This is a genomic window from Acinetobacter calcoaceticus ANC 3811 (assembly GCF_000399665.1).
Lineage (GTDB): Bacteria > Pseudomonadota > Gammaproteobacteria > Pseudomonadales > Moraxellaceae > Acinetobacter > Acinetobacter calcoaceticus_B.
The window spans coordinates 1,367,940-1,483,282 of sequence record NZ_KB976986.1; the positions used below are offsets into that span (position 1 = coordinate 1,367,940).

General features: G+C 39.0%; 121 protein-coding genes (1 of these 121 only partly in view). 60 read left to right on the plus strand and 61 right to left on the minus strand.

Annotated elements, in window-relative coordinates:
• Positions 1–5: 5 nt before the first annotated feature.
• From F935_RS07745 to F935_RS07780, 8 genes are all read right to left on the minus strand, one after another.
• Positions 6–581, minus strand: coding sequence for a hypothetical protein (locus tag F935_RS07745; RefSeq protein ID WP_035366142.1), 576 nt, complete (start codon positions 579–581; stop codon positions 6–8).
• A 154-nt stretch (positions 582–735) separates the two neighbouring features.
• Positions 736–1,254 carry a hypothetical protein gene (locus tag F935_RS07750; protein ID WP_171068107.1) on the minus strand — a complete coding sequence of 173 codons (519 nt, stop codon included), beginning with the start codon at positions 1,252–1,254 and terminating at the stop codon, positions 736–738.
• Positions 1,251–1,649, minus strand: coding sequence for a DUF559 domain-containing protein (locus F935_RS07755; protein WP_016138412.1), 399 nt, complete (start codon positions 1,647–1,649; stop codon positions 1,251–1,253). Before F935_RS07755 ends, F935_RS07750 begins: the two co-directional genes overlap by 4 nt.
• On the minus strand, positions 1,646–1,759 hold the full coding sequence (locus F935_RS18730; protein WP_016138413.1) for a putative phage replication protein: 114 nt from the start codon (positions 1,757–1,759) through the stop codon (positions 1,646–1,648). The genes F935_RS07755 and F935_RS18730 overlap by 4 nt, the downstream gene beginning before the upstream one ends.
• Positions 1,756–2,718, minus strand: a complete 963-nt coding sequence (locus F935_RS07765; RefSeq protein ID WP_016138414.1) for a helix-turn-helix domain-containing protein — start codon at positions 2,716–2,718, stop codon at positions 1,756–1,758. The genes F935_RS18730 and F935_RS07765 overlap by 4 nt, the downstream gene beginning before the upstream one ends.
• Positions 2,715–3,002: a hypothetical protein gene (locus F935_RS07770; protein ID WP_016138415.1), complete on the minus strand. Its 288-nt coding sequence runs from the start codon at positions 3,000–3,002 to the stop codon at positions 2,715–2,717. The genes F935_RS07765 and F935_RS07770 overlap by 4 nt, the downstream gene beginning before the upstream one ends.
• A gap of 49 nt (positions 3,003–3,051) precedes the next feature.
• Positions 3,052–3,315: a hypothetical protein gene (locus F935_RS07775; protein WP_016138416.1), complete on the minus strand. Its 264-nt coding sequence runs from the start codon at positions 3,313–3,315 to the stop codon at positions 3,052–3,054.
• 10 nt (positions 3,316–3,325) lie between these two features.
• Entirely contained in the window at positions 3,326–3,511 is a 186-nt protein-coding gene (locus F935_RS07780; protein WP_016138417.1) for a Cro/CI family transcriptional regulator, read from the minus strand.
• 75 nt (positions 3,512–3,586) lie between these two features.
• Here F935_RS07780 and F935_RS07785 point away from each other — a divergent pair, with 75 nt between their 5' ends.
• The 7 genes from F935_RS07785 (at position 3,587) to F935_RS07815 (ending at position 7,797) form a co-directional block, all read left to right on the plus strand.
• Positions 3,587–4,264 (plus strand): LexA family protein, encoded by a 678-nt coding sequence (locus F935_RS07785; RefSeq protein WP_016138418.1) that lies wholly within the window; start codon positions 3,587–3,589, stop codon positions 4,262–4,264.
• An 84-nt stretch (positions 4,265–4,348) separates the two neighbouring features.
• The gene (locus tag F935_RS07790; RefSeq protein ID WP_016138419.1) at positions 4,349–4,651 is read left to right on the plus strand and encodes a hypothetical protein; all 303 of its coding nucleotides are present in this window, start codon (positions 4,349–4,351) and stop codon (positions 4,649–4,651) included.
• A gap of 269 nt (positions 4,652–4,920) precedes the next feature.
• Entirely contained in the window at positions 4,921–5,109 is a 189-nt protein-coding gene (locus F935_RS07795) for a hypothetical protein (RefSeq protein WP_016138420.1), read from the plus strand.
• Positions 5,110–5,111: 2 nt separating this feature from the next.
• Positions 5,112–5,435 (plus strand): hypothetical protein, encoded by a 324-nt coding sequence (locus tag F935_RS07800; RefSeq protein WP_016138421.1) that lies wholly within the window; start codon positions 5,112–5,114, stop codon positions 5,433–5,435.
• An 11-nt stretch (positions 5,436–5,446) separates the two neighbouring features.
• Entirely contained in the window at positions 5,447–6,568 is a 1,122-nt protein-coding gene (locus tag F935_RS07805) for an ATP-binding protein (RefSeq protein WP_016138422.1), read from the plus strand.
• Complete coding sequence (locus tag F935_RS07810) at positions 6,565–7,497, plus strand: hypothetical protein (protein WP_016138423.1); 933 nt, start codon at positions 6,565–6,567, stop codon at positions 7,495–7,497. The genes F935_RS07805 and F935_RS07810 overlap by 4 nt, the downstream gene beginning before the upstream one ends.
• Positions 7,498–7,578: 81 nt before the next feature.
• Entirely contained in the window at positions 7,579–7,797 is a 219-nt protein-coding gene (locus F935_RS07815) for a hypothetical protein (protein WP_016138424.1), read from the plus strand.
• On the opposite strand, the gene F935_RS07820 is transcribed toward F935_RS07815, so the two are convergent.
• Both F935_RS07820 and F935_RS07825 read right to left on the minus strand, forming a co-directional pair.
• On the minus strand, positions 7,794–9,074 hold the full coding sequence (locus tag F935_RS07820; RefSeq protein WP_016138425.1) for a tyrosine-type recombinase/integrase: 1,281 nt from the start codon (positions 9,072–9,074) through the stop codon (positions 7,794–7,796). The two genes, F935_RS07815 and F935_RS07820, sit on opposite strands and share 4 nt — an antisense overlap.
• A 387-nt stretch (positions 9,075–9,461) precedes the next feature.
• Entirely contained in the window at positions 9,462–10,325 is an 864-nt protein-coding gene (locus F935_RS07825) for a heme oxygenase-like domain-containing protein (protein WP_016138426.1), read from the minus strand.
• Positions 10,326–10,603: 278 nt separating this feature from the next.
• Here F935_RS07825 and F935_RS07830 point away from each other — a divergent pair, with 278 nt between their 5' ends.
• From F935_RS07830 to F935_RS07840, 3 genes are all read left to right on the plus strand, one after another.
• A complete protein-coding gene (locus F935_RS07830; RefSeq protein ID WP_016138427.1) occupies positions 10,604–11,176 on the plus strand; it encodes a TetR/AcrR family transcriptional regulator in 573 nt (190 codons plus the stop codon).
• Between the two features lie 176 nt (positions 11,177–11,352).
• Positions 11,353–11,898, plus strand: coding sequence for a 1-acyl-sn-glycerol-3-phosphate acyltransferase (locus tag F935_RS07835; protein WP_016138428.1), 546 nt, complete (start codon positions 11,353–11,355; stop codon positions 11,896–11,898).
• 161 nt (positions 11,899–12,059) lie between these two features.
• Positions 12,060–12,809: a YebC/PmpR family DNA-binding transcriptional regulator gene (locus F935_RS07840; RefSeq protein ID WP_016138429.1), complete on the plus strand. Its 750-nt coding sequence runs from the start codon at positions 12,060–12,062 to the stop codon at positions 12,807–12,809.
• Between the two features lie 44 nt (positions 12,810–12,853).
• On the opposite strand, the gene F935_RS07845 is transcribed toward F935_RS07840, so the two are convergent.
• The gene (locus F935_RS07845; RefSeq protein ID WP_004642558.1) at positions 12,854–13,324 is read right to left on the minus strand and encodes an Lrp/AsnC family transcriptional regulator; all 471 of its coding nucleotides are present in this window, start codon (positions 13,322–13,324) and stop codon (positions 12,854–12,856) included.
• A 348-nt stretch (positions 13,325–13,672) separates the two neighbouring features.
• On the opposite strand from F935_RS07845, the gene F935_RS07850 reads away from it, so the two are divergent.
• Positions 13,673–14,986 carry a DcaP family trimeric outer membrane transporter gene (locus F935_RS07850; RefSeq protein ID WP_016138430.1) on the plus strand — a complete coding sequence of 438 codons (1,314 nt, stop codon included), beginning with the start codon at positions 13,673–13,675 and terminating at the stop codon, positions 14,984–14,986.
• 52 nt (positions 14,987–15,038) lie between these two features.
• Here F935_RS07850 and F935_RS07855 read toward each other — a convergent pair whose 3' ends face one another.
• The 5 genes from F935_RS07855 to F935_RS07875 form a co-directional block, all read right to left on the minus strand.
• Complete coding sequence (locus F935_RS07855; RefSeq protein WP_003651348.1) at positions 15,039–15,782, minus strand: amino acid ABC transporter ATP-binding protein; 744 nt, start codon at positions 15,780–15,782, stop codon at positions 15,039–15,041.
• A gap of 13 nt (positions 15,783–15,795) precedes the next feature.
• On the minus strand, positions 15,796–16,473 hold the full coding sequence (locus tag F935_RS07860) for an amino acid ABC transporter permease (RefSeq protein WP_004642556.1): 678 nt from the start codon (positions 16,471–16,473) through the stop codon (positions 15,796–15,798).
• Between the two features lie 2 nt (positions 16,474–16,475).
• Positions 16,476–17,318 (minus strand): amino acid ABC transporter permease, encoded by an 843-nt coding sequence (locus F935_RS07865; RefSeq protein ID WP_016138431.1) that lies wholly within the window; start codon positions 17,316–17,318, stop codon positions 16,476–16,478.
• 92 nt (positions 17,319–17,410) lie between these two features.
• Entirely contained in the window at positions 17,411–18,304 is an 894-nt protein-coding gene (locus F935_RS07870; RefSeq protein WP_016138432.1) for an amino acid ABC transporter substrate-binding protein, read from the minus strand.
• A 536-nt stretch (positions 18,305–18,840) separates the two neighbouring features.
• Positions 18,841–19,605, minus strand: a complete 765-nt coding sequence (locus F935_RS07875; protein ID WP_016138433.1) for a glutathione S-transferase family protein — start codon at positions 19,603–19,605, stop codon at positions 18,841–18,843.
• A gap of 344 nt (positions 19,606–19,949) precedes the next feature.
• Here F935_RS07875 and F935_RS07885 point away from each other — a divergent pair, with 344 nt between their 5' ends.
• From F935_RS07885 to ychF, 8 genes are all read left to right on the plus strand, one after another.
• On the plus strand, positions 19,950–21,185 hold the full coding sequence (locus F935_RS07885) for an SfnB family sulfur acquisition oxidoreductase (protein WP_080645559.1): 1,236 nt from the start codon (positions 19,950–19,952) through the stop codon (positions 21,183–21,185).
• 12 nt (positions 21,186–21,197) lie between these two features.
• Positions 21,198–22,421 (plus strand): SfnB family sulfur acquisition oxidoreductase, encoded by a 1,224-nt coding sequence (locus tag F935_RS07890; protein ID WP_016138435.1) that lies wholly within the window; start codon positions 21,198–21,200, stop codon positions 22,419–22,421.
• Positions 22,421–23,833, plus strand: coding sequence for an LLM class flavin-dependent oxidoreductase (locus F935_RS07895; RefSeq protein WP_016138436.1), 1,413 nt, complete (start codon positions 22,421–22,423; stop codon positions 23,831–23,833). Before F935_RS07890 ends, F935_RS07895 begins: the two co-directional genes overlap by 1 nt.
• Positions 23,834–23,847: 14 nt before the next feature.
• Complete coding sequence (locus tag F935_RS07900; protein ID WP_016138437.1) at positions 23,848–24,678, plus strand: MetQ/NlpA family ABC transporter substrate-binding protein; 831 nt, start codon at positions 23,848–23,850, stop codon at positions 24,676–24,678.
• Between the two features lie 13 nt (positions 24,679–24,691).
• On the plus strand, positions 24,692–25,525 hold the full coding sequence (locus F935_RS07905; RefSeq protein WP_016138438.1) for a MetQ/NlpA family ABC transporter substrate-binding protein: 834 nt from the start codon (positions 24,692–24,694) through the stop codon (positions 25,523–25,525).
• 5 nt (positions 25,526–25,530) lie between these two features.
• Complete coding sequence (locus tag F935_RS07910; RefSeq protein WP_080645560.1) at positions 25,531–26,607, plus strand: methionine ABC transporter ATP-binding protein; 1,077 nt, start codon at positions 25,531–25,533, stop codon at positions 26,605–26,607.
• Positions 26,588–27,247 carry a methionine ABC transporter permease gene (locus F935_RS07915; protein ID WP_016138440.1) on the plus strand — a complete coding sequence of 220 codons (660 nt, stop codon included), beginning with the start codon at positions 26,588–26,590 and terminating at the stop codon, positions 27,245–27,247. The genes F935_RS07910 and F935_RS07915 overlap by 20 nt, the downstream gene beginning before the upstream one ends.
• A 93-nt stretch (positions 27,248–27,340) precedes the next feature.
• Positions 27,341–28,432 (plus strand): redox-regulated ATPase YchF, encoded by a 1,092-nt coding sequence (ychF, locus tag F935_RS07920; protein WP_002050104.1) that lies wholly within the window; start codon positions 27,341–27,343, stop codon positions 28,430–28,432.
• 48 nt (positions 28,433–28,480) lie between these two features.
• On the opposite strand, the gene F935_RS07925 is transcribed toward ychF, so the two are convergent.
• Positions 28,481–29,002, minus strand: a complete 522-nt coding sequence (locus tag F935_RS07925) for an Mpo1 family 2-hydroxy fatty acid dioxygenase (RefSeq protein ID WP_016138441.1) — start codon at positions 29,000–29,002, stop codon at positions 28,481–28,483.
• Between the two features lie 93 nt (positions 29,003–29,095).
• Between F935_RS07925 and F935_RS07930 the strand changes: the two genes are divergently transcribed.
• Together F935_RS07930 and F935_RS07935 are read left to right on the plus strand one after the other, a co-directional pair.
• Complete coding sequence (locus tag F935_RS07930; protein ID WP_016138442.1) at positions 29,096–29,803, plus strand: Crp/Fnr family transcriptional regulator; 708 nt, start codon at positions 29,096–29,098, stop codon at positions 29,801–29,803.
• A 171-nt stretch (positions 29,804–29,974) separates the two neighbouring features.
• Positions 29,975–30,271, plus strand: a complete 297-nt coding sequence (locus F935_RS07935; protein ID WP_016138443.1) for a hypothetical protein — start codon at positions 29,975–29,977, stop codon at positions 30,269–30,271.
• A gap of 74 nt (positions 30,272–30,345) precedes the next feature.
• On the opposite strand, the gene F935_RS07940 is transcribed toward F935_RS07935, so the two are convergent.
• The gene (locus tag F935_RS07940) at positions 30,346–30,816 is read right to left on the minus strand and encodes a hypothetical protein (RefSeq protein ID WP_212749577.1); all 471 of its coding nucleotides are present in this window, start codon (positions 30,814–30,816) and stop codon (positions 30,346–30,348) included.
• A 121-nt stretch (positions 30,817–30,937) separates the two neighbouring features.
• On the opposite strand from F935_RS07940, the gene F935_RS07945 reads away from it, so the two are divergent.
• The 6 genes from F935_RS07945 (at position 30,938) to dapC (ending at position 37,730) form a co-directional block, all read left to right on the plus strand.
• Positions 30,938–31,660, plus strand: coding sequence for an AzlC family ABC transporter permease (locus F935_RS07945; protein WP_080645561.1), 723 nt, complete (start codon positions 30,938–30,940; stop codon positions 31,658–31,660).
• Between the two features lies 1 nt (position 31,661).
• A complete protein-coding gene (gene ygaH / locus F935_RS07950; RefSeq protein ID WP_016138446.1) occupies positions 31,662–32,003 on the plus strand; it encodes an L-valine transporter subunit YgaH in 342 nt (113 codons plus the stop codon).
• 130 nt (positions 32,004–32,133) lie between these two features.
• Positions 32,134–32,523, plus strand: coding sequence for a tautomerase family protein (locus F935_RS07955; protein WP_016138447.1), 390 nt, complete (start codon positions 32,134–32,136; stop codon positions 32,521–32,523).
• Positions 32,524–32,635: 112 nt separating this feature from the next.
• Positions 32,636–33,844, plus strand: a complete 1,209-nt coding sequence (gene purT / locus F935_RS07960; RefSeq protein WP_016138448.1) for a formate-dependent phosphoribosylglycinamide formyltransferase — start codon at positions 32,636–32,638, stop codon at positions 33,842–33,844.
• A 27-nt stretch (positions 33,845–33,871) separates the two neighbouring features.
• Positions 33,872–36,535 carry a [protein-PII] uridylyltransferase gene (gene glnD / locus F935_RS07965; RefSeq protein WP_016138449.1) on the plus strand — a complete coding sequence of 888 codons (2,664 nt, stop codon included), beginning with the start codon at positions 33,872–33,874 and terminating at the stop codon, positions 36,533–36,535.
• A 25-nt stretch (positions 36,536–36,560) separates the two neighbouring features.
• Positions 36,561–37,730 carry a succinyldiaminopimelate transaminase gene (gene dapC, locus F935_RS07970; RefSeq protein WP_016138450.1) on the plus strand — a complete coding sequence of 390 codons (1,170 nt, stop codon included), beginning with the start codon at positions 36,561–36,563 and terminating at the stop codon, positions 37,728–37,730.
• A gap of 58 nt (positions 37,731–37,788) precedes the next feature.
• Here the strand turns inward: dapC and F935_RS07975 are convergent, their stop codons facing one another.
• From F935_RS07975 to msrB, 4 genes are all read right to left on the minus strand, one after another.
• Positions 37,789–38,421, minus strand: a complete 633-nt coding sequence (locus tag F935_RS07975; protein WP_016138451.1) for a LysE family translocator — start codon at positions 38,419–38,421, stop codon at positions 37,789–37,791.
• A gap of 64 nt (positions 38,422–38,485) precedes the next feature.
• Positions 38,486–39,331 carry an AraC family transcriptional regulator gene (locus F935_RS07980; protein ID WP_016138452.1) on the minus strand — a complete coding sequence of 282 codons (846 nt, stop codon included), beginning with the start codon at positions 39,329–39,331 and terminating at the stop codon, positions 38,486–38,488.
• Positions 39,331–39,816, minus strand: coding sequence for a glutathione peroxidase (locus F935_RS07985; protein WP_003651303.1), 486 nt, complete (start codon positions 39,814–39,816; stop codon positions 39,331–39,333). Before F935_RS07985 ends, F935_RS07980 begins: the two co-directional genes overlap by 1 nt.
• On the minus strand, positions 39,813–40,232 hold the full coding sequence (msrB, locus tag F935_RS07990) for a peptide-methionine (R)-S-oxide reductase MsrB (RefSeq protein ID WP_016138453.1): 420 nt from the start codon (positions 40,230–40,232) through the stop codon (positions 39,813–39,815). The genes F935_RS07985 and msrB overlap by 4 nt, the downstream gene beginning before the upstream one ends.
• Positions 40,233–40,470: 238 nt before the next feature.
• Here msrB and F935_RS07995 point away from each other — a divergent pair, with 238 nt between their 5' ends.
• The 8 genes from F935_RS07995 (at position 40,471) to F935_RS08030 (ending at position 54,035) form a co-directional block, all read left to right on the plus strand.
• The gene (locus F935_RS07995) at positions 40,471–41,901 is read left to right on the plus strand and encodes a pyridoxal phosphate-dependent aminotransferase (protein WP_016138454.1); all 1,431 of its coding nucleotides are present in this window, start codon (positions 40,471–40,473) and stop codon (positions 41,899–41,901) included.
• A 475-nt stretch (positions 41,902–42,376) separates the two neighbouring features.
• On the plus strand, positions 42,377–43,684 hold the full coding sequence (locus F935_RS08000) for a dicarboxylate/amino acid:cation symporter (protein WP_016138455.1): 1,308 nt from the start codon (positions 42,377–42,379) through the stop codon (positions 43,682–43,684).
• A 688-nt stretch (positions 43,685–44,372) separates the two neighbouring features.
• Positions 44,373–45,440, plus strand: coding sequence for a type II asparaginase (locus F935_RS08005; RefSeq protein ID WP_016138456.1), 1,068 nt, complete (start codon positions 44,373–44,375; stop codon positions 45,438–45,440).
• Between the two features lie 199 nt (positions 45,441–45,639).
• Entirely contained in the window at positions 45,640–49,203 is a 3,564-nt protein-coding gene (dnaE, locus tag F935_RS08010) for a DNA polymerase III subunit alpha (RefSeq protein ID WP_016138457.1), read from the plus strand.
• A 14-nt stretch (positions 49,204–49,217) separates the two neighbouring features.
• Positions 49,218–50,057, plus strand: a complete 840-nt coding sequence (locus F935_RS08015; protein ID WP_016138458.1) for an RNA methyltransferase — start codon at positions 49,218–49,220, stop codon at positions 50,055–50,057.
• Positions 50,050–50,865: a serine O-acetyltransferase gene (gene cysE / locus F935_RS08020; RefSeq protein WP_016138459.1), complete on the plus strand. Its 816-nt coding sequence runs from the start codon at positions 50,050–50,052 to the stop codon at positions 50,863–50,865. Before F935_RS08015 ends, cysE begins: the two co-directional genes overlap by 8 nt.
• 105 nt (positions 50,866–50,970) lie before the next feature.
• Positions 50,971–51,912 (plus strand): ABUW_2363 family tetratricopeptide repeat lipoprotein, encoded by a 942-nt coding sequence (locus F935_RS08025; protein WP_016138460.1) that lies wholly within the window; start codon positions 50,971–50,973, stop codon positions 51,910–51,912.
• A gap of 116 nt (positions 51,913–52,028) precedes the next feature.
• Positions 52,029–54,035: an esterase/lipase family protein gene (locus tag F935_RS08030; RefSeq protein ID WP_035366155.1), complete on the plus strand. Its 2,007-nt coding sequence runs from the start codon at positions 52,029–52,031 to the stop codon at positions 54,033–54,035.
• A 52-nt stretch (positions 54,036–54,087) separates the two neighbouring features.
• On the opposite strand, the gene ahpF is transcribed toward F935_RS08030, so the two are convergent.
• The 3 genes from ahpF to F935_RS08045 all read right to left on the minus strand — a co-directional run bounded on the left by ahpF (position 54,088) and on the right by F935_RS08045 (position 56,916).
• Complete coding sequence (gene ahpF, locus F935_RS08035; protein WP_016138462.1) at positions 54,088–55,653, minus strand: alkyl hydroperoxide reductase subunit F; 1,566 nt, start codon at positions 55,651–55,653, stop codon at positions 54,088–54,090.
• 181 nt (positions 55,654–55,834) lie between these two features.
• Positions 55,835–56,356 (minus strand): chromate transporter, encoded by a 522-nt coding sequence (locus F935_RS08040; protein WP_009388239.1) that lies wholly within the window; start codon positions 56,354–56,356, stop codon positions 55,835–55,837.
• Positions 56,356–56,916, minus strand: coding sequence for a chromate transporter (locus F935_RS08045; protein ID WP_013198158.1), 561 nt, complete (start codon positions 56,914–56,916; stop codon positions 56,356–56,358). Before F935_RS08045 ends, F935_RS08040 begins: the two co-directional genes overlap by 1 nt.
• 101 nt (positions 56,917–57,017) lie before the next feature.
• Between F935_RS08045 and F935_RS08050 the strand changes: the two genes are divergently transcribed.
• Both F935_RS08050 and arsC read left to right on the plus strand, forming a co-directional pair.
• On the plus strand, positions 57,018–57,920 hold the full coding sequence (locus tag F935_RS08050; protein WP_016138463.1) for a LysR family transcriptional regulator: 903 nt from the start codon (positions 57,018–57,020) through the stop codon (positions 57,918–57,920).
• 122 nt (positions 57,921–58,042) lie between these two features.
• On the plus strand, positions 58,043–58,471 hold the full coding sequence (arsC, locus tag F935_RS08055; RefSeq protein ID WP_016138464.1) for an arsenate reductase (glutaredoxin): 429 nt from the start codon (positions 58,043–58,045) through the stop codon (positions 58,469–58,471).
• Positions 58,472–58,541: 70 nt separating this feature from the next.
• Here the strand turns inward: arsC and F935_RS18325 are convergent, their stop codons facing one another.
• From F935_RS18325 to F935_RS08065, 3 genes are all read right to left on the minus strand, one after another.
• Entirely contained in the window at positions 58,542–58,703 is a 162-nt protein-coding gene (locus F935_RS18325; RefSeq protein WP_000784879.1) for a DUF1427 family protein, read from the minus strand.
• A 57-nt stretch (positions 58,704–58,760) separates the two neighbouring features.
• Positions 58,761–60,635 carry an amidohydrolase gene (locus tag F935_RS08060; protein ID WP_016138465.1) on the minus strand — a complete coding sequence of 625 codons (1,875 nt, stop codon included), beginning with the start codon at positions 60,633–60,635 and terminating at the stop codon, positions 58,761–58,763.
• 328 nt (positions 60,636–60,963) lie between these two features.
• Positions 60,964–61,650: a hydrolase gene (locus F935_RS08065; protein WP_016138466.1), complete on the minus strand. Its 687-nt coding sequence runs from the start codon at positions 61,648–61,650 to the stop codon at positions 60,964–60,966.
• 197 nt (positions 61,651–61,847) lie between these two features.
• Here F935_RS08065 and F935_RS08070 point away from each other — a divergent pair, with 197 nt between their 5' ends.
• Entirely contained in the window at positions 61,848–62,738 is an 891-nt protein-coding gene (locus tag F935_RS08070; RefSeq protein ID WP_016138467.1) for a LysR family transcriptional regulator, read from the plus strand.
• Between the two features lie 91 nt (positions 62,739–62,829).
• On the opposite strand, the gene tauD is transcribed toward F935_RS08070, so the two are convergent.
• The 4 genes from tauD to tauA are packed head-to-tail and all read right to left on the minus strand — an operon-like array spanning position 62,830 to position 66,430.
• Positions 62,830–63,711: a taurine dioxygenase gene (tauD, locus tag F935_RS08075; RefSeq protein WP_016138468.1), complete on the minus strand. Its 882-nt coding sequence runs from the start codon at positions 63,709–63,711 to the stop codon at positions 62,830–62,832.
• Positions 63,712–63,719: 8 nt separating this feature from the next.
• On the minus strand, positions 63,720–64,589 hold the full coding sequence (gene tauC / locus F935_RS08080; protein ID WP_016138469.1) for a taurine ABC transporter permease TauC: 870 nt from the start codon (positions 64,587–64,589) through the stop codon (positions 63,720–63,722).
• On the minus strand, positions 64,586–65,380 hold the full coding sequence (locus F935_RS08085) for a taurine ABC transporter ATP-binding protein (protein WP_016138470.1): 795 nt from the start codon (positions 65,378–65,380) through the stop codon (positions 64,586–64,588). The genes tauC and F935_RS08085 overlap by 4 nt, the downstream gene beginning before the upstream one ends.
• Positions 65,381–65,389: 9 nt before the next feature.
• Positions 65,390–66,430 carry a taurine ABC transporter substrate-binding protein gene (gene tauA, locus F935_RS08090; RefSeq protein ID WP_016138471.1) on the minus strand — a complete coding sequence of 347 codons (1,041 nt, stop codon included), beginning with the start codon at positions 66,428–66,430 and terminating at the stop codon, positions 65,390–65,392.
• 440 nt (positions 66,431–66,870) lie between these two features.
• On the opposite strand from tauA, the gene F935_RS08095 reads away from it, so the two are divergent.
• Entirely contained in the window at positions 66,871–68,055 is a 1,185-nt protein-coding gene (locus tag F935_RS08095) for a hypothetical protein (protein WP_016138472.1), read from the plus strand.
• Between the two features lie 61 nt (positions 68,056–68,116).
• Here F935_RS08095 and F935_RS08100 read toward each other — a convergent pair whose 3' ends face one another.
• The 4 genes from F935_RS08100 to F935_RS08115 all read right to left on the minus strand — a co-directional run bounded on the left by F935_RS08100 (position 68,117) and on the right by F935_RS08115 (position 73,580).
• Positions 68,117–69,583: an MFS transporter gene (locus F935_RS08100; RefSeq protein ID WP_016138473.1), complete on the minus strand. Its 1,467-nt coding sequence runs from the start codon at positions 69,581–69,583 to the stop codon at positions 68,117–68,119.
• Between the two features lie 194 nt (positions 69,584–69,777).
• Positions 69,778–71,169, minus strand: a complete 1,392-nt coding sequence (locus F935_RS08105) for an LLM class flavin-dependent oxidoreductase (RefSeq protein ID WP_016138474.1) — start codon at positions 71,167–71,169, stop codon at positions 69,778–69,780.
• Positions 71,170–71,348: 179 nt separating this feature from the next.
• Positions 71,349–72,644, minus strand: a complete 1,296-nt coding sequence (locus F935_RS08110; RefSeq protein ID WP_016138475.1) for an acyl-CoA dehydrogenase family protein — start codon at positions 72,642–72,644, stop codon at positions 71,349–71,351.
• 117 nt (positions 72,645–72,761) lie between these two features.
• Complete coding sequence (locus F935_RS08115) at positions 72,762–73,580, minus strand: hypothetical protein (RefSeq protein ID WP_016138476.1); 819 nt, start codon at positions 73,578–73,580, stop codon at positions 72,762–72,764.
• 648 nt (positions 73,581–74,228) lie between these two features.
• On the opposite strand from F935_RS08115, the gene F935_RS08120 reads away from it, so the two are divergent.
• The 5 genes from F935_RS08120 to F935_RS08135 all read left to right on the plus strand — a co-directional run bounded on the left by F935_RS08120 (position 74,229) and on the right by F935_RS08135 (position 79,374).
• The gene (locus tag F935_RS08120) at positions 74,229–75,674 is read left to right on the plus strand and encodes a cytochrome ubiquinol oxidase subunit I (RefSeq protein ID WP_016138477.1); all 1,446 of its coding nucleotides are present in this window, start codon (positions 74,229–74,231) and stop codon (positions 75,672–75,674) included.
• Positions 75,667–76,674 (plus strand): cytochrome d ubiquinol oxidase subunit II, encoded by a 1,008-nt coding sequence (gene cydB, locus F935_RS08125; protein ID WP_016138478.1) that lies wholly within the window; start codon positions 75,667–75,669, stop codon positions 76,672–76,674. The genes F935_RS08120 and cydB overlap by 8 nt, the downstream gene beginning before the upstream one ends.
• Before the next feature lie 15 nt (positions 76,675–76,689).
• Positions 76,690–76,824: a hypothetical protein gene (locus F935_RS18335; RefSeq protein WP_080645724.1), complete on the plus strand. Its 135-nt coding sequence runs from the start codon at positions 76,690–76,692 to the stop codon at positions 76,822–76,824.
• Between the two features lie 98 nt (positions 76,825–76,922).
• A complete protein-coding gene (locus F935_RS08130) occupies positions 76,923–78,323 on the plus strand; it encodes an aminotransferase-like domain-containing protein (protein ID WP_016138480.1) in 1,401 nt (466 codons plus the stop codon).
• 118 nt (positions 78,324–78,441) lie between these two features.
• On the plus strand, positions 78,442–79,374 hold the full coding sequence (locus F935_RS08135; protein ID WP_016138481.1) for a LysR family transcriptional regulator: 933 nt from the start codon (positions 78,442–78,444) through the stop codon (positions 79,372–79,374).
• A gap of 36 nt (positions 79,375–79,410) precedes the next feature.
• Here the strand turns inward: F935_RS08135 and madM are convergent, their stop codons facing one another.
• The 9 genes from madM to mdcA are packed head-to-tail and all read right to left on the minus strand — an operon-like array spanning position 79,411 to position 86,713.
• Positions 79,411–80,175: a malonate transporter subunit MadM gene (madM, locus tag F935_RS08140; protein ID WP_005132241.1), complete on the minus strand. Its 765-nt coding sequence runs from the start codon at positions 80,173–80,175 to the stop codon at positions 79,411–79,413.
• Positions 80,168–80,584 (minus strand): malonate transporter subunit MadL, encoded by a 417-nt coding sequence (gene madL / locus F935_RS08145; protein ID WP_016138482.1) that lies wholly within the window; start codon positions 80,582–80,584, stop codon positions 80,168–80,170. The genes madM and madL overlap by 8 nt, the downstream gene beginning before the upstream one ends.
• A 48-nt stretch (positions 80,585–80,632) precedes the next feature.
• Positions 80,633–81,571 carry a malonate decarboxylase subunit epsilon gene (gene mdcH / locus F935_RS08150; protein WP_016138483.1) on the minus strand — a complete coding sequence of 313 codons (939 nt, stop codon included), beginning with the start codon at positions 81,569–81,571 and terminating at the stop codon, positions 80,633–80,635.
• A gap of 12 nt (positions 81,572–81,583) precedes the next feature.
• Positions 81,584–82,189 (minus strand): malonate decarboxylase holo-ACP synthase, encoded by a 606-nt coding sequence (locus tag F935_RS08155; RefSeq protein ID WP_080645563.1) that lies wholly within the window; start codon positions 82,187–82,189, stop codon positions 81,584–81,586.
• Positions 82,180–83,007 carry a biotin-independent malonate decarboxylase subunit gamma gene (gene mdcE / locus F935_RS08160; protein WP_016138485.1) on the minus strand — a complete coding sequence of 276 codons (828 nt, stop codon included), beginning with the start codon at positions 83,005–83,007 and terminating at the stop codon, positions 82,180–82,182. Before mdcE ends, F935_RS08155 begins: the two co-directional genes overlap by 10 nt.
• On the minus strand, positions 83,004–83,855 hold the full coding sequence (locus tag F935_RS08165) for a biotin-independent malonate decarboxylase subunit beta (protein WP_016138486.1): 852 nt from the start codon (positions 83,853–83,855) through the stop codon (positions 83,004–83,006). Before F935_RS08165 ends, mdcE begins: the two co-directional genes overlap by 4 nt.
• Positions 83,848–84,147 (minus strand): malonate decarboxylase subunit delta, encoded by a 300-nt coding sequence (locus F935_RS08170; protein ID WP_016138487.1) that lies wholly within the window; start codon positions 84,145–84,147, stop codon positions 83,848–83,850. Before F935_RS08170 ends, F935_RS08165 begins: the two co-directional genes overlap by 8 nt.
• Positions 84,148–84,149: 2 nt before the next feature.
• Positions 84,150–85,034, minus strand: coding sequence for a triphosphoribosyl-dephospho-CoA synthase (locus tag F935_RS08175; protein ID WP_016138488.1), 885 nt, complete (start codon positions 85,032–85,034; stop codon positions 84,150–84,152).
• Complete coding sequence (gene mdcA, locus F935_RS08180; RefSeq protein ID WP_016138489.1) at positions 85,034–86,713, minus strand: malonate decarboxylase subunit alpha; 1,680 nt, start codon at positions 86,711–86,713, stop codon at positions 85,034–85,036. The genes F935_RS08175 and mdcA overlap by 1 nt, the downstream gene beginning before the upstream one ends.
• 406 nt (positions 86,714–87,119) lie before the next feature.
• Between mdcA and F935_RS08185 the strand changes: the two genes are divergently transcribed.
• The gene (locus F935_RS08185) at positions 87,120–88,307 is read left to right on the plus strand and encodes an MFS transporter (RefSeq protein ID WP_016138490.1); all 1,188 of its coding nucleotides are present in this window, start codon (positions 87,120–87,122) and stop codon (positions 88,305–88,307) included.
• 7 nt (positions 88,308–88,314) lie between these two features.
• On the opposite strand, the gene F935_RS08190 is transcribed toward F935_RS08185, so the two are convergent.
• Positions 88,315–88,908, minus strand: a complete 594-nt coding sequence (locus F935_RS08190) for a GNAT family N-acetyltransferase (RefSeq protein ID WP_016138491.1) — start codon at positions 88,906–88,908, stop codon at positions 88,315–88,317.
• A gap of 42 nt (positions 88,909–88,950) precedes the next feature.
• Positions 88,951–89,586 (minus strand): FMN-binding negative transcriptional regulator, encoded by a 636-nt coding sequence (locus F935_RS08195; protein ID WP_016138492.1) that lies wholly within the window; start codon positions 89,584–89,586, stop codon positions 88,951–88,953.
• A gap of 115 nt (positions 89,587–89,701) precedes the next feature.
• Between F935_RS08195 and F935_RS08200 the strand changes: the two genes are divergently transcribed.
• Positions 89,702–91,192: a MocR-like pyridoxine biosynthesis transcription factor PdxR gene (locus F935_RS08200; RefSeq protein WP_016138493.1), complete on the plus strand. Its 1,491-nt coding sequence runs from the start codon at positions 89,702–89,704 to the stop codon at positions 91,190–91,192.
• Positions 91,193–91,199: 7 nt separating this feature from the next.
• Here F935_RS08200 and F935_RS08205 read toward each other — a convergent pair whose 3' ends face one another.
• Both F935_RS08205 and F935_RS08210 read right to left on the minus strand, forming a co-directional pair.
• Positions 91,200–91,889: an LrgB family protein gene (locus F935_RS08205; RefSeq protein ID WP_016138494.1), complete on the minus strand. Its 690-nt coding sequence runs from the start codon at positions 91,887–91,889 to the stop codon at positions 91,200–91,202.
• An 11-nt stretch (positions 91,890–91,900) separates the two neighbouring features.
• The gene (locus tag F935_RS08210) at positions 91,901–92,332 is read right to left on the minus strand and encodes a CidA/LrgA family protein (protein WP_005304349.1); all 432 of its coding nucleotides are present in this window, start codon (positions 92,330–92,332) and stop codon (positions 91,901–91,903) included.
• Positions 92,333–92,442: 110 nt separating this feature from the next.
• On the opposite strand from F935_RS08210, the gene F935_RS08215 reads away from it, so the two are divergent.
• From F935_RS08215 to yghU, 3 genes are all read left to right on the plus strand, one after another.
• A complete protein-coding gene (locus F935_RS08215) occupies positions 92,443–93,348 on the plus strand; it encodes a LysR family transcriptional regulator (protein WP_016138495.1) in 906 nt (301 codons plus the stop codon).
• A gap of 120 nt (positions 93,349–93,468) precedes the next feature.
• A complete protein-coding gene (gene yfcF, locus F935_RS08220) occupies positions 93,469–94,095 on the plus strand; it encodes a glutathione transferase (RefSeq protein WP_016138496.1) in 627 nt (208 codons plus the stop codon).
• A gap of 34 nt (positions 94,096–94,129) precedes the next feature.
• The gene (gene yghU, locus F935_RS08225; protein ID WP_016138497.1) at positions 94,130–94,978 is read left to right on the plus strand and encodes a glutathione-dependent disulfide-bond oxidoreductase; all 849 of its coding nucleotides are present in this window, start codon (positions 94,130–94,132) and stop codon (positions 94,976–94,978) included.
• Between the two features lie 68 nt (positions 94,979–95,046).
• Here yghU and F935_RS08230 read toward each other — a convergent pair whose 3' ends face one another.
• On the minus strand, positions 95,047–95,454 hold the full coding sequence (locus F935_RS08230) for a DUF2000 domain-containing protein (protein WP_004793001.1): 408 nt from the start codon (positions 95,452–95,454) through the stop codon (positions 95,047–95,049).
• A 155-nt stretch (positions 95,455–95,609) separates the two neighbouring features.
• On the opposite strand from F935_RS08230, the gene F935_RS08235 reads away from it, so the two are divergent.
• Positions 95,610–96,212, plus strand: coding sequence for a LysE family translocator (locus F935_RS08235; RefSeq protein WP_016138498.1), 603 nt, complete (start codon positions 95,610–95,612; stop codon positions 96,210–96,212).
• 49 nt (positions 96,213–96,261) lie between these two features.
• Here the strand turns inward: F935_RS08235 and F935_RS08240 are convergent, their stop codons facing one another.
• Together F935_RS08240 and F935_RS08245 are read right to left on the minus strand one after the other, a co-directional pair.
• Entirely contained in the window at positions 96,262–97,080 is an 819-nt protein-coding gene (locus F935_RS08240; RefSeq protein WP_016138499.1) for an AraC family transcriptional regulator, read from the minus strand.
• Between the two features lie 61 nt (positions 97,081–97,141).
• Positions 97,142–98,044, minus strand: a complete 903-nt coding sequence (locus tag F935_RS08245) for a LysR family transcriptional regulator (RefSeq protein ID WP_016138500.1) — start codon at positions 98,042–98,044, stop codon at positions 97,142–97,144.
• Between the two features lie 125 nt (positions 98,045–98,169).
• Between F935_RS08245 and F935_RS08250 the strand changes: the two genes are divergently transcribed.
• The 5 genes from F935_RS08250 to F935_RS08270 all read left to right on the plus strand — a co-directional run bounded on the left by F935_RS08250 (position 98,170) and on the right by F935_RS08270 (position 103,741).
• Positions 98,170–98,907, plus strand: a complete 738-nt coding sequence (locus F935_RS08250; RefSeq protein WP_016138501.1) for an SDR family oxidoreductase — start codon at positions 98,170–98,172, stop codon at positions 98,905–98,907.
• A gap of 238 nt (positions 98,908–99,145) precedes the next feature.
• Positions 99,146–99,655, plus strand: coding sequence for a rhodanese-like domain-containing protein (locus F935_RS08255; protein WP_016138502.1), 510 nt, complete (start codon positions 99,146–99,148; stop codon positions 99,653–99,655).
• A gap of 18 nt (positions 99,656–99,673) precedes the next feature.
• Positions 99,674–100,615: a serine O-acetyltransferase EpsC gene (gene epsC / locus F935_RS08260; protein WP_080645564.1), complete on the plus strand. Its 942-nt coding sequence runs from the start codon at positions 99,674–99,676 to the stop codon at positions 100,613–100,615.
• A gap of 257 nt (positions 100,616–100,872) precedes the next feature.
• Positions 100,873–101,805, plus strand: a complete 933-nt coding sequence (locus F935_RS08265) for a family 2A encapsulin nanocompartment shell protein (protein ID WP_001107602.1) — start codon at positions 100,873–100,875, stop codon at positions 101,803–101,805.
• On the plus strand, positions 101,780–103,741 hold the full coding sequence (locus F935_RS08270) for a family 2A encapsulin nanocompartment cargo protein cysteine desulfurase (protein WP_016138504.1): 1,962 nt from the start codon (positions 101,780–101,782) through the stop codon (positions 103,739–103,741). Before F935_RS08265 ends, F935_RS08270 begins: the two co-directional genes overlap by 26 nt.
• A 631-nt stretch (positions 103,742–104,372) precedes the next feature.
• Here the strand turns inward: F935_RS08270 and F935_RS08275 are convergent.
• Both F935_RS08275 and F935_RS08280 read right to left on the minus strand, forming a co-directional pair.
• Positions 104,373–105,011 (minus strand): LysE family translocator, encoded by a 639-nt coding sequence (locus F935_RS08275; protein ID WP_016138505.1) that lies wholly within the window; start codon positions 105,009–105,011, stop codon positions 104,373–104,375.
• On the minus strand, positions 105,012–105,653 hold the full coding sequence (locus F935_RS08280) for an alanyl-tRNA editing protein (RefSeq protein ID WP_016138506.1): 642 nt from the start codon (positions 105,651–105,653) through the stop codon (positions 105,012–105,014).
• Positions 105,654–105,743: 90 nt separating this feature from the next.
• On the opposite strand from F935_RS08280, the gene F935_RS08285 reads away from it, so the two are divergent.
• A complete protein-coding gene (locus F935_RS08285) occupies positions 105,744–106,673 on the plus strand; it encodes a LysR family transcriptional regulator (protein WP_016138507.1) in 930 nt (309 codons plus the stop codon).
• Between the two features lie 61 nt (positions 106,674–106,734).
• On the opposite strand, the gene F935_RS08290 is transcribed toward F935_RS08285, so the two are convergent.
• The 5 genes from F935_RS08290 to F935_RS08310 form a co-directional block, all read right to left on the minus strand.
• On the minus strand, positions 106,735–107,601 hold the full coding sequence (locus F935_RS08290) for a cysteine ABC transporter substrate-binding protein (RefSeq protein ID WP_000209985.1): 867 nt from the start codon (positions 107,599–107,601) through the stop codon (positions 106,735–106,737).
• A gap of 82 nt (positions 107,602–107,683) precedes the next feature.
• Entirely contained in the window at positions 107,684–108,544 is an 861-nt protein-coding gene (locus F935_RS08295) for a transporter substrate-binding domain-containing protein (protein ID WP_016138508.1), read from the minus strand.
• 30 nt (positions 108,545–108,574) lie between these two features.
• Positions 108,575–109,306: an amino acid ABC transporter ATP-binding protein gene (locus F935_RS08300; protein ID WP_016138509.1), complete on the minus strand. Its 732-nt coding sequence runs from the start codon at positions 109,304–109,306 to the stop codon at positions 108,575–108,577.
• A 2-nt stretch (positions 109,307–109,308) separates the two neighbouring features.
• On the minus strand, positions 109,309–109,974 hold the full coding sequence (locus F935_RS08305; protein ID WP_000418074.1) for an amino acid ABC transporter permease: 666 nt from the start codon (positions 109,972–109,974) through the stop codon (positions 109,309–109,311).
• Entirely contained in the window at positions 109,964–110,623 is a 660-nt protein-coding gene (locus F935_RS08310) for an amino acid ABC transporter permease (RefSeq protein WP_016138510.1), read from the minus strand. The genes F935_RS08305 and F935_RS08310 overlap by 11 nt, the downstream gene beginning before the upstream one ends.
• Positions 110,624–110,686: 63 nt before the next feature.
• On the opposite strand from F935_RS08310, the gene F935_RS18340 reads away from it, so the two are divergent.
• Positions 110,687–110,800 (plus strand): hypothetical protein, encoded by a 114-nt coding sequence (locus tag F935_RS18340; protein ID WP_080645566.1) that lies wholly within the window; start codon positions 110,687–110,689, stop codon positions 110,798–110,800.
• A 107-nt stretch (positions 110,801–110,907) separates the two neighbouring features.
• On the opposite strand, the gene F935_RS08315 is transcribed toward F935_RS18340, so the two are convergent.
• Positions 110,908–111,192 (minus strand): GNAT family N-acetyltransferase, encoded by a 285-nt coding sequence (locus F935_RS08315; protein ID WP_005069864.1) that lies wholly within the window; start codon positions 111,190–111,192, stop codon positions 110,908–110,910.
• A 263-nt stretch (positions 111,193–111,455) separates the two neighbouring features.
• Between F935_RS08315 and F935_RS08320 the strand changes: the two genes are divergently transcribed.
• On the plus strand, positions 111,456–112,661 hold the full coding sequence (locus tag F935_RS08320; RefSeq protein WP_016138511.1) for an MFS transporter: 1,206 nt from the start codon (positions 111,456–111,458) through the stop codon (positions 112,659–112,661).
• Here F935_RS08320 and F935_RS08325 read toward each other — a convergent pair.
• Positions 112,639–113,529 carry a LysR family transcriptional regulator gene (locus tag F935_RS08325; RefSeq protein ID WP_016138512.1) on the minus strand — a complete coding sequence of 297 codons (891 nt, stop codon included), beginning with the start codon at positions 113,527–113,529 and terminating at the stop codon, positions 112,639–112,641. The genes F935_RS08320 and F935_RS08325 overlap by 23 nt on opposite strands.
• 286 nt (positions 113,530–113,815) lie before the next feature.
• On the opposite strand from F935_RS08325, the gene F935_RS08330 reads away from it, so the two are divergent.
• Positions 113,816–114,292 carry a cyclophilin-like fold protein gene (locus tag F935_RS08330; protein ID WP_016138513.1) on the plus strand — a complete coding sequence of 159 codons (477 nt, stop codon included), beginning with the start codon at positions 113,816–113,818 and terminating at the stop codon, positions 114,290–114,292.
• A 45-nt stretch (positions 114,293–114,337) separates the two neighbouring features.
• On the plus strand, positions 114,338–115,343 hold the 5' portion of the coding sequence (locus F935_RS08335; RefSeq protein ID WP_016138514.1) for an alpha/beta hydrolase. Its footprint extends 65 nt past the window's final position; only the first 1,006 of its 1,071 coding nucleotides appear in the window; the start codon lies at positions 114,338–114,340; the stop codon falls past the right edge of the window.

Below are 115,343 nucleotides of genomic sequence, written 5' to 3' on the forward strand. Positions count from 1 at the left end.
GATAGTTAAGAGTAATTTTTCTTCCTAAATTTCTTCATTTTACGTAGACACTCAATTTTTTTGTTTTGAATCTCATTGGTAATATTTTTTGCAATCTTATTAAGTTCCTCAGGTTCATTACATTTTAAAACCTGACCTTTAATTTTTTTAATATATTCTTCGTGTGAGATTGGATCATAGTCAACCTCAACCTTTATATCCATTAATTCCAATCTCAACTTTAAAGCTTGATATTCATTATTTAAGTCAAAAAACTTTTTATCATCATTCTTTGCTAACTCAACCTGTTTCTTACTATCTTCTAGAATTTGCATATTAATAGGATTATTTTCTTTAAGTTGTTGCATCTGGAGTGTGTTTATACGCAAGAGAACCCCCCTTGAGAATCTATGAAATGCATTCGCATAGATTTCAGAAATTAAATGTTCAATATCAAGCAACATTTTTCGTTCGTCTGAGAATCCCTGTTGTTTCTTCCATGTCCACCAAGCCCATAGGGCTATAAAAAAAGCACAAATAGTTGCGATGTTGGAAAAAAATGAAATCCAATTTATTATTCCAACTGGCCACTCAATACTCAAAAAAAAAATTTGAAATTATTTAACGTATAAAGAAAAAAGCTCAATATAGAATCCTAATTAATAAAACAAAACCCCGCTTATGCGAGGTTTTAATATGGCAATAAATATATAAATCGCCAAGATATCACGAATATGCCACACCCCGTATTTACAGTCAAGAAGATTGATTTTCAACTACTACTGTTTTTATAAATTTATCAAATTGAAAATGCGGATAACGTGATTTGATAAATGCCAAACCGCATTTAATGTCCTGTTGGATCTGTGATCCATATGTATTATTACTTTTTGCTATATCACGAATCGCCTCGCCCATTACATAGTGCCACCAGATTGCCCCAATCCATTCCTGAAGAACCTCATCATCTATAGATTGAAGATCGATAATCAATCTATGTATTGCTCGTGCTTCATTATCATTTAACTGGCAGCAAGTACCCTTACGGCGAGTAGATAAGCGATCTTTTAAAGTTTCATCACTCATGTACATAGCCATTAATTTTTCACGTTGTTTTTGAGTGATGCGTTTTGTTGGCATCGTCTTAACTATTTTGACCATCGTTTCGGTATCGCCGTTTAGCCATGCACCAAGCTGGCGACACCACTCTTCAAAACTATATTTAGACCAATCGACCGCTTGTAAAATGTGTTGTACTGGCATATTCATTTTCATCCCACCAATTGCTCAATTTGTTTAATCGCCACGCCTGCTTTAACTTGCTCTGTACTGAACCGTAAAACTGTAAACCCCATCATTGCTGCTTCGTTGTACTTTTCCATGTCTCCTAGATAACCTTTACCCCTCGTATGGCGGCCTCCACTCCAGATCCCGCCTTCCACCTCTACCAATATTTTTGTTCCCATAATTAAAAAATCCGCCCGCCACTTACGTTTTGGATGGAATTTATATTCCTGTACAAAGCTGATCTTGTGTGTTTTCAAGTGCTGTACAAGCGTTGCCTCGCCTTCACTCACAACTCGTTCTTTTTTTACTGAAGCACGGCGCTTAGGTTTGGTCCGTGGTTTTGCATAAAGACGCTTGTAATCAGCGAGGCTTATTGAACTCATTCCTCAATCGCCTCCTTTCTAGCTTTCCACCACAAAACAACTGCACCGGAGATAACAGCTGTAAAAAATGAAATGAGTAAACCCCAAGCTAGAATCTCGAATTTATTCATGCCGCCTCTCTTTTGCCCTTAGGCTTAAATCCAACTTGAATGAGGTAAGGCATCAATTTTTGCTGTTGTTCAAGATCTGTAAGTTTTACTGCGATACGTGCCGCAAGTTGTTCATAGCTTTCATTGCCCTCTGCATACTTACTCGCAAATTCAGGAAGTACAGAAAGTTTTTGAGCGAATGAATTAATCTGTTTAGAACTGAGTGTGTTTGATTCCCCCTGCGGGACTCGAACCTGTGTACCAACGTTATGATTCTTTGATTGTTCACGTGCTTGGTATTTACCACATGCGTTGATTAACCAATCTGCAAAGTGGTAATTCATAAGTTCAACACAAAGATTCTTCTCGGCGTTGTAGAGTTCAAATGCTCGTAACTCTCGATCGAACCAAGTTGCGTTTTTAATCTGCTCGTAAGTTTCCTGATCAGTTGCCAAAAGAATTTCTTCTCCAAGTTTTTTCAAACTCAACCATGTTTTTTTAATTTTAGATTCTATTGATAGATTCTTTGAAAGATTCCGTGTCCCAACGTTGGGACTGTTTAACGGAATTGTTGGGACTCTTTCATGGAATTGTTGGAACTGTTCCGTTGTTGGAACTGTTCCATTGTTGGGACTGTTTATTTCGTCATTTTCAGTATCAAAGTGTACCGTTGTTGGTACTGTTTCTCGGCCCTTAACTCCGATCAAAAGATATACTTTTACCTGTTTAGTTCTACCTTCACGTTTGCCAGTATCGATAATAAATCCGTCCTCAATTAACTCATCAATAATTTTCAAAACTGTCTTACGGTCCATCTCAGTGTCTTCTACCAGACGAGCAATACTTGGATAGCATTCATGTGTTTCACCAGCTCGATCTGCTAGCGAAAGAAGGACTAATTTTTTAAGTGGTTTTAATGCACCACCTACCTTTTGTTTTTGACGGGTTTTCCAAGCCCAAACTGTTGCGTCTAAGCTCATTTATCCCCCTCTTCATTCACCTGAATGAACGTGCTACCTAGGTAACGAATCCGTTTAGCCCGATATAAACTTGAGATGATTTGCCCAGCATTAAAAATTGGCATTCGGTGCTGCTCTGAAAGTGCTTCCATAAACTCATCACGTTTTACCGCTGCATTTTTTTCATCGCGTTTTTGTTTTCGCAAATTTTGTTTACGTACTTCAAGCAAGCCTTCTAAAGTTTTAAGAGCCGGATCAAACCAGCTCTGGATTATTTGCTGTTGATTTGATAAATTAGTTTGCATATTCGATTCCTCTTGCAAGTAATTGAATTGAGAAGCCTGATCTAGACCATCAGGCTTTTTTAATTTCTAGGATTTGAGATTCAGGATTCACCCCAACCTGCCCAAGTATTCCCAAACTCTCCCTTTTCTTCCTATTTTTATTAGCTCTTTCAAGCATTAAGCTAACTTCGTGGTAGTCACCCATGATTGCTTTTTCTAAAAGGACAATTGCTTGATGTGCATAATCATTCCCTCTAACGTCTGCAATAAGACGCAATCGCTCCATCATGTCTGGGAGCATCTTCAAACGAAGATCTTCTTTTTCAAGACTCATTTTTACGTCCTTATTCAGCAACAACTTTGTTTTTTAGTGGTTCTTTGCCCTGAGCTAAATCGCGAATTTGATATTCGCGGGCTAATGGGATTTTTCCATCGGGCCATTGATAAACTGCTGAAGGCTCAATACCTAACATTCCAGCCAACTCAACACCGTTAACCCCAAGCAACTTGAAAGCTTCTTGTTTAGTCATAATTATTCCAAAAAGTAAGATTTCTTAGTATTTAATCAAAGAAAACTTATAAATGCAATATGTAAGATAACTTATATGAATACAGATACTATTGGTCAGCGCATACGTGCGCTTAGACGAGCTAAAAAATTAACCCAAGTGCAGTTAGCAAAGATTGCAGGAGTCAGTTCGCCTGCTGTCACGGAGTGGGAAAAAGATAGCTATTTACCTAAAGCAGGTTCATTAGAGGCAATGGCCAATGCCTTTGGTGTGACTACTGAATATATCTTAAGTGGTAAAGGTGAAACTTCGACTCAGGACTCTACAAATGTGGCCCCCGTACAAGCTAAGATGGCTCCAGTGCTCTCGTGGGTTCAAGCAGGACTTTTTACGAATGTACAATCTGTGGACCTAACCCAAGTTGAAGAGTGGCTTCCCCTTCCTGAAGAATGTACAAATTGTTTTTATCTGAAAGTTCAAGGTGTTAGTAATCAACCTGACTTTTTGGAGGGAGATTACATTCTTGTTGATCCAGATGTTTACTACAGTGATATGCAATCTGGCGATATGGTTGTGGTACGAAGATTTGAAGATGCAACTTTTAAAAAACTTGTTATAGAAACAGATGGTTCTCGCTTTCTACAAGCTCTAAATCCTAAATTTGAACCAAATATAATTCCTTTGGATGAGCATTGTCATTTTGTAGGCCAAGTAGTTGACTGCATGCGATATACATACAGAGCAAAAAGAAGGTCTAGACCCAAACATTCTTAAAACTGTGAATCCGAAGCAACTTACTGATCTTCTCGCCAATTTTAGCGAGCTGAGTAATTAAAATTCCTAAAAAAAGAGAACATAATGATCGCAACACTTAATAAATCAAAAACGGCACTAACGATCAACCGTCAAGAATTTAAATTGGCATTAGGAAAAATTGGTGCAGGAATTGATAAACAAATAACTTCTCTTAAAAAAGCCAAGCAGAGCTATGACGCTGCTGAAATGGCACGCGAGGTCATCAACGAGGCGAATATCTTTGAAGCTATTGTTGAGGGCTTTAACGAAGCAGAAGAAACCAATCTGAAGTTAACAGATATAACCAATCTTCAGGCAGCACAAGAATGGATAGATGATTTTTTAGAAAAATATTCTGATGAATAAACAGCCTAAATCAATTTTTTGTAAGCTGGAAAATAAAACCGTGAACCAACACGAGTAGGAAGTTCCTTAATAAACTCCTTCTAACCCACCACTACGGTGGGTTTTCTTTTGTTTATTTAATCACAGGAAATAAGTTATCTTAAAAATAAATTAAGAAATCTTACATTACTGCTTGACTCAAAACTAAGTTTTCTTATATTTATCTCACAGACAACAAAAAGCCCCGGAACTTTGGACGGCAACGGGGCTTTGCAAACTGCGAGATAAGTATGAAACAAAACCCTATTCCTAGTCAAACGACTGCACGCTTATATCAACACCCTACTGTTGAAGAACAGCGCCCTTCTCGTTTAGCAACTATCAAAGCTAATTCAATCGACTTTCTAAAGTTTATTGTCATTTCTGTATTCCTTTGGATAGTCATCTCATCTTTTATCACTTGGATGTTTGGTGGCTAATCATGACTACTTTCAAAAAACACCCGGATGGATACAAGTCTTATTTAGGCCGTGACAATACAGGTATTTACTCAGTGCGTATTGGTTGGATTATTTACGCATCTAATGCTAACGGCACAGTGCTTTACAAAGTAAAGGATGAAGTAAAAACGCCATTAGATGTAGCAAAGTTCCAAAAGGAATATCCAAAAGTTTGGGAAGACCTTACCCAAGAGATCAGCTTTCAACGCAAAAAGAAATTAGCTATCGATTTGGGTAACTCACACATCTCATCAATTGAACGCAAAGCTTATAAATCTAAGCGCGGCTTTACTGGCTCAAGATAAGGATAATAAAAATGGCTCTACCTATTATTACAGCTGACCAAACTCTATTGGTTCAAGCAATTATTGTGTATCTATACGCCGATCCGGGTTTAGGTAAAACATCTATGGGTTTTACTGCGGATAAAGCTATTTCGTTCGACTTTGATCGTGGTGCTCACCGTACAGGTGAACTACGACGCGGTGCAGTTGTTCAGGTTCATCAATGGAAAGATATTGCTGACCTCACACCACAAGACCTTGCACCTTATAAAACTATTGTTATTGACACTGTAGGCGCAATGCTTGAATGCATTAAAACTCATTTATTACTTACGGCGAACAACCGTCAAAAAGATGGTGCATTAAAGCTTAAAGCGCAAGGTCTAGCTAATCAGACATTCAAGCAATACATAAATACCTTAATCAGTCTAGGTAAAGATGTCGTTTTCATTGCCCATGCTTCAGAAGATCAAAACGGTGAACAAATCATTTATCGACCAGATCTAGGCGGTAAAAACCGTAATGAACTTTATCGTATTGCAGACATTATGGGCTATCTAACAACTGTGACTACAGGTGAAGGTAAAAATGCCCGTGTAATCAGTTTCAAACCTTCTCCTACTCACCATGCGAAAAACTCGGGTGCATTAGGTGGTGAAACTGGTGAGGTGTGGGTTCCAGATCTTAAATCTAATCCCACTTTCTTAGCTGACCTTATCAGCCAAGCTAAAGACCACATCAACACTTTAACACCGGCACAACTTGCAACTGCCAAAGCTCAAGAAGAGTTTGAGAACTGGAAGCAAAGCTGTGAAGAAGCCGAACATGCTGGTGATCTAAATCAATTAACCGAATCACTTGATAAAGAGCACATGTATTACCAAAACATGCGCCAAGCAATGTTAATGCGTTCAAAAGCATTGAATTGCACGTTTGATAAAGAGCGCGGTGTTTGGATTAGCCCACCTGAATTTAATGGCATTTCTGACGAACAAAGAGATGAGCTTCAAAACTTTATTGCTGAACGTGGCCTCGATGTAAAAACAGTTTGTGAGCATCTTGGCATTGATGCCCTTACTCAAATTGAAGCAGCAAAACTTACGGCAGTTAAACAAGACATTGAAACATTCGCAAAAACTGGGGTGACAGCATGAAAATACTTAATAAAATTGAAGCAAAACTTGCTTGGGCCAATGGTGTACTACTATTAGTAAATAATACTGAGCATAATGGCTGGGAGCCATTCAACCCATATGATTTTGGTTTTGATGTCTTTGATAAATTTGACTTTCAAATTAAGCCTAGAACTATTTTTATTGGTGAGTATGAAGTACCAGAACCATTAAAAGAAGCGCCAGAAAAAGGTTCTACATGCTCTTATCCTAGCCCAAATGCCGAGTTAGGAGTTCAACAGTTCAAATGGAATGGTTCTAGGGGGCAATTACGCTTACTACAGCATGGCCAAGTTCACTCTAGTTTTGATAATGCATTTTCTCATTGCTGCGCGATTATCAAAGTCAGTGGGGGTGAGTTTGCTGAAGATATTCTAAAACTTCTGAATAAGCCAACTGATGAAGTTGAAGAAGAAGCAATTTCCGAAAGTGTTGTTGAAACATCAAATGTCCAAAACTCAACATCAGATGATGTTGAAAAAAAGACATTACCCGAAGCAGAGCAAAGAAACGAAAGTATCGAAGATGATTATCAAAAAACCTTAGATACCCTTCTACAACGAGTCAGTGAGTCAAAGACACCCGCAGAAGTAAATGCAGTTTATCGTTATACCCGTACGTGGTCAGATAAACAAATGGAACCTTTGCTCCAAGCCACTCACAAGCGTTTGACTGAGCTTGCAGATCAAAAGGCAATAGAGAATGAACCTCCATCATTAATGGTTCAAATCCAAAATGCACCAGATCTTACAACTTTGGATGCACTTGAAATTGATGTGTCCGCACGTGATCCACAGATTCAACCGAAGCTTATGGGATATGTAAGAAAACGCCGCTTCGAGTTAGAGAATCCTACATCTAAAGCAACTCAAGAGCCTCAACCTGCTTATCTATTAGGAGACAGTTTCTAAGATGAAAGAAGCACTCTACGTAACAAATATTTTATGGTTTTTAGCTTTTTTTAATTGCAGTAATTTGGTGAGGAGATTTAGATGGGAGCTTTAAAATTACGTCCAGAAGAGAAGTTACAACAGCTTATTGATTCTGGTGCAAGTCTAGTTAGTACTAATGACGCTGCAAAAGTACTTGGTTATAAACCCAATACTCTAAGAGTATGGGCAAGTCGGGGATGTGGAGATTTAACACCAGTCATGACTAAGAAAGGTGCACGTTGGCGATTAACCGATCTCAGAAATCTTGTAGGGGCTTAGGCCCCTTTTTCACCTTCAATAATTTCTGCTTCAGTTAAAATCCAGTCTTCAATGCGTTGATGATGAATTCTAAGTAAATCAACTGGACGATCTTTATAATGTTTCTCTTGAGTTGCACTCGGTTTATGACCCATGATCTGAGCCACTACCCCTGCCGGAACATCTAGCCACTCAGTTAAGTTACTGAACGAGCGCCTTAAATCATGGATTGTAAAACGCGGCAAACCCTTCTCTTTTAGATGTTGATAGTATTTTTTACGCACATCAGTAACATAACCGCAATCAGACTGAGAAGACCAAAATACATAATTTGAATCTGGATGTCTTGGAAGACTTGATAATAGCTTTTCAACATATGTTGTCATCGGGATAATACGGTAATCTTGCTCAAACTTATCCCAGACTTTAATAGTTTTCCATTTAAAATCTAATAAGTGATATTCAAGTCCTCGCAACGATTCAGAACGTGGACCTGTTAATATCGTAATTTGTAAAAATGCTCTGTGCATTATATTAGGTAAATCATTTACAGCTTTAAACCATGCTGCTAGTTGATTTCTTTGTATGGCCTGTTTTTTTGCCTTAACTGTAGGTACAACTTTCCGTACACGTTTAGATTTATGGGCATCATCATTAACTATCTGTGAATATACTTCATGCTCCATACACCAGTTTAAGAATGCCCTTAATGTTCTAAATGCTAATGCTGCACGTGTTGGTCTCGTTTTAGCTTCTTCAATTTGCCAATAAATTATAAACTCAGCGGTAATTTCATATAATGGTTTATCTAATAATGAAGCTAATACACCAGGTATAGTTAAACCAGCTCCTCTTTTTTTCTTTTCGCCACCACGATGTATTAAGGTGTAATGATCATTAATATAACGATCACTCCAACCTGTTTTATTTTCCTCTACATATTCTAAATATGCAGATTCAAATTTAATTTTCTTTTGTTCTTGAAAACCAGAATATTCATTATTTTTTTCATTCTCTTCTGCTTTGCTGCGTCTTGGATCTATACCCTGATCACAAAGTTGCTGCAATCTTCTCGCTTCTTTCCTGGCATCATCTAAAGGCCAAACTGTCACACCACCGATAGTTATACGAATTGATTTGCCGGAAACACGACTTTGGAAAATATAAGATCTATTCTCATTCTGTGTTACCCTAACGGATAAACTAGGTGTGTCACTATCCCAATAAAATATTTGGTTTTTTCCTTCAGGTGGAGGATCAAATTTTAAAACTTTAATGGAAGTGAACTTGGTTTTCATAAAAGGCGTTACATGGGCGGCGTGTAAGCAGTATGTAAGCAAATTAATTCAATAACAGTCAATACTAATCAACACCAAATCATAGTAAACATTTGTTTTAGCTAAAATTAAATAAATTTAATAAGTAAGGACCAACAGTAATAAATACTTTTATTGTAGGACTCATAATCCGTTGGTCCCGTGTTCAAGTCACGGTGGGCCCACCAAATTCGAACCTCATAAACCAAAAAGTTTATGGGGTTTTTTAATAGCTATCTAAACAGAATTCGTTTTACCGCTATAAACAATATTTAAAATTTAATTATAAAAATGTAAAGTTTATTTTATCTTAAAATTTTAACTGGTTTAAAATACGTTTTTTCTAAACTCAATATCCTATTTTTTCTATTAAGCTAAGATTTGCTTCCTCATAGGTTCCGAATGCTCTAATTGAGCATCCCAAAATTTTTCCCATAAATCACAATACTCTAAGCATATCTTTTCAATATAGCTATAATCTTCTTCTGTACAAGCTTGCATCAAGACATACCATAAATCTTCTTCATGATCATCATCTGCGGCTTCGGCACTTTCATCCTCAGAGATACCATGCACATGATAATAACCACCACCCTCGACCTCCAAACCTACAGCTTTAGTCGCTTTACGTAACGGTGGACTATAGAGTATGACCTCTTCTTCAGCGACGGCTAACAAAGCTGAAACAGCTTTATAGTCATCATAGGCATCTTCTAAAAAAACTCGAACTTGACCTGCAATTTCAGTCGGCTGATAAGTTAGACGGTCTTGTTCCGTAATACCAAAATCATTTAATACGTCTTCAAATAAAGGATAGTGAGCATATTCAGGATTTCCCTGATAATAACCATCTTTGTCTAAACCAGGTCGAAATCCAAACTCATCAAAAATATTTAGGCTCAAAAGAAAGCGCGGAAACATTTTCGCACCAGCATGCAATCTTGGCTCTAGTTGTTTAGTTTGAAATTGAGCCATGAGCAGTGCATCAGTAAAAGTTTGTACAATTGCATGGCGATATTCTAAGTGTATTTTTTTTAAATTTTCTTTATTAATTTCTCCATTATTTAAAATCTCAATTGCAGGATGATGTGAAACTGCATGTTTAGCAATTTTTGCTCTTAATTGGTTCAAAAAGTCTGAATTTTTTCCCCATAGCTCAGCTGAAATGCTTTGCTTCATCCCTGCGAGTGCTTTCTTTCTAGGATTATTAAAATTCTCAAATTTCTTAGGCATATCTACTCTCATTAAAGTTATTGAAGCCTGTTCGATTTTTACATAATTTATTACAAAAACAATGACTTAAATTAATATTTAAATATATTCCCTTATCAATCAATATTAGAATTAAAATCGTACGAAATCAAATAGAAAATTTAAAAAAAATACAGCTAATGATAATCATTATCACAATATAAACTTGTATCCAATCCCTTTTTTTACTATGATAATTCATATTAAAATTTTAATTTTTTAGATTAAGTTATAATTAGTTCTAACTATATGGAATAGTAATGTCAAAAAAAGAAGATATTATAAATACTGCTTTAAATTTATTTAATCAGATTGGCTACAATGCAACTGGTGTTGACCGTATTATTGCTGAATCTAATGTTGCAAAGATGACCTTTTATAAATATTTTCCTTCGAAGGAAAATTTAATTATGGAGTGTTTGCAACATCGAAATTTAAATATTCAAAATTCAATTAACGAACAATTAAATTTACGTCAAGATGCTAGTCCACTTGAGAAAATCCACATTATTTTTAATTGGTATATTGAATGGATTAATAGTGAAACATTTAATGGATGCTTATTTAAAAAAGCATTTATTGAAGTATCTAAACAATATACTTCAATTCGGGAACCCTTTTACGAGTATACGAAGTGGTTGACTCACTTATTACAAGAACAGCTCATTCAATTAGGCATAGAAAACCCTACTCCACTTACTCACATCATTATTTCTATTATTGATGGAATGATTATTGATGGAACAACAGATAAAAAGCTAATTAACGCTGAAAAAATTTGGCAATATATTGAATTTTTAATTAATGAAGAGATACCTCAACCGCTCTCTTGATTTTAAAATTATCTAAGTTTATTAAGTTTAAAAGAAAAATAAAAAAGAACTTTTTAAATCTTCTATAGCTTAGATAATCTTCATTTTTGGTGCTCTACGTTAGCTTTCATAATTTTTCTAGGCTTTTTTACAATCTCATATTAGAATCCTGAAAATTTATCACCTTGCACTGATCTATGAAAAAATTTCTAGCTAACTCTATCTTTAAAGCTGCTGGTTGGACCTATAATGTAGATCCCGAAATCCTTGAGAAAAAACAAGTTATTATTGGCTTTGAACATACCTCAAATCTAGATGCAGTGCTCTCTATTGCTCTCTTCCAAATTTTAGACATTAAGATTCATACTTTAATAAAAAAAGAACTTTTTAAGGGTCCTCTTAAGCCAGTTTTAGAAAAACTTGGTGGCATTCCAGTTGACCGCAAAGCGAGTAAAGATATTGTTTCTCAAATGGTTGAACAATTTCAAACTCATGAAACTTTTAACTTGGTGATTGCTCCTGAAGCTACTCGAGCGAAAGATGGTTCTGAACGTAAACCTATCCGTACAGGTTTTTGGCATATTGCGAAAGCAGCGAATGTTCCTATTGTACTCATGTATGCCAACGCCCGAAGCAAACAAGGCGGGATTTTAGGCAAAATTTATCCAACAGACTTACAAAAAGATTTGGAAACGATTAAAGAGTTATATGCGCAGTTTGACATAGACGTCAAAATTAACTAAATCAAATTGGATTTGATTCGGCCTAATCTCACTCATTAGGCCTTAAGCTTATTATTCTGATTCAATTGGCTAACAAAACGCAGGGCAACAGTTTTCAACAAAACCAAGCCTATGCTAATATTCCAGCACTTTTGCATTTTCTTTTTTTGGAGTTCACGTCCATGGCGGGTCATTCTAAATGGGCCAATATTAAGCATCGTAAAGCGAAACAAGATGCAAGTCGCGGTAAAGTTTTTACTAAATATATTCGTGAAATTGTGACTGCTGCCAGACTTGGCGGTGGAGATGCTGCTAGTAACCCTCGTCTGCGTGCAGTAATTGAAAAAGCTCTTTCAGTTAATATGACACGTGACACCATCAACCGTGCAATCCAACGTGGTGCCGGTGGTGAAGATAATGATGATTTAAAAGAAGTAACTTACGAAGGTTATGGTGTTGGCGGTGTTGCTGTTCTTGTTGAAACAATGACAGATAACTTGAACCGTACAGTACCAGATGTACGTCACTGTTTTAGTAAAACAAATGGTAACTTAGGAACTGCGGGTTCTGTCGCTTATCTATTTACTAAACGTGGTGAGATTACTTTTGAAGATGTTTCTTTAGAAGACAAAATCATGGAAGTTGCTTTAGAAGCTGGCGCTGAAGATATTGAGATTTCTGAAGATGAAATTTTAGTAATTACGTCACCAGAAACTTTTGGTGAAGTTCAAGATGCTCTTACTGCTGCCGGTTTAAAATCTGACAATGCAGAAGTGGTTATGAGTCCATCAACCAAAGCTGAAATTACTGATGTCGACCAAGCAAAACAAATTCTAAAAATGATTGATATGTTTGAAGATCTTGATGATGTACAAAACGTTTATACTAACGTTGAGTTCACAGATGAAGTTTTGGCTCAACTTGATGCCTAAATCAAACATTTGAATTAAAAAAACGCACCATTTGGTGCGTTTTTTTATAGTTTATTGAGTAAGTTATAGCAGTTAAAAACATTATATTTTTTAATAACAAAGCTGGAATGCAATGCAACAACATTGTCAATTTTTCCAATACGTCTTAATAAAATTTCACTGTAGTCATCCATGTTGCGTGCTACAAGTTCTAAAATAAAATCGGCACTTTGCCCTGTCACTAGAAATGCATTGGTTACTTCTGGAATTGCTTCTATTTCCGAAAGAAACTTATCAAATGTTTCAGTGTCATGCTTACTCAATGAAACTTGCAATAAGATGTGTAGAGTAAATCCAAGTTTACTAAAATTAATTTCCCTTTTGAGCTGTCCCATAACGTTGGCTTCAATCAGGTGCTTAATCCGACGATGCACAGAACTGACTGACAGATTGATCCGTTCTGAAAGTTCATTCAAATTTAAGTCTTCATGAGACAAAATTTCTAGAATTTGTTTATCAAAACGATCTAACTCCATTGTTATCTCCAGCCAGAATTTTACAGTGACGACAGTATACCCCCTATACAACTCATCTGCATTTAAAATACAAAGGTTTAAAAATAGCTAAAAGGTTTAATTCTTTTACACATTTTATTGCAGACGTGCATTTTAACCGTGCAAAGAGTTGAACATATGGCGCATTTTAGAAAGTCAATTTCATGCTCTCATTTATTTTTTTCAACATAAGATCTTACTCGCACCATTATTTAAATGTAGGCCAATGATAATTATAGAAATTTGACTATTTTTCTAAATTCTTAAAGTTGGCATTATTATTGTTATGTATTTGCAGGAAATTTTTTTTATCCATGTCGGGGAGTTCCTGTGAATAAGATCAAAACACTAGTGCTAGCAATGAGTTCTTTAGGCGTAATTAGCGTGACGATGCCTGTGCATGCCGCTACAGATGCTGAAGTTAACGCCTTACGTGATGAAGTAAAAGAGTTAAAACAACTGGTCCAGAAACTATCTGATCAACAAAAAACAGCTTTGTCGGTTAGTGCTCCAGCAACAATTCCCGTAGCACCGGCTACTCCAACACCTCCTGTATCAAAACCAGGTTGGATGGCGATGGCGGATGGGCAAACCCAAGTTAAGCTTTATGGTAGTGTCCGCGCAGATGCAACCTATGACTTTAAAGGTTCAAATGGCAGCATTTCAAATGGCGCTAACTATCCATTAAATAAAGATGATCCAAAACAAGACTCACTAAATGTATCTGCTGCAACTTCAAGAATTGGTCTAGACATTACTCGACCTACCCAATACGGAGATTTAACCGGCAAAATTGAAGCCGATTTCATGGGTGGAAATGGCGATAATGGTAATGGTACCTTCCGCGTTCGTCATGCTTATATGTCTTTAGGAAAATGGTTAGCTGGTCAAACTACTTCACCTTTTGTAAATACCGATACATCACCAGAAACAGTAGATTTCAATGGCGCTATTGGTACAGGTACTACGCGTACAGTACAGGTTAGGTACACTCAGCCAATTAATACTCAACAGAAAATATTAGTTGCCTTAGAAGGCGGTGATGTTGAAAAAGCTGGTAATGCTGCCGGTGGAAGCCGCTTTCCTGCTTTAACAGCACGATATGATTTCAAAACTACAGATAATAAAGGCCTATTACAGTTACATGGTCTTGCCCATGAAAACCGTGTAGCTCCAAAAGATAGTACTTCTGAAGAAAAATTTGGTTGGGGTGTAGGCGTTGGTGGTAAATATGATTTAACGCCTCAAGATAGCTTGGTTGCTAATTACTATCATGTTAAAGGAGATGGCCGCTATTTACTTTATAGCAACTCAGCTTATGCCTATGACACAACAACTCAGGATATTAATTTAGGTGAATTTGATAGTGCCGTTATTGGCTATCAACGGAAATGGAGCCCTATCCTCCGCTCTACTTTTGCAATAGGCGGTATTCAATATAAAGATGATAACGTCTATGCAAATAGCAATTTAACCAGCACCAGTTATAACAAAGAAATTTATAATGCTTTGGTCAATTTAATCTGGAATCCAGTTAAAAATATTGATTTAGGTGCAGAATATACTTACGGTCAGCGAGAAACTTTCGCAGGCGATAAGGGTGATTACTCTCGCGTCAATTTATTAGCAAAATATAGTTTCTAAAAATTGGACGTAAAAAAAGAGCCTTTTAAAAGGCTCTTTTTTATTAACGGTATTAATGCATGGCTTGAATTTTTTCTAAGAAGAGCTTCGCGCGCTCGTGGCGAGCATCTAAATTATCAAAGAATTCATGCGTTGGGCAGTCTTCTAAAATCTTACCTTCATCCATAAAAATTAGACGGTTAGATACTCTTTTAGCAAAACCCATTTCATGTGTAACACACATCATGGTCATGCCCTCATGTGCAAGTTGCACCATCACTTCAAGTACTTCCCCGACCATTTCTGGATCAAGTGCAGAAGTTGGTTCATCAAACAACATACAGATTGGGTCCATGGACAAGCCACGAGCAATCGCTACACGTTGCTGTTGACCACCAGACAATTGGCCCGGAAACTTATCTTTATGCGCAAGCAAACCTACACGCTCTAAATATTTTAGACCTTTTGCACGTGCATCGGCAACTGAACGCTTTAACACTTTAACTTGAGCAATTGTTAAATTTTCCAAAACAGTCATGTGCGGGAAAAGTTCAAAATGCTGGAACACCATTCCTACTCGTGAACGGAATTTAGCAAGATCCGTTTTTGAGTCTTTCAGAGAAACGCCATCAACAATAATATCGCCTTGTTGAAATGGTTCTAACGCATTTACTGTTTTAATGAGTGTTGATTTTCCTGAACCAGACGGTCCGCAAACAACAACGACATCACCTTTTTCAATACTCGTCGTGCAATCTGTTAAAACCTGAAAATCACCATACCATTTAGAGATATGTTGGATGTCTATCATTGGCATTTAAAATCTCCAATTAGCGAATGATGGCAATTTTTTGCTGTAAGCGTTTGACTAATTGTGACAGCACAAACGAACTACAGAAGTAAACTACAGCGACGATTAAATAGAATGTTGCTTTCGTTTCAGGACCATATGTATTAGCCAATGTATCTGCACGACCTAAAAAGTCTGGTGCACTAATCACATAAACTAATGAGATATCCTGAAATAAAATAATTGTTTGAGTTAACAATACTGGGAGCATGTTACGAAAAGCTTGAGGTAAAACCACGTAGCGCATTGATTGACCATAGGTAAAACCTAACGCGTAACCTGCATTTACCTGACCTCTTGAAATAGACTGAATGCCTGAACGTACAATTTCCGAGAAAAATGCAGCCTCAAAAATAGCAAAAGTCACAACACTCGAAAACAACGGTCCCCAATATGTATCAGATTGAAACTCAAATATTTTCGGCAATAAAAAGTAGAAAATAAAGATCACCTGAATCAATGGAATACCACGAAACAGATCGACATAAAATTTTGCGAAATTACTTGCGATGGCATTGCTTGATAAACGCATCATTGCCAATGGGGTTCCGATCAGGATACCGCCCAGCATTGCCAATACAGTCACAGTAAGGGTAAAAACGAAACCTTCTTTGAGTGCCGCGATCACGTCAGGATTGTGTAATAAAGAAAAATCCATAATTACTTCCCTCCTGAACCTAAACCAGGTACAGCCATTCGTTTCTCAATCCATGCCATGATAAATTTAATGCTATAAGTAATGATCAAATAAACAGGTGTAGAGAGAATAAGAATAATGATGTCCTGAGAAGTTTCTTCCCGCATGGTTTTTGTATAAGCGAAGAAGTTCAAAACACTCAAAGCATATAAAACAGCTGAGTTTTTGAAAACGTTCATTGCTTCAGAAGTAATCGTTGGCCACACAGTGCGATATGCAACAGGTAAAATGACATAGCGATAGCTTTGTGCAGTGGTAAAACCTACTGCGGAAGCAGCAAATTTTTGTCCTGTTGAAACAGTATTAATACCGGCACGTATGTGCTCAGATACACGCGCAGCAGTGTAGAGACCTAATGCAAAAACACCAATAACCGCAGGTTGCTGATTTAAAATATTTTTCCACCACCCACCTGCAACCACATCCCCACTGCCTGCACTTAAGCTGTCCGGTAAAAATTCCGGAAAAACAAATGCCCAGAAGAATAGCTGCACAATAAGTGGAATATTACGGAAGATTTCAACGTAACAATTGCCAATAAATGAGAGAGGTTTGTTGGGTAATGTACGAATTACCCCTAGGAGAGAACCTAATAAAAATGCGATAAGAAAGGCTATAACAGCTGTCCAAACCATAGTAAAGACGCCTGAACCTAACATTTGTAACCATGTGGGCGCTTCAGCATGAGCATTGTAGCTTGCGCTACCAATTACTCTACAGACTGATTCTGCCCATGCGGCTTTATCGACACCATATTCATTAGACTCCGCACAGAATATAGTCCAGTTTAGCGAGCCGACTGACATGTTTGCCCCTTAAATGAATACTTTAGGAAAATAGACCGCTTAAGCAAGTGAGGTTTCACTTGCTTAAGTAAATTTAGGACAACAAGATCTTGTTAGATCCCTGCATCTGTTGGGTGAGCTTTTAATTTTTTGTAAGATGAACTTTGTGGCATGTTCAAATTTGTATTTTTTGGTGGAATTGGCGATAAGAACCACTTCTTATATAAAGCGTCCATTTGACCAGTTTTCCATAAATTATTTACAGTACGGTCAGCAATCGCTTTGAATTTTGCATCATCTTTAGCAAGCATAATGCCATAAGGCTCTGATGAAAGTACTGGACCAACAATTGCGAAAGCTTTAGGCGTAGAAGATTTAGCAACCAAACCAGCTAAAATATTATCATCCATAACAAATGCAGCAGCACGACCTGATGCCATCATTGCGAAAGAGTCAGAATGATCTTTACCATAGATATTTTGGATATTAAGTGCTTGGCCTTTTTCATTCATCTTGATGTATTTGTCAGATGTTGTGCCTTGAGTTGTTACAACTGCCTTGCCATTTAAATCTGCCAAACTCTTAATGCCAGAGGTCGCTTTAACTGCCATACGTACTTCTGTCGCATAGTAGTTTGTTGAGAAACCAACTTGTTCTTGGCGTTGCTTAGAGTTTGTGGTCGTACCACATTCCATATCGATATTGCCTGCTAAAAGTTCAGGAATACGTGTTGATGAAGTTACTGCCTTGTATTCAACTTTTAGCCCAGGCATTTTCAATTCTTTTTTAATGTCATTTGCAAATTGGTTACAGATATCGACTGCATAACCTACTGGTTTACCTGCAACAACATATGAGATTGGGTCAGAAGATTCTCGGTGGCCAATAACGATTTTTCCACTGCTTTTGATTTTAGCTAATGTATCTGCTGCCTGAATTTGAGAAGTAGCACCAACCGTACAAAGCATAAATGTTGAAATAATGAGAGAGGTTGCAGAACGTTTCATAAGAACTCCTTGATGATCATTCTCTCTATTTATCTATAGAATCATTCATATAGAGCAATAGAGTGATTTATTATTAAATTGCAATTATCGCGCCAACTTTTCCAAGTAGGACACATCCATTTGCTTCACTTATTTTATTCAGTCTGTTTTGCAGAGTTAATACCTTTAAAACTGCTAACATGTTTCTACTTTAATCTATGTTTTAATCTTCTGTCTATTATTAAGCTCATCTATTTACACTTAAATGTGGCAATTATTGATTACAATGTAAACATATGCACAATAAAGTGGCTTAACTTCACCTAAAAACTGTTTTTAAAAAAATTGTATTTTGTGAAAAATTATAAAAATTAAACTTATTAGAGATTTAGCTATACATTAAATTAACTTTGTAAAAAGTAACTTAAACATCAAAATAATATTTGCAAATGGTTTAATAAAAATCATTTATAAAATTGATAGTAATATTCAGATAAATGAGAGAGCTTAGAAATATTACAAAAATGCCCTGAGAAAATCAGGGCATTTTATAAAGTTTAAATTCCTCGCCAATCTACTCGAGCGTTTCTTTCAGTTTGATATATTCTTAAAACATATTGCCCTAGAGGTAAATCGAGTAAATATTTTTGATAGTTGACCCATTCCTCAGAAACTTCTTCTGCTTCTTCTCGCTCCCACGGCGTACCTTTTACCTCTAATAGCGGTGCGAGTATCGAACAGACAGCAATATCAGCAAGACTTAAGCGATCACCCACCATGTAGCGCGCTTGATTTTCAATTAAATAGTGGTTGAGTTCATTTATAAGTTCGCCCATGCGTTCTTTGGACTGGCTCACTAACTCTTCTTCAAGTTTATAGTTCTTCTTTACGAGGGTTTTGAGAAAAGGTTTAGATATTTTTTCAAACTGACGTAAATAGCCTTGTTCGCCCATCATAATTTCTAGAGCATGATCCCCTTGGGCTAAATTATGTGCTAATGCCCAACGGCGCACATGTATACCAAGCTCATCAGCTAAACTATCAATTTTTAAAGTTTGTTGTCTAAGTTGCTCATCACGGCGTAAAAGCGCGTGTTCTGGGTAAGTATCATCCAGATAAAGTGCAATTTTGGTTGATTCAGCGATCCACTGATGATCATCTTTCAAAATCGGCAGTAAATTTTGCCCTGTTTTGAGTTGTGCGAAAGCACGATGAAATCCAGGAATCAAGTTATGAGCCACATAATCAAGTTCTTTATGGTCTAACAACCAGCGAGCTTTTTCACAATAATGGGACAAAGGAAACTGATACAAAACCCGCATAAAATCTCCACGTTTATTTTTATTTGACTATTTGTACAAAAATGGTCGATGGTAAGTAGATACTTTAAAAGCTATTTTTATTTAAAACAATGGATATTGTGCTCATTTTTTGCTGACAGTTAGGTATAGCTTTTTATATCTTTTTTTACCGTACTTATTGCTCTTTTTCATATTAAAACTAATTCTATTATTAATTTTCTTCATAAAAATAACAAAACATTGATTTATATAAACTTTTAATATCTTTATTTCTCCATTAAAAATCAAAAAAAATGCTTTGCACTTTATTTCATAAGCTGAGCATAAGTCCTCGTTTAGTGGAAAAATATTTCTTTTGTAAGGTAATGACAGCAATACAAGGTGTCATTATGTCTAATTCTCTATCTAAAACGACGGCATACGTCCAAATCATTCAAAATGATCAACAAGCCATTAATGCTGCTTATCAAGTGGCTGATTATGCTTTAGAGGGTCGTAATACACGTGATCAACAACGCTTATTACCGCATGAGCAAATTGAAAGCTTTAGCCAAAAAGGCTTAGGCGGAATTCGAATTGCGAAAAAATATGGCGGAGCTTTTGTTTCTAATAAAACTTTAGCGCACGTTTTCCGTATTTTAAGTAAAGGTGATGCGAACGTTGGTCAGATTCCACAAAATCAGATTAGCCTTTTAAACCTGATCGAAATTATGGGCACAGAACAACAAAAACAATTTATCTTTTCAGAAATATTGGCAGGAAAACGTCTTGCTAACGGTGGTCCAGAACGTAATACACATGACTCAAAAACATTAAAAACCACACTTACCATTGAAAATGGCAAATATATTTTAAACGGCGAAAAGTTTTATTCGACAGGTACAAGTTTTGCGCATTGGCTCGCAATTAAAGCGGTTCATCCAGATGGCCATGTCGTTTTATTGATTGTGAGTCGAGATGCTCAAGGTATTGAAGTCATTAATGACTGGAATGGCTTTGGGCAACGTACGACAGCGAGTGGTACGGTTAAATTAAATAATGTCGAAGTTAACCCAGAACTTATTTTTGATGAACGTTTATTGACGCAAGCTCCAACCTATCGCGGTGCTTATTCGCAGTTATTACAAGTAGCCATTGATGTAGGTATTGCAGAAGCTGCATTTGACGATACTTTATCGACTATTCATAAAGCACGTCCAATTATTGATGCAAATGTTGAAAAAGCCAGCTTTGAACATTACACCCTGCAAGAGGTAGGTAAGTTAAATATTTTGCTCGATGCTGCAATTTTGCTGCTTGATGAAGCTGCTGAATATTTAGATGAACTTGACCAACTTCAAACTGTGACTGATGAACAAGTAGCTAAAGCTTCAATTTTGGTTGCTGAAGCAAAAGTCTATGCCAATGATGCGGCTCTACAAATCTCTGAAAAACTACTAGAACTGGGTGGTAGCCGTTCAAGTTTAAGCCAACACAATTTAGATCAACATTGGCGAAATGCCCGTGTACATACATTACACGACCCTGTTCGTTGGAAATTACATGCCATTGGCAATTATTACCTTAATGGTCATTTCCCTGCCCGCCATGCTTGGATTTAAGGAGAAATTGTCATGACTTCATATCAATCGGTTCAAACTAAACAAACCTCGGCATCTGGCCAAGCGCACATTATTCAAAATGATGCTGAAGCTTTAGAAATTGCCAAACAATTTGCTGAGCAATTTAAAAAAACCGCAGTTGAGCGAGACTCTAAGCGAATTCTACCCTATACCGAAATCGATGCTTTGAGCCAATCTGGCCTTTGGGCAATTACAGTGCCAAAGCAATACGGTGGTGCCGAAGTTTCAAGCCATACAGTTGCTAAAGTAATTGCGCTTTTAAGCGGTGCAGATGGTTCAATCGGACAAATTCCACAAAATCATTTCTATGCTCTAGAAGTATTGCGCAATACAGGCACAGAAGCTCAAAAACAACGTTTATATAGTGAAGTGCTAAAAGGTACTCGCTTTGGTAATGCACTTGCTGAGTTTAAAACCAAGACTTCAACCCATAAACAAACCAATATCCGTCCTCACGAAAATGGTTATCTCATTCAGGGTGAAAAGTTTTACTGCACAGGAAGTTTATTTGCGCACCGTATTCCAACCTTAGTTTTAGACGATGCAGGCCGAGAGTATCTAGCCTTTGTAAAAAGTGGTTCACAAGGATTGAAACTAGTTGATGACTGGTCTGGCTTTGGACAAAAAACCACAGGCAGCGGAACGGTTAAATTTGATCAGGTTTTTGTCGATGCAGATGATGTTATTCCTTTTGATAGTGCATTTTTACAACCAACCTTAGTTGGTCCTTTTGCGCAAATTATGCATGCATCAATTGAGGTAGGCATTGCACGAGCAGCCTTTGAAGAAAGCTTGCAAAGAGTGCATCAAGCCCGCCCTTGGATTGATTCAAATGTAGAAACGGCAAACCAAGATCCTTTAACGATTTATGAATTAGGACGTATTGCTGTCGATGTGCGGGCAAGTGAAGTCCTATTAAAACAAGCTGCTCAATCAATTGATGCCGCAAAAATTGAAACTACACTTGAAAATCTTGCTAAAGCATCCATCGATGTTGCCAAAGTACGTGCTCATAGTAGCGATACAGCACTAAAAGCATCGTCTAAGCTGATCGAACTTGCAGGAAGCCGTGGTAGTCAGTCACAAGATGGCCTAGATCGTTTCTGGCGCAATGCACGCGTTCATACGTTGCATGATGCTGCACGATGGAAATATTACTTTATTGGGAACTATGTTCTTAACGGTGTTCTACCACCTCGTCGGGGGACATTGTAATGACAGATTTCAAAGCGAAAGAAATTTTACTCAATGCTTTTGATATGAACTGTGTTGGACATATCAATCATGGCTTATGGACACATCCTCGTGATGAATCACACCGTTTTAACGAATTGAGCTATTGGACAGAACAAGCAAAAACTCTAGAAAGTGGTTTATTTGATGGTTTGTTTATTGCGGACATTACAGGTGTTTATGACGTCTATCAAAATGGTATTGATCTGACTTTTAAAGAATCCATTCAGCTTCCAAGCCATGATCCATCCACACTCATTTCAGCTATGGCGGCAGTCACTCAAAACTTAAGTTTTGGAGTCACTGTGAACTTAAGCTATGAGCATCCTTATCAATTTGCCCGCCGCTTTGCGAGTCTCGACCATTTAACTCAAGGTCGTATTGGCTGGAATATCGTGACAGGTTATCTAGATAGTGCGGAACGCTTAATTGGTCAAAAAGGTTTAAAAGACCACGATGCTCGCTATGAACAAGCCGAAGAATTTTTAGAGCTTTGCTATAAATATTGGGAAGGTTCATGGGAAAACGACGCTGTTAAAAAAGATAAAGTACAGCGTGTTTTTACAGACCCTTCTAAAGTTCACACCATTCACCACCACGGAAAATACTACCAAAGTGAAGGTGTGTTTCAAGTGTCTCCTTCTGTGCAACGCACCCCGACATTATTTCAAGCAGGTGCTTCACCAAAAGGTATGCAGTTTGCTACTCGTCATGCTGAATGTGTATTTATTGGCGGCGACAAACCCGAAAAAATACGCGAACAAGTGAAAAAGATTCGTGCTCTTGCCGAACAGCAAGGCCGTTCAGCGAATGACATTAAAGTCTTTGTCGGTATAACCGTTGTTGTTGCCGAAACACATGATCTCGCTGTACAGAAACTTAATGAATACCGCCAATATGCAAGTCCTGAAGCTGGTTTAGCGCATTATGCGAGTTCAACTGGTATTGACCTAAGTAAGTTTGCCGACGATGAAGCGATTCCTTACCAGAAAAGTAACAGCATTGTTTCGATTACCGAAAAGTTTAAAGAGCAACAAATCACGAAAAATGACTTAAAAGCTCAGCATGTTTTAGGCGGTCGTTATCCGCTCATCGTGGGTAGTGGTGAAGAAGTTGCTGAATACTTAATTCATCTTTTAGATGAGACAGATATTGATGGCTTTAATTTGACCCGTACCGTTGCACCTGAGTCTCACCACGACTTTATTCGCTTGGTTATTCCTGAGCTACAACAACGTGGTCGCTATAAAACTGCATATAAAACAGGTTCACTGCGGAACAAAATTTTTAATCGGGGTGATCAATTACCAGAACAGCACCCTGTTCAAGCGTTCCGATGTAGTCCCTATAACAACAGCAAAAACTTAACAAAAATTGAAGAAATAACTGCCTAAATTTGGAGATAGACATGGCTCAAACAGCCTCAAAAAAATGGCTAGGCGTAGGCTTAGTCGTTGTAGTCCTTTTTGTTGCTTTATTCTTTTGGAATAAACACCGTCAAAGTGGCTCAAATGAACTTGTAATTGGTATTAGTCCACCATTTGCAAAAACTTTACAAGCTGCTGCTGATGAAGCAAAGCAACAGGGTTTAAATGTAAAACTGGTCGAATTTTCCGACTGGAACACACCAAATATTACCTTAAATCATGGGGATATTGATGCGAACTTTTTCCAGCATCAACCTTTCTTAGACAATGCAATTAAAGAAACTGGCTTTAAATTAAAGGCATTTGCAGTAGGTGCAGCATCACATGTCGGACTTTATTCAAAGAAATATAAAAGCTTTGATGAGTTACCACAAAATGCACGTGTAGTCATTCCAAATGATCCAGTGAATCAAGGCCGTGCCCTACTACTTTTACAGCAAGCAAAATTAATTACGCTTAAGGATTCAAACAATCACTTATCTGCACTCAAAGATGTTGTTTCAAACCCTAAAAATTTGCAATTCGTAGAGGTTGAAGGGCCACAAACTGCTCGTGCAATTGATGATGTTGACTTAGCTTTTGGCTATCCACATTACTTGCGTTTAGCAAAAACAGCTGACCCTGAAAGTGCACTTTTACTTGATGACAATACCAATAAACGTTATGCCATTTTGTTTGTAGTGCGTGACGACTATCAGGATAAAGGCGACAAATTGAAAAAATTTGTTGAGATCTATCAAAACTCGCCAAAAGTTAAAGCTGTGTTAGATGCTGAGATTGGGCCAAAACTTTGGTTCCCTGGCTGGAAGTAATAACGGAAAGATTATGGCGATTCAGTTCAAACAACCTAAATCTTGGTTACTCGGAATTACGATTATTATCGTAGTTCTGGGCCTCGTCGGTTACCGTTATATTAAAAATAAGCAACCCGATGATGTGTTAACGATTGGCATTAGTCCACCTTATGCTGAGTTATTACAAAGCGTTGCCAATGAAGTAGAAAAGCAAGGCGTTCATGTCAAACTCGTTGAATTTTCTGATTGGCGAGCACCAAATGTTGCCGTACAAAACGGCGATATTGACGCAAACTTTTTCCAGCAAAGTGTATTTCTACGCAATGCTGTTAAAGAAACTGGTTATGACTTACATGCATTTGCCGTGGGCTCAGGAAGTCATGTAGGTTTATATTCAAAAAAATATAAAACACTTGAAGACTTACCTTCGCAAGCACGTGTTGCTATTCCAAATGATCCCGTCAATTTAGCTCGTGCCTTAATTTTGCTCCATCGCGCGGGCTTAATTCAGCTGAAAGATAGCAACAATGAGCTTTCAACGACTCAAGACATTATTGCCAATCCTAAACAGCTAAGCTTTGTTGAGGTTGAAGGCCCACAAACAGCACATGCATATAACGATGTCGATTTAATTTTCGGCTTCCCCCACTACTTAAAAATGGCAAAGGTAACCGACCCACATAGCGCATTATTTTTAGATCCAATCGATAAAAAATATGCAATTTTGTTTGTGACCCGTCGCGATTACCAAGACAAAAACCAAAAACTTGCAACCTTTGTTAAAGCATTCCAGAACTCAAAACAAGCACAAGATATTCTGGATAAAGACTTTGGCCAAGGTATGTGGTTTCAAGGCTGGAAATAAGGAGAATGACGATGGTGAGTTTTGGATCACAAGTTGATTTTTCTCTACCCCATATCAAAATTCGTGGTTTAAATAAGTTTTACCAATCGCAGGGTCAAAAACTGCATGCTTTAAAAGAGATTAACCTTGATATTCCTCAAGGTAAGATTTTAGGCATTATTGGTAAAAGTGGTGCAGGAAAATCATCCCTACTCCGCACTTTAAATGGCTTAGAACAAGTAAATACAGGCAGTATTCACATTCATCAACAAAACATTGCTGAATTGAGTCATGCTGAGCTCATCCAAACACGCCAGCGAATTGGAATGATTTTCCAACATTTCAATTTGATGTCTGCAAAAACGGTCTGGGAAAATGTGGCATTGCCCTTAAAAGTTTCCAATTACAACAAAGCAGATATCGACCAACGTGTAAATGAAGTTCTGGCACTCGTAGGTCTTGCAGATAAGTCTGGTCATTATCCGTCACAACTTTCTGGCGGGCAAAAGCAACGTGTCGGTATTGCACGTGCACTTGTTCACCACCCTGAAATTTTACTTTGTGATGAAGCAACCTCAGCACTTGACCCTGAAAGTACCGCCACTATTTTGGCTTTACTTAAGAAGATTAATCAGGAACTTGGCCTAACCATTGTACTCATCACTCACGAAATGCAGGTCATTCGAGAAATATGCGATCAAGTCGTGGTGATTGACCAAGGTGAAATTGTAGAAGCTGGACAAGTTTGGTCTGTGTTTTCACGACCAGAACAACAGATTACTCAAGAATTGTTAAACCTTGAGCAGATTACTCTGCCTTTTAAAATCAACCCTCTGCCCGATGAAGATTCGACTCATATTATTCTAAAACTGAAATATGAGGCTGAAGCACATCTGGTTCCGGATATTCAAGAATTACTGGCTAGATTTAAAGCACCCGTCAATTTATATCAAAGTCAGGTCGATACCATTCAAGGCCACATTATTGGTTCACTTTTAGTGGGTATTCCGAACGTAGAAATTGATCTTTCATCTATACGACAAGACGCATCAACTGCAATTGCACAATTTGAGGTACTTGGCTATGCACGACCAGCTCATTGATTTATTAATTACTGGAACTGTAGATACCTTACTCATGGTAGGTGCATCTGCGTTTATTGCTTTTTTAATTGGCTTACCGATTGCTGTTGTTTTAGTCAGCACTTCTGAGCACGGCATTCATCCGTCACAAAAAATTAATCAGGCTTTAGGTTGGGTCATTAACATTACTCGTTCTGTGCCTTTTCTTATTTTAATGGTCGCACTCATTCCGCTTACTCGCTGGATTGTCGGTACGAGTTATGGCGTTTGGGCAGCTATTGTTCCATTGACGATTGCGGCAATTCCTTTCTTTGCCCGTATTGCAGAAGTCAGCTTACGTGAAGTCGATCAAGGCTTAATTGAAGCAGCACAAGCAATGGGTTGTAACCGTAAACAAATTATTTGGCATGTGCTTTTGCCAGAGGCTTTACCAGGTATTGTGGCAGGCTTTACTGTGACTATTGTGACCATGATTAACTCCTCTGCCATTGCTGGTGCTATTGGTGCTGGTGGCTTAGGAGATATTGCTTATCGTTATGGTTATCAACGTTTTGATATGCAAATTATGCTGGCTGTGATTTTTGTGCTCATTGTTTTGGTGATGTTAATACAAGCCACAGGTGATGCATTAGCCCAGCAACTTGATAAACGCAAAGTTTAAACTCAACAGAACCCTGCTCTAGCCATGACTTTGTCATGGCTTTCATGTAAAATCAGCCACAATTTTTAATTTACACATTTGTGAGTGGTTTTCATGGGTTTTAATTGCGGTATTGTTGGTCTGCCAAACGTAGGGAAATCTACCCTTTTCAATGCATTAACGAAAGCAGCAATTGCAGCGGAAAACTTCCCTTTCTGTACCATTGAACCAAACACAGGTATTGTTCCTGTACCAGATCCACGTTTAGACAAACTTGCTGCGATTGTTAAACCACAGCGTATTTTGCCAACTACAATGGAATTTGTGGACATTGCAGGTCTTGTTGCTGGTGCATCAAAAGGTGAAGGCTTAGGTAACCAATTCCTTGCTAACATCCGTGAAACTGATGCAATTGCACATGTTGTACGTTGTTTCGAAGATGAAAACGTGATTCATGTAAATGGTAAAATTGATCCATTAGACGACATTGCAACTATTAATACTGAACTTGCACTTGCCGATCTTGAAACTGTTGCTAAAGCAATTTTACGTTTAACTAAAGTTGCTAAAGGCGGAGATAAAGAAGCTGTAGCAACTAAAGCAGTTTTAGAAAAAATCCAACCTTTACTTGACGAAGGTAAACCAGCTCGTGCAGCTGATTTGTCTGATGACGAACGTAAATTAGTTCGTGGTTTTGGTTTAATGACTTTAAAACCAACCATGTATATTGCAAACGTTGCAGAAGATGGTTTTGAAAACAACCCACACTTAGAAGCAGTTAAAAAACTTGCGGCTGAAGAAAATGCAATTGTTGTTCCTCTTTGCAACCAAATTGAAGCTGAAATTTCATTGTTAGAAGATGAAGATCGTGCTGAGTTTTTAGAAGCAATGGGCATGGAAGAACCAGGCTTAAATGTGGTTATTCGTGCAGGTTATGCGCTTTTAGGTTTACAGACTTATTTCACTGCTGGTGTACAAGAAGTACGTGCATGGACAGTAAAAGTTGGCGCAACAGCTCCTCAAGCGGCTGGTGTGATTCATACTGACTTTGAAAAAGGCTTTATCCGTGCTGAAGTTGTTGCATATGATGACTTCGTACAATACAACGGTGAAAACGGCGCTAAAGAAGCTGGTAAATGGCGTTTAGAAGGTAAAACTTACGTTGTTCAAGATGGCGATGTAATGCACTTCCGTTTTAACGTTTAAGTTTAAAGCTTAAGAAAAAGCCCCATTATGTTGGGGCTTTTTTTATTGTTAATGGCTAAGATCCATCGCCTCTCGTTTACTGTGCGCCTCTTGTAAAATACGCTCATGCAAAGGCTTTCTAAAACCCAGCATAAAAATAAATTCTGCCAATACAAATAACGGTCCTATCGCAAGTCCAATCACATCATCAACAAAAGCTGGTTTTTTCTTTTCGAAATAATGCCCAACAAACTGAAAGACCCACCCCACCACAAAGAAACCAATACTTGCGGCCAACCATCCTCCCCAAGACAATTGAGCAATTTGGCTCGCCAGTGGATACACAGCGACTAAAAGAATCAGCATGAGCAAACCAAATACTTTATCCAAAATAAAATAATAGATCGTACTAGCTGCAATCAACACCATGGCTAAAGTCAATTTAAAACTACCAATATCGATTCCTGCTCTCGCTGTTAAACATAAAATTGAAAAAACGATGAGCGGAATACCAATAAAATGCGTCAAAATATTTTTATGATTTAAGTGGTAAGCCGCATATTTGCTAAGCTGTTGCTCCAGATTTGACATGAGTTGTTCCCTATTCATCTATCTATAGTCATACTGTACAAATAAAGAAAACTTAAAGTTGTCAGCTATTTGACAAAGTAATGAATTTTTTTCATGGATGGCCCAATATTGGACATTATTTATATTAACCGATTAAAAGAAAACACATGGTTTAGTGTGCTTCCAGAAGCATTCCAAAACTTTATTCTAGAGCATGGTAAGCAAAGAACCTTTGAAAAAAACAGCTATGTTTTCCGTGCCCAAGATATATTTGATGGCATTTATACTGTGCTTGAAGGCTCAATTAGCTTAGGTTATGTCGATGTAAATGGTAATGAAGCGCTTTCTGCAATTGCTGAACCAATTATGTGGTTTGGTGAAATATCCCTGATTGATCATGAACCGCGCTCACACGATGCGATTGCTTTGAAAAAAAGTACCGTTCTGCATATTCCAGCAAAACCATTAAATGAATTACTCAAAGACAATCCATATTATTGGTACTACTTTGCACGTTTAACCAGTCAAAAACTCAGATACGTTTTCTTAGAACAGATTGCTATCCAAACACGCAGTATTTCTCAAAGGCTTGCTCAACGTCTTCTATTCATTTTAGAAGGATATGGGAATCATATTCTTATTCAAGATCATGTCATCCATATTTCTCAAGAACAATTGGCAAATATGCTGACCACATCCAGACAGACCATCAACCATGAGCTGAGTCTGCTCGAAAAACAGAAAATCATTAAAATTGCTTTTAGAAAAATCGAGATTCTAGATATTGAGAAATTGAAAGTAGTTGCTAAAGCCCATTCCTAATCTTTGCATAGCCCGCTATATGACAAAAACTTAAAACCAAATTAAAAAAATAGATAACGCTGCAAAACAACACATTGTTCAAACTCTATTTCACAAAATAAATGTTTTAAAGCAGATATTTTCATTTTACACTCAAGCTGAGCAATAATACTCAACAAGGCGCTGATTAACATGAAAAAATTATCAACAATTCTTACAGCAGGCGTATTGGCTATGTTAAGTGTTTCGGCATTTGCATGTCCAAAAGGAACTCAATTACAAGGTGGTACAGGGCCAAATCATAAAGGCGGGAAATGTGTTGCTGCACATGGCAAAGCAACTGCTAAAAAAGAAGCAGTAAAAGCAAAACAAGATGTTAAAAAAGATATGACTGAACAAAAACATGAAGCAATGATGAAATCTATGCATGCTCAGCACGATGCAACTCAAATGAAACATGATGCAATGAAACCAGCAACAAAACCTTAATTAACATTCACTCATTATCGTTTTAAAAGCAAAAAAGCGAGATTAATCATCTCGCTTTTTTATATTTATAAATTTTATTTTGGCGAAGTATTTCCAAGATTTGGCGTATCGATCGCATCCTTACACTGAGCTTTATCTCGCTCATAATCAGCTTGCTTCTTAGCAACTGAATCATTATTTTCAAGCGTTTCACGAGCCCATACATCTAGACTCGTTAGAGCTTTACGACAAAGTGCGTATTTCCCTTCAGTTACTGAGTCCGTCATTTTTACATTAATACGCCAGTCAGTGCTCAATTGGCGTAAAGGTTTACGAACTTTGTCATCGATTTGACTCAGTTGCTTTTCATAAACCAAATGTTCAACCGTATTAATTAATGTCCATGCTTTTTGAGCATAAACAGTTGCATCATTGGTTAGTTTAGGTGCTGGCTTAATTTCTACTTTTTTTTCTGCCTCATGATTACCATTGTCACAGCCCTGCAATGCAAAAATACCTGCACTCAACATGGCGATATAAACTAAACGAATCTTTGCGTTGAACATAGCAAACTGCCGATTAAACATTTCGGCACTATGCTATTAAATTCGGCTACAATACTCAATCTTTCAAGTATTTTTATCATTTGGTTTATTGCCAAGGTGTATTGTGTCCGAACAACAATTGATGCCTGCCCAAACGGCAACTTTTTGGCAAGGCGCCAAAGATAGTCAAGCTATCGTACTCACCTATTTACCCGTTTCTTTTGCCTTTGGCGTTTCTGCATCTCAGTTTGGTTTTACACCATGGGAAGCTTTTTTCCTATCTTGCTCAATGTATGCCGGAGCCAGTCAGTTCTTAGTTGTCGCACTTCTAGCCAGTGGTTCATCTATCTGGTTAACTGCATTAACAGTCATTGCACTTGATATTCGCCATGTGCTTTATGGACCAGCGCTATACAACCTGATTCCAAACAAATTAAATCTTAAAAAAACGGCGGTGTGGGCATGGGGCTTAACCGATGAAGTTTTTGCAAGTGGAATGATCCAACTGTCACAACGTCGTCAGCAATGGTCTGAGTCTTGGATGTTAGGCTTGAGTCTATTTAGTTGGATGGCTTGGGCAACTGGCTCATTGTTAGGCGGATTATTTGCAGATCAAGTCGCTCATCTTCCAAAGTTTTTACAAGCAGCCTTAGACTTCTTATTACCTGCTTTATTTTTAAGTTTTTTATTAGCGGCATTTGAGCGAAAGCATAGCCTTGTAGTTGCTGTATCTTTAGTCGTTTCAGCGTTGTCATGCTATTGGATTAACCTATCTGCGGCTATTTTTATTGGTATTCTTTCAGGCATTTTAGCCGGCTTGTTTAAACATTATGTGCTGAAACAACAAGAAGAGGTCGAAGTTTAAAATGAACCTAGAGATTATTCTGGTCGGTATCATTGTTGGTATTGCCAATTTCGCCTCACGTTTTGGACCATTTTTTGTTATACAAAAGCTAAAAGGTACCGAGCAAAGACGCGGTTCAGTCTGGCTAAAAATTGCTTTGGGTTGTATTGGTATATCTGCAATTAGTGCCATGCTTGTGGTTGCCACTCTTCCACCACTTCTTGAAAATCCAGATAAAAGCTTAGCCATGCTTATTGGCTTTCTGGTTTTAGCAGGCCTTTATTTTAAATTTAAGAAAATTGTTCCGGCAACGTTAACTGCCGCAATTGTTTATGGCCTGATCTATACATATTTACCTTTATAAATAGATAAACTGATCTTCCTTATATAAAATGAAACCTAGCCAGAAGCCTTTAAGATTGAAACTTCTGGCGTAAAAATCTAATTTTTGAATTGATTAAAAAGATAATCTTACCGACTTCATAGAGATAAAAATGTCACAAGTTAAAATTTACGCGAATGAACAAACGATTATGCAGTATCGAGAATTACTTTCTCATGCAATCCATCAAGCTTTAATTCAAGAGTTGAAATATCCTGTCGAAAAAAGATTTCAGCGTTTTATTAGTCTTAAGCCTGGAAATTTTATCTATCCTTCCGACCGTAGCCAACACTACATTATTATTGAACTCTCAATGTTTGCTGGACGTAGCCCAGCTACTAAGAAACAACTCATTCAAACTTTATTTCGCAATATTGAAGAACAATGCAAAATAGCTCCTCAAGATATTGAAATTACGATTTTTGAAACCCCTAAAGAAAATTGGGGTATCCGCGGTAAAAATGCAGATGAGTTGCTTTTAAATTATCAAGTTAATATCTAAAAAAGTGACATTTTAATTGTCCGACAAAATTAATCTTTTTATGTGTCATAAAGCTTAACTCCATCATAAGTTCTGCTATGCTTAAAAAAATAATTTTGTCAGGACGATTCGCATGAGCGTGACACTCGGTACCCCACTTCAGTCTTCTGCATTTAAAGTTTTATTGTTAGGTTCAGGAGAGCTTGGCAAAGAAGTTGTAATTTCTTTACAACGCCTTGGTGTAGAAGTACATGCAGCCGACCGTTATGATTATGCGCCAGCCATGCAAGTTGCACACTTTTCTTATGTGTTAAATATGGCTAATCCAACTGAGTTAAAACAGCTCATCGAGAAAATTAAACCGAATTTAGTTGTTCCAGAAATTGAAGCCATCGCTACAGAAGTTTTGCTTGAAATTGAAGCGAGCCAAACTGCAACGATTATTCCTTCTGCTAAAGCTGTAAACCTGACTATGAACCGTGAAGGCATTCGTCGTCTTGCGGCTGAAGAACTTGGTTTACCGACTTCTGCTTACCGCTTTGCTGACTCACTAGAAAGCTTCCGCGCTGCTTCTGATGATATTGGTTATCCAAACTTTGTAAAACCAGTAATGTCATCTTCAGGTAAAGGTCAGTCTCGTGTAAAAAGTTTCGATGAAGTCGATACTGCTTGGGAATATGCGATGCAAGGCGGTCGTGTTAACCAAGGTACGGTCATTATTGAATCTCAAATTGATTTTGATTTTGAAATTACATTACTTACCGTTCGTGCTAAAAACCCTGAAACTGGTGAAATCGAAACTCACTACTGCGACCCAATTGGTCACCGTCAAGATGCAGGTGATTATGTAGAAAGCTGGCAGCCCCAACCTATGACCGTTGCTGCACTTGAAGAAGCAAAACGTATTGCGAATAAAGTGACAATAGCACTTGGTGGCTGTGGTATTTTTGGTGTAGAACTGTTTATTAAAGGCGACAAGGTCTGGTTTAGTGAAGTCTCGCCTCGCCCACATGATACTGGCCTAGTGACTTTAGCGTCACAATTTCAAAGCGAATTTGAATTGCATGCTCGTGCTATTTTAGGATTGCCAGTGAATACGGCGCGCCATAGTGTTGCTGCTAGTGCAGTTATTTATGCTGGGGTCGATGCCAATAACTTAAGCTATAGCGGTTTAAATACGGCATTGGCTAACCCAAATACCGACTTACGTCTGTTTGGTAAACCAGAAGGTTTCAAACGACGTCGTATGGGTGTGGCAACTGCGCGTGCAGAAAATACGGATCTTGCTCGTACTTTAGCGAAAGAAACCGCTGATCAAGTAAGCGTAAACACCAACTCTTAATATTTACTTTTTGGTAGACCCATTTTCATGATCAATACATCGCCATTGCTGAACTACGTTACAAGCCATCATGATATTAAAGCCATTAATCAATGGCGAACGGATGTAGAAAAGCAATTGCAGGATTCATATGAAAATGGGCAATCTATTCGAGAAGTCATTAAAGCGCGCTCAGACCTAGTTGACGAAGCACTGATCTTTTTGTGGAAACATGCCGAACTTGACCAGACAGGACTAGGTCTTTTTGCTGTGGGTGGTTATGGGCGCCGTGAAATGTTGCCCTATTCCGATGTTGATATCATGATTTTATCGGAACATGAAATTAACGAAGAAAATGAAAAACGCATTTCTACATTCATTTCCTCTTTATGGGATGTTGGCAATTTTAAGCCCGGTATTAGCGTTCGCACCATTCAAAGCTGTGTTGAACAAGCTGCTACCGATTTAACTGTTGCAACTACACTCATCGAAGCTCGTTTAATTACGGGTAATAGTCAACTTGCAAAATGGCCGCGTCGTATTGTTTCGCAAACGTGGACAGACAAAACATTTTTTGATGCAAAAATGGCTGAACAAGCTAAGCGTTACCACCAACACAACAATACTGAAAGCAACTTAGAACCTGACATTAAAAATGCGCCTGGCGGCATTCGTGATATTAACCAGATTGGTTGGATTGCTAAGCGTCATTTCCGCGTAAACCGCATTTATGACTTAGTTCATTTAGGTTTTATTTCAGAATTCGAATTAAACGTTTTAGAAGAAGCTGAAAGTTTTCTTTGGGAAATTCGTCACCATTTACATCGCTTAGCGAAGCGTGATGAAAACCGTCTTCTGTTCGATCATCAAAGAGAAATTGCGGCTCAATTTGGTTACACCCGTCAGGAAGGTCAGCCTGTAAACTACGGTGTCGAGCAGTTCATGAAACGCTACTACCGTACAGCTCAACAGGTTTCAACACTCAATGAAATGTTGTTGGCCTATTTTAGCGAATCGGTGATTACTCCGCGTTTACCAAATTACGAACGTAAAATTGAAGTCGTTAATGATCACTTTAAGATTGTCGACAATAAACTAGCCGTACAGCACCACAAAATCTTCGCAGAACATCCAAGTGCTATTTTAGAACTATTCTATATTTTGGCTAATCGACCAGATATTGAAGGTATTCGCGCTCGTACTTTACGCCTACTTATTCTTGCTGCAAAACGTATTAACCAAAATTTTCGAGATAATCCTGAGCATCAAGCCCTATTCATGTCAATCATTCGCTCACCATATCGTTTATACGATACTTTGGTTGCGATGAAACGATATGGTGTTTTAGGAAACTATATTCCAGCCTTTGGTCAGATTATGGGTCTCATGCAATATGACCTATTCCATATCTATACAGTTGATGCACACACATTATTATTGCTGCGCAATTTAAACCGTTTTAAAGAACCAGAATTTGCTAAAGAGTTCCCTGTTGTAAGCTCTGTTTTCCAACGTCTTGCACGTCAAGATATTGTGTTTATTGCTGCATTATTTCATGACATTGCCAAAGGCCGCGGTGGAGACCATAGTGAACTTGGTGCAGAAGATGCGATTGAGTTTGGACGTGCACATGGTTTTACAGAGCGTGAATGTAAATTAATTGCATGGCTCATTCACAACCATTTGCTCATGTCACTCACTGCTCAGAAAAAGGATATTTCCGATCCGGATGTTGTTAAAGATTTTGCCGAAAAACTTGGCGATATGGAACATCTTGATTATCTATATACCTTAACAGTTGCGGATATTAATGCGACAAATCCAAAACTGTGGAACACATGGCGTGCTTCGCTTATGCGTCAACTTTATACGCATGCCCGCGATGTCATTCGTACAGGTTTAAGCCGTCCTGTTGACTATCAAATGCTAATCGAAGACACCAAATTTGCAGCAAGTGAATTACTGGTGAATAACTTCTCATTGGCAGACGTTGAAAAAGTATGGCAAGAACTGGGCGATGAATACTTCATTAAAGAATCGGCAGATGAAATTGCATGGCACACACAAGCAATTTTGAAACACGGTGATAACCCAGAGCCATTAGTACTGTTACGTGCTCACCGTAAAGCTGCGCAAGATGCCGTACAAATCTTTATATACACACGTGACCAACCCAACCTTTTTGCCACGACTGTAGCAGTTTTGGACCGCATGAACTTAGACGTTCAGGATGCAAAAATTATCACTGCAAGTACAGCATTTAGCTTAGATACATATGTTGTACTTGATCGCTTTGGTACATTGCTAACCGACCCTGAACGCGAAGAAACAGTTAAAACTGCATTAGTGAAAGCGCTTAGTCAGCCAGACCAATATCCAGGACTTATGCAACGTCGTATTCCACGTCAACTACGTCATTTTGATATTGAAAATACAGTTGACGTTACATTGAATGAAGCGTTACAGCAAAACATGGTTGAAATTTCAACACTCGATCACCCCGGCCTACTTGCACGTGTAGGTGGTTTATTTATGATGCAAGGTTTAGACATCCATTCAGCTAGAATTGCAACTTTAGGTGAACGTGCAGAAGATATTTTCTTTGTCACGAAAAAAGATGGAAAACCGTTAAATAACGAAGAGGTCAAACTCTTCTCGGAAAAGCTTAAAGCTGCATTAGATGAAGCATCTAATCAAATTTGTCAGCACTGAAACTCAACTATCTGGTAACTGTTTAATGAACTCTAGCTTGTCGTTATTGCACCCATATCCATTTGAAAAGTTAAACCAACTTTTTAAGGATATCACTCCTGCTCATCTTCCCTTGATTCCACTATCAATTGGTGAACCTAAGCACCCAGCACCAGAGTTTGTTAAACAGGCAATTATTGACAACTTTAATCATCTATCAACTTATCCAAACAGCAAAGGCTTACCTGAGCTTCGCCAAAGTATTGCAGACTGGCTAACTAAACGTTTTAAACTTAATAGCATTAGTGCTGAAAACCATATTTTGCCAGTGTCTGGTACACGTGAAGGGATTTTCTCATTTGTTCAAGCGCTCATTAACCGTGAAGACGCACCGTATGTGGTAATGCCGAATCCGTTTTATCAAATTTACGAAGGCGCAGCGCTACTTGCCGGCGCAAAACCTTATTTCATCAATTGCACCGAAGAAAATGGTTACTTAGGTGATTTTGATGCTGTACCCGCAGAAGTATGGGAAAAAACTGCCCTTCTTTTTGTATGTACGCCGGGTAATCCAACTGGCACTGTGCTTTCTAAAGAACAATTCAAAAAGTTAATTGCCTTATCTGATCAATATAATTTTGTTATTGCTTCTGACGAATGCTATTCAGAACTTTGGTTCGATCAAGCACCTACAGGTTTATTAGAAGTTTGCGCAGAAATTGGTCGTGATGACTATAAAAACTGTGTCGTATTTCATTCACTGTCTAAACGTTCAAACTTGCCGGGTTTACGCTCAGGTTTTGTAGCGGGCGATTCAGAATTATTAAAACCATATTTGCAGTACCGTACTTATCATGGTGCAGCAATGCCTGTTCAACATCAACTTGCATCAATTGCGGCATGGAATGATGAAGACCATGTTGAAGAAAACCGTAAGCAATATCGTGCAAAGTTTGATTTATTCCAAAACGAACTAGGTCACTTATTACCTCTGCAAAAGCCAGATGCAGGTTTTTATTATTGGTTAAAAGTCGATAACGATGAAACTTTTGCCAAGATGCTAATGGAAAAAGCCCATATTAAAGTTTTACCAGGTCGTTACTTATCTCGCGACACAGATCAAGGCAACCCTGGGGAAAATCATGTACGTATGGCTTTAGTCGCCGATTTAGCGCAATGCGAAGAAGTAGTTAAGCGTTTAAAAGCAATTCTTTAAGCATAGATAAGTTGTATAGCCTTCATGATTATTTAGCATGCAGGCTATACAACCGACATTAACTATAAACAATGAGTAAGATTGCAAAACATATAAAAGCCAGACTAGAGCAATAATATAAGCCTATTGCTGAACGTTTAATCTGTTCTAGAACTCGATTTTGAAGCAATAGACGAACCAACAGTAGGTTCCAACCAAGCACCACTCCAGTCATCCACGTACTCATTAGCATTTTTTGAAGCAGACTAAAGTCATGCTGAATAAGCAGCATCAAACTACTATAAAACATAATATTTTTGGGATTAAGAAGACTAGATTGTATTCCCAACATTGAGCTCTTAACTTTATCCTGATGTTGGTGCTCTTGATCAATCAGCTCTTTTTTTTCAGTAGCAAAAGTTAAGTTGCCAGACCGAGCAGCCCTAAAACAAAGATAACTCAAATAAACCAAATACCCGGCCCCAAGCCACTTAAGTACTAAAAGAATGGTCGTACTCAAATTTCCAAGTAACATAAATCCGAACATACACGCCATCAAAATTAAGGCATTACCAAACGTAATTCCTGCAATGACACCATATGTATAGCGCACCCCCTTTTGCAAAAGGCTGGTGAGAATAAGAAAAAAATCAGGTCCCGGAGATAGCAGCGCTAAAAAGTGAGTAAAGGCGATAACTAAAAAAACTTCCATAACGATTTCATCTGTAAAACAATATGGAATAGCTTAGAAATAGAGAAAAATAATTTATTGTAAATTATTGCGCGGCAGCAAGTTGGAACTGTCGAGGAGTGATTCCGGTATGCGCTTTAAAAGCTTTATGAAAATGGCTCTGATCACTAAAGCCCAAATTTACTGCCAACTCTGCGAGTGAAATTCCTTGTTTAAGCAGTTCTCGAGCTTGGTTAATCTTTAAATTAATTTGAAATGCATGAGGTGTTAAGCCAACATTAGCTTTAAATAGACGAATAATAGCATATCGACTAAGACCTACCTGCTGTGCAAGCTCTTCTAGAGAAATAAACTGTTCTGATGATTTAATAATATGAATTAAATCCAGAAAGTCTTCATACAAATATTGAGTTTTCTGTATTTCTTCTAATATAAAATGAGGCAGTAACAACTGAGTAAGGCAATAGATAAGCGACTGTTCTTTTTCAAGAATCAATTTTTGAGGATCAAATAAAGTTTTATTCATACCAGAAAAAGCCTGATATAAAGACTCATCTTTAATAATCAGAGGTCTATGCTGGGGCAAATTTAAATCAAAGCCCCCTTTTTGAAATTCGGCATACCATTGATTAAGCCAAGATATATCCAGATGCATCATTTGGTAACTCCAAGCCTGATCCGGCAGCGGGTTACAAGAATGTTCAATGTGGGCAGGCACAATAACTAACGTGCCCGCAGAAATCTTTTGTGCTGTACCAAATGAGCTTTGAAAAACGCTATTCCCTTCATCTATAGCCCCAATAGAAAATGTTGGATGACTATGAGATTTATAACATGTTCGGCTAAAACAAGATCTTCTGGTTTCAACATAAGGCATTCGCCCATCTTGCCAAAACTCAAAAGCTTGAGGAATAGCGTTCATTGAATTCATTAACTTGCTAATGCTTTTTCAATATCAGCTTCTAATGCTTCTGGTTTAGTCGTAGGCGCATAGCGATTAAGCACAGCGCCATCTCTGCCTACCAAAAATTTGGTAAAGTTCCATTTAATCGTGCTACTGCCTAAAATGCCTTTAGCTTCACGAGTTAAATATCTAAAAATCACGTGGGCTTCTGGTCCTTTTACATCTACTTTCGCAAACATCGGGAATTTCACACCATAGTTGCGCTGACAGAACGTACCAATCTCTTTATTGTTACCCGGATCTTGCCCGCCAAACTGGTTGCAGGGAAAACCCAAAACTTCCAAGCCTTGATCTTTATATTTCTCATAAAGTTTTTCAAGGCCAGCAAATTGTGGTGTAAAACCACATTTACTTGCAGTATTTACAATTAGTAAAACTTTACCTTTGTAATCAGCTAATTGCTTAACTTCACCCTCTAACAGTTCAGCTTCAAACTGATAAATATTACTCATGGATAGGTTTCCTCATCATTTTTTTCTTGTGATTTAAGTTGTAATGATGCCGAGTTTACACAATAGCGCAAACCAGTCGGCTGTGGTCCATCTTCAAAAACATGCCCTAAATGGGCTTCGCAATCATGACAAATAATTTCTGTTCTGACCATACCATGCGATAAATCGTCATGTTCTTCAATTGCAGTTGGCTCAATCGGTTTAAAGAAGCTAGGCCAACCACAACCACTGTCATATTTAGTATCTGATGAGAACAATTCTGCGCCGCAGCAACGGCAGACATAGGTGCCATGTTGCTTAGTATTCCAGTATTGCCCCGTAAATGCAGCTTCAGTGCCCTTTTGTCGTGTGATCCGATACTCTTCTGGTGATAACTCTCTTTGCCATTCCCGGTCTGTTTTATTGACTTTTCCCATGACATGCACCTTTATTCTGATGTAAACATTTCTGATGATTGAGTTTTATATTTACGCCATTCCTCACAAAAACACTAGTCTCTGAACGTAAAATTTGTTGGAATTTAATCACCTAAGCAATGGAAAGCAAAAAGTAAGCAAAATTAAAAATTAAAAGTAAGCAAATTTATGTTTTATTTTCTTCCAAGGAAGCAAAGATGGTGCTATTCTTGTTCGGCACGGTTGTATAGGACAAAACATGTCTCAGAAAAAAAGTGTGCTTTTCCAGCAACTATTACCAGTTATCAAACAGTATCAGCAATCGGGCTTTACCCATGAAAAAATTGTTGAATTACTAAAAGATCAACACGATCTAAATTTGGTAACAGTTAAAACATTTAAAAGTTATTTATACCGATATGCAAAAGTGAATCCAGCTATGTCTAAAAATACTGCTACTCTCCAATCCATGCCAACTTCTCGAGAAATAAAGAAATCATCGAAGCTTGAGCATGTTTGCTATGACATTCGCGGACCAGTATTACGAGCCGCCAATGAAATGGAAGAGCAAGGACATAAAATCATCAAGCTAAATATCGGCAACCCTGCTCCATTTGGCTTTGAAGCCCCACAAGAAATTATTAATGACGTTGCTTTAAACCTACCAAATGCGATTGGTTATGTTGACTCAAAAGGTATCTTTCCAGCACGTAAAGCTATCTGCCAGTATTACCAACAAAAAGGCATTCTAAATATGCACGTGAATGACGTGTATATCGGTAATGGCGTGTCTGAACTTATTGTTATGGCGATGCAAGGCCTGCTTGATGATGGCGACGAAATGTTGATTCCAATGCCGGACTACCCGCTTTGGACAGCAGCTGTTAATCTTTCAGGTGGTACAGCAATCCACTACAAATGTGATGAAGAAAATAGCTGGTATCCAGATATTGCTGACATTGAAAGCAAGATTACACCGAATACTCGCGGTATTGTCATCATTAACCCGAACAACCCTACTGGTTCAGTTTATCCACGTCATATTCTTGAACAGATTGTAGTGCTTGCAAAAAAATATGATCTAATTTTATTTGCTGATGAAATTTACGACAAAATTATTTATGACGGTATTGAACATGTTTCAGTAGCTTCATTAGCTGGTGACCAGCTTTGCGTATCTTTTAATGGTTTATCAAAAGCTTATCGTATTGCAGGTTTCCGTTCAGGCTGGATGGCAATTACCGGAGATAGAAGCCGCGCTGCTGACTATATCGAAGGTTTAGATATGTTGGCATCAATGCGCCTATGTGCAAACGTTCAGGCTCAATATGCGATTCAAACAGCTTTAGGCGGTTATCAATCAATTAATGACCTGATTCGTCCGGGTGGTCGTTTATACGAACAGCGCAATATTGCTTGGGAAATGTTAAATGAAATTCCTGGTGTAAGCTGCGTAAAACCAGATGGAGCAATGTACTGCTTCCCTCGCCTCGATCCAAACATCTATCCAATTGAAGATGACGAAAAGTTAATGCTGGATTTGTTACGCGCAGAAAAAGTATTATTGGTACAAGGTACGGGCTTTAATTGGCCAACTCCAGATCATTTCCGTGTGGTTTTCTTACCGGCCGAAAATGAATTACGAGAGGCAATCACTCGTTTAGGTCGTTTCTTAGCCAACCGTCGTTAAAAAAATGCATATCAAAAAAGGCATCTTAAATTGGATGCCTTTTTTGATAACTTTATTTAATTAATTTAAAAAAAGAATTATCCAAAACGCTTTTACCTTTTCATCTATTCAAAAATAAGAGTTTGAAATTAAATGCTTTTTATTAAAAATTTAATTCTTTTAATCTTTAAATTCTATTTAATAATTCATTTCCATATTTTTTACCATACGTTTAAATTTGTGCTCAATTTCACATTTTCCTCAATCTTCATTATGCAAAAAATGCATGGATCAATATATTTTTGCATTTCACACTGCTTCAAAATCGAGCAACAATCCCCTTCCATAACAACATCGCCATATTCGATTCGGTTAAACAGATACAGATATCTAGGAAGATAAAATCGGTAGAACGACCGGACTGAACTAACAAGGAAAGCTTTCAATCATTCAAATCCCATCAAAGAATGATTGAATCAAATGGATAGAGGTTCATATGAAGCAAAAGAAATTGCTCAAGTATATTGTTATTGCTATTTTACTTGGCGTACTGACAGGTTGGATTTGTCACCACTTTTTCAATGAAGGCGAACAGCTCAAACAGATCGCTTCTTATTTCAGCATCGCTACAGACATCTTTTTACGTCTCATCAAAATGATTATTGCTCCATTAGTATTTGCCACAATTGTTTCAGGCATTGTATCAATGGGGAAATCCACATCGATTGGTAGTATCACACTCAAGTCAATGACTTGGTTTATTACTGCTTCGTTTGTATCACTTGCCATCGGCATGGGTTTAGCAAACTTTTTCCAACCAGGCGCCGCTCTAGATTTAGCACTACCAACAGCTCAACAACTTAGTGGCGCTTCTCTCCCAGCGACCACTGGCTTTACACTGCAATCATTCTTAAGCCATGTGTTCCCACGCAGCATTGCAGAAGCAATGGCAAATAACGATATTTTACAAGTACTTGTTTTTGCTATTTTCTTTGGTTCAGCACTCGCTTTTGTAAATCAAGGCAACGAAAAAGAGTCTGTTATTGTTCGTTTGACTGAAGAACTTAGCAAGATCATGTTCCGTATTACTGATTACGTCATGATGTTTGCACCTTTTGCAGTATTTGCTGCAATCGCTTCAGCAATTACAGTACAAGGTTTAGGCTTAATTGTTGACTACGGTATTTTAATTGCTGAGTTCTATTTCGGTCTTCTGTTACTTTGGATTGTTTTGTTCTCTGTTGGTGCAATCGTACTTAAAAAAGACATTTTCCGCCTTGGCAAATTAATTCGTGAACCTGTAACTCTTGCTTTTGCTACAGCTTCAAGTGAATCTGCCTACCCTAAAGTAATGGATGCACTCAATAAATTTGGTGTACCTAAAAAAGTGACTAGCTTTGTATTACCGTTGGGCTATTCATTTAACCTAGATGGTTCAATGATGTACACCACGTTTGCAGTGCTGTTTATTGCTCAAGCTTACAACATCGATCTTAGCTTCACTCAGCAAATCTTAATTCTGTTAACTCTTATGGTAACAAGCAAAGGTATTGCGGGTGTATCACGAGCTTCTATTGTAGTTATTTCAGCAACACTCACCATGTTCCATTTACCAGAAGCAGGCATTCTCTTACTACTTGGTATTGATCAGTTCCTTGATATGGGCCGTACTGCAACAAACGTAGTAGGTAACAGTATTGCTACCGCAGTTGTTGCCAAGCTCGAAGGCGAAAAAGTAGCTGATACTGAAGTATTACCAGAGCCTGTATTAATTCAATCAACTCAAGAACAAACGACCGCTTAAGTTTCTCTTTTCTCCCACTCTCCCAACTTAAGAGCAATTTTATATGACCTTATAAAATTGCTCTTCTTTTTATTCTAAAATTAAACAATAAAAATTTATCCATATTTTTATATTAAATAATGAACCAAATAATACGCCTTAACCCCTATTAAATTTTCTTAATGAAAACCTTAAAAATAGAATAAAAAACACCCAAACAAAATTTATATTCTTATAAATAAATACCAAGTGATTAAATTTTAATTCATTTCATGACCACTTAATTATATTAAACTATTGAAATTATTATTTAGTTTATCTACTAAAAAAATTATATAATTTTATTTATAAATAATAATAAATACAATCAATGATATATAAATACCAAATGGTAAATAAAAGCCCCATCACACCCATTATTTTTTTATTTTATAATGATAAAAAAATCATTTGCTTTCGTTATATTAAAAAGCAAACAAATCGCGATAAATTAGAAAAACTTAATAGATTTTTTATTTTATTCATGATATTTATTAACGCTGAATAAAAGCAATGACTAAGTAATTGTTGGTGAAACAAAATGCTATTCAAGGATGCTTCTTATTCAGCAAGTTACGAATATGTTTTACATGGTATGTATTTTGCTTAGGAAAAGCAGACATATTCGACAAACTTTTTTTACTTTCGTCACTTCATAAGGATATTTTCGATGTTGACTAAAACTGTTAAATCTTTAGGTTTAGCGATGGGCTTATTGGCCTGCTCTCTCCCACTTTACGCAAAAAACAATGTAGTTGTTGTTGCCACTGGCGGTACTATCGCAGGTGCTGGCGCAAGTTCAGCAAACAGTGCAACGTACACAGCTGCAAAAGTTCCAGTTGATGCCTTAATTAATGCAGTTCCACAAATCAAAGATTTGGCGAATGTAACTGGTATTCAAGCATTACAGGTCGCTTCTGAAAGTATTACTGACAAGGAATTATTACAAATTGCTCGTCAAGTAAATGAGCTGGTAAAAAAACCATCTGTTAATGGTGTTGTGATTACTCACGGTACAGATACTTTAGAAGAAACAGCATTTTTCTTAAATCTGGTTGTTCACACTGATAAACCGATTGTTATTGTTGGTTCAATGCGTCCTTCAACTGCTCTTTCAGCAGATGGACCACTTAACCTTTATAGTGCAGTTGCTTTAGCAGCTTCTGATGATGCAAAAAATAAAGGCGTTATGGTTCTTATGAACGACTCTATTTTTGCTGCACGTGATGTAACTAAAGGCATTAACATTCATACAAATGCTTTTGTTAGCCAATGGGGCGCTTTAGGTACATTAGTTGAAGGCAAGCCATACTGGTTCAGACAGTCTGTAAAACGTTTTACTAATGCTTCAGAATTTAATATTGAAAATATTAAAGGTGATGCACTTCCACTGGTACAAATCGTTTACGGTTCAGACTCTATGCTTCCAGATGCTTATGAAGCATATGCAAAAGCTGGCTCTAAAGCGATTATCCATGCAGGTACTGGTAACGGTTCAGTTGCGAACTATATCGTACCAACTTTACAAAATCTTCACGACAAGAACGGTATTCAAATTATCCGCTCATCACGTGTTCCACAAGGTTTCGTATTACGTAATGCTGAACAACCTGACGATAAATATGGTTGGGTAGCTGCTCATGATTTAAACCCACAGAAAGCACGTCTTCTTGCAGCATTAGCTCTTACCAAGACTAATGACGCTAAAGAAATTCAACGTATGTTCTGGCAGTACTAAGTTTTCCAACCAGCTCAAGCCTAAATGTTTGAGCTGGTCATATTTTATAAAAATAATGTCTTTTATATTAATTCTGTACAATAGTTGTTCAACTCATTCTTCTTAAATAATAAAATCCTTAACAGTTTGCCAAAATATTAACCATTTCCTTTTAACTTTGCGTGTTAAACTATGCTTCGGTCGCATTAAGGATTGGTTTATGCAGTTTGTTCATCTAGGTATTTATACAGAATTTTCGATTACAGAGTCGATAGTTCGCATACCTGACTTGGTCAATGCTGCGGTTAAAGACCAAATGCCAGCGTTGGCATTAACTGACCTCTCTAACCTCCATGCTGCGGTAAAATTTTATAATGCTTGTTTAAAAAAAGGTATTAAGCCTCTTTTAGGTAGCACAATTCGCCTTGATGATGCTCAACACCGTGCAACATTACTTGCAATGAGTGATGTTGGCTGGAAAAGTCTCACCGAAATCGTTTCACGCGGTTTTATTGAAGGACAACAGCTCAGTATTCCATGTGTACAAAAAGAATGGGTACTTGAACAGCATCAAGATATTATTGTTTTACTTGGCCAGCATAGTGATGTTGGTCAGATGCTTTGTTCATCTAACCCGCAAAAAGCTGCTCCCCTTTTAGAAGCATGGCTCGAAAAATTTGGTAACCGTGTTTATCTTGCTTTAACACGTACCGACCGTCCTGGTGAAGAAGACTTTATTCAAGAAGCAGCTAAACTTGCTGCACAATATAATATTGGTGTCGTTGCACATAATGATGTGCACTTTGTAGAAAAAGAAGATTTCGAAGCACATGAAGCTCGTGTTTGTATCGCTGATGGTTATGTACTAGCAGATAATCGCCGTCCACGCATATATAGTCCTGAGCAGCACTTTAAAACCTCAGATGAAATGATCGAATTGTTTTCTGATATTCCTAGTGCTATCGAGAACACCTATCACATTGCTAAACGCTGCAACGTTAAACTGCAACTCGGCACTTACTTTTTACCTGACTATCCAATTCCAGATGGTTTTACCATCGATACTTATTTTGAACATTTATCTAAAGTAGGTTTGGAAGAACGCTTAAATTATCTTTACCCTGTTGAAAAACGTGGCGAAGACTGGCCTGAGATTCGTAAGCCTTACGATGAACGAATTGATTATGAAGTTGGTATTATCCTGAAAATGGGTTTCCCAGGATACTTCCTCATCGTCATGGACTTCATTCGATGGGCAAAAAGTAATGGTGTTCCTGTTGGGCCAGGTCGTGGTTCAGGTGCAGGTTCATTAGTCGCCTATAGCTTAGAAATTACTGACCTTGACCCTCTTCGTTACGATCTACTTTTCGAACGTTTCTTGAACCCAGAACGTGTATCGATGCCCGACTTTGACGTCGATTTCTGTATTGCTGGACGTGACCGCGTTATTGATTACGTATCACGTACTTATGGTCGCGAAGCCGTTTCACAAATTGCAACTTTCGGAACCATGGCAGCAAAAGGTGCAATCCGTGACGTTGCGCGTGTATTGGGTAAATCTTATGGTTTAGCTGACCGTATTTCAAAAATGGTGCCTACCAAACCACTCGGTGTGGATTTAGCTACCGCTATTGATATGGAACCACAGCTTAAAGATATTGTGACCAACCCATCTAACCCAGATAACGACGATGCAAGCGAAATCTGGGAAATGGCATTAAAATTAGAAGGTGTTACCCGAAATACCGGTAAACATGCCGGAGGTGTAGTTATTGCACCCGGTAAAATTACCGATTTCTCGGCTGTACTTTGTGATGCAGATGGAACAAACCGCGTTGCTCAATATGATAAAGACGATGTAGAAGCAGCGGGTCTGGTCAAGTTCGACTTCTTGGGTTTACGTAACTTAACCGTTATTGAAGACGCGATTCAAAATATTAATAAAAACCGCGACAGTAATGATCAACTCAATATCTTGCATGTTCCTCTAGACGACGCTAAAGCATATTCTGTGTTTGCCGATGCAAATACGACAGCGGTATTCCAGTTTGAATCCGTCGGCATGAAACGGATGCTTAAAGAAGCGCGTCCAAGTAAATTTGAAGAAATTATTGCGTTCGTATCATTGTATCGTCCAGGTCCAATGGACCTGATTCCTGACTTTATTCACCGTATGCATGGTGGAGATTTTGAATATCTCCATCCTCTTTTAGAAGGTGTATTAGAGCCAACTTACGGGATTATGGTTTATCAGGAACAGGTAATGCAGACTGCACAGATCTGTGCAGGTTACACATTAGGCGGCGCAGATTTATTACGCCGTGCAATGGGTAAAAAGAAACCTGAGGAAATGGTCAAGCAGCGTGAAATTTTCCTAGAAGGTGCTGCTGAAAAAGGGATTGATGAAAGTACTGCAAACCATATCTTTGACTATATGGAAAAGTTTGCCGGCTATGGTTTTAACAAATCTCACGCCGCTGCTTATGCGCTGGTTGCCTACCATACAGCATGGTTAAAAGCGCATTACCCTGCTGAGTTTATGGCAGCGGTAATGACATCGGAAATGCAGAACACGGACAGTGTTGTATTCTTGATCGATGACTGCCGAAATAATAATCTTGAGGTCTTACCACCATCAGTCAACATGTCGACTTACCATTTCCATGCAAGTAATGATAAAACGATTGTTTACGGTTTAGGTGCGATTAAAGGCGTTGGCGAACAAGCAATGCAGTCAGTCATTGACTCTCGTCGACAATTTGGTCCGTATACAGATCTATTCGATTTTTGCCATCGTATTGATTTGAAGAAAATCAATAAACGTACTCTTGAAGCTTTAATTCGCGCGGGTGCACTCGATTGCTTGGGAATCGAACGAGCAAGCTTAATGGCACAATTGCCTGAAGCTGTTCAAGCTGCTGATCAAGCTCGAAGTAACCGTGAAAGCGGTATTATGGATTTATTTGGTGAGGTTGAAGAAGTTCAGCGTAAGCCAGCTAAACCAGTTAAACCGTGGAGTGACGAAGTTCGTCTCAAAGGCGAAAAAGATACACTTGGTTTATATTTAACTGGCCATCCAATTGATGTTTACCGACAAGAACTCAAATCTTTTGTTCCCGTAAAACTAAATGAAATTACAGCTACACGTCGTGGTGTTACTACGGTTTACGCAGGTTTGGTTATTGATGTCGCAAACTTCCCGAACCGTGTAGTTATTGTACTAGATGATGGCACGGCACGTATTGAAGTCAGCTGTAACCATGAACGCTTCCAACGTTTTAAAGATATCGTTCAAGTGGAACGTGTTGTAGTTTTCGAAGGCGAAATCTATGAACGAGAAGGCTTTGACCGTCCAATGGGACGTTTAACCAAAGCTTTCACATTAAATGAAATAAGACAAAAACGTGCTAACAGTATTCAAATCAAATTAACAGAAGAGTTTATGCAGCCAACATTGGCAAAAGATCTACAAAACATGATCTTGCCATTTTGCAATGTAGATATGCATCAACATATCACTCTACAGTTACAGATTGATCAACCCTATGCTCAAGCCGAACTTCAGTTTGGTCCGCAATGGAAAGTCGCTCCTCTAGACGAATTACTTGCTAAACTCAGAGATTATTTTGGTAAAGATAATATCTATATTGAGTATCAAGTAAAGTCGAAAGCAGCTAAAGCAGCAGACCCTGTTCGTCCACATGCTGTTGCCCCTCCTCCTGCGGGTATGTCTATGGACGATGCATTGGATTTATACCAAAGCGAAGTTTCTCAATATTCGTAATTTCTGGAAATCTTATGAGTTCGTTTGACCACACCACCGTGTCAAAACAATTAGCACAAGTGCGTATTGTCATGGTAAATACGACTTTGCCTGCCAATATTGGTAGTGCTTTACGTGCCATGAAAACAATGGGACTAATTAAATTAGTTCTCGTATCACCTAAAACATATCCTCATCCAGATATACAAGCGCTTGCTGCGGGTGCTCAAGATTTATTTGAACATCTTGAGATTGTAGACACCTTAGAAGATGCGATTAAAGATTGTCATTTAGTATTTGGAACAAGTGCACGTAGTCGTACTATTCCTTGGCCTTTGCTTGATGTTCGACCTGCGGCTAAAGAAGCTATTAAGGCAACCGCTCAAGGCCAACAAATTGCTATTGTTTTTGGCCGTGAAGACCGTGGTTTAACTAACGAAGAATTAGCACTGGCAAATTATCATTTAACGATTCCTGTCAATCCGGACTATGGCGTGTTAAATGTTGCGCAAGCAATTCAAGTTGTATGTTATGAACTTCGAATGTCTGCTCTTGAGCAAGAGCAAGTCGATCAGAATGTAGATGAAATGCCATTAGTGCAAGGCCAAAGCATGCAATGGGATGAACCTTTGGTGACTCAGCAACAAATGGAAGAGTTTTATCCTCATCTTGAAAAAATGCTGACTGAAATTGAATTTTTAGATCCAGAAAATCCACGTTTATTACCTTTACGCTTGCGTCGTTTATTTGGTCGTATACAATTAGATCGTATGGAATATCATTTACTTCGCGGTATTTTTAGTCGCGTGCAAGCTTTAACAAGCGGTAAATGGAAAAAAGCATTATCTGACAAGGAGGATCAACCCAATGCTTAAGCAGCTTAAAGAAGATATAAAGGCTGTATTTGCGCGAGATCCTGCTGCCCGCAATACACTTGAAGTTCTTACGACTTACCCAGGTATTCATGCAATTATGATGCATCGTGTTGCACATGAATTATGGCAAAAAGACTGTAAAGGTGCAGCTCGCCTACTTTCTTCATTTAGCCGTTTTGCAACTGGAATCGAAATTCATCCTGGCGCTAAAATCGGTAAGCGTTTTTTTATTGATCATGGCATGGGTGTTGTGATTGGTGAAACTGCTGAAATTGGTGATGATGTTACGCTTTATCATGGTGTTACTTTAGGTGGTACCACATGGAAAACTGGTAAACGCCATCCAACTTTAGAAGACGGTGTGGTTGTTGGTGCTGGTGCGAAAATTTTGGGTCCATTTACCGTAGGTAAAGGTGCCAAAGTTGGTTCAAATGCTGTAGTGACCAAAGCTGTTCCTGCCGGAGTAACTGCTGTAGGAAACCCTGCACGATATATCTATAAAGATGCCGACAGAACTAAAGATAAAGATGAAGAACGTCGCCGCGATTATGCACAAAGTATTGGTTTTGCCCCATATGCGACAACTGCTGATCAGTCAGATCCTATTTTAGAAGGTATGCGCGTTTTGCTTGATCGTATTCAGCACAATGAAACGCGTATGAATAATTTATGTCAGCGTTTATCAGAGCTAGATCCTAGCTTCAAAAAAGAAAACCAAGATGAACAACCTTTTAGCGATGAAGAGCTAAAAATTCTTGAAGAAGTACGTCGTGAATGTGGTGCACAAAACAAGATATCAAAAACGTAATATTCTTGATTCATAATGTAACACGCTTACCCTTGCATGTCGGTTTAGCTTTTCCTAGACTTACCACTACCAAATCTGACTTTACTAAAATGAACGGAAGATCCTATGAATTTTAAGCCTTTGGCATATATCATCCTTGCGACCTCAAGTTTAACAGCTTGTACAATGGCACCTGTAAAACAACAAAAAATTGAGCCTTTTGTTTTCAAGGAACCAGAGCTTACTCCTCCTTTTTATGCACTAAATCCTTTTAACTATGATCAACCGCCAGCATTTGAAGTTGCGTTAAAAGACGCTGCCGCACAGCCAGTAACCAAAATGGTAGTTAATCGTCAAGATGACCCAACTAAACAACTTACTCTCGACGTCAATAAACTGATTGTTCCGACTGTAAATAATTCACAGCGTTCAATGAAATACGCTGTTTTAGCTGGTGAAAATGAAATTGATGTTACGAGCATTGATGACTTCTTACAGTTAGTAGAAGGCAAAGCTCGTCACTACCCACCTCGCTTTACTGATCGTCAAGAACGTAAAGGCTTCGAAAGTAAACTTAAAGAAGTAACACAGCAACTTGATACACTTGCTGCAAATCCAAATGCGTCATTTGATATTTTACTTCGCGCTTTTAAAGCAAGTGTTCTTGCACGTAACCTTGATTTAGGTACTGCTCATACCACTCGATCTTTAGAATATGCTCAACGTCTTTTAAAAATTAGCCCAGATGACGCAGAAGCAAACTTCTGGTTTGGTTTTGGCTTATCTGAAGGTGGTGGCCAACGTGAAGCAATTCCATATTTAGATAAAGCCATTAAAGGTAATGTTCAAGAAGCGTATCTAGCTTCTGCAAACAACTATATTGCAATGGAACAAAAGAAAAACGCGATTCAGACACTTAAAAATTATAAAGTGAAATATCCGGATGAATCGGAAATTGCTGATCGTTTAATTCAAGAAATTGAAAAACAAGGTCGTTGGAATGTATGGCAAGTTTTAACTAACCCAGCAATGTCTGCAACTACCCCAAGTGCGACACCTAAAAAATAAGTGTAATTAGATAAAAAAGGGCTGTTTTGACAGCCCTTTTTTTTATTTGATCATTTGAAAAATATTTTAAAATTTGTATGATCTACCTACCATTGAGCCACTAAATTTTGACCATAATGTTTTCAATAAAAAGAAGCAAAACAGTATTGACGGTCATACTACTCGGTTCAATTCTGAGTGGTTGTCAGGTCGTTAATGTTAAACAGCAAGCTTTGAATGTAACTATTGCAAATGAACGCAATAGTATTCTTACACAAGATAAACTCAGCGAAGCAAGCCTGAATGTTTTATCAATGTCGGGTCAGGAAGCTAAAGTTTGTACGGACACCCCTGATAACTGTGTCAATCAACTCAAAAAACTTCCTCAAATTTTAGATGAACAGTTTTTATCAGCTGCAAGTGAAATGTATCTGGCAAAAGCAATGGCTTTATCAGATTCCTCAGATTGTAAAATTAGTAGGTTTACTAAACATAAGTCCGAAGAAGAACAAACCAATATTCAAAGTAAATATGATGATTGTTTAGATCAGCAATTAAATTTACTTGATAAAAGTATTCGTTATAGTTACGCCTATTTATTTTCAACCAAGCGTCAACCTACCGACCGTATTTTTGATAATAGACAAGTCCAAATTCGGGACTTCTATAATCAGGCAATTGCCAAAATGGTCGGTATTTATGATTTGAGATACCCTCAAAAAAATGGTGTTCAACCTAAAATTCAAATTGGTAAAAGTGTTTATTCCATTGATTTTGAATTTCATCGACAATTAACGGGTCAAAAATTAGAAAAGTTAATTTCTAGTTATAATTTAAATTTTTCAGGGTTAAGAACCATTAACCGTCGTGACGGTTTTGGATCTGAATTTGTCGCTGTTTTTCCGACTTCAGGAAAAGAAGATATCAATGAATATATTTTAGACCCGCTTAAATACAATTATAAAAATGGTGTGAACCCGAATATTCATCATGCACGTTATTTGGCTGCAACTATTGTCGCTGAACCAAAACATGCGACCACTGTCGAAGAAATTATTAATAATTCTGAATTCGTAATTCGGGTTTATGACCCTTACCGCACCGATAATATTAATGTCGCTGGTAAGCAATATCCTCTAGCTGCCAACTTCTCTGCACCTTATGGTCTATGGCTGGCCGAAAATAATTTAGGTGTGGCAGCTTATTTAAGTCTGATTGATCGTGATCAGCACTTGACCATGCCGCATCTTTATATGCTTGAGCCATACAACCCAAACAAAAAAATTATTGTGTTGGTGCATGGGCTAGCAAGTAGTCCTGAGGCATGGATTGCTTTGACCAATGATGTTATGGGTGACACGGTTTTAAGAGATAACTATCAAGTTTGGCAAGTTTTTTATTCAACTAATATGCCGATTCTGGAAAGCCGTTTCCAAACTTATGCCCTACTTAAGCAAGCTTTTGGTTCTTTGAACCCTAGTGACCCTGCTGCACATGATGCTGTTCTTGTGGGCCATAGTATGGGAGGTATTATTAGCCGCTTACTGGTCAGCGATGGTGATATTACCAAGCCTGCTTTAGAGTTGATGACGATTCGTCAGCAAAATCGCTTTAAGAAACATCCAATGGTTACTGAACGATTGCAAATGCATTCAATCAATAATTTTGATCGTGCAATTTTCTTAGCTTCTCCTCATCGAGGGACAGATTATGCAGATCGTTGGTTTACGTTAGCCGCACGTAAAATTATTCGTTTACCGGGTGCATTTTTGTCGGCTGTAGCGACCTCACTCACCACTGAAAATTTAGATGTTAAAGATTTCTTGAGTAATATTGATAGCGGCCTTATTCAAAATGGTCCAAGTGATTTGAGTCATCAATCTAAATTTATGGAACTTACGGAAAATATTAATCCGCACCAAGGATTAGTCTTCCACTCAATTATGGGTAACATTACCAAGAGTAATGACCCAAATGTGATTACCGATGGTATCGTTCCCTATAAGAGCGCTCACCTAGAAGGTGCAAAATCTGAGAAAGTTCTTCCAGGCGGTCATTCAATCCAGCTCACACCACAAGCTGTATTAGAATTACGTCGTATTTTAAGAGAGCATTTAGTCGAACACGGTTTATATAAACCGTAAAAGAAAAAGAGCCAAAGATTGTCCTTTGGCTCTTTTGTTTTGGAATTAAATTTTATTGCCCAGAACGGATGATGTAATCAAACGCAGAGAGTGATGCTTTAGCGCCTTCACCTGTGGCAATAATAATTTGTTTATAAGGCACAGTGGTACAGTCACCCGCAGCAAATACACCTTTGACATTGGTTTCGTTACGGTCATTCACAATGATCTCGCCACGGTTGGTTAACTCAACTTCACTGTCTTTCAAGAAGTCAGTATTTGGCAGTAAACCAATCTGTACAAAGATCCCTGCAAGTTCAACCACTTGCTCTTCATCAGTGGCACGGTCTTTATATTTAAGACCAGTCACTTGTGATCCGTCGCCTAACACTTCTGTACTTAACGCATTCATAATCACAGTTGTGTTTGGCAAGCTATGCAGTTTGTTTTGCAAAACTTGGTCAGCGCGAAGTTTTGTATCGAACTCAACCAGAGTCACATGCTCAACAATCCCTGCAAGGTCAATTGCAGCTTCAACACCTGAGTTACCACCACCAATCACGGCAACACGCTTGCCTTTGAACAATGGGCCATCACAGTGTGGGCAATACGCAACACCACGGGTACGGTATTCTTGTTCACCCGGTACATTCATTTCTCTCCAACGTGCACCTGTTGATAGGATCACAGTTTTCGATTCAAGTTTTGCACCGTTTTCAAGTTCAACTTCAACTAGACCATTGATCGTTTGGTTTGCACCCGTGATTTTGCTGACATGTTGTAGGTTCATGATATCCACATCATATTCACGAACATGTGCTTCCATTTCAGCAGCAAACTTAGGACCTTGAGTCTTTTGCACAGATGTGAAGTTTTCAATGTCCATGGTATCCATGACCTGACCACCGAAGCGTTCAGCTACGATACCTGTGTTAATACCTTTACGTGCTGCATAGATTGCTGCTGTTGCACCCGCAGGTCCACCACCAATCACCAATACATCAAAAGCATCTTTGGCATTGAGTACTGCTGCATCTTTTTCAGCTGAGTTAGTGTCAAGTTTCGCGACAATTTCTTCAAGGGTCATACGACCTTGACCAATGTGTTCGTTGTCTTGGAACACCATTGGAACAGCCATGATTTTGCGTTGTTCAACTTCGTCTTGGAAGAATGAACCATCAATCATGGTTGCTGTTGTGTTCGGATTATAAATCGCGATCAGATTAAGCGCCTGTACCACATCCGGACAGTTATGACAGCTTAGCGATACAAATACATCAAAGTTTGCTTTGAGGTTTAAACCTTTAATCTGGTTGAGCACTTCATCAGAAACTTTTGGTGCATAGCCAGACACCTGTAACAGTGCCAAGATCAAAGATGTAAACTCATGGCCCATTGGTAAGCCAGCAAAGAACACACGAGGCTGTTCACCTGCTTTAGCCACACCAAAGCTTGGACGACGTGTATTGTTGCCATCAAAACGGGCAGTCACTTTGTCAGAAAGTTCGGCAATTTCAGTCACTAATTCTTTAATTTGAGCAGCTTTATCTGATTCATCTAAAGCAGCAACTAATTCGATTGGACTTTCTAAACGTTCTAAGTAAGCTTTTAATTGAGTTTTAATGTTTTGATCTAACATCTGTTTTTACTCCAATGCATCCAAATTCTTTCAATAGATGCATAGTACGTTAAAACATAAAATAGGTGAAACAGTATGTTTTTATATATTTAATCGGTTTTTTAGATCTAATTATTATTTACTTCATCAAAAAAAAAAGCCAACCTAAACTCATCCAGCGCAGGTCGGCAAACTGGTTAAACTAGAGTAAGACCACACCAAATACCGCCCCAGCAATCAAGACATGCAAGGGATGAACCTTTTTAATTAAAGATAATAAAGTTGCAATGACTACCATAATGACAAGTAAAGTATTTATTGCCGCTGCCTCAGAAATTATCCACGCACTGGCAAGCACAGTTCCCACAGTGACAGGTTGTAAAGCAAGCTGTAAAACACGGCGCCATTTCTTATCTTTAAATTTTGACCAGCCTCTCATTACAAACACAGTAATAATTGATGAAGGTAAAAATTTAGCAGTAGACGTTACCAGTAGACCTGACAACCCTGCTACATGCCATCCTACCAACGGTACAATCATCATGTTTGGACCGGGAGCTGCTTGAGCCATGGCAAACAATGCACTAAATTCTTGTGCCGTCATCCAATGATGAATATCAACGACTTGGCGTTGCATTTCAGGCAAAATTGTATTTCCGCCACCAAATGCAATAAGAGACAATTGAGTAAAAATGATGGCTAAAGTAAGTAGAACTGCACCCATTACACACGTCTCCAAATAATAGTTGAATAAAGTGCCAACAAAATCAGCATGGTCAAAAGCAAGGAGATTTTTAGAAAAGCAATGCTAACAATTGCTGCCACAACAACACACATCGCTATTGGATTACGTAATAATGGTTTCAACATTTTTAAGCCCGTTGCAACCAGGAGCCCAGCTGCTGCTGCTCCTAACCCTTCAAAAAGATGCTTAACCATAAGGTTGTCTTGGAACTGCTCGTAGACATAATGTAAAAGTACAACAATTATCGTAGGCGCAAGGATCAAGCCAATCAGTGAACTCACCGCTCCACGGACACCGCGAAACTCCATGCCAATCGCAACAGATAAATTAATGATATTGCCGCCCGGTAAAAATTGACACAGACCTAGTAACTCAGTGAATTTTTCAGGACTTAACCACTGTCGTTGCTCTACAACGACTTTACGCGCTAAAGGCAATACGCCACCAAATCCGATTAAACCTAATGTTAAAAAACCTAAAAACAGTTCTGTGCAGGTCGGTACGGTCTCCTTCTGCACGGCAATCTCAACATGGTTCATTTTCGTTACTTTTCACTTTATCTGACTCAAATAGAATGCTACTTTTATGACATATCTACAAATGCTTTTATTTTCGCTAACCATACTCTAAAGGTATTTCTATGCTCGATTTGCACAAGCTCCACGCCTTTGTAGTGGTCGTCGAAGAAAGAAATATTACTCACGCGGCAAACCGATTATTTATTCAACAGCCGCCTTTAACACGTTTACTAAAAAAACTGGAAGAAGAACTCGGTACACAGTTACTTATTCGCCAGCCACGTGGCATTGAACCGACAGAAGCAGGTTTAGCATTATTTAAAGAAGCACAAATTTTATTAGAACATGCCAAACATATTCCAAAATTAGTTCAAGATGTTAGCCAAGGTAAAACAGGTCAACTTAATATTGGTTTTACAAGTTCCGCGGGCTTACACCCACTTATTTCATTAGTATTACGTTCATATCGGGAAATATATCCAAAGGTACAAACCAAGCTTGAAGAAGCTGGCAGCCAAAAACAATTAGATCGATTAATTTCGGAAAAGCTTGATATCGCTTTTTTAAGAGCACCGATTAGTCGCGATATTGGATTAAAACATATTCACATATTAGATGAACCAATGGTGGTGGCCTTGCCTATAGGGCATCCACTTACACATAAAGAAAAAGTTAGTTCAAGTGACTTATCAAATGAAAATTTTGTTTTATATCGTCGTTCTTCAGGACAAGGTTTATACGACAATATTTTATATAGTTGCTATCAAGCAGGCTTTAGTCCACGCATTATTCAGGAAGCACCTCGTCCTACCGCAACATTAAATTTAGTGGCGGCTGGAATTGGTATAACCATTGTGCCAGCCTCAATGCATAACTTTTGGGAACATGAAATTGTATATCGCGAGTTTGATGACTCCATAAAACTGAATGCTCCTATTTACTTGATTACACGAGAAAATGAAAATTCAGCTAAAGTTTCAAACTTCATTGAGCTCATGCAAAAACTATTACCTACGATGACTTGAGTTTAAAAGCTGGATAATAAAAAGTGCCCGTCTAAAGGCACTTTAATAAAACCCTAAACAAATAAATTTTGTTATATTTCTTAAGCGTAATACTTTTTCTTTAACCAATGCGAAACTGGAACATGACTGAATTAGTGAAGATCTATCATAACCCTGCTTGTGGCACCTCACGCAATACCTTGGCACTCATTCGTCATACTGGGTTTGAACCTATCGTTATTGAATATTTACAAACACCTCCAAGTAAAGATGAGCTGATCCAACTTATTAAGGATTCAAACCTAACTGTACGAGAAGCGATTCGTAAAAATGTTGATCCATATAAAGATTTAGAGTTGGAACAAGCCCATTGGACTGATGAACAGTTAATTGATTTTATGGTTCAATACCCAATTTTAATTAATCGCCCATTTGTGGTTACACAAAAAGGCACACGACTTTGCCGCCCTTCTGAAATTGTTTTAGACATTTTAGATTCACAAAACTTAGGCTATTTTGCAAAAGAAGATGGTGAAGTAATCATTGATGATCAAGGCCGTCGTATAAAGTAATTGAAGATACTTATTAATATAAAAAGCTAAATGGCATGGAACCATTTAGCTTTTTTTTGAATGAAACGGATTAAAAATAGGATTTGATAAAAGGAAGGAGTTGCTCTCCTATTACCATGCCTAATAATCCGACTAATGCAACAAGAGGTGGAGCTGGTGACTTAACATTTAAAACATAATATAAGACACCAACGAGCAACCCTACAGCCAAAGATAACAAGTACATTTTCATCGTACATACCTTAGGGAAGCAAGCCATTTAACCAGACAGGTTCCCATACTGTTTTATTTAAAATGCAAAACAAGAACACCCGAGTGCACCCCAGAAAGATTTTTTATCTTTGTCATTTACAGGAACATCAAGCATCCATGAGTGGCTATGTCCATGCATGCCACAACTGCTAGCACATTCACACAATGCACTTTGTGACTGTAATGATTGATTCGAAGGTGCATTACGATTTTCAGATAAACGCCACTGACCACCAAAGCGTTTTACTGGCGACCATGTTGGAGATGCGGGTGGTAACGGTGGATCGTCTTGCTTAAACTCTGCACCTGCATATACCACTTTTCCGCCTAAAACAGTGAGTACAGACTCAATCCATTGGATATTTTCTGCTTCAACTTTGAAGTAGTCATCAGACAATACGACCAGATCGGCAAGTTCCCCTGCTGTTAATGAACCTTTGACATCTTGTTCACCTGAGAACCAAGCCGAACCTTTAGTCCAGAGTTTGAGTGCTGTTTGCCGATCTAACAGATTTTTTTCATCATAGAGTGGCAAACCACCAACTGTTTTACCAGTACTTAGCCAATACAAACACACCCAAGGGTTATAAGAAGCAACACGAGTCGCATCTGTCCCCGCGCCCACAGGAACACCAAGTTCTAACATTTTCTTAACTGGTGGCGTTGCCTGAGCAGCCTCGGCACCATAGCGTTTTACAAAAATCTCACCTTGATATGCCATACGGTGTTGAATGGCGATCCCACCACCCAACGCACCAATACGTTCGATATTACGCTCAGATACAGTTTCGGCATGGTCAATAATAAATCGAGTTGCAAATGGCTGTTTTGAATTGACGCGCTCAAACACATTGAGCAAGCAATTAATACTTTCATCATAGGTTGCATGAATACGGAATGGCCATTTCTTTTCAGCCAAGTGCTCTACAATGGCTTCGAGTTCACCTTCCATTTTTTCTGGTAAATCCGGACGTGGCTCATAGAAATCTTCGAAGTCACCCGCTGACCAAGTTAGGTTCTCACCTGCCCCATTCATTCTAAATAGCTCATCACCATCGCCCGGAAATGTCATTTCTGTCCAACGGCGATAATCATCAAGCTCTTGACCTGCTTTTTGAGCAAATAGGTTGTAAGCAATTCGAACCGTCATTTGATTTTGATCGTGTAATTGCTTAATCACATCATAATCTTCAGGATAGTTTTGCCCGCCGCCGCCTGCATCAATTGCTGAAGTAATGCCTAATCGGTTCAACTCACGCATGAAGTGACGAGTTGAATTGACTTGGTCTTCAACTGGCAATTTCGGAGCTTTACCTAAGGTCGAATATAAAATCATAGCGGATGGAGTAGCGAGCAATAGACCTGTTGGCTCACCCTTTTCATCTCGTACAATCTTGCCACCCGGTGGATCCGCTGTGTCTTTGTTAAAGCCTAATACATCAAGCGCAGCTCGGTTCAACAAGGCACTGGCATATAAATGTAAAACGAATACTGGAGTATCTGGTGCAGCTTTATTAATTTCGTCTAAAGTCGGTAAACGCTTTTCAGCAAACTGGAACTCAGTCCAACCACCTACTACACGGACCCATTGTGGAGCTGGCGTATTATCTGCTTGCTCTTTAAGTAAGCGTAGTGCATCTGCAACGGATGGCACACCTTCCCAGCGCAGTTCCATATTGTAATTTAGCCCACCACGAATAATATGCAGATGACTGTCATTTAGACCCGGTATAACGCGACGGCCATTTAAGTCTATGACTTTGCTTGTTGGTATTGCGAGTTTCATAACCTCATCATTTGTACCCGTAAGTACGACTTTAGCGTCTGCAATCGCAATTGCTTGTACTTCTGGACTTTTGGGGTCTAATGTTGTGATTTTACCGTTTATGAGTATGAGGTTTATTTCGGTCATTCTGAACTCCATTCTTGTGAATTATCGTTCTAAAAAATAAAGGTATAGCAACATATATATTTCATTATTCTTTTTGATTTTACACGACGGAGTCTGACCGTTTTACATCCAATAAGAGGAGTTAATTCTGTTACTTTTCTTTCGGGAAAAGTAACCAAACCTGAGCTGCCATTAAGGCAGCGCAAGATCTGCAAAACTCGTTCAATTACAATCTTTTCAGATTTTGTCCTGCCTCGAACAGTTGCAGATGGCTTTTCCACTTATCCAATATAGTCAAAAATCGAATAAATCAACTTAAATATAGAAATACCCTTAACTCAACTATTGCTTATTTTGCAGGAACTGGTGCAAGTACTTCGTGTTTTGATGTTGTACGCTCAGGTGCCTTATGTACCATCGTATAGGCATAGTCCACACCCATACCATAAGCACCAGAATGCTCGCGTACAATTGCCATAACTGCATCATACGTATCACGGTGTGCCCAATCACGTTGCCATTCAAGTAATACTTGTTGCCAAGTTACCGGAACAACACCCGCTTGAATCATGCGTTGCATGGCATAGTCATGTGCCTCTTTCGATGTACCACCAGAAGCATCTGCAACCATATAAATTTCATAATCGCCTTCAAGCATGGCGCCAAAAGCAAAGGTGTTATTGCATACTTCAGTCCATAAACCTGAAACAATCACTTTTTTACGATTATTTTTTGCAAGCGAATCACGTACTTTTTGGTCATCCCATGAATTCATTGAAGTACGTTCTAGTAATGGAGCATCTGGAAATACATCTAAAAGTTCTGGATAGGTATGACCAGAGAAGCTTTCAGTTTCAACCGTGGTAATGGTGACAGGAATATTGAATGTTTTAGCTGCTTTTGCTAACCCTAAAGTATTATTTTTTAATACTTGACGATCTATTGACTGTACCCCAAAAGCCATTTGCGGCTGATGATCAATAAAAATAACCTGACAATTCGTTGGTGAAAGTTGTTCTAAAAGTGATTTATTCATGGGTAAACTCCATTATTCCTTATGTGTAATGCATTTAAATTGCTTACTGGTCATTATCAAAACAGATAAAAATGTAAAAGCATAGACACTAAATCAGCACGAATCTGTATGTTGTACGAATACAATAAAATCAATGATTGCTTTTTAATTTTTATAGTTTAATCATACATATATATTTTTTTAACTTTTGCTTATCCATGGATCGATTAGACTGTATTTCCACTTTTGTAAGTGTCGTAGAACATGGGAATTTTAGTAGCGCAGCCAGAGCACTCGATATCTCTCGTGACTTGGTTGCCAAACGTGTTTGCTACCTCGAAAATGACCTAAAAACTACACTGCTAACCCGAACCACAAGACAGATGAACCTCACCTCTTGTGGAGAAAAGTTTTATCAACATAGCAAAGTCATTTTAAGTGAGTTTGAATGGGCTGCCTATGAAATTAGCTATAATCAGCAGTACCCAGAAGGTGAACTCAAGCTCAATACACCAATGTCTTTTAGCAATATTTTTCTTCAAAATATTATTTCAGATTTTATTGAGAAATATCCCAGCATCAAAATTGATCTATTCATGACTGATCAACTACTAGACATGAATAATAATAAATTTGATTTAACCATTCGCGTAGATGGCTCTCCTCCAAACTTAGCAAATAGTAAAATTTTAAATACCTATCAGCGCTATCTATATGCGACACCTGAGTATTTTAATCAGCATGGATTACCAGACTCATTAGAAGAACTTAAAGAACATAAATTTCTGATTTATTATCAGGATAGCCGCCATAAGAAATTAATTTTCCAAAAAGATCAAAAAGAAGTCTCCTTTAATTGCTTCCCTGTAATGACCTGTAATAATGGCGAACTCTTATTAGATATGTGCCTAAAAGATCACGGCATTGTTTTTCTTCCAGAGTTTATTGCTGAGCCTTACTACAAAGAAGGTAAATTACAGAAATGTTTGGAGGACTACACCAGTCAGCCACTTCATTTATATGTGACATGGCCCAATCGTAAAATTTTATCGAAGAAAGTAAAACTATTTATTGATTTTTTGACACATCAAATGATTGCCATGAAATAAGTGATCTGGGCCTTTTCAATAAGAATCGGCCCAGTACTTTTAGTTGTTTGAGTCGTTTTAATCTTCTTTTTTTAAATAAATTATGCTCGGCTTAAACTTCAGCTAACTCTGACTGTTGTTCGTTTTTATAAAATGGCACATCACCGTTAATGGTTGCCCGGTGCATGATGCGATGGGCATCGCCATAATCAAATAATGCTTTATGTTGTGTGCAACGGTTATCCCAAATCGCGATATCACCATCTTGCCACTTCCAACGCAAATGAAACTTTTCTTGGGTCGCATGTTCAAACAATAAATTAAGCAACTGCTCACTTTCTTGTTCAGGTAACTCATTAATACGCGTGGTAAAGCCTTCACTTACAAACAACAGAGGCTCACCTGTAACTGGATGGGTACGCACCACTGGGTGAACCACTGGTGGGTTACGCTTAAATGTTTGCAAAAGCTTTTCACGTTCTTCTTCGTTATGGGCAAAACGTTCAAGTGGAAAAGACTTCCGAATATCGTGTGTTGCAGTTAAGCCACGTAATTTTTGCTGTAACTCAAGCGGAAGCCCTTTAAAAGCTGCTGTATTACTCGACCACAAAGTATCACCGCCCACAGGTGGAATTTTAATGGCTTGCAACACACAACCTAAAGGTGGATTTTTACTAAAAGTCACATCTGTGTGCCAAAGTTCATTGTCACGCAAGTCTTGTTTCCAACTATCGAGCACCATCACTTCAGGTACATCTTCAATTGAAGGATAAATCGGGTGCACATGTAAGCTACCAAAACTACGGGCCAAGTCTGCTTGTGCTTGCGGCGCTAATTGTTGCTTTCGAAAAAAAATGACCTGATGATCAAGCAAAGCCTGCTGAATTTGTTGCGTTGTCTGTTCATTTAACGCATTCAAATCAATATCGTGAATAATTGCGCCAATGTTAGGCTTGATCACTTCAATATTTAAGTTTGCTACTACTGTATTCATCTTCTTTACTACAACTGCTGACCATACCAAGGAGAAAACTGTTTTTGTAACCAACGTAAAAACAGCTCAAAACTAACTGCGACAATCGCAATCACAATAATGCCCAGAATCACCGTATCGGTAATTAAGAACTGTGCTGCCGATTGCACCATAAAACCAATACCACGGTCTGCTGCAACCAATTCTGCTGCAACTAATGTTGACCAGCCCACACCTAAACCAATACGAATACCAGTAATAATATGAGGTAAAGCTGTGGGTAAAATGACATGCCAAAATACTTGTACCTGACTTGCTCCTAGCGACAGTGCAGCACGTTCACGATTAAGCTGATGGCTTAACACACCATGTGCACTACTAATAATGACAGGCGCCAAAATCGAGAAGAAAATCAAAAGTACTTTTGTGGTTTCGCCAATACCGAACCAGATCACCAGTAACGGCAAATAAGCTAACGGTGGAATTGGACGTAATAATTCAACCAAAGGATCTAGAACAGCACGAACCCATTTGTTCAGGCCCATCCATAAACCCATTGGTACACCAATCACCACGGCAGCAATCAAGGCTAAAAACACACGAGAGATACTAGCGGCCAAGTGTTGCCACAAAGTAGCCTTCATAAAGCCTTCTTGGCTAACCGATATAAATTTTTGCCAGACTGCCTGTGGACTCGGTAAAAACAGTTCGGGTACGACATGCAAAGCAGTAATGAGGAACCAAAGCGCAACCACACTTCCCACACTAATTATGCTAACTGCCAAAGTGCGATGCTTCTCAAAAAATGACGATAGAAATGAAGCATTTTCTGTTTGCACATCTGGTTTAAGTTTTAACCCTGCTTTGTCATATTCATAGACGTTATCTTTAGTACTCATGTGGTTAACGCCTCCTTACCGCTTTGTTTTTGTGCCCTTAAACTTTCAAACAGCTGCTCTCTGAGCTGAATAAATTGAGGGTCCGATTTAATCGAACGAATAGACTCGCCCTGACGATATCGATTAGCAAAATCGAGATGTAGAGTTTCTACAATTTTTCCCGGATGCGCTGTCATCAGTACTAACTGATTGCTGAGCAACAATGCTTCTTCAATGTCATGTGTAATTAAAAAGAAGCTTTTATTTTGTTGAATCCATAAATCGAGCACTAACTGCTGCATGTTTTCACGCGTAAAAGCATCTAATGCCGCAAAAGGTTCATCTAATAAAATAAACGGCGCGTGGCTGATCAAAGCTCTGGCAATACCAACACGTTGTTTCATACCACCCGAAAGTTCCCAGATATTGGCTTTTTCAACGTGACTCAAACCTACAATTTTTAAAATTGCGTTCACTTGTGCTTCGATATCCAAGCGCTTTAAACCTTTTAACTGCAAAGCGAAGCCAACATTATCTGCAACATTTAACCAAGGAAGCAGTGCATGATCCTGAAACACGACAGCGCGGGTTACATCTGGACCATTTACCACTTCATGATTTACAAGGACATCTCCTGAACTCGGCTTTTGAAACCCTGCCAAGATATTAAGCAAAGTTGTTTTGCCACAACCTGACTCGCCTAAAATCACGGTTAAAGAACCTTCTTCAATGGTTAGGTTAATGTCTTGTAAAACTGGCTTTTGCTGTTTAGGAAAAGTCAGATGAATATGTTTGGCTTCTAGTACACTCATGACAACTCCTTAAGGCTGCAAAAATGAAGAATTCACGTTGCCTTTATAATCGGCTTTAAGTTGATCGACCTTGCCCTGACCTTTTAAGAACTTAGCTGTATCAAAAATATTTTGCGAAAATTCACCATCTAACGTTTGTTTTTGCTGAGCGTGGTCTAGGTAAATGTTTCCACTTAATAAAAGCGGGATATCTTTTGGATCAGAACCTGTGAGCTGCGCAATTTTTTGCACGTTATCGGCATCTTTAACGTAAGCGGCTGGATCTTGATTATATTTTTCAAGTTGCTCAAGCGTAGTTTTAACAAAAGCTTTTAAGAAATCAGGATTTTTCTCTGCAAAATCTTTACGCACAACCCATAAGTCATAAGTTGGAGCGCCCCATTCACCCACTTGTTTTGAGTCGGTTAAAACCGTACCAGATGCTTTGGCTTTACTTAAAGCAGGTTCCCACACATATGCTGCATCAATATCACCGCGTTCCCAAGCAGCTGAAATTTCAGGTGGACGCAAGTTAATAATTTTTACTTTATCTTCTGGAATGTTCCAATGTTTAAGTGCAGACAAAAGGCTGTAATGCGTGGTTGAAACAAACGGTACAGCAATGGTTTTGCCAATTAAATCTTGAGGAGTTTTAATGCCTGATTTATTACTTACCACTAATGCTTCAGATCCACCAAGTTTTGATGTAATTAAGAATACTTCAATCGGTAAATCACGGCTTGCCGCAGCAGCAAGTGGACTTGAGCCAATATTGCCAAGTACGACATCGCCTGAAGCTAGTGCATTTACAACATCTGAACCTGCATCAAATTTTTTCCATTGAATGTTACGTTGACTATGTTTTTCATATTCCCCATTGGCCTGCGCAACTTTGCTTGGGTCAACCCCTGTTTGATAGGCAATGATGACGGGTTTGCTGTCACCAACTGAAGCACTTGTATTATTGTCTTTTTTATTTTGCCATACGATAAATGCAACAATTGCTACAACCACAATTGCCGTGATAATCAACGGTTTGGTCTTTGTGCTCATAATTTCATGATCTTTCAATAATATAAGCTCATGGTATGCAGCTGGCTTTATAATGAAAAATAAAAAAATATGAGTTGCTTATCTATTTTTAATAAATAACTTTTTCATATAAGTTTTTATCTTTTGGTAAAAAGCAAATATCGAGCAATCTTACAGATTAGCCATAAAATTAAAATACTTATATATCAATAATTAAAAAGGATATTCAAAAAACACATGATGAGAAAAACCTGACACACCCACTCTAATTATTTTATCCTACTCATTTCGTCATTTTTATTTTTGCTTATCGCATCCAGAGTTTTGCATCTAATTAATTTTCATTCTTTTATATAAAGTTCAGATTTTATTATCTTTTTATCTTAAAACTTCTGCAAATATTAAGATTTGGACAAATCTTTTTCTGGTTTATACATGACGCAAATTTAATTTTTATTTTTAAGAGGAGAAAAATTCTTTTGTTTAAACATTCTCAAATTTTGAAAAAAACATTAATTACAACGTCTTTGATTGCATTTAGCCTTTCAAGTCATGCGGCCCTTACCTTTGGTAATACTGAAGAAGGTCAACTTAAAGTGAGTGGTACTGTTCGGGCTAAATATGTTTATGATTTTGACTCTGATCCCACGACCAGTAAATTTTCCTTTAATGACGCGGTATTATGGCTAGATTACAACTCCCCGAAATGGATTGGCCGCCTAGATTATCGGGTTTATGAATATTACGGGCGTTTAGGCGATGCCAATTGGCTTACCGATGCATGGTTGGGTTATAAAATTAATGACAACAGTAAAATTATTGCTGGCTTAAACCCAGTTCCTTTTGGCTTGGGTCGCTTTTGGGGAAATACTTATTATTTAGGGATTGCCAATAGTTCAGGTTGGGAAGATGTACATAACCTTGGGGTGAAATATGATTTCAATGATGGAATCAATGAAGCACAACTCGCATTTTATCCTACCGATGGTGGCACCTATAGAGGTAAAAGCAAAGACTCGAGTCGGTTTAGTATCAACCCTGTCAATGCGGATGACTCTGTACCACAAGGCACCAATACTAAAGAAAAGAACTCCATTGTTGTTCGCGGTGCTCATACCTTTAAAAATGTCTTAGGCCAAGAAAATTTCTCTACCCAACTGGGCGCCTCTGCATGGTACTCCACCATTAAAAATAAACGTTCAGGGCAAGATGGCGATCGCCAAGTCTATTCAGTTTTTAGCAATACCAATTACAATCAATGGAATTTACAGCTTTTGGCTGGTTATCAAGACATTGATAATGCCGACATCCAATATAAAGACCACCTGACTTTGGGCGGTTTTGATTATTCATTTAACTCGGCAACCAAAGGTCAGATTTACTCAGCCGAACTCAGCTATTTATTTCCTCAGCAGTTTGGCCCCATTACCTCTGTTCGTCCTTACCTAAACTATAGTTCTTATCGAAAAGAGCAAGATGGCTTTAAAGACTCCACCCGTTTTATTCCCGGCATTGCCTTTAACTATCAAAAATTGACAGTACAAGCCGAGTTACTGGTGGGTAAACACGATCCATATCTAGGAGACAGTGAAGGCCTTGCGGCTGGTGGAACCAATGATAAATGGAATAAAAAAGCGTTTGTGATTTTTGCTTATTACTTCTAACTCTTAAAACAAAGGCCAACAGATGTTGGCCTTTGTTTTTATCTAGATATCTATTTTTACTCTAGTCGATTACTGGTGAATTATTGAGAGGAAGTTCTGTTTTATCTTCATCGATAACATCGACATCTTGGGCGGTAGGCTCAAACTTAATCAGTAGTCCAATCACAATTAAAGGAATAAACGCAAAGATAGAAATAATCAGGTAAACATCAGTTTTATATCCCGCCATCCAGATCGGTAAAACAAACAAAGCAATTGCTTGAGCAACACCCGTTACTGCACGGTTAAAGCCAACACCAACGCCACGAATCGAAGCAGGATAAGCCATGGTTGGATAAACCATCATTTGTGCCCCAGGCCCAAAACCTTCGGCAAAAAGCCAAAGCCCGAGCATGCCAATTGCGGTGTAGAGTAAAAAGCTATTACCGGGTTCACCAATTAATGCCAATGCAATGAGGGCTATAAACTGGAGTAAAAAGCCTGTAAGCAACACATGACGAGATTTAAATCTGCTAGCAACAAATACGCCTAACAGCCCGCCCGTAAATGCAAATAGCAAATTGAGTCCGAGTGTTGTAGTAATGGTCGTCAAAACATCTGTGTGGAAAAAGCGCGTTAAAATAGAAGGTAAAAAGAAGGCAATGGTCGTGTACTGAAATGCGACCGAAATGTGAATCACAATGGCCACAATCGTTCTTGGCAAATAGGTTTTATTAAATAAAACTGCAAAACCCTCGCGCTTTTTCTTTTCAGCAGTTCTTTCTACTTTTTCAACTGTAGCGACTGCATTAATTGCATAGGATTCTTGTAGAACTTGAGCTGCACCTTTTAAATCGCCTTGGTTTGCAAGCCAGATTGGTGATTCAGTTAAATATTTACCGCGAATAAAAATAATGAGTAACGCTGGCACTGCTCCAAAAATTAAAGATGCTCGCCATAACCAGTTGCTATGCTCAGGTGGCAAAAGAAAGTAAAGCGCCAGAACTAGACCAAAACACACCGAAGAAGCGGCATACCACATTGGGCACCATGCGGCTAAACGCGCTGCCTTATTGCTACTCCCGTTAAATTTAGAAAACTCAGATAAGTATGACATTGCCACAGGCAAATCAATACCGACACTAATTCCCATAATAAATCGGGCTAAAATCAAAACCCAAACATTTGGTGCAAAGCCTGCGACAATTGCCGCAATGACAAACAGCACCATGTCTGCCATGAAGACCCGATAACGGCCAATTTTATCTGTCAGCCAACCACCAATCAGGTTACCAACAATGGTTCCACAAACAATTGCTGAAGCTACCACACCAGTCATTACAGGGCTTAAAGAAAACTCTGAGATGACTTGCTCAATACCAAAGGACAGTGTTGTTAAATCATAGGCATCAATAAACACCCCAATCAGTGCTAACCAAATAACTTTATTCGATTTACCCTTCCCTGCAAATTTGGAAATTAATTGTGAAACATCATCGGGAGATTTAATTTCATAACGATGGTTATGATCGAGTTCTTGTGTGCTCACTTAATAATTCCTGAACTTTAATAACAGAAACAAAATAATAATTATTCACATAATACAAAAACAAATTAATCTGATGTTTTAATCTAAATTATAGAATTATCTTTTCATTATTTACTCAGCAGTAAAACCGATATAAAAAGACAAAATAAAAGCTGGTATTTAACCAGCTATTTATTTAACGGCTTTGCAAAATATTAACTCGCCTCAGCAAGTTTTAACTCTTTTAGATTACGATATTTTGCACCGCGGTGATTTTCAGGCAAATATGGCCCAGCACCAAATAGTTTTTCTCTTAATGTTCCTTGTGCATAAGAGGTTTGATATACCCCACGTTTTTGCAACTCTGGAACAATAAATTCGACCACATCAGCAAAGGTTTGATGAGCCAAAATATAGGCAAGGTTAAAGCCATCGACATCGGTATCTTCAACCCATTGCTGTAAAGCATCAGAAACGGTTTCTGCCGAACCCACTAACACAGGTCCATTACCGCCTAAGCTGTTCCAATTTGCAATTTCTTCAATGGTCCAAACACGTTCTGGATCTGCATTTACATAAGAGTCTAATAAAGATTGAATGGCATTGGTTTGAATATATTCAACTTTATCGGTCGGTTGATATTGTGAAAAATCAACACCAGACCAGCCAGACAGCAATGTTAAAGCGCCATCATAGCTTCCATAGCTTTGATATTCTTTAAACTTAGCCTGTGCTTTTGCATCGGTTTCATCAGTGACAATCGACAAAAGTGCATAAATTTTAACAGAGTACGGGTCGCGGCCTTCTTGAGCCAATTTCTGGCGAATGCCCTGTACCACTTTTTTAGTGGCAATTTTAGACGGCGCTGCTATGAATACACACTCGGCATTTTGACTAGCAAACTTCTGCCCGCGTGAAGATGCGCCTGCTTGGTAGAGTACTGGCGTTCGTTGCGGTGATGGTTCACAAATATGGATACCCGGCACAGTAAAGTATTTACCCTCGTGCTGAATTGGATGCACTTTTCTATGATCTGCAAAGATACCTCTTTCACGATCACGAAGTACCGAACCTTCTTCCCAAGAACCTTCCCAAAGTTTGTAAAGGACTTCTAAATATTCATCAGCAATATCATAACGATTGTCATGATTAACCTGAGTTTTTAGACCCAAGTTTTTCGAACCACTTTCCAAATAAGACGTCACGATATTCCAACCAACTCGCCCTTTGGTTAAATGGTCTAGCGTGCTAATACGTCTAGCAAAAGGATAAGGATGTTCAAAGGAAATAGAGGTCGTGACACCAAAGCCCAAATGCTTTGTGACCGCTGCCATCGCTGGCACAATCTGTAGTGGATCATTGACCGGAACTTGTACTGCACCTGTTAAGGCATGTTCAGCACTTTGATGATAAACGTCATAAATACCAAGCACATCTGCAATAAAAATACCGTCAAAAAAACCACGCTCAAGAATTTGTGCTAAATCTGTCCAATATTCTAAATCTTTATATTCAACAGATCGATCTTGAGGATGTCGCCATAATCCAGGAGATTGGTGAGCAATACAATTCATTTCAAAAGCATTAAAACTAATTTTCTTAGTCATAAAATATCAACCAGCATTTTATTTAATTTTTATACTAAAGCAATTTTTATGTTTTCTTTATAATATAAACCCCAAACAAAATATGATTTTATTCTAATAGGTTTTTATAATTTATTTAAAAAAAAACATAAATAATATTAAGCCGCTAAAAATAGCAGCTTAATATCTAAAACTATAATTTATTGCTTAGCAACATTCCCTATTCGCCATTGATATGGTGGTAATGTGCCATTTACACTAAAATCACCGACAATTCGATTTTTAAATACTCTCGGGTTATGTGAAGATAAAGTCCGTACATTACGCCAGTATCGATCTAGGCCTAAATCTTTGTCTGTTGCAGAAGCACCTAAAGCGTCAAATAAAATTGTAGAAGCATTTAAAATTAGATCGGTAATGACCGTTTGAGACTGTGCACTTTCAAGCTCGGCAAGTGCATTTTGCTCCTCTTCAAGCTGCTCATTATTTTGAAATGCAGCCAAGTAAGCACGTTGTAAGCTTTGTGCGACTTTTTCAACAATGGCCCCTGCACTGTAAGCTGCACCACGGATTTGGCCTACGACTTGTAAAATCTGCGGATCCTGTTTTACAAATTGAGCATTTGCATGCGTGTAGTTTCGAGTACGTTTAGCAACAGCTTGAGAAACTTCATAGGTTGCAGCACGTCCTAGACCTGTAATGATTGCCAGTTGGACCAGTTGATAGTAAGCCGCTGAATATTTAAAGCGGTCATCATCAGGTAAAATTTCAGTTTCATCGACCAATACGTCATGGAAATATGCTGTACCACTTGCGGTGAGTTGCTGACCAAAGCCATTCCAGTCATCAACAATTTCGACACCTTCATCTTCACGGCGTACAACGACTGAACCAGACTCACCCTTTAAGTCAGTTACACCAACATCCACCCAGTCTGCATACAGGCTACCTGTGGTGTAATATTTTTTACCTTTAACGCGAATTTTTCCGTCAGCATCTCGATACAAATGTGTTTCGAACTGATCAATTGACTCTTTCCCACCTTCAGACCATGCACTACCCACCGTTTCACCATTGGCAATTCGGCTAAGCCAACGCTGTTGAAATGCCTTATCTTTACTCACCAACACATCTTCAGTGAAACCAAAATGCACACGCAAAGCTTGCGGTAAGTTTGAATCGGCCTCTGCAAGTTCAATGAGCAATGCAAATAATTCAGGAATGGTTGCATCAAAGCCACCATGAGCTTTGGGAAGTCTTAACCGTGTAAAGCCAATATCTTTGAGCCACTGAAGTTGTTCATAAGGCAAAATATGCTGCTGCTCACGGATTAAAGCCCCTTCTTTAATACGCGCAAAAGTCGGTCTGAAATTTTTTGCCAACTCATCATAACGTTCAGAAGGTCCTTGTCCCCATACCCGAGAAATGATTGAAGCCTGACTAAGTGCAGCATGCGTTAGTGAACCGAGATGATGCTCAAAATTTAAATTTGTCATTTATGTAAAACCAATATTGCTTTGCTTTTACCATAAAATATTTATTTCACATGAAAACGATTATTTTTTTATAACTGTATTCATTCTTTATATAACGCCAGAAAATGCCTGCAAACACTAAGCTAACTCTTTCTTTTGAAGACTATGCTGACTTTGCAATAAGGTTTGCATATATTCTGAATAGACAGATAATTTTTCGAAAATATGCTCTGAATAGAACATATCATCAATTAAATGCGTCATTTGAGGTGTGGTGAAGGTGTCACACAACCCGACAAGTTCTGCATTCATTTGAGCAAATTTCGCACATAATTTCACGTAGGTATCATCTTTATTTTTAAATAATAATTTACGCATTTCCAATTCATTTATATCTTTTAAATCATCATTTATTTTGAGGTTAATCCAATAGATTTTGACTTTTAAGAACTGCTCAAGCTCTTTCAAATGTTCTAAATCAATATCTAAATCAGTGATTAAAAAAACGGTAGAGATATCACTTCGACACAGTGCTTTAATTAAACTTAAATAAATAAATTCAACTTCACTCAGCTCTGCTAACTCTAAATCTATATATATTTTTAAGCTTTCTAGAACGTCATCAATCTTAAAAAGAGCCTTTTTTTCAGCTTGATAATATTTATTAAGAATAGAAAGCACAGGCGCTGTCGCAGGTGTTGTGTAAATGGCTGCTTTATTTAAATTGGCAAATATAAAAGGTGAAAATAGGTAAGCAACACTGCTTTGCTTTAGGTGAATATGAGATTGAATTAAATATACAGTTTGAGATTTAGAAAAGTCTCTGAGAACCTTCGCTCTTAATAAAGTTGCTTCGAAGTTAACATAGGTCTGCTCTAATTGAGCCATTATAGACGCTGGAATAGGCTGATTTTTAATAATTTTATGCAGGACATTGAGTTGAGAAGTAGTAAACATTTTTTAACATCCAAGCTATTTTAGAAGAGCTACACTTAAATCAGGTCTTTAATAACCTACGCAACAACCAGACCTCACACAAAACAACAAGGGAATAAAAAAGAAGTAATTTATCCTGCGCTTATATAAAAACCAAAGTCGCATTGATGTTGTTTATAACGATGATTTTGGCCATTCGTAAATCGTGTTCATTTATTTTGGACTTTAGGTGAATGGATATATAGCTACAGATAATTGAAAAAAAACTATAGCACACCTCACAATTGCTCCAGACTGTTATAGTTTTATAAAAAATTTCTGTATCTAGATATACAAAATTAGCGAGTGCATGATTAAGAAAGCTTCTTAAGGTAGGTAGTTTTCATGAAACGATCTATGGTGCATCGTCAGATATTTCATCAATGTTTCAATGCAACATGCATTTTTACAAATGCAACATCAAGCATAAACTTTGTTAACAGATTGAGAACAATTAATCGTTCTATTCTCTTGAAATATCAAGCAATTATATTACTTCGCCCTGTTGGCATTTTACTTGCTAAGAACATTTATCACAGAAGTAAGTGCAATTGTCAAAATACTTTATTGCCTGAAAATAAGTATTTAACTCATTTAATCATCATCAGCTAGTTCACAGGGGGAAAGTTTATGAGCCTCGGTCTAACCGCTCTAGAATTAGCGCGAATACAATTTGCTTTTACAGTATCCTTCCATATTATTTTTCCGGCCACTTCCATCGGTCTTGCCTGCTTTTTAGCAGTGCTAGAGTGGAAATGGTTAAGAACCCAAAACCCGATTTATAAAGATCTATTTAAATACTGGATTAAGATCTTTGCCGTTGCCTTTGGTATGGGTGTGGTCTCGGGCGTGGTCATGAGTTACCAGTTTGGTACTAACTGGAGTGAATTTTCACGCGTCGCCGGAAGTATTACTGGTCCTTTACTTACCTATGAAGTCTTGAGTGCCTTCTTCTTAGAAGCAGGTTTCTTAGGCATTATGTTATTTGGTTGGGGACGTGTTGGTCCTCGAGCCCATTTCTTCGCAACACTTATGGTGGCCATCGGAACATGTATTTCCATGTTCTGGATTTTATCTTCTAATAGTTGGATGCAGACACCTCAAGGCTTTGCGATCGAAAATGGCATTATTGTGCCAAAAGACTGGTTTGCAATTGTCTTTAACCCATCCTTCCCCTACCGCTTTGCCCATATGGGTGCAGCCGCCTTCTTAGTTTCATCATTATTAGTCGTCGGAACATCTGCATGGCATTTAGTAAAAGGCCGTCGTGATGAATTAGTGAAAAAATCGTTCTCGATGGGTCTCTGGATGGTGCTTGTGACTTCATGTTTGCAAGTAGTGATTGGCGATAATCATGGTTTGAATACTCGTGAACATCAACCTGCCAAACTTGCAGCAATGGAAGGTCACTGGGAAACCAATCACAATGAGCCTATGCCATTATTGCTATTTGCAATTCCAGATATGAAAGAAGAACGTAACCACTTCGAAGTGGGTGTTCCTTATTTGGGTAGCTTAATTTTAACGCATAGCTTAGATGGTCAAGTGACAGGCTTAAAAGATTTCGCACCTGAAGATCGTCCAAATTCAACGATTGTTTTCTGGAGCTTCCGTGTGATGGTGGGTCTTGGTGTACTCATGGTCACCTTGTCTTTAATTGCACTTTGGCTACGTAAAAGCGGAAAACTCTATGAAACTTCTTGGTTCCATAAATTTGCTTTAGTGATGGGACCTTCTGGTTATGTCGCAATGCTTGCAGGTTGGGTAACCACTGAGGTTGGCCGTCAGCCGTGGGTGGTTTACGGCATTATGAGAACTAAAGATGGACTTTCACATACCGTTTCCGCAGAACAAGTCGGACTGAGCCTGTTTATTTTTGTGGTGGTCTATACCATCGTTTTTGGTAGCGGTATTTACTACACCTTAAAATTAATTAACAAAGGCCCATCATTCATTGATACGCCAAATGTTGAAACTGGTGGCGTAGGACACTTTAAAACACCAATGCGTCCACTTAGTGCAGTCGATGAAAATATTGACAGCAAACAAAACTCTGGGGAGAACCGTCATGATTGATCTTTCTTTAATATGGGTCGGTATTATCGGTTTAGGTGTCATGATTTATGTGGTCATGGACGGCTTCGACTTAGGAATCGGGATTATGTTCCCCTTCATTAAGAACAGCCAAGAACGTGACGTGATGATGAATACCGTGGCTCCTGTCTGGGATGGTAATGAAACGTGGATGGTACTCGGCGGTGCCGGTCTATATGCTGCCTTTCCACTGGTCTATTCAACAGTTTTATCAGCACTCTATTTACCGATCATTTTCATGGTGATTGCCCTGATTTTCCGTGGCGTTGCTTTTGAATTCCGTTTCAAAGCCCATCGCACTAAACATCTTTGGGATTTAGCCTTTATCTGGGGTTCAATTTTAACTAGCTTTCTCCAAGGGATTATTTTAGGTGCCTATATCCAAGGGATTAAAACCGAAAATGGTATTTATGCGGGTGGATCACTTGACTGGTTATCTCCATTTACGATCTTTACAGGTATTGGCGTAGTTGCCATGTATGCCACTTTAGGATGTGGATGGCTCATCTTAAAAACTGAAAAAGGCTTGCAGCAACGTATGTATGAGCTCATGCCAAAGCTAATTATTGCGTTGCTCATTATTTTTGGCGGCGTGAGTTTATATACTCCGTTAACTCATCCTGAAATTGCAGATCGCTGGTTCTCTTTACCAAACCTGTTTTATTTTAGCCCTGTGCCTATTTTGGTCTTATTATTTGTCGGCCTGATTTTATCAGCGTGTAAAAAGCAGCAACATGACCTCAAGCCATTTATATATACACTGGCTCTAGTCTTCCTTGCATTTACAGGCTTCGTCATTAGTTTATGGCCATATATTATTCCGCCATCAGTGACTATTTGGCAGGCAGCGGCCCCTCACTCAAGCCAGATGTTTGCTTTGGTTGGCGCACTTATTCTGATTCCGATCATTATTGCTTACACCATTGTGTCTTACTGGGTATTCAGAGACAAAGTTCGTGTAGGTGATGAAGGCTATCACTAAATGTATGGGGGTTTTATGAAAAAGTTATCAGTCAAACTCAATCAAACCCAATGGTTTATTCTGCTATGGCTCGCTGGCTTTTTAGCTTTAGGTGTTATTGCGGGTTTGTTTAAAGTCATATTGATTTATGCCGCCCCTTATTTAAAGTAAATCTATTATTCTCAACAAATGCCGTTTGTAGATTCTGCAAACGGCATTTATTATTGATTAAGTGCATCTTTTATTTTGTCATTTTGGGCAGCCCATACATGTATAAATCTGAACAACTTGCCCATAGTATTCGCCAACTTATTGAAAGTGGCACTTTAAATGCGCATGAAAAATTACCTTCATTAAGAGATCAGGTACAACGCTCTGGTTTTAGCTTAATGACTGTCATGAATGCCTATCAAGAACTTGAATCGCAAGGTCTTATCTATTCAAAAGAAAAATCAGGTTATTTCGTTGCTGAGCAAATTGCTCTTAAACCTTTAGAGCAGTATTCAGTTGTTTCACTTAACTCTAAAATTGAAATTAATTCTTTAGTTTTTAAATATCTTAAATCGATTCAACATGAATCTGTCATACCTTTTGGCTCGGCTTTTCCCGATAGTCAACTTTTATATGCGCCAAAGTTAATTCAGATTATGGGGCAGCTTGCACGTCAAAAAAATAGTTATGACCAAACCACAAGCCTACCTCCGGGTAATTTAGCGTTAAGAAAGCTTATCGCTCAGCGCTACTGTATGCAAGGTATACAGACCGATCCAGATGACATTGTCATTACATCTGGCGGATTAGATGCGCTTAATCTTTCTTTGCAAGCAGTTGCTCAGCCAGGCGATTATATTTTATTACAGCAAAACGTATTTTATGGCGCTTGGCAGGCAGCAGAACGTTTAGGTCTAAAAGTCATTACCATTCCTGAACATCCTCAACATGGCTTTGACCTAGAGGCTTTTGAGCAGGTTATTCACAATTATCCGATTAAAGTATGCTGGCTCATGCTAAATAGCCACAACCCAATTGGTTTTACCGTCAGTGATGACATTAAATATAAAATTGCCAAGTTGCTTCACGAACATCAAATTTATTTGATTGAAGATGATGTCTATGAAGAGCTTTTTTACGGTGGTCAAAAACCACTTTCAATGAAGTATTTTGACCAGCAAAATCTGGTGCTTCACTGCTCGTCTTTTTCTAAAACATTAGGAGCAGGTTTTCGGGTCGGTTGGGTCTATGCGGGTAAATTTTCAGATCATATTCAACACTTGCAGCTCATGAGTACCATTTCAGTGAATGCACTTATTCAAAATGCATTGGTTGAGTTTTTGTCTCATCATCATTATGAAAAGCACTTGCGTACTCTACGACTTTCACTCGAACGTTATAAAAAACAGTTTTATCATTATTTAAAACAAAACCTGCCTGCTTCATGCGAATTGTACTACTACCCAAGTGGTTATTTTCTTTGGGTTAAACTCCCTAGCACGCTAGACAGTATGCGAGTTTATGAAGAGTTGATCCAACAGAATATTGGTGTAGCTCCAAGCCAATTATTTAGTGTTTTACCCTCACAGCAGCATTATTTACGAATCAACTGCTCTTTTGAATGGAACTCTAAAATTCAAGATGCATTAGATCAAATCATTAAAACCATTCAGCAATAAGATAAAGCAGGTTCATCAATCAACTCTTCGACCTAAGCACAATTTTATGGTCTTTATTTTGTGGTAACTTGATCATTCAAATCTATAGTTTTAAGGGAAGCGGGTTCAAGGTATTTATATGGAAATTGATGAAGAACTCACCCTTAAAAAAATACAGATTTTTTTAGCTTTTATGCGCTGTGGTAATTTGTCTAAAACAGCGACAGAAATGGAGCTGAGTAATGTCAGTGTTCATAAAGCCTTACACTCTTTAGAAAGCGCTTTACGTTGTCCTCTTTTTAAAAATGAAGGCCGTAACCTCATTCCTTTAAAAAGTGCGTATGTGTTTGAAGAACGGGCGCAAAAAATCGTACAAGACATTTTTATTACCGTAAATAAAACTAGAGAAGCCGCTGGTTTTGCAGCCAAGGTCTTACATTTAGGTTCTCTTTATTCTTTGACGGTAAATACGATTCCAAATGTGATTAGCGGTCTTAAACTCAGACGTAGTGAGCTTGATATCCAACTGTTGCTGAGTTCAAATCAGGATTTGGTAAAAAAGCTTAAAGCAACGAAACTTGATGCCATTATTGTGGCTTTAAATGAAACCACTCAAGATGATGACTTTGAAATTTTGCCGATGTTTTCAGATGATATTTTTCTGGCAGTCAATAAAGATTCTAAATATACAGAGTTTAAAGATATTGATTTAAGTCTATTAAAAGAAGAGACTTTTTTAACTTTAACTAAGGGCTTTGCCACTCATAATGACAGCGACATCATTTTTAAAAAAGCTGGTTTTTCACCTAAAGTTGCTTTGCAAGTGAATGATATTTTCACCTTAATTAGTATGGTCAGCTCAGGTGTCGGTTTTGCTCTACTACCCGGCCGTATTTCTGCAGTTTATGAAAGTTCAGTAAAACTTATTCCCTTAAAACAGCAATATCACATGCAGCAAGAAATTGGCTTGGTCTTTCTAAAGAGTAAAGAGCGCGATCCAAACTTACTTGCTCTGATTGCTGAATGTCGAATGTTTGCCTCTAATTTCAAAAATAAAAAAGACCGTTGTTAATAGCAACGGCCTTTTTGACTGAATATTAAATATTTATTAACCGACTAAAGCTTTAACTGCAAAGAACAAAACAGTCGGCCCCATTAAGCAGCCAAGACCTGTATGGAATGTTGCAGTAAGCGCACCGTAAGGCACTAAACGGCGATCTGTAGCTGCTAAACCAGCTGATACACCGCTTACAGTTCCAGCTAAGCCACCAAAAATCATGGCAGAACGTGGATTATCGAGTCCCATAAATTTTGCGGTCAGCGGTGTTGAAACCATTACACAAATTGCTTTCACCAGCCCCGTTGCAATTGAAAGCGCCATAACCTCAGAACTCGCGCCAATTGCAGCGCCTGTCACTGGCCCCACAATGTAGGTCACTGCACCTGCGCCAATTGTGGTAATACTTACTGCATCACGATAGCCAAAAATCCACGCAAACATACAACCGACAATAAATGGCAAAATGGTTCCGAGAAATAAAGAGAAGGCACCAATAAATCCGGCTTTTTTCGCTTCAGTCGCTTGTACCTCAAATGCAGTTGCAACAATGGTAAAGTCACGAAGCATTGCCCCGCCCATGAGTCCGACACCGGTAAAGAGCGCAAGATCGGTTATGCCTTTTTCGCCGCCTGTCATTTTTCCGCCAAACCATGCCAAGATTAAACCAATCACAATTGCAATGGCTGAAGCATGCACTCGTCCCTTGGTTAAATATTTTGATAGCTTGGTCGACAACCACATAATTAAAGCAATTAAGGCAAAAGCTGTAATTAAACCTAGATGGGTTAAGTCCTTTAATAATAATTCAACCATGAACTTTGCCTCCAATGCTGTTTAATGTGGTGTCTTCTTCCTTAGGTAAAGGGCTTGCTTTGTTATAACGACTTAAACCTGCAATGGTAAATGTACAAACAACAACCGAAACTACCGCCGCAAAGAGTGCCATATGCCCACTAGATAATGCTGTAACCACATTTTGTTGTGCTGCCATAGCAACAACAACAGGAATATACATGGTGCCCCAGAATGAAACGCCTTTTTCGGTTTCAACTGTCATTACGCCACGTTTTTCCATCCATAACCGTATGCAAATGAGTAAAATCATGGCGATACCCACGCCACCAACATTAGACTTTACTCCCAATAAAATACCCAGTAGATCGCCAACAATCACACCCACCAAGGTGCAAAGTGCGAGTAAACCAACTCCATATATAATCATGACAATCCCTCATATCCTTGGATCATTTATACTTTTGTAAAATCAGATTCAAACAGAAAAACAATTGGCCTGTTCTTTTTGCATTGCCATCTGAATGCTGTCTATGCGTGTCCCTTGAAGTGACAACACGGTTCCTTCCTTAAATGTTCGACGTGCAAGTGTAGTGAGTACCGTTCCTGGCAAAGCCTCAACCTGTAACCTGACACCTCGCTCCCATGCAGCTTGGATGGTACTTTCCCAATCTACAGTTCGACTCATATTAAAAGCCAAGTCATCACCAATTTGCTCTGCCTTGCCTAAAGTGCGTGCCGTTGTACCACTTAAATAACGAATTTTAGGCTGCTTTAAAGTAAGTCCCTCCATAGACGCTGCAAGTTGCGTTGCTTGCTGACTTAATAATTCACAGTGCGATGGCACCGATACATCTAATTTCTTTGCCACCACGCCTTGTTGCCTTGCCAAAACAGCAACTTGGTTCATGGCTTCAAAGCTTCCTGAAATAACGATCTGGTTATGTGCATTAATATTTGCGACAAACACCTCGGGTGCTATTTCATAAATCTGTTTGACCCATGCTTCTACGGCTGTACGGTCTGTACCAATCAGGGCAGTCATGCCATATCCAGTTGGATATGCTTTTTGCATGAGTTCACCTCGATAGGCAACTAAACGAACGGCGTCCTCAAAGGCTAAAACTCCCGCTACAACCGCAGCCGACCATGCACCAATCGATAAGCCCGCAACATAATCTGGTGTTAAGTTTTCAGCAGTTAATAGTGCTGAACTCACCACACCTGAAATAAGTAAACAAAGCTGTACTGAACGTGTCGATTGCAATGCAGCCGGACTATCCAACATCAAGACATCTTCTTTGAGTACATTCGATGCAAGCTCAAGGTATTCTTTAACCAGAGCGGTTTGAGGTAAGTCGTGCAACATATTGCTTCGTTGCACACCTTGTCCCGGATATACCCAAATCGAAGTCATGATATCTATTCCCTAATTCCATGGGTTTTCTACTAAAACAGCACCATCAGGACGTTTTAATAGAACTTTTCCACTGTTCCTAGCCCATTCTTTTAACGCCAAACCACCTTGTGGAAGTTGTAGCTGTATATCTACATTCAGTCCTGCTTGCTGAAAAGTTTCGAGTAGCTTAATCGCCTGTTTTTTGGCAAAAGGTTGTTCAGCTCGAATCAACAAATCTATGTCACTTTGCTGGGTTACTGTTTCAATTCCCGTTGCCAGCTCAAATCCGAAACTTCCTGTATATCCCCAACATCCTGAAAAGTTTTTCATAATGCTAGAAATGCTCTGTAAACGTTCTGCCAAGTGCTCAAACTGTTGCGTATCTACGCGAGTCAGTGCTTCTGGCTTAAGCTGTTTGTTAATTGCTGATCGTGGCATTTGAGCTGCATATCGTTGATGACGAAATTGTCCTCTTACACCCACAGCCACTTGATCTACAGGAGTAATTGCCCGTCGAACCACAACAGGATCGCCTCGTAGTACCACCTCTCTCACCCAAGGTGGAGCATCATCGGCTAAATCGACCGTCATGCCCCACAGTAAATCATGGGCTTCAAGCTCAAGTTTCATGACCATTGCTCACGCAATAATTCACGGACCTTTTTAGACATTTGACGGTTTTGGCCGTGAAGTCTCTGTTCCAATCCCCTAGATTGATCAGCATTAATTTCTTTAAATGCTTGAGCAATCACCTGTTTCGCTAACAACAGATCATCGTTTGTCGGTTGTTCAGGGTTTTCAACAGATAGAAGTTCAGACAGCAATCCAAGCGTTGCATAACTCTCAATGTCATAAGCCATTGGCGGAATGCTGGAAGCCAATTGCTCTAACTCATCAACCGACCGTTGGGTTACACGTGCAGCAGATTCCTTACCCATCGCATGCACCATAACACCTGAATCTTTTAAGGCAATAATACGATTGGCTTGGTATCCATGCGCCAAGAAAGCACCCGACATCGACTTACCTACCAATAAACTCACAACGGGATGGCCTGCCAATCTGGCTCTGGCATAACTATCTACTGCACCCGCTAAAGCTTGATGAATACCTAATAATTCTTCGCGGCGCCCATAGGCCTGACTTGGGACATCAACCAAACATAAAATGCCGCGTTTAGTTTCTGAATGAACATCGGCTTGAATCACGTCATCAACCGCTTTTGCCAAGCTCCAGCCTTCTAAGAGTCCAACTTCACCTTGTTTTGCCCGTGGGAACAGACTATTACTGTCTTGGACAACTGCAATGATCCGTACCGCTTGCTGATCAATTTGACCATCGGCCACCCAAACTGAAGCTGGAAAGCCTTCAGCTGTCTTAAAGTCCTGTGTAAATGCTTTAAACCAATGTGCACCACGAGTAGATGCTTTTAATGTATCAACGGCGATATTCATGCTTGCTCTCCTTGATACAAAGCTTGAACCTGTGCTGGGGTAATCTGCTCAGCAGTATCGACTTGTTGTAGCTTCGCTAAATAGAATGAGTAATTTGAACTACGATGCTGATGAGGTACGCCTTGGACTAAATAATCTATAACTTGCTGACGAATTTTCTGACGATCATCGTCAACATAGGCATCTGCCAAACCACTAGCAAACCGTTGGTTCCCGCCTGTAATACTCCATATAAATGGACGATCTTTGGCGTTATATTCTTGAACACCAGCTTCTTGTTCAATCACTTGTGGGCCATTTAGACCTAAACGTCCTTCTTGTGTCATTACAATATAGCTACATAGACCAGCTGCAATCGACATCCCGCCAAAGCACCCTACACTGCCTGCAACCACTGCAATCACGGGTTGATACTGACGCAAGTTCACAATTGCAGCCTGAATTTCAGCAATTGCAGCCAAACCCAGATTTGCTTCCTGTAAGCGAACGCCTCCTGTCTCTAACAGTAAAATTGCCGCTGTTGGAATACCTTTCAGATTGTCTTCAACTGCAAGTTCTAAGGCACCTGCAATTTTGGCACCACCTACCTCACCTAAACTTCCGCCTTGAAATAAACCTTCAATTGAAATTAAGACCACTGGGCGTTCTTGAATAGATCCTTTTGCAATCACCACACCATCATCGGCTTGCGGGACAATATTTTGCTTAACGAGCCAAGGCGACATAACACGTGCAAATGGGTCAAGTAGCTCGCGGAAAGTCCCTTTATCTAATAATACTTTGGCACGTTCTCTGGCGCTGAGTTCAATAAAATCTTGTTTATTTAACAAGCTCTGAATATCAGTCATGAGCAATCTCCTCCAATGCTTGTTCAAGACGTAAGCGAACGACACCGGGAGTTGCACCAAAGTCATGAATATCAATATTGACCGCTGGCGGTATTTGCACAGTAAAAATTCGTTCAAAAAGATTGTGCCAACGTGCTGCACTGCCATCTACCGAAGTCACTACGTGAATTGAAGCTTTTCCAGTTTCGCCGGGTTCCATCAAAATTTCTAAATCACCCGAGCCAACACACCCTACCAGTGTTTTTTTTACAGGTGGCTCTGTGGCCACAAATTCAAAATGAAGTGTTTCCATAATCAAAATCCCTTTTTATTTTTCACAGATGACTGCTCAACACGATCTATAAATAGTGTTGCTGCCAACAAATCTGCGGCACCACCTGCGGAAGCTTTCATTCGAAGCAGGTCAATCTCTAAAAGATGCAAAGCACGTCGACCTTCCAAGCTTGAGCTACCACCCAAATCGAGTACTTGCTGAGCACCTTGTTGCATACGCTTTAAGCCATTTGTTCCAGATCGATAAAGAACACAGGTATCGGTCAAGTCAGTCATCATGGCAAGTAAGGCATCTAAGCGAGCGAACTCTTCTTTCATAGGTTTACTACGACTTTGGTAAAGCTGCTTTAAGCCAAAATTTACGATGGTTGGAAAACCTTGTTGAGCCTGTTCTTTGGCACCTAAGATGCCTAATTTCTTTTGTACTTGCTGACCATGACTCAAGGCCTGCTCTGGAATAAAACGATCTTCAAGCTGAGCAATCTGGCCTGCTAACTGGCATAGTTCAACAGCCGATAAATATTGTTGATTGGTGCGCCCCAATGCTGCTGCCGTAACCATTAAACCCAAGGCCCAAATTGCACCGCGGTGTGTGTTAACACCATCTGTTGCCAACATCATGGTGTTTTCACCTTGGCGACCAATTTCGCCAATGTCTTCACGTAAAGCTAAACAGACTTTTCCGTGATGCTTTGCAGCTTGAACCATCTCTTCAAACATGGGTCCTAAACTTTTTGCAGAGCGCTCCATTAAGTCCAAAGTCAGGTCATCATGTGCACCACTGCCACGGCGATCGACCAAAGCTGGTTTAGGGGTCAGATTAACTTCATCAATTAAAGCCTCGACCGCCATATCTGCCAAAAGCTGACTATCGTTAAATGTTTGATATTGAACTTGTGCCATCATTACCAACTCCTGAATTTTGCAGGTGGTTGATATAAACCATCTGACCAAGTTACTAAGTCGGCAATATTTTTCGCAGCTAAAAGCTCACGTGTTGCATCGGTGCGGCGGATGCCTAAATCTTCAGGGAATACCACCAAGCCTTCGCTTCTTAAGCGTGCTGTTGTTTTAGGGTCTTGAGTTAAACCAATACTGGTCACGCCTGCTACCGCAGCAATCATGGCTTGACGTTCTTCTTGACTGCTTGCTTTATATAGATAAGCAATGCCTTCTTCGGTCAGTAGATGAGTGACGTCATCGCCATAAATCATGATCGGTGCTAAAGGTAAACCAGCCGTTTTAGCAACATCAATCGCATCAAGACGCTCTACAAAAGTCGGCTTACCGCCCTCTTGGAAGGTTTCCACCATTTGCACCACCAGTTTTTTACCACGTGCCAAATAGGTTTCTGTTTCATTGGCGCCTTGCAAACGCATATCTAACCATGCTGGCGTATCGTGACGACGTCCGCGTGGATCATGCCCCATGTTTGGTGCACCACCAAAACCAGCTAAACGGCCTTTGGTAACAGTTGAAGAATGGCCCATGCCATCAACTTGCAATGTTGCACCAATAAACAAATCAACGGCATATTGACCTGCAAGCTGACACATCATGCGGTTAGAACGTAAAGCACCATCACGACCTGTAAAGAAAACGTCAGGACGAGCTGCAACATATTTTTCCATACCGAGTTCGGTACCAAAACAATGCACGCTTTCAACCCAACCTGTTTCAATCGCTGGAATTAAGGTTGGATGCGGATTCAGTGTCCAGTTTCGGCAAATTTTTCCTTTTAAACCTAAAGACTCACCATAAGTCGGTAAAATCAGTTCAATTGCTGCGGTGTTAAAACCAATTCCATGGTTTAACGATTGCACATTATGCTTTTCATAAATTCCGCGAATTGCCATCATCGCCATGAGTATATGCACAGGCTTAATGTGTTTCGGGTCACGGGTAAATAACGGTTCGATATAAAATGGCTGATCTGCGACCACCACATAATCCACCCAAGAAGCAGGAATATCGACACGGGGTAAATCGCTTACGTCATCAACTAGTTCATTGACCTGAACAATCACGATACCGTCACTAAAAGCCGCAGGTTCAATCAGTGCTGGAGAATCTTCGGTACTTGGCCCTGTATAAATATTGCCTTGACGGTCGGCCATAAAACCAGCTGAGAGCACCACATTGGGAATGAGGTCGACCACCAATCGTGAATATAATTCGATATAGGTATGAATGGCGCCAATCTCTAGCAGCCCATCTTCAATTAACTGACTAATACGTAAACTTTGTGGGCCAGCAAAAGAAAAATCGAGCTTGCGTGCAATGCCTTTTTCAAATAGATCAAGATGTTCCGAGCGCCCAACGCTTGGCATGATCATATGTAAATCGTGCAAAACATCTGGATTGGTTTGTGCCAAAGAGCGCGATAAGAAATCTGCCTGCTTTTGGTTATTTCCTTCGAGTACAACCCTGTCACCCGGCGTAATCAATGTTTCTAAGACTTTAATAATGTCTTGGGTGGGAATTACCACTCCATCGGTATATTGGCTTGCCATCTCCAATTTTAGCTGTTTAGCATGACGCCGCTTTGTCCATAACCGTTCTTTATTCTGAACTGATCCTTCCATGTGCTTACCTATAGATCCCAGTTTTGTTCTGTATCTATAAAAACGCTTTATGGAATTTTGATCAATCAACCTACATCAGCGGTCGTTAACCTCAGGTTAATGATTTATTTTAAGGTGGCTAAAAATGAACCTAAGAGAATAATCTTACCAAACACCCTTTATGAACGGTCTTATTTAAAAAAACTGGAGCTCCAACTGTTCTGTATCAAACTATCAGATGATAGAATATTAAGTCTGATTATTCAGTTGCAATTACTTGATAAAAAATAGTTTATGACAAAACAATATAGATATCCCTGCCGCCAAAAATATATATACATTTTCAAGTTTGGGTGTTGATACTTCGCTCTATATATAAACAGAACATTCACACTCATTAATGACCAAATATAATGAAAGGCCCTTTATGCTTCACAACACCATGCACCGCCAAGTATTAATTTTGGCGAGCTCCCAGTCACTTTTCCAAACCATATCAGTCATGGTTATGACCATTGGCGGTTTGGCTGGAGCGAATATTGCAAATACGCCAACACTTGCAACCTTACCAATCGCATCTATGTTTTTGGGCACAGCTTTAATGATGTTCCCTGCATCAATGCTCATGGCACGTGTAGGGCGACGTAACGGTTTTCTATTTGGTGCTTTTTTGGGTGTACTTGGTGGAATTATTGCCTCTATAGGTATCTTTTATAGTTCACTTATTCTCTTAGCATTCGGCACATTATGTGTCGGAGCCTACCAATCCTTTGCCCAATTTTATCGTTTTGCTGCCAGTGAAATAGCAGATGATGCATTCCGTTCACGTGCCATTTCTTGGGTTATGGCAGGTGGAATTGTTGCCGCACTGATCGGTCCGACGTTAGCCCGTTTTGGTGGCCCATTATTTCAACATTTAGAATATATCGGTTCATTTTTAATTATTAGCATCATCTCACTTGTGGCAATGGGCATTTTATCTAGCCTACATATTGCCGATACAGTTGAGCAAAAGTCTGACTTTAGTGCGGGTCGCCCATGGCAACAGATTGTCTTTCAGCCTACCTATTTAGTTGCTCTGTTTGGTGCAGTAACTGGTTATGGCATTATGATTTTGGGTATGACAGCAACACCGATTGCCATGCGACATTCACACCATGAACTCGGAACGATTACAACCGTCATTCAACTTCATGTGCTTGGTATGTTCCTACCTTCATTCTTTACTGGACACTTAATCGCTCGATTCGGCGTGCTTAAAATCATGTTTACCGGTCTTTTATTATTTGCTTGCTATATTGGTTTTTCCCTCTCGGGTATCCAGTTTGCATCGTTTGCAATCTCACTCATTTTATTAGGTGTGGGATGGAACTTTTTATTTATTGGCAGCACTTCTTTACTTACAGGTACCTATACAGCGGCTGAAAAAGCCAAGGCTCAAGCCATTAACGACATGACTGTTTTTATTGTCGGCTTGATCTGTTCTTTCAGTGCAGGTGCTTTACTCGACTTATTTAGCTGGGAAACAATGAATATGGCTTTAATACCGTGGCTGGTAATTGCAGGGGGTTCTCTTTTCTGGTTAAGCCAAAAAAGAGAAAAGCAGCTTGTTTAAATCATTCCTAACGCGGTTTGTTCAACATCCATTCCAGATTTTGGCGAACCGCAGGCCACTCATGTTTTAAAATGCTGTAAACGTGAGTGTCCCGTAAAATATCATCTTTCACAATTTGATGGCTTCTGAGTACACCGTCTAACTTTGCACCCAAACGCAGAATTGCAGTTTGGCTTTGAACATTCAAAGAAGATGTACGCAACTCAACCGCAATACAATTTAAAGTCTCAAATGCATGAGCCAACAGTAGCTTTTTACACTCAGTATTTACAGGCGAACGTTGTGCAGACTTTCGGTACCACGTCGAACCAATTTCTACACGGCGATGTGCTTCTTCAATATGCATTAAAGTTGTCATACCCAACGCTTGCCCTGTTTTTCGGTCTTCAATATAGAATGGCAACATAGAACCAGAACTTTGCAAACCAAGACGTCTTTCAATTTCAGCAGCCATTTGTTCAGGTCTTGGCACACGGGTATACCAAAGATTATAGAGTTCCCCATCACAAACTGCTTCTGCGAGTGATTCAGCTTGAGTTAAATCTAGCGGCTTTAAAATAACGTGTTCGCCAACCAGCTCAACAGGTGTAGTAAAAGACATCTTTGTCTCCTCAATTGATATTAAAGTTGTATGTTTTCGAAATTATTTATTTAACTCAGCCACACTGTACATGGCATCGGCTATGGTTTGATGACCAGCTTTCGATAGGCCATCTGCCGCGCCCAAAATGTCTCGACGTTCTTTGTTTTGCCCAAGTTTTGATTTGCCTCGTAGCTTGGTAATTTCAATCTCAATACCTACAATGGCTTTTAACATCGGTTCAAGATAATCCTTTGGCGCATCGGACATTTTCCATGGTTCAGGTTGAGATGCTTCGTGGGTACGGGTTAAACGAGCCACAACACCACGGACGTAACGTTCATCATCTCGAATCGTCACTTTGCCATAAGCATGCACAACCCTATAGTTCCACGTTGGCACTTGTCTGTGCTGTTCATGTTTGGATGGGTACCAGTTTGGTGAAATATAAGCATCGCCCGCTTGAAACACGACCAACACCTCATCTCCATTTTTAATGTCCTGCCAGACAGGATTAACTCTAGACACATGCGCACGTAGTACACCCAATTCCCCTTCGCTTGCCTGTAATTCGAATGGAAGATGATTTGCATCTAAGCCATTACTTCCATGCGTAAAAAGCACACCAAACGGATATTCGGTAATAAGAGAATGCAATACATCCAAACGGTTTTCTGCATAATCATCGGGGATATACATGGCTAGAAACCTCACTGTAAATATCAGGGTTATTTATATTTTGTGTTGTCAATTTTCTGGTTTCTGTGGTTTATTAAAAAGAACCACTTTGTGTTTTTTTAAGTAGACCAGAATTATGGCAAGAATGGCAAAAGTTGTTGAACTTCCTTCTATTGCAAAGATTGATAAAAGCCAAGGAAAGATTAGTGCTCAATTGACCCAAGCTTTGCGTGAAGCTGTACAAAGTGGTGATTTACAGCCTGGCGATCCGTTGCCTTCTTCACGTGAACTGGCTCAAACACTTGGGGTCGCTCGCGGAACCATTATTGAAGCTTATGATCAGCTTTTAGCTGAAGGTGTTTTTGATTCTCAAGCACGAACTGGCACCTATGTGTCTCATGCTTTAACTAAAAAAATTACGCCGCAACATTCTCAAAAAGAAACCATACCTAGCTCAATACCTTTGACCAAATCAGCACTTTCTTATGCTGAGGTACTCAAAGAATTTAAACCACTCCCGCATGTTCCATTTGCTGTATCTGTCCCCGTTGGACGTACCCAACCGAGCGATATTTGGCGCAAGTTCGGCAATAAATTTAGATCACGAGGTGCAGGTGCCCCTTCTGGATATGGCGAACCTCAAGGTGTGTTATCACTAAGAATTGCTATAGCCGACTACGTACGCCGATCACGTTCTGTCCACTGCGAACCTGAACAAATCGTGATTACTCCCGGCATTCAACAAGCGCTCTATATATGTAGTCAGATTTTATTTGAATCGAAAGATGAGGTCTGGATTGAAGATCCGGCTTATCGTGGGACCACAGCCATTTTTGAGCATTCTGTACAAAACATCGGTATGGTACGAGTTCCTGTCGATGAAGAAGGTATTGATGTTGAAACTGGAATTAAGCTTTCTAAACATGCACGTGCAGCGTTTGTCACACCTTCTCATCAATATCCGCTTGGGATGCCAATGAGCCTAGCAAGACGTACGGCTTTATTGGCTTGGGCAAAACAGGAAAATGCATGGATTATTGAAGATGACTATGACAGTGAACTTCGTTATAACGGTCAACCCTTTCCATCTTTACAAGGTATGGCACCCGATCAGGTGATTTATCTTGGTACTTTCAGTAAAGTCCTATTTCCATCACTCAGACTTGGTTATGCAGTGTTACCTAAGGAACTGGTAGCACCGTTTTGTGGACTCAGAGTGTTAATTGATAGACACCCACCTGCTGCTGACCAACACGTTTTAGCAGCTTTTATTCAAGAAGGTTATTTAGAGCGACATATTCGACGCATCCGCAATGTTTATGCAGAAGTACGAGAACACATTATTGGCATGATTGAAAAACACATCCCTCAGGAACTTGCTTGGTTACAGCCTGGTGATCAAGGCATGCACATGGTGTTATGGCTTGCCCCTCATATTAATGACATTGAAGTTGCAAGTTCGGCAATTAATGCAGGCATTGCGATTAAAGCCATTTCACCGACATTTTCAAAGGAACAGCAACGTTCGGGGTTAATTATTGGGTTAAGCGACTTTGAACCAGAGCTTCTGCAACAAGCCATAAAAAAGCTATCAGAAATTATTCAGCAACATGACAAGCCAACTTAGATAAAACCTACAACAGCAACCATAGATGAATGGCAAATGGCCCAATCAATACCATTAAAATACCTGCAATAACCATGGTTAAACTGGCAATCACACCTTCTTCACTATTACGCTGCTGTGCTCTAACTGTACCAAAACCGTGTGCTGCATTGCCGAAGGCTGCCCCATTTGCCACATTAGAACGGATTTTAGTCATCGCTAAAATTGCATCGCCGCAAATCATACCGACTAAACCAGTAATAACTGTAAATAATGAAACCAACGCTGCCGATCCATGAATATCTTCCGCTAAAATCATAGCAAATGGTGTCGAAATAGAACGTGCCATCAAACTATTGGTGACTTCAGGACTAAAATGGAACCACTGCGCCATTTCATAGGCAGACATTACGCCCACACTCATCCCCACAATAATTGCAATCGATAGTACCCCAAGGTTTTTACGAATCGTTTCCCGATAACGATAAATCGGTACAGCGAAAGCAACCGTTGCAGGCCCTAATAAATTAACAATCCACTGCGTATCTTCTGCATAAGTTTGATATGAAATTCCAAAAATCGTCATCAAAATAATGGTGAGTACAGGCACACTAATCGCAGGCGATAACCAAAGTTTTGGATTTTTCTGATAGATTCGTTTTGCTACAACATAGGCGACCAAAGTCCAAATCAGGCAAAGAATTGACCAAATATTCATGTCATTTTCTCTTAGATGTGCTTATGTTGCAGACGTTTTCGAGCGTGTAAATAAGCTTTCAAACGATTGTAATAGTGAATCGTCAGGCACGTACTGAGCATGACCGAAATAGTCCCGACCGCAATGCTCAAGACAATTTGCCATCCTTCAGTCATAAACAAAGTTTTATATTGAACTACAGCAACTACAACTGGCACAAAAAACAGTAATAGCTCACCTAAAACAACGGTTGCCCCCATTGCCACCTGATCCATTTTGATAATTTTAAAGAACAGGCATAAAAGCAATAAAAACATACCTAAAATTCCTGCCGAGACAGGTACACCAAGCTTTTGATGTAAGAGATATCCGACCCACCAAAATCCAGCCAGAATCAAAATTTGTTTAACTAACACGAATAGTGAAGGTTGTGTGGGTGTTCCAGAAGCAGATTCAGTGCTCATTTTGCGAAATTAAATGGTTAATTACACCATTATGCTATCTTGGTTAAAGCTGCTAAATATAAATTATTCATGTTAATATTATTCCAAAATGGAATAATCTATTCTTTATTATGCTTTCACTAAAATCATTACAGTGTTTCGTTACATTGGTAAAAACTAAAAGTTTTACCCGTACTGCTGAAGAGTTGTATCTGACTCAACCCACTATTAGTAAAATATTACAGCAGCTTGAAGAGCAACTTCAGGTACAGCTTTTGGTTAAACCTGATCACGGCCGTAAAAGACAAATTGAACTGACTGAAATTGGAGAGCGCATTTATCAACATGCGATTGAGCTTCTTCAGGCAGAACAGAACATCTTTCTTGAAATTGAAAACTATCAACAATTAAAAACAGGGACTTTAAAACTTGGCGTTCCACCTTTAGGTTCGCAGCTCTTAACAACTGCCCTGTTTGATTATCATCAGCAATTGCCAGATATTGAATTGGCTTTTATGGAAGTTGGTTCACGCGGTATTGAGCAAGCTTTGCTTAACAATGAACTAGACGTTGGCGTTTTATTGCAGCCTTTTGATACGCAAATTTTCAATAGCATTGAGCTATGTAACTACCCTTTAATGGTACTTTTACGTCGTGATGCCACTTGGGCAACCCGCAAAAAAATAAATCTAGAAGAGCTACAACACCAATCATTTTTAATGTTTCCTGAAAATTTCTCTTTAAACAGTATTATTCTCGATGCCTGTAAGCAGCGTGGTTTCTACCCGACCATTGCTTGCCGTACCAGCCAATGGCACCTCTTGGCAGATATGGTGCTACAACGTATGGGAATTGCTCTATTGCCACAATATTATACCGACATGCTTGACCCTACTTTATTTGCAGCAGTGCCACTCGAAAAACCAAATATTCAGTGGCACTTAGTGATGGCTTGGAAAAAGAATCTTCCTGTCTCACCAGCGGTACAGGCATGGCTTAGTATTGTTCGTCAGCATTTTCAGCACATTAAGCCCTAACGTTAAGCACTGAAGTCGCTTAATTCAAAAACCGATAAAGCTTTTCCACAAAAAAGCTACCCAATCTTGGATCAGCTCACTTAGACTAGTTCACTCTGTTTTATGACATGGACAATAACAATGAATAATGAACATTTTAAGCTATACACAGATTCACAATTTCTAAGCCCCTACGCGTTTACAGTTTTTGTAGGGCTACACGAAAAACAAATTCCATTTGAAATAGCAACCATCGACTTAGGCCAGCATGGCCAATTTGAAAAATCGTACGTAGAAAAGTCATTAACAGCCAAAGTGCCTGTACTTGAGCATGATGATTTTGCCTTATCAGAATCTTCTGCGATTTTGGAATATCTTGAAGAGCTTTATCCAAACACATCTATTTATCCAAAAGATATTCAAGCACGCGCAAGAGCAAGACAAATTCAGGCATGGCTCCGATCAGACTTAGTTGCCATAAGATCTGAACGACCAACCGATGTCATTTTTATTCAGCCCAAATCCACGCCACTTTCAGAAGAAGGCAAAAAAGCAGCAGAGAAACTTTTCTTTGTTGCAGAAAAACTTCTAGCGTCTGATGCCGAATATCTTTTTGGTTCATGGAGCATTGTGGATGCTGAACTTGCCCTAATGTTGCAACGTCTTATTCAAAATGGTGATGCTGTACCAGAACGCTTAAAGAACTATGCATTACAGCAATGGCAAAGACCGACCGTACAAAAATGGCTTGCCTTGCGACATAACTAAACCCTTATATTTACACCAAATACGAGATAAAAAAATGAGTGATTCAAACTATATTCCTCCACAAGTTTGGCAATGGACTGGAGAGAAAACCGATTTAAACCAACCTACCTCAGGTGCACGTTACGAGCATACACTTCCAGTAGGGAAACATCCGCTTCAGCTCTATTCTTTAGCAACACCTAATGGTCAAAAAGTCACTATTTTGCTAGAAGAGCTTTTAGCGTTAGGACATCAAGATGCTGAATATGATGCTTGGCTGATTAAAATCGGAGAAGGACAGCAATTTGGCAGTGGCTTTGTCGAAATTAATCCCAACTCTAAAATTCCAGCATTGGTTGACCATAGCCAAAACCCGCCATTAAGAGTGTTTGAATCTGGCTCAATTTTGCTTTACTTGGCTGAAAAGTTTAAAGCTTTCATTCCGACCGATATTGCTGCACGTACTGAATGTCTCAATTGGTTATTCTGGCAAATGGGCAGTGCGCCTTACCTAGGTGGTGGTTTTGGGCATTTTTATGCCTATGCACCCGTTAAAGTTGAATATGCGGTTAACCGCTTTGCCTTGGAAACAAAACGATTGCTTGATGTGTTAGATCAACATCTAGCAAAAAACGAATATTTGGCTGGTTCTGAATATAGCATCGCTGATATTGCAGCATTCCCTTGGTATGGTGGTCTTGTTAAAAACTGGGTCTATAACGGCGCAGAGTTTTTAGGTGTCGATCAATATAAAAATGTTCAACGTTGGGCAGATGCAATTTTAGCGCGTCCTGCGGTACAACGTGGTCGTATGGTCAATCGTACCTTTGGCGATTTAGAAACACAGTTACATGAACGCCATGATGCCAGCGACTTTGAGACTAAGACTCAAGATAAAGTTTAATCATCATTTTTTAAATAAAACCCACTTTTGCTCAAAAAGTGGGTTTTATGATTCTTCCAATAAAAATCTTATTGATGCAAAGAGAGTCCTTTAATTGCCTTATCAACTGCCTTTTTAGGTCCTCTTAACGCCACTCCGACCAAATTTAATTGATTCGCATCGTCAGCTAAAAAAACCGCCCGGTTATCCTCATCATTTCCTGTAGAAAACATGGCGTGTACATAGGGAATAATCGTTAAATCTTGTTCAATTGCTTTACGATGCGCTTTTTGTAGCCCTGATAAATCCCCTTCAAATACCAACATTGGCTGCCCGAGCATGTTGCCATATTCATAACCATTTGCATCGATATAAGGTTTACCCAACATTTCAGGTACAGCCGAGGCAATTCCCGTTGCCAAAAATGCAACCACATTTAGCCTTTGCCAAGTCGCAAGATCGTTACGGACAATCAACGCAATTTTTGTGTCAAACATAAACCTCTTTCCCGAATCATTTATCTCAAGTCAGTCATCATGCCTAATCTTGTTTTTTCTCGTCTTGTACGTTTGTGCAAGCGTCATCACAAACGTACAAGACCCTAAATTTACGAGTCAGTATGCTGGGTTGTTTTTGATTCAGTAGATGCGTTATGGAAATCTTTCTTTATACCTTAAGTGTGATGTATAGCCCCGGCCCAGTAAATTTCATGGGTTTAAATTCGGGCCTTACAGGACAGTTTAAAAAAACGATTTATTTTTTTATAGGTGTCGGCTGTGCCATGTTGATGCTATTCATGATTTTTGGATATGCAGGTGCGGCGATTATTCCCCAAAAAGCCTTGCATTATATTGCTTTGCTTGGCGCGTGTTATACGTTTTATCTTGCATTTCAGATGTTAAAGGCAGATATCGAAATCAGCTATGAGACAGCTGAAGTTCAAGCACTGTCGTTCTGGAATGGTTTTTGGATACAGGCTTTAAATCCAAAAGGGATTTTAGTCATTTTGCCTGTTACAACAATTATGTACCCAACAGCGCACATTACTGGCATTCACATATTTTTGGTTTCTTTGCTCATTTCAATTGGTGCAGCTGGCGCACCCTTCCTATACTCATGGGCTGGTGCAATATTAGGCAAAAAAATTAAAAATAAAATTTGGTTTAATCGCCTGAATAAAGCCATGGCAATGATGCTAATCATTTCTGGCATATTTATGCTTTATGATTTTTTGAAAGGCATGAATCTAGTTTAAGATGCAAACTATGTCAGTCTAAAATAGACTGACTTTTGAATCATTTGGTTTAGCAAGCTAATTTATTAATCATCCGCCATCTGGCTGGGGTTAAACCAAAAGCTTTTAGAAAATGGCGTGTCATGTGGCTTTGATCAAAAAATCCTGCAATCAATGAAGCTTGAGTTAAGGACTCTCCATACATCAAACAGGACTTCACAACTTCCAGCCTACGCATAGTCATATATCGATGTGGACTTGTACCAAATAGCAATCGAAAATCACGTGAAAGACTCCAGCGGTCTCGTCCCACATTTTTTTCAATATCATCTAAAGAGATATTTTCATATAAAGAGGCATGTATAAATTCTCTTGCACGCTCGGCGGCAACATAGTCATAACTATGAGAAGTTCGTGGATGGTCACCAGAAATTTCGTAAAGTGCATTGGCCAAATCATATAAAGCATCTTGGTTTTCTAAAGAGTCGATATGTTGATCTACTCCTTGCAATAACACATCGGTTGCCTTAAATAAGCGAGGGTCCTGACTCAAGCCATTTTCAAAAAATGGTAAAGGTTTGCCCTTCATAATTTCCTGTAGGGTTGCAGGTTCTACGTACACCATCCGATATCTAAAACCGTCTCGCGTACCTGATTCTCCATCATGTTTTTCATCAGGATGTAAAACCATCGTCATTCCCGGCTGGCTATGTTTCATCTCTCCCCGATAATGAAAACTTTGAACACCAGTTAAAGTCCGCCCAATTGCAAAAGTATCATGGCGATGTGACTCGTAAGCATGATCGGTAAAAAATGCTTCAATTCGCTCTAGACTATTAGGGTCAGAATTTCTGACAATCCAATCATTTGCATTGGGTAGTTCAATCACATATTCACCAAAATTTTATATGTTCTAGATAAGTATTCTACCTATACCTTATACGCTATCGTTATTTTGAAAAATAGCCTGTATATAACTCACTTAACCAAGCGACAAAAACGCGTACTCGTGGTGAGAGCTGCCGATGCTGCGGATATAAAGCAGAAACTGACATTTCCGGGATTTCCCATTCAGATAAAACCTCAACCAGTTGCCCGTCTTTTAACTCATTCGCCACATGATAGCGCGGGACCTGAATTAAACCAGCCCCACGTAAAGCAGATAATACATAGTTTTCAGCATCATTTACCGCGATCCAGCTTTTCAAAAAATAATCTTGTTTTTTGCCATTCACCATCAATTCAAATGGATAATTCCGCCCGCCTGATGTCGAGAAGAAATTGACACAATAATGTGATAACAAATCCTTTGGTTGCTGAGGCGTTCCATGTTTATTTAAATAGTCAGGACTTGCACAAACGACTTGTGGCATATCGACCAAATGCCTAGCAATTAAAGTGGAATCATCCAAACGCCCCGCTCTCACCACACAGTCTATCCCTTCCCTAATCAGATCAACCAAGCGATCGCCTGTACTAATTACGAGTTCAATGTCGGGGTACAACTCGTGAAATTGATCAATATTAGGTAAAACAATTTTGGTCGCATGTGCACCTGATAAATCGACACGTAGCAAACCACGAGGCTGTGCAATTACATTGCGTAAAGATGATTCTGCATCATCGAGTTCCGATAATATTTGTGTACAACGCTCATAAAATGCTTGTCCATCTAGTGATGGTCTTACATGCCGAGTCGTCCGCTCTAGCAAACGGCACTGTAAATTATTCTCTAACTCTTTAATGGCATTACTTGCTGTAGCGCGTGGGATATTGAGTTGATCGGCTGCCTGACTAAAACTACCCAACTCTACGATGCGGGTAAAAAGTTGCAAGGTATCAAATTTATCCATGGTGCTCGCTTTTAACACTATCTATTATTAATAAATATGGAATTATCATATCCAATTATAAAGATTTATCCCATATTTCTATATTATTAAAATAAGCCATACCTACTCAAACAGGCAATCTAAGAATGAATATTTCAAAAAAGACAGTTCTGGTTACTGGCGCATCACGTGGTATTGGCCGTGCTATTGCAGAACGTTTAGCCCAAGATGGTTTTTATGTGATTGTTAACTATGCGGGCAATAAGGTTCACGCCCAAGCCACTGTAGATCATATTATTGAACAAGGTGGTCAAGCCTCTGCTATTCAAGCGGACGTCTCAAATGAACATGAAGTGAGTCGTTTGTTTCAAGAAGCTAAAGCCATTAACGGTCAATTGGATGTCGTAGTTCATAGCGCAGGCATTATGCCTATGGCAAAAATTACACCTGAAGGTCTGCCAGATTTCGATAGAGTAATTCATACCAATTTACGTGGTGCTTTTTTAATATTGGCGCATGCAGCCGAAACAGTTCCAGATGGTGGCCGGATTATTGTCCTTTCAACCAGTGTAATTGCTAAATCTTTTCCAGCATATGGTCCCTATATTGCCTCGAAAGCGGGTGTAGAAGGCTTAGTACATGTATTAGCAAATGAGTTACGCGGCCGAAATATTACTGTAAATGCTGTTGCACCGGGCCCGACAGGAACTGACCTTTTTTATAATGGAAAAACTGATGAGCAAGTGGCAGCTATTGCAAAACTCGCTCCATTGGAAAGAATCGGAACACCTGAAGAAATTGCCAGTGTAGTTGCTATGTTAGCTGGCCCAGATGGACGTTGGGTAAATTCACAAGTCATTCGTGTAAATGGTGGATTTGCTTAATTTTTGAAAGCGTGTGGATTATTTTAATTCACACGCTTTTTATTAACTATTAAAATGATTATTCCATCAATTTTAACTAAAGAACTATATAAGCTTAATTAATACTTTTTTATAAAAATATCCCCCATTCTTATTTATCAAAATAATATATATAAATAGATATTCCTTATTTTTGCTTATATTTAAAACCGCGTAAATTGAACAATAACAATCTGAATCGAAGATAAGGATATATTCAATGAATGCTAAATTAAATACAGAAGCTCCTCAAAGCTTTATCTCAACTGGTTCAAATCCATCCTTGTCAAATGAAGATATTCTTTCTAAAGCACAGCAATACGCACAAGACCATGAACTTAATTTTAGTGGCAGTTTATCACCTACTGATGCATGGCAGCTCGTACAACAAGGAGAAACTGTTTTAGTTGATGTGCGTACCAATGAAGAACGTAAATTTGTGGGTTATGTTCCTGAAAGTGTTCATGTCGCTTGGGCAACAGGCACATCGTTTAACCGTAATCCACGCTTTTTAAAAGAACTCGAATCAAAAGTTGGCAAAGACAAAACTATTCTTTTGTTATGCCGTAGTGGCAACCGTTCGGCACAAGCTGCCGAGGCCGCATTTAATGCTGGTTTTGAGCACATTTATAACGTTCTTGAAGGCTTTGAAGGCGATTTAGATGATCAACAACAGCGTAATCAAAAAAACGGCTGGCGCATTCATCAACTTCCTTGGCAACAAGACTAATACTCTAATCAATTTTCAGTGAATCAAGGAAAGCTTGTGACTCAATGGAACATTAATGCTGTTGTACAAGGTTTACAACAAGCAAGGCATGACTGGCGTCAGCAGCAACACAGGACCAAAGAATTTGGGGGCCGTGAACTTCCATCTAAAGAAGCTTTAAAAGCTATTTTAGATGACCTGTGCGGAATTATATTTCCAATGCGTTTAGGCCCTGCCGACTTACGCCAGGAAACTGAAGATTCTTATATTGCCTATACTTTAAATCGGGTACTCACAGCCTTACATGCTCAAGTACAACTGGCTTTAAATTATGAAGCAAAACGTCATTTGAGTCATTCGAACACAGTCCAACAACCAGAGGAACTTGCTCAAAATATTGTGCAGGATTTTGCCAACACACTGCCGTCTATACGACGTCTTTTAGACGGCGATGTGCGCGCTGCTTATGAAGGCGATCCGGCGGCGCATAGTGTGGATGAAGTACTGCTCTGCTATCCGGGCATATTTGCGATTATTCATCATCGAATTGCGCATCAACTCTATGCCCAAGTGCCTTTATTGTCTCGCATTATTTCCGAGTTGGCGCATTCTGCAACAGGTATTGATATTCATCCGGGTGCAAAAATCGGTAAAGGTTTTTTCATCGATCATGGTACAGGCGTGGTGATTGGTGAAACTAGTGTCATTGGGGAACGTGTTCGTATTTATCAGGCCGTGACCCTTGGAGCGAAACGATTTGAAACCAATGATGACGGTGGTTTGAAAAAAGACTATACACGCCATCCAATTGTTGAAGATGACGTGGTGATCTATGCGGGTGCCACCATTTTAGGTCGTATTACGATTGGTCGAGGGTCCATTATTGGAGGAAATGTCTGGCTTACACATAGTATTCCCGCAGGAAGCCAGATTTTACAGTCACCACTCGAGGCTTATCAAAAAAATCCAGAATTTAAATAAATCGTATTCACAATTTTATATATAAGTGTTTTAACCCATATATTAAAAACATGAATTTGGTATATATAAATCAGTTTATTACTCATTTATATTAAATTTTCATAAATATATGCTTATTAACAATAAGTGATCTGCATTCATTTATTTATACCTTATTCATATTTTGAAAATCGAATATTTAATTCTAATCTGTTAACACGATAATTTAAAAAATCAACATTTTATAACCAAGCCACTGTAATAAGGAAAAATGATTCATGGCGAAAAATACAGACAAAGCCCAACTTGCTCTTGGGGACCATGCGGCCCGTCAACTGGCCAATGCAACCAAAACTGCTCCTCAACTTTCTACAATTACTCCCAGATGGCTGACTCACTTACTTCAATGGCTTCCTGTTGAAGCAGGTATCTACCGCTTAAACCGTGTAAATAATACTGATGACATTCAGGTGGCTTGCACACAACGTGATGAAGCAACTTTACCTCAAACTTTTGTCGATTATGACCCAGAGCCACGCGAATACTTTTTAAATGGTGTATCTACTGTTTTAGATGTACATACACGTGTTGCCGACCTTTACAGCAGCCCACACGACCAAATTAAAGAACAGCTTCGTTTAACCATTGAAACCATTAAAGAACGTCAAGAAAGTGAGCTTATCAATAACCCTGAATACGGTTTACTGGCAAGTGTGACAGATGACCAACGTATCTCGACCTTAAATGGTCCACCTACTCCAGATGATCTTGATGATTTGCTACGTAAAGTCTGGAAAGAACCGGGATTTTTCCTCGCACACCCTGATGCGATAGCAGCATTTGGACGTGAATGTACACGTCGTGGCGTACCACCTCCAACGGTTAGCTTATTTGGTTCTCAGTTCATTACATGGCGCGGTATTCCACTCATTCCATCAAATAAAATTCCTGTAGAAGACGGCAAAACTAAAATCTTGCTGCTTCGTGTTGGTGAAAAGCGTCAAGGGATTGTTGGTTTATTCCAACCGGGTCTTGCAGGTGAACAGTCACCAGGGCTTTCAGTACGCTTTATGGGAATCAACCGTAACGCGATTGCGTCGTATCTAATCTCGTTATATTGCTCACTTGCAGTACTCACTGATGATGCGTTGGCAGTATTAGATGATGTGGAGGTGGACAAATATCATGACTACCCAGTTAACTACAAGTAATCTGCAAGGTAGTCCAACGGGGCCTGAAGTGACTGGTGTTAATCCACCAGCCAACTTCCCTGATGAGTCCACCATTGCTCGTCTTGCTAATGAGTTTTTTTCAGCATTACCAAGCTCAAGCAGTTCAGCTTCTCCATCGGGCCTTAACTTGGACTTACCTGTCGGAGCGCCACCGCACCCACCACAACTGGGTGAACCATTTTCTGCACTCAGTGGTCGTGCGCCCAATATCGCCTTTCAGAAAAGTCTCAATCCGGAATTTCCTGAACATATTCCAAATTTGCCAGACTACCCTGAACGTCGAATTGTAGCGTCTGCGCCTGTGGTTGGTGGAGCTAATTTGCCACGTCCACCATTTGAACCACATTTGCCACAAGCTGCTCATAGTGAACCCAATGTGCCACGCATTGAACCAAGCTTACCAACGGGTGCAGGTGAATCACCTTATTATTTTTTAAATGATTTTTCTACTCCCAATGCAGCAGAGCCCTCTGTTAAAGGTGTTGAAGATAATCATTCGGTTGCGCAGTCTTTTCAGTTACCACATGGTGACCAGCTGAAATCATTGCTGGCGGAAGATCGTTTTGCAACGAACACGCCAACCCAAAGTTCGCCAAGCTCTGCATTTTATTTTTTAGACTTGCCTCAAAGTGGACAAAGTTATAGTCACTATCAACCATCACAACCCACTTTTGTAGCAAGCAGTGCTCAACCACTCGATGTACATGCCATTCGTCGCGATTTCCCAATTTTACAGGAACGCGTCAATGGTCGACCTCTAGTCTGGTTGGATAATGCTGCGACCACACAAAAACCGCAGCGCGTAATTGATCGGATTGCTTATTTTTATCAGCATGAAAACTCAAACATTCACCGTGCTGCACATGAGTTAGCGGCTCGTGCAACCGACGCCTATGAACATGCAAGAAATGTAGTTGCCCGATTTATTGGTGCACCCTCTTCTAAAGAAATTATCTTTGTTCGAGGAACAACCGAAGGCATTAACCTTATTGCAAAAACATGGGGTGAGCAAAATATTGGTGAAGGTGATGAAATTATCGTTTCTCACTTAGAACACCATGCCAATATTGTGCCTTGGTATCAACTCACTAAAAAAACTGGAGCAAAATTAAGAGTCATTCCTGTGGATGACACAGGGCAAATTATTTTAGAAGAGTTGCCAAGACTGATTAATGAGCGCACTAAACTGCTGTCGATTACTCAAGTTTCGAATGCTTTAGGCACAGTCACACCTGTTGCTGAAGTCATTAAAATTGCGCATGCCAAAGGTGTTCGTGTTTTAGTTGACGGCGCCCAATCTGTTTCGCACATTCCTACCGATGTACAAGCTCTTGATGCAGACTTTTTTGTATTTTCTGGACATAAAGTGTTTGGGCCAACGGGTATTGGCGCGGTCTATGCAAAACCAGAACTGTTAGAGAGCATGCCTGTTTGGGAAGGTGGCGGCAACATGATTCAGGATGTTACCTTCGAACAAGTAGTTTACCAACCTGCACCAAACAAGTTTGAAGCTGGAACTGGAAACATTGCCGATGCTGTTGGTTTAGGCGCTGCACTTGAATATGTCGAAAGTCTAGGTATTCATAACATTGCTCGCTATGAACATGATCTACTCGGATATGGTCAAAATGCACTGAGCAGTGTGTCTGGTTTGCGCTTGATTGGAACTGCACATCACAAAGCCAGTGTTATGTCCTTTACCTTACAAGGCTATTCAACTGAACAAGTCGGTAAAGCTTTAAATCAACATGGTATTGCGGTACGTTCTGGGCATCATTGTGCACAACCAATCTTACGTCGTTTTGGTGTAGAGCAGACCGTTCGTCCATCTTTGGCTTTTTATAATACAACTGAAGAAATTGATTTATTGGTGTCGGTATTACATCAACTTACGCGGAATAGGCGTACGAATTAAATTTATTTTTTGAGAAAAGACTGCTTACGAGCGGTCTTTTTTATAATTAATTTGCCATCATTAAAATTCAATTTTTCAATGAGGAAACTATTAAAACTCAAATAGTCCTAGCACTACATTTACTCGAGCAAAAGTCGTCTGCAACCTGCGTAGCATCAAAAAGATTCTGTTTCTGTGAAATATTAGTTAAATGAAATAAGTCGACAGGTTTTGCAGATGACAATGCTTTTGCTTACTTTGAGCGAAACCAAAGTAAGTCCAGCCGAAGGCGACTGAAGAAATTAAAACTTTAAGCGATAATACTCTGTCGTGCTATGCAATAGTTCGCAGATGACTTTAGGTTGAGCTAAAAATTATTAGTGGTTATCACGGCGGAGTCTTACCGTTTTCAAATCCAAAGAAAGTAGCTAATTCCATTACTTTTTTTAAAAAAGTAACCAAAAACTTTCTCATCCACAGAACCTGTTCTCTGTTTTCATTTTTCAAAAAATATTGCAAATACATTATCTTTATAAATTATGGGCAGGCTGTGGATGAAATTTAGCACGAGCGAATACAGGTATGAACGTTGTGAACACTATAAGCAATCTAAAATCGTACTTCTGTAACCCCCATTAAATACTCACGGCAATTAAACAAACAATCCCCAAATCAATCTTAACGCAATCCCAATTAACAACACTCCCATTACTCTCTCAAAATACACTCCAAACTCTAGAAATCGTTTACGTACAATAGGCTGAGCAAACAGTACACTCACGACCATAAACCAGATGGCATTGACCATACACATCCAGACCCCATAAAAAACCTGAACTTTCATCGGTGTGGTCGTACTTACAATCGTCGTAAAAATTGCCAGGAAAAAGATAGTAGCTTTCGGGTTTAATGCATTGGTAAGAAAACCCATCGTAAAAGCTTTAAATAAACTCGGAGTGTCACCGTCTGCTGAGCCATTAATCTCAATATTGGTATTAGGCTGACTACGTAAACACTGCCATCCTAAATACACTAAGTAGGCTGCCCCCGCTGTTCTGATGAGCGACATGAGCCATTCACTTTGTTGAATCAAAAAGCCAATCCCAACAAGTGTATAAAACACATGAACTGAAATCCCGACACCAATACCAATCGCAGTCAGACATCCAATTAAGTAGCCATAACGTACGCTTTGTCTTACCGTAATCACAAAATCTGGTCCCGGTAAAATCACCGCCATAAAGTGAATGAGCGCTAGCGTTAAAAATTCATGTCCATACAACTGCCACATTTATGCAACCTCCTCGGCAACGCTATAGCTGACACTGAGCTTTCCCTTCTTAAACTGATAAGACTGAATTTCTATAGAACCAATATCTCCTAATGCCGTGACATGCGTTCCGCCACAAGGAAATGCAGGAAACTCACCAAAACTAATTTCACGAAAGCCATCAGCATGTTGATGAAGATGGGTTGGTAAATTAGCTTGAATATAGTGAGAACATTGCTGCTGAAGAGTTTCACCATCTAACTGTTGGGCTGTATCTAAAGGAATAAACTGAACACGAGCATCGCTAGGCCAGTGCTGAGCTTTTATAGCTTGCCAGCCAAATAGATGCATTACATGTGCAATGAGATGTCCAGCCGAATGTAATCGGCTATGATAATTGCGCGTATTTAAATCCACCTTTGCTAATGCCGCGCCCAACGCAACAGGTTGAGAGCTGTAATGAATAATTTCCCCTTGTTCAATTGCCACATGCACTACTTCAACTTCTGCAATGCTTCCCTTATCGCTAGGTTGACCACCACCTTGAGGGTGAAATGGTGTTGCCGATAAGCGTATGGCAAAGCGCCCATCTTCACATGAAGTACAGTCTAAAACTTCAACTTCAGCGGCAAGAACACCTGTTAAATATAATGCTTGTGTCATACTTTTTCATATATTCCCTAAGATGAAAAAGATTGTATTACCATTTCTTAAGAGCGATAATCCAATCAAAATCCAAATAACTTTTGCCTCATGAGCACAAATCAAAGTCTGGTTCTGTTAAATGAAATGGCGACCTTTGTTAAGGTGGTCGAGTCAGAAAGTTTTTCTGAAACAGCCCGACAACTCGGTACCACGCCGTCTGCGGTAAGTCGTGCGATTGCTCGTTTAGAACGTGCTTTAGGCACCCGCTTACTCTATCGGACTACACGGAAACTTCGTTTAAGTGAAAGTGGACAACAGGTTTACCAACGCTGTTTAGATATGGTGAATGCTGCACAAGCCGTTATGGAAAGTTCAGGCCAATTTCATATCGAACCTGAAGGTATTATTCGCATGAGTGTTCCGAAAGCTGTGGGGCATTTTATGATTCATCCGCATTTACCCGAATTTCTAGAACGCTACCCGAAAATCGATATTCAAATGCTTTTAGAAGATCGTTATGTAGACCTCATTGATGATGGAGTTGACCTAGCGCTTCGAATTACGGAGCAACCATCGGGTGGCCTCATGGGTCGAAAGCTGATTGATATCGATCACTTGGTTTGTGCTACACCTGAATATTTGGCAAAGCATGGCACTCCAAACCACCCTCATGATTTAAAGCAGCATGAATGTATTTACTTGGGCGAACAAGCCAGTGACTCAAAATGGAAATTTCAACAAGGGAATAAATCGATTAATGTTGCCGTGCGTGGGCGTTACGCAGCAAACCATACAGGTGTGCGTTTGAGTGCAGCATTACAGCATTTAGGTATTGCGAGCTTGCCGTACTTCGTTGCACGCCATGCTCTACAACAAGGTACTTTAGTTCAGGTTTTACCAGATTGGTATTTTAAAACCTATTATAGTGGCGGGCTATGGTTACTTTACCCACCAACGCGACATGTTCCGCCTAAATTGAGTGTGTTGATTCAATATTTGGCAGATAAATTAGCAGCAGAGCCGACTTTAAAAATTTAGACGGCTCTTAACTCGAGCAAATACTATTTAGAAGACTAATCATTAGAGATTATTAGCACGATTACTCAACCAATAAATCTTTTGGATTAATGGTATCGCCATACACTGGTTTTAAAGTTTTTTCATAAGCCTGATGAATTACACCTTCTTTTGCCAATTTTTCTAAATCTTGGTTCAACCAGTCCAATAACTCTTTATCACCTTTTTTCACTGCTGGAGCAATTAAGTCCTGCTCACCTAAATTGGTAATGCCAACGGTGTAATTTGGATTTTCTTTAGCCCAAGCTAAAACCAGCAAGTTATCATGTGCAAGCGCAGCACCACGACCATCTTTTAAAGCATCAAAAGTTTCAGTGTTTTGTTCATACTTTTGCAGTTTAATTTCAGGATGAGTCTTGGTGAAGAATGAATCAGCTGTCGTACCTTTATTTACCAACAAAGTTTTGTCTTTAAGTTGAGCAACATCGGTAATCGGATGACTTTTAGGAGAAACAACTCCCAAAGCAACTTTCAAATAAGGTTTAGCAAAATCGACCACTTCTTTACGTTCTGGTGTAACGGTAAAGTTTGCAAAAATAATATCCACTTTATTGGCTTTTAAATATTCGACACGGTTAGCCGCTTCAGTTAAAACAAACTCAACTTTGTTTTCATCACCCAGCAAATCTTTAGCGACATGCTTAGCAATCTCCACATCAAAACCCTGATTTTTACCTTGAGCATCTAAATATCCAAACGGCGGTTTGTCACTAAATACGCCAATTCGTACCACGCCATTCTTTTTGATCTGTTCAATACTCGACACAGTTTGTGTGGTATCTGCCGTTTTTTCAGTAGACTGAGTTCCTTTGTCACAGGCAACTAAACCTAAACTCAGTAAAGATGCAGCCAAAATATGCTTCACGTTTTGAAATGTTAATGTTGTCATTATTTCACCCTATCGTTCTTGTAAAAGTCTTATTTAAAATCGCAGCGCCTAATGCTAAACACTGCTCTAGCGATATCGAAAATTATTGGCCTACATCTAAAAACACATTCGGATTGACCGAGTCGCCGTAAATTGGTTTCAAGGTTTCATCATAAATTTTATTAATTTCACCACTTGTTCTTAACTGCTTGATTTCAGTATTGAGCCAATTCAATAATTGGGTATTGCCCTTTTTAACTGCTGGTGCAATAAATTCTTGATCACCAATGGACTGAATACCTGCCACATAACTTGGGTTCTTCGCGGCCCACGCTAAAGCGTAAGTACTATCTTGTGAAATTGCGTCACCACGACCATCGGTTAAGGCTTTGAAGGCATCCGAGTTTCTTTCAAACTTGAGTAAATTTACTTTCGGATAATGCTTGGTGAAGTACGTATCTGAACTTGTGCCTTTGTTTACAATTAAGGTTTTACCTTCTAATTGGGCAATGTCGGTAATCGGCTTGGCTTTAGGCGAGACAATGCCAAAAGCTCCTTTTAAATAAGGTTCGGCAAAATCTACAACTTCCTTACGTTCAGGCGTCACTGTAAACGTCGCGAATACAACATCGGCACGGTTTGATTTTAAAAACTCCACCCGATTTGAAGCTTCAGTCACAATAAACTCAACTTTCTTTTCATCACCAAGCAAGTCTTTGGTCACTCGTTTTGCTAAAGCCACATCAAAGCCCTGATTATTACCTGCACTATCTACATAACCAAATGGCGGATCATCAGCAAAAACGGCAACGCGTAGAACTCCATTTTTTTTGATTTGTTCTAAAGATTGATCCACTTGAGTATTACTTGCTTGTTCAGTGGATGGCGTTTTACTACATGCAGTTAACAACACCCCAGCAACAGCAAGACTGCTTAATATTTTTATTGAATTACGTTTAAACATTCACTTCCTCATGATTCAAATAATAAAAATTTAGTACGACAAAATATTTAAGAAAGCTTTCGCTCTTTCTGTTTTTGGCTGTTCAAAAAATTCTTCTGGTGAAGCCTGTTCAATAATCTTGCCCTTATCCATAAAAATAATGCGGTCGGCAACCTTACGGGCAAAGGACATCTCATGTGTCACAATCAACATGGTCATTCCTTCGTTCGCCAATTTGAGTACTACATCGAGTACTTCTCTGACCATTTCCGGATCAAGCGCAGCGGTAATTTCATCAAGTAAAATGACTTTAGGTTGCATGACCAGTGAACGGACAATGGCTATACGCTGTTTTTGTCCACCAGAAAGTTGTCGTGGATAATCAAGTTTTCGCTCAAATAGTCCAACTCGCTTTAACAACTCATCTGCTACTTGTTCAGCTTCATCGCGGTGGCGTTTTTGTACTTTAAGCGGTCCAAGCAAAATATTGTCAATGACGTTCATATGCCCAAATAGCTCATAGTTCTGAAAAACCATGCCAATTTTTTGACGAGCATTCGTCCAGTCCACATCTTTACCGAGCACACCTGAGCCAGCTAAACGAATCTCACCACTCTGGATTGGCTCTAACCCGTTAATACAGCGCAATAAGGTACTTTTACCGCAGCCCGATGGACCTAAAATAACAACCACCTCTCCTTGTTCTACATGCAGATCAATGCCCTGTAAAATATGACTTTGTGCAAATGATTTCTGTAATTGTTGTATCGATAACAAAGGCATAATTACTCCCAGACCTTTTCTAAATGTGCCGCCAAACGAGATAAGGGATAGCAAATCAGAAAATACAAAATAAAAATAAAGCCATAAATCCAAAGAGAAGCGCTTGGCACGGTCAACAGTGAATTTTCAATAATTTGCTGGCCAACTTTAATGACCTCAACCACACCAATCAGGACTGCCAAAGAGCTGGTTTTCACCATTCGGGTAAATAAGTTAATCGCGCCTGGTGTTACTCGTTTTAGACTTTGCGGGAAAATGACATAGACCAAGGCTTGAACATGGGTAAGTCCGAGCGCATAGGCCGAATCGCGTTGATGCTGATCAATTGAAGTAATAGCTGCACGGACCAAATCGCCCATTTCTGCCGTACCCCACAAAACAAATACGACAACGCATACCCACATTGCTGAAAACTGCCAGTTAAACCATGTCGCAAAGCCGAAATAAAACACAAACAGCAAAACTAAAATTGGAATGATTCGAATGGCTTCTAAATACAGACGGCACAGCGATTTAACGACTATATTTTTAGAGGTCATAATGACGCCGAAAACTGTGCCGAAAATTGCAGAGAAAAACACTGAAATAAATGCAATTTTTGCAGTTGCCCAAAGTCCCCACATTAAACGTTCGAGGTGACTCGCTTGAAATAGATAATCAAGTTCCATGGCTCACCTTCCGACTTCTGTGCTCCAGATAACTGGTTAAAATAGACACGGGCAATAAAATAATCAGATAAGCCATGATGAGTAAAAACAAAGCTTCAGTGGTTTTATAGTCCATACCAATTAAGTCTTTAGTGACAAAAAGCAGTTCAACGACAGCAATTGCACTGACCACAGAACTTTCTTTAATCAGAAATAGACAATTTGCCCCTATTGCTGGAATTGAAATAGCCAGTGCTTGAGGAAAAAGGACATATCTAAAAATTTGAATCGGTTGTAGACCAATACTTTTTGCAGAGTCAATCTGCCCTTTTGCAACAGACTGCAAGCCTGCTCGAAAAGCTTCAGCCATATAGCTTCCGCCTAAAAAGGTCAGTCCGATCACACCACAGGCAAAACCATCAATTTTGATACCGAGTTTTGGCAAACCGTAATACAAAAAGAACAGTTGAATTAATAAAGGGGTATTTCGAGATAACTCAATATAGAACTGGGCAATTCTATTTAGCACCCGCACGCGATATGTGATTAAAATGCTGCAAATTAGCCCTACAATAATTGCCAAAATAATGCTGATAATTGAAATTTTCAGCGTGGTCAAAGTTGCAGAGAAAAATTGCGGCAACACACTATGGATATACTGCCAGTTCAAGGAAAATTCCAAAAATAATATTAAAACGTTATAAATATTTAGCTTTCATCAGCCATTAAATATTTGTGCAACGAGTTTATTTTTTTCCCAATTGGTCTAAAACTATTTTTATTAGATAAGCTTTTCTATAAGTTTGATAAATTCGATCTGGCAATCGAAAGCCTTCAAATCAGTTGAGCTCAACCGCTCAAAACCTATTCACTAAAACAAGATGAATAATAAAACCAATAAAAAAAATCGGACACCAAGGCCCGATTTCTATTAAATGACTTGCAATCTATTGCTTACTTTCTAAGTACATCACCAATACTTGGATCTTTATCAAAAACCGATTTAGCATATGGGCAAAGCGGAATCACCTTTACGTCTTTTTCACGAACAAAAGCCACCAAAGCGTCAAGTAATTGGCGACCTACACCTTGTCCCCGATAATTTTCATTCACATCTGTCGCATCAATAATCAGCATGCCTTCGCCTGCCCACGTATAAGTCATTTCACCAGCAACGGTTTCACCATCAAGTAAGCTAAAGCTGCCGTGTTTTGCATCATCTTTTTGTTGAATATTCACAATGAATTCCTCGTATTACGACTCATATTTATTTAGAAATGACTTGGTATAATCTTTATCTATAAGAACAAATCTAAGTGTAAAAAAATAGCCTGTTTTTAGCAGCGAGTCTGTATGCTTTTTAAATACAATTCATGCATAAAACTCATAATTCTATTCGTAATTCAGCGTCTAATCCTCTCAAATCATTACTGTTAAGCTCTGCAACCAGATTTTATTCATTTCATTTATGAAAATTCAATGGTTTTGAGATTGGAACTTTTATGTCTTCTTTTCATCAAATTGAGCAAAGCACATATGAACACTCAACACCTGCCTGGGGTGCCGTCTTTGTAATGTCGCTCTGCTGCGCAGTATTAATTGCATCTGAGTTCATGCCCGTAAGTTTACTCACCCCCATCTCTTCAGATTTAAATATGAGTGAAGGCCAAGTAGGTCAAGCAATCGCAATTTCTGGTATTTTTGCTGTGATGACCAGCCTGTCTATTAGTCGTGTATTTAAGGCATGGGACCGACGCCATATCATTTTATTACTCACCCTACTGATGATTGCCTCGGGCATAGTCATTACATTTGCCCATTCTGCGGCTTTGTTTATGTTGGGTCGTGCAATCTTAGGCGTAGTTATTGGTGGTTTTTGGGCCATGTCGACATCAATTGTTATGCGACTCGTTCCTCCGCTTTCAGTACCTAAAGCACTCGGTTTATTAAATGGGGGAAATGCTCTAGCCACCACAATTGCAGCACCATTAGGAAGTTTTTTAGGTTCAATTATTGGCTGGCGTGGTGCTTTTTTCTGTATTGTCCCCATCGCGATTGTTGCACTTATTTGGCAATTTAAAAGTATGCCCTCTCTTCCTGCAATATTGTCGGCCGAGAAATCTAAGAATCCATTTGGTTTACTAAAACGCCCAATTGTACTTTATGGGATGACAGGAATTTTATTGCTGTTTATGGGCCAATTTGCGCTATTTACCTATCTACGCCCATTTCTAGAAACTGTTACTCATGTGGATGCGACAATGCTATCCATTTTATTATTAATATTAGGTTTAGCAGGTTTAATCGGTACTTTTGTAATTAGTTTAATCCTTCACCAACATGTTTATCGTTATCTGATTCTTATTCCATTGATCATGGCAGCGATTGCTGGAGCTTTTGTGTTTGGTGGTGAGCATTTATGGTTCGTTGCCATATTGATGGGTTTATGGGGCTTTATTGGAACGTCGGCACCTGTTGCATGGAATACATGGCTTGCCCAAACACTACATCAAGATGCCGAAATTGGTGGTGGTTTGATGGTTGCGATTATTCAATTTGCAATTACTCTAGGCGCAACTATAGGCGGATTATTATATGACTCACATGGTTATAGCGCCACGTTCTATATGAGCGCAACTATCTTGCTATTAGGCGCGATTACTGCTTATGTTACATGGCGGAATGCTACTCACGTAACACATCAATAACCAATCGTAATGCAGGTGAAAGTTGTCTGCGATGTGGATAATACAAGTGGTATCCGGGAAACTGGATACTGTACTCTGCCAAAACTTGAATTAGCTTCCCCTCTTTTAGATCTTCTCGAATCAAATCTTCTGGAATATAAGCCAGTCCAAATCCGGCCCGAACAGCTTGTGCAATTTCATAACTTTCATTAAATATCCATTGCCCCTGAATTTTAACTTTTGTTTCTTGACCATCTTTCACAAACTCCCACGCATACACACTGCCTTGAGTCGTTAAACGATAGCCAATACATTGATGATTTATTAAATCTTTAGGGGTATTAGGAATTCCATATTGTTCAAAATATGCTGGTGTTGCTATTACCGCCATTTTGACATCTGGACTAATACGTACTGCAATCATGCCATCAGCTACGCGGCTTCCGAAACGAACGCCTGCATCAAAGCGTTCTGCCACAATATCAACCATGCCGCTATAGGCAGTCACTTCTACTTGTACATCTGGGTAATCACCAGCAATCTTTTTAAGTTTTGGAATCAGCACTTCCCGTATCGCATGACTGCTAGCATTAATCCGAACCGTACCAGCGGGTTGATCCCGAAATGATGTTAAAAGTGATAATTCATTATCTATTTGGTCAAAACTGGCACTAATTGTTTGTTTCAACCGTTCGCCTGCTGCTGTAGGCGAAACGCTACGTGTGGTTCTGGTCAGGAGCAACATTCCCAAACGTTCTTCTAACCCCCGAATCGTATGGCTTAGCGCAGATTGTGAAATTCCCATTTTCCCTGCGGCCTTAGTAAAACTACCCTCTCGTGCCACCATTAAAAAAGCATAAAGATCATTATAGTTTTCTTTATTTATCATCTGCTTTTATCTCTGTTCAAGGTTCAATCTCATTATAAAGGATAAAACTATTCATGAATATTACTCATAAGTCCATGTTTGTTTTTTAGACTAATTATTAAAAAGAAGATTCGTTAAAATCCATATCAAGCAGTAAACATGAAGATTTAAATAAACTGAAGCGATTATTATGAGTCATTTTATTATTGTAAAAAATTAATAAATTCCACTCATATCTTTACGTTAAACGCTAAATAGCTTCATTGCATTTATGTGCTTTTTTCTTAAAGAAGTGAGGTGATTTGATATGGCTAATCATAATTTTTTTAAAGGTTTAGTCAGCCTATGTGTTTTGTTCTCAGTTACTTCCACCTCTTATGCATTAAAGCCTCAAGGTAAAAATCAACAAAGGGTATCGATGATGAAAATCCGTATTGATATTGATGGAACACAGCAACCACTATTTGGCACATTAGCTATAACACCTACTGTTGAAGATTTTGCCAAGCAGCTTCCACTGACATTAACACTTAAAGATTATGACTCTACTGAAAAAATAGCTGATCTACCCACCAAGCTAACTGTGCAAAATTCGCCTCATGGTTATGCGGGCAAGGCTGGTGATCTTACTTATTATGCTCCGTGGGGTAATCTGGCTTTTTTCTATAAAGACTCAGCCGTTGGTTACGCGAATGGCCTCATTTTTCTTGGGAAACTTGATGCTATTCCCCAAGCATTCAAGCAAAAACAACCCATCAAAATTTCAATTTCCCAAATCGAATAAGCATCCATCTATTCACCCATTCACATTGTTTAAATTGAGGTATTTATGACTACATCTCCCTTTTTTAAAAAGCTTAAAACCCATACAGCAGCGGCAATTTGTGCAGCAACAATTGGATTGTTTTCTTCAACTTCAGCTATGGCAGCAGACATGAGTAACGGCGCGAATAATTTTTATCAAAGCCAACAAGTGACTATTCAAAAAGTGACTTTTAAAAATCAGTACAACATGAACGTGGTTGGGAACTTAGTGATTCCTAAAAACTTCAATAAAAATAGTAAAAGTCCTGCAATTATTGTAGGTCACCCTATGGGTGCTGTGAAAGAACAGAGTTCTATGCTTTATGCACAAAAATTAGCTGAGCAAGGGTTTATTACCCTAGCAATTGACCTACCTTACTGGGGTGAAAGTGAAGGTGAACCTCGAAATCTAGTTGCCCCAGACATTTATGCAGAAGCGTTTAGTGCGGCTGTAGATTATTTAGGAACTCGATCTTTTATTGACCCTAATAACATTGGTGTATTAGGTATTTGTGGAAGCGGTAGCTTTGTCATTAGCGCCGCAAAAATTGACCCGCGTATGAAAGCGATAGCAACTGTCAGCATGTATGATATGGGCGCAGCAAACCGGAATGGTCTACGTCACTCACAAACCTTAGAGCAAAGAAAGCAAATTATTGCAGAAGCCGCTACGCAGCGTTATGTTGAATTTAAAGGTGGTGAAACAAAATATACCAGCGGGACTACGCATGAGCTAACAGCAGATACACACCCTATTCAACGCGAATTTTATGACTTTTATCGTACTCCACGCGGAGAATATACGCCTAAAGGCTCATCGAGAGAGCTTACAACCCACCCAACTCTCACAAGTAATGTCAAATTTTTAAACTTCTATCCATTTAACGACATTGAAACGATTTCACCACGTCCAATGCTATTTATTACGGGTGATCAGGCCCACTCAAAAGAGTTTAGTGAGGAAGCTTATAAACTCGCAGGTCAACCTAAAGAGCTTTACTACGTTAAAGGCGCTGGACATGTCGATTTAT

Bases quoted from the DNA above. Each gene is read 5' to 3' on its own strand.
- F935_RS07750 (WP_171068107.1), bottom strand. From the start codon at position 1,254: ATGAAAATGAATATGCCAGTACAACACATTTTACAAGCGGTCGATTGG.
- F935_RS07755 (WP_016138412.1), bottom strand. From the start codon at position 1,649: ATGAGTTCAATAAGCCTCGCTGATTACAAGCGTCTTTATGCAAAACCA.
- F935_RS18730 (WP_016138413.1), bottom strand. From the start codon at position 1,759: ATGAATAAATTCGAGATTCTAGCTTGGGGTTTACTCATTTCATTTTTT.
- F935_RS07765 (WP_016138414.1), bottom strand. From the start codon at position 2,718: ATGAGCTTAGACGCAACAGTTTGGGCTTGGAAAACCCGTCAAAAACAA.
- F935_RS07770 (WP_016138415.1), bottom strand. From the start codon at position 3,002: ATGCAAACTAATTTATCAAATCAACAGCAAATAATCCAGAGCTGGTTT.
- F935_RS07775 (WP_016138416.1), bottom strand. From the start codon at position 3,315: ATGAGTCTTGAAAAAGAAGATCTTCGTTTGAAGATGCTCCCAGACATG.
- F935_RS07780 (WP_016138417.1), bottom strand. From the start codon at position 3,511: ATGACTAAACAAGAAGCTTTCAAGTTGCTTGGGGTTAACGGTGTTGAG.
- F935_RS07785 (WP_016138418.1), top strand. From the start codon at position 3,587: ATGAATACAGATACTATTGGTCAGCGCATACGTGCGCTTAGACGAGCT.
- F935_RS07790 (WP_016138419.1), top strand. From the start codon at position 4,349: ATGATCGCAACACTTAATAAATCAAAAACGGCACTAACGATCAACCGT.
- F935_RS07795 (WP_016138420.1), top strand. From the start codon at position 4,921: ATGAAACAAAACCCTATTCCTAGTCAAACGACTGCACGCTTATATCAA.
- F935_RS07800 (WP_016138421.1), top strand. From the start codon at position 5,112: ATGACTACTTTCAAAAAACACCCGGATGGATACAAGTCTTATTTAGGC.
- F935_RS07805 (WP_016138422.1), top strand. From the start codon at position 5,447: ATGGCTCTACCTATTATTACAGCTGACCAAACTCTATTGGTTCAAGCA.
- F935_RS07810 (WP_016138423.1), top strand. From the start codon at position 6,565: ATGAAAATACTTAATAAAATTGAAGCAAAACTTGCTTGGGCCAATGGT.
- F935_RS07815 (WP_016138424.1), top strand. From the start codon at position 7,579: ATGGGAGCTTTAAAATTACGTCCAGAAGAGAAGTTACAACAGCTTATT.
- F935_RS07820 (WP_016138425.1), bottom strand. From the start codon at position 9,074: ATGAAAACCAAGTTCACTTCCATTAAAGTTTTAAAATTTGATCCTCCA.
- F935_RS07825 (WP_016138426.1), bottom strand. From the start codon at position 10,325: ATGCCTAAGAAATTTGAGAATTTTAATAATCCTAGAAAGAAAGCACTC.
- F935_RS07830 (WP_016138427.1), top strand. From the start codon at position 10,604: ATGTCAAAAAAAGAAGATATTATAAATACTGCTTTAAATTTATTTAAT.
- F935_RS07835 (WP_016138428.1), top strand. From the start codon at position 11,353: ATGAAAAAATTTCTAGCTAACTCTATCTTTAAAGCTGCTGGTTGGACC.
- F935_RS07840 (WP_016138429.1), top strand. From the start codon at position 12,060: ATGGCGGGTCATTCTAAATGGGCCAATATTAAGCATCGTAAAGCGAAA.
- F935_RS07845 (WP_004642558.1), bottom strand. From the start codon at position 13,324: ATGGAGTTAGATCGTTTTGATAAACAAATTCTAGAAATTTTGTCTCAT.
- F935_RS07855 (WP_003651348.1), bottom strand. From the start codon at position 15,782: ATGCCAATGATAGACATCCAACATATCTCTAAATGGTATGGTGATTTT.
- F935_RS07860 (WP_004642556.1), bottom strand. From the start codon at position 16,473: ATGGATTTTTCTTTATTACACAATCCTGACGTGATCGCGGCACTCAAA.
- F935_RS07865 (WP_016138431.1), bottom strand. From the start codon at position 17,318: ATGTCAGTCGGCTCGCTAAACTGGACTATATTCTGTGCGGAGTCTAAT.
- F935_RS07870 (WP_016138432.1), bottom strand. From the start codon at position 18,304: ATGAAACGTTCTGCAACCTCTCTCATTATTTCAACATTTATGCTTTGT.
- F935_RS07875 (WP_016138433.1), bottom strand. From the start codon at position 19,605: ATGCGGGTTTTGTATCAGTTTCCTTTGTCCCATTATTGTGAAAAAGCT.
- F935_RS07885 (WP_080645559.1), top strand. From the start codon at position 19,950: ATGACAGCAATACAAGGTGTCATTATGTCTAATTCTCTATCTAAAACG.
- F935_RS07890 (WP_016138435.1), top strand. From the start codon at position 21,198: ATGACTTCATATCAATCGGTTCAAACTAAACAAACCTCGGCATCTGGC.
- F935_RS07895 (WP_016138436.1), top strand. From the start codon at position 22,421: ATGACAGATTTCAAAGCGAAAGAAATTTTACTCAATGCTTTTGATATG.
- F935_RS07900 (WP_016138437.1), top strand. From the start codon at position 23,848: ATGGCTCAAACAGCCTCAAAAAAATGGCTAGGCGTAGGCTTAGTCGTT.
- F935_RS07905 (WP_016138438.1), top strand. From the start codon at position 24,692: ATGGCGATTCAGTTCAAACAACCTAAATCTTGGTTACTCGGAATTACG.
- F935_RS07910 (WP_080645560.1), top strand. From the start codon at position 25,531: ATGACGATGGTGAGTTTTGGATCACAAGTTGATTTTTCTCTACCCCAT.
- F935_RS07915 (WP_016138440.1), top strand. From the start codon at position 26,588: ATGCACGACCAGCTCATTGATTTATTAATTACTGGAACTGTAGATACC.
- ychF (WP_002050104.1), top strand. From the start codon at position 27,341: ATGGGTTTTAATTGCGGTATTGTTGGTCTGCCAAACGTAGGGAAATCT.
- F935_RS07925 (WP_016138441.1), bottom strand. From the start codon at position 29,002: ATGTCAAATCTGGAGCAACAGCTTAGCAAATATGCGGCTTACCACTTA.
- F935_RS07930 (WP_016138442.1), top strand. From the start codon at position 29,096: ATGGATGGCCCAATATTGGACATTATTTATATTAACCGATTAAAAGAA.
- F935_RS07935 (WP_016138443.1), top strand. From the start codon at position 29,975: ATGAAAAAATTATCAACAATTCTTACAGCAGGCGTATTGGCTATGTTA.
- F935_RS07940 (WP_212749577.1), bottom strand. From the start codon at position 30,816: ATGTTCAACGCAAAGATTCGTTTAGTTTATATCGCCATGTTGAGTGCA.
- F935_RS07945 (WP_080645561.1), top strand. From the start codon at position 30,938: ATGCCTGCCCAAACGGCAACTTTTTGGCAAGGCGCCAAAGATAGTCAA.
- ygaH (WP_016138446.1), top strand. From the start codon at position 31,662: ATGAACCTAGAGATTATTCTGGTCGGTATCATTGTTGGTATTGCCAAT.
- F935_RS07955 (WP_016138447.1), top strand. From the start codon at position 32,134: ATGTCACAAGTTAAAATTTACGCGAATGAACAAACGATTATGCAGTAT.
- purT (WP_016138448.1), top strand. From the start codon at position 32,636: ATGAGCGTGACACTCGGTACCCCACTTCAGTCTTCTGCATTTAAAGTT.
- glnD (WP_016138449.1), top strand. From the start codon at position 33,872: ATGATCAATACATCGCCATTGCTGAACTACGTTACAAGCCATCATGAT.
- dapC (WP_016138450.1), top strand. From the start codon at position 36,561: ATGAACTCTAGCTTGTCGTTATTGCACCCATATCCATTTGAAAAGTTA.
- F935_RS07975 (WP_016138451.1), bottom strand. From the start codon at position 38,421: ATGGAAGTTTTTTTAGTTATCGCCTTTACTCACTTTTTAGCGCTGCTA.
- F935_RS07980 (WP_016138452.1), bottom strand. From the start codon at position 39,331: ATGAATTCAATGAACGCTATTCCTCAAGCTTTTGAGTTTTGGCAAGAT.
- F935_RS07985 (WP_003651303.1), bottom strand. From the start codon at position 39,816: ATGAGTAATATTTATCAGTTTGAAGCTGAACTGTTAGAGGGTGAAGTT.
- msrB (WP_016138453.1), bottom strand. From the start codon at position 40,232: ATGGGAAAAGTCAATAAAACAGACCGGGAATGGCAAAGAGAGTTATCA.
- F935_RS07995 (WP_016138454.1), top strand. From the start codon at position 40,471: ATGTCTCAGAAAAAAAGTGTGCTTTTCCAGCAACTATTACCAGTTATC.
- F935_RS08000 (WP_016138455.1), top strand. From the start codon at position 42,377: ATGAAGCAAAAGAAATTGCTCAAGTATATTGTTATTGCTATTTTACTT.
- F935_RS08005 (WP_016138456.1), top strand. From the start codon at position 44,373: ATGTTGACTAAAACTGTTAAATCTTTAGGTTTAGCGATGGGCTTATTG.
- dnaE (WP_016138457.1), top strand. From the start codon at position 45,640: ATGCAGTTTGTTCATCTAGGTATTTATACAGAATTTTCGATTACAGAG.
- F935_RS08015 (WP_016138458.1), top strand. From the start codon at position 49,218: ATGAGTTCGTTTGACCACACCACCGTGTCAAAACAATTAGCACAAGTG.
- cysE (WP_016138459.1), top strand. From the start codon at position 50,050: ATGCTTAAGCAGCTTAAAGAAGATATAAAGGCTGTATTTGCGCGAGAT.
- F935_RS08025 (WP_016138460.1), top strand. From the start codon at position 50,971: ATGAATTTTAAGCCTTTGGCATATATCATCCTTGCGACCTCAAGTTTA.
- F935_RS08030 (WP_035366155.1), top strand. From the start codon at position 52,029: ATGTTTTCAATAAAAAGAAGCAAAACAGTATTGACGGTCATACTACTC.
- ahpF (WP_016138462.1), bottom strand. From the start codon at position 55,653: ATGTTAGATCAAAACATTAAAACTCAATTAAAAGCTTACTTAGAACGT.
- F935_RS08040 (WP_009388239.1), bottom strand. From the start codon at position 56,356: ATGGGTGCAGTTCTACTTACTTTAGCCATCATTTTTACTCAATTGTCT.
- F935_RS08045 (WP_013198158.1), bottom strand. From the start codon at position 56,916: ATGAACCATGTTGAGATTGCCGTGCAGAAGGAGACCGTACCGACCTGC.
- F935_RS08050 (WP_016138463.1), top strand. From the start codon at position 57,018: ATGCTCGATTTGCACAAGCTCCACGCCTTTGTAGTGGTCGTCGAAGAA.
- arsC (WP_016138464.1), top strand. From the start codon at position 58,043: ATGACTGAATTAGTGAAGATCTATCATAACCCTGCTTGTGGCACCTCA.
- F935_RS18325 (WP_000784879.1), bottom strand. From the start codon at position 58,703: ATGAAAATGTACTTGTTATCTTTGGCTGTAGGGTTGCTCGTTGGTGTC.
- F935_RS08060 (WP_016138465.1), bottom strand. From the start codon at position 60,635: ATGACCGAAATAAACCTCATACTCATAAACGGTAAAATCACAACATTA.
- F935_RS08065 (WP_016138466.1), bottom strand. From the start codon at position 61,650: ATGAATAAATCACTTTTAGAACAACTTTCACCAACGAATTGTCAGGTT.
- F935_RS08070 (WP_016138467.1), top strand. From the start codon at position 61,848: ATGGATCGATTAGACTGTATTTCCACTTTTGTAAGTGTCGTAGAACAT.
- tauD (WP_016138468.1), bottom strand. From the start codon at position 63,711: ATGAATACAGTAGTAGCAAACTTAAATATTGAAGTGATCAAGCCTAAC.
- tauC (WP_016138469.1), bottom strand. From the start codon at position 64,589: ATGAGTACTAAAGATAACGTCTATGAATATGACAAAGCAGGGTTAAAA.
- F935_RS08085 (WP_016138470.1), bottom strand. From the start codon at position 65,380: ATGAGTGTACTAGAAGCCAAACATATTCATCTGACTTTTCCTAAACAG.
- F935_RS08105 (WP_016138474.1), bottom strand. From the start codon at position 71,169: ATGACTAAGAAAATTAGTTTTAATGCTTTTGAAATGAATTGTATTGCT.
- F935_RS08110 (WP_016138475.1), bottom strand. From the start codon at position 72,644: ATGACAAATTTAAATTTTGAGCATCATCTCGGTTCACTAACGCATGCT.
- F935_RS08115 (WP_016138476.1), bottom strand. From the start codon at position 73,580: ATGTTTACTACTTCTCAACTCAATGTCCTGCATAAAATTATTAAAAAT.
- F935_RS08120 (WP_016138477.1), top strand. From the start codon at position 74,229: ATGAGCCTCGGTCTAACCGCTCTAGAATTAGCGCGAATACAATTTGCT.
- cydB (WP_016138478.1), top strand. From the start codon at position 75,667: ATGATTGATCTTTCTTTAATATGGGTCGGTATTATCGGTTTAGGTGTC.
- F935_RS18335 (WP_080645724.1), top strand. From the start codon at position 76,690: ATGAAAAAGTTATCAGTCAAACTCAATCAAACCCAATGGTTTATTCTG.
- F935_RS08130 (WP_016138480.1), top strand. From the start codon at position 76,923: ATGTATAAATCTGAACAACTTGCCCATAGTATTCGCCAACTTATTGAA.
- F935_RS08135 (WP_016138481.1), top strand. From the start codon at position 78,442: ATGGAAATTGATGAAGAACTCACCCTTAAAAAAATACAGATTTTTTTA.
- madM (WP_005132241.1), bottom strand. From the start codon at position 80,175: ATGGTTGAATTATTATTAAAGGACTTAACCCATCTAGGTTTAATTACA.
- madL (WP_016138482.1), bottom strand. From the start codon at position 80,584: ATGATTATATATGGAGTTGGTTTACTCGCACTTTGCACCTTGGTGGGT.
- mdcH (WP_016138483.1), bottom strand. From the start codon at position 81,571: ATGACTTCGATTTGGGTATATCCGGGACAAGGTGTGCAACGAAGCAAT.
- F935_RS08155 (WP_080645563.1), bottom strand. From the start codon at position 82,189: ATGGTCATGAAACTTGAGCTTGAAGCCCATGATTTACTGTGGGGCATG.
- mdcE (WP_016138485.1), bottom strand. From the start codon at position 83,007: ATGAATATCGCCGTTGATACATTAAAAGCATCTACTCGTGGTGCACAT.
- F935_RS08165 (WP_016138486.1), bottom strand. From the start codon at position 83,855: ATGACTGATATTCAGAGCTTGTTAAATAAACAAGATTTTATTGAACTC.
- F935_RS08170 (WP_016138487.1), bottom strand. From the start codon at position 84,147: ATGGAAACACTTCATTTTGAATTTGTGGCCACAGAGCCACCTGTAAAA.
- F935_RS08175 (WP_016138488.1), bottom strand. From the start codon at position 85,034: ATGATGGCACAAGTTCAATATCAAACATTTAACGATAGTCAGCTTTTG.
- mdcA (WP_016138489.1), bottom strand. From the start codon at position 86,713: ATGGAAGGATCAGTTCAGAATAAAGAACGGTTATGGACAAAGCGGCGT.
- F935_RS08185 (WP_016138490.1), top strand. From the start codon at position 87,120: ATGCTTCACAACACCATGCACCGCCAAGTATTAATTTTGGCGAGCTCC.
- F935_RS08190 (WP_016138491.1), bottom strand. From the start codon at position 88,908: ATGTCTTTTACTACACCTGTTGAGCTGGTTGGCGAACACGTTATTTTA.
- F935_RS08195 (WP_016138492.1), bottom strand. From the start codon at position 89,586: ATGTATATCCCCGATGATTATGCAGAAAACCGTTTGGATGTATTGCAT.
- F935_RS08200 (WP_016138493.1), top strand. From the start codon at position 89,702: ATGGCAAGAATGGCAAAAGTTGTTGAACTTCCTTCTATTGCAAAGATT.
- F935_RS08205 (WP_016138494.1), bottom strand. From the start codon at position 91,889: ATGAATATTTGGTCAATTCTTTGCCTGATTTGGACTTTGGTCGCCTAT.
- F935_RS08210 (WP_005304349.1), bottom strand. From the start codon at position 92,332: ATGAGCACTGAATCTGCTTCTGGAACACCCACACAACCTTCACTATTC.
- F935_RS08215 (WP_016138495.1), top strand. From the start codon at position 92,443: ATGCTTTCACTAAAATCATTACAGTGTTTCGTTACATTGGTAAAAACT.
- yfcF (WP_016138496.1), top strand. From the start codon at position 93,469: ATGAATAATGAACATTTTAAGCTATACACAGATTCACAATTTCTAAGC.
- yghU (WP_016138497.1), top strand. From the start codon at position 94,130: ATGAGTGATTCAAACTATATTCCTCCACAAGTTTGGCAATGGACTGGA.
- F935_RS08230 (WP_004793001.1), bottom strand. From the start codon at position 95,454: ATGTTTGACACAAAAATTGCGTTGATTGTCCGTAACGATCTTGCGACT.
- F935_RS08235 (WP_016138498.1), top strand. From the start codon at position 95,610: ATGGAAATCTTTCTTTATACCTTAAGTGTGATGTATAGCCCCGGCCCA.
- F935_RS08245 (WP_016138500.1), bottom strand. From the start codon at position 98,044: ATGGATAAATTTGATACCTTGCAACTTTTTACCCGCATCGTAGAGTTG.
- F935_RS08250 (WP_016138501.1), top strand. From the start codon at position 98,170: ATGAATATTTCAAAAAAGACAGTTCTGGTTACTGGCGCATCACGTGGT.
- F935_RS08255 (WP_016138502.1), top strand. From the start codon at position 99,146: ATGAATGCTAAATTAAATACAGAAGCTCCTCAAAGCTTTATCTCAACT.
- F935_RS08265 (WP_001107602.1), top strand. From the start codon at position 100,873: ATGGCGAAAAATACAGACAAAGCCCAACTTGCTCTTGGGGACCATGCG.
- F935_RS08270 (WP_016138504.1), top strand. From the start codon at position 101,780: ATGACTACCCAGTTAACTACAAGTAATCTGCAAGGTAGTCCAACGGGG.
- F935_RS08275 (WP_016138505.1), bottom strand. From the start codon at position 105,011: ATGTGGCAGTTGTATGGACATGAATTTTTAACGCTAGCGCTCATTCAC.
- F935_RS08280 (WP_016138506.1), bottom strand. From the start codon at position 105,653: ATGACACAAGCATTATATTTAACAGGTGTTCTTGCCGCTGAAGTTGAA.
- F935_RS08285 (WP_016138507.1), top strand. From the start codon at position 105,744: ATGAGCACAAATCAAAGTCTGGTTCTGTTAAATGAAATGGCGACCTTT.
- F935_RS08290 (WP_000209985.1), bottom strand. From the start codon at position 107,601: ATGACAACATTAACATTTCAAAACGTGAAGCATATTTTGGCTGCATCT.
- F935_RS08295 (WP_016138508.1), bottom strand. From the start codon at position 108,544: ATGTTTAAACGTAATTCAATAAAAATATTAAGCAGTCTTGCTGTTGCT.
- F935_RS08300 (WP_016138509.1), bottom strand. From the start codon at position 109,306: ATGCCTTTGTTATCGATACAACAATTACAGAAATCATTTGCACAAAGT.
- F935_RS08305 (WP_000418074.1), bottom strand. From the start codon at position 109,974: ATGGAACTTGATTATCTATTTCAAGCGAGTCACCTCGAACGTTTAATG.
- F935_RS08320 (WP_016138511.1), top strand. From the start codon at position 111,456: ATGTCTTCTTTTCATCAAATTGAGCAAAGCACATATGAACACTCAACA.
- F935_RS08325 (WP_016138512.1), bottom strand. From the start codon at position 113,529: ATGATAAATAAAGAAAACTATAATGATCTTTATGCTTTTTTAATGGTG.
- F935_RS08330 (WP_016138513.1), top strand. From the start codon at position 113,816: ATGGCTAATCATAATTTTTTTAAAGGTTTAGTCAGCCTATGTGTTTTG.